This is a genomic window from Mesorhizobium sp. WSM4306, from assembly GCF_007003975.1.
GTDB lineage: Bacteria > Pseudomonadota > Alphaproteobacteria > Rhizobiales > Rhizobiaceae > Mesorhizobium.
On record NZ_VFTC01000017.1, the window covers coordinates 1 to 115343 of the forward strand.

Genomic DNA, 115343 nt, shown 5'->3' on the forward strand with positions numbered 1-115343 from the left:
AGCAGTTCCCCTCCCACGTACTGCTTCCTGTGATGACAGCGATGGGGTCCCATGCCGGCAAGGCGAATTTGAACAGCATCGCTAGGTGTTTAGATTGTGGTATTCGGCTTTGCCCCCCGCCTTGAACGGGTTGTTTTGAAGTGCTGCGCTTCGAGATGATGACAAAACGTGGTCTGTGTGAACAGCCACAAGCATCAGGAAAGGAAGCGCAGCATGAAAAATTATGCCGGACTGGACGTCTCCGTGAAAGAGACCACCGTTTGCATCGTGAGAAGGGCGCCGAATTTGCCGAGAGATGAAGGTTGCTAGTCATCCGGACGATCTTGCTGACGCATTGAAGAACCCCGCATGGAATCTCGCCCGGATCAGGCTTGAAGCCGGCCCCTTATCCCAATGGTTGGTCTGGCGGCAGCCGGACTACGTGACCTGTATCGAGCCCCGTCATTCCAAGGCGTTCTCAAGGCACAGGTCAACAAGACCGACCGCAACCATGCTCGCGGCATCGCGCAGATATGCGGGTTAACCTGTTCCGGCCCGTGCATGTCAAGAGTAAGCGGTATTCTCGGGCCACGGCCTTGAGCTCGAGCTTGTTGATGTAGACCCAAGGCAGGAGATCGTCGATCTGGCTGTTGGGGTGGCCGTTGACGATCCTGGTGAGGACATCGGCGAGATAAGCCGAGCGGTTCGACACCATTGAGCTTGCAGGTTTCGATCAGCGAGGCGATGACTGCCCAGTGTTCGGCGCCGCCGTCAGAGCCTGCGAAGAGCGCGTTCTTGCGGTTGAGCGCGAAGACTGATTCATTATGCACCCCCTCTTCAAATGGCGGGAAACAGCGATTTCTGATTATCGTCGTTGATGATACGCGGAGATTTGCGCGCCAAATCGGCCTTGATCCGTTCATCTTCAAGGTCGCTGGCGCGGATCTGGTAGGGCGCGCCGCGCATGACCTGCTCGGCTGGTAATATGCCGTCCCTGACGAACCGGCGGATTTTGACGTGCGACACGCCAAGCTTCGCGGCCGCGTCCGACATGGTAAGCCACTCGCCGTTCTTGTCGGAAGACCGATAGCCGCTGATCTTGTGCACCGTGCGCAGGGATTGGACGCGTCGCGCCGTCCAGGTCTTTCCCTGACCCGTCTTCATGCCCATGCGGTTGAGTGTGGCGGCGATTTCGGCATCCGACCATCGCGTTGCCATGGATCGCATGACCGCCAGAGCCTCCTCAGGCGTACTCTGGCCATGCTCTCCGGATTTGGACTTGCGAACCCTTACCTGGGAATGCTGGCCCCCATGCCAATGGATGGTCAGGATCACATCGCGCGCGTCGTCATCGACGTCCGCCACAATGTCCTTGATGAGCGCGCGCAGCAGTTGCTGACGGAACCGCATATCGACACCCGGCGCATTCCAGGCGGCTTCGAGATCCTGGGCGAGGCCGGTGAAGTCAGGGATCGCGTCGACAGGCTCCATACGCTGGACTTCACTGAGCCGGGCCTCGCAGGTCTCCACGCGCCTGAGCCTAGCTTCCCAGTTCCTCTCGAGCTGGGCCGCTATAAGCCGGTTCTCCGGGTCGCAGGCGGCGTAGCGGCGCTCGGCGAGCGATGCCTCATAGCGTGCCTGCTGCAGGTCCATCTCGATCATCTGCCGCCGCCTGGCTTCGCTCTCCAGCTGCATCTGTTCAGCCTCCAACGCCGCCTCGATCGCCATCGGCGCAACCGCCTCCAAGGCTTCGCGGGCCACCGCCGCATCGGTGCGAAAGCCGTTGAACGACATGCATCGCGCCTGCGCCATCATGGTGTTCTCGCAACGATAGACCGGGTAACCTTGGCCACGTCCGGCATACGTGACAACCAGTCTTCGCCCGCATCGACCACAGGAGAGAAGACCCGGGAGCAACGCGCGACCGCCGCGGCCCGACTTGACGCCGCCGGCTTTGCCATAGGCGTTGGCGGCGAGAAGTTCCTGGTTCCGTTCGTACTCGCTCCATCCGATATAGCCTTCGTGATGCTCCTTGAGCACCACCGCCCAATCGCTGGCCGGCTTGTAATGACCATAGCTCTTGCGGACGCGGCCATCCACGATCTCGGTGCGCTTCTCGCTCTTACCATAGACATAAGCGCCGGCGTAGAACGGGTTCTTCAGGACGGAGATCACGTTGCGGTAGCGGACCGGAACCCAGGCGAAGGACACCATCTTCTTGCCGTCGGAGGGTCTGGGGAAATGCACGCCATCGTCGATCATCGAGATCAGGACCTGGCGGGCACTGCCGAGTTCGCGGAAACGCGCGAATATCAGGCGAATGGTCTCCTGCAGGCGTATATCGGGATCGAACCCGAGACCGTAATCCCGGTGCCAGACGTAGCCGAAGGGCACAGAGATGCGCAGTTCGCCGCGCTGTGCCTTGGCGCGGTCAGCTTCGTACATGCGAGCACGCAGCACCCCGAGTTCGAACTCGCTTATGCTCCCCTTCATGCCGAGCAGCAGGCGATCGTTCGGCAGTCCCGGATCGTAGACTCCGTCCAGATCGATCACCCGTGCATCGACTTCGCCGCACAACTCGAGCAGCCGATGCCAGTCCGGTCCGTTGCGAGACAGGCGGGACGCCTCCAGGCAAAGCACAGCGCCCACATGACCGGTGCACAGATCGTCGACCAGGCGTTCGAAACCGGGACGTTCCACAGCTCCACTTGCGGTGCGTCCCAAGTCCTCGTCGATCACCTCAACCTTGCGGAATCCCCAGCGCCGCGCGACGTCGACCAGCTCATATTGCCGACGCTGGCTCTCAAGATTGAGCTGCACTTGCGCCTGCGTGGACTGACGTACATAGACAACGGCCTTGCGCTTGAGGATGGTGGCCGGAATCAGATTACGGCTCGTCATCGCGGCTCTCCTCCGTCACGATACCGGCGGCGGCCATCAGCACATTGGCGAGCCGGGCGATCACGATCGTTCGTTGCGCTGCGCTCAGCCCGACTAGCTTGTGCGAGTCGAGCGCATGCTGAGCTGGCGAACGATCACGAGAGATCGTGTCGGTGGCGGCAAGGTTCTCATTTTGAGTCTCCCCGATGATGAAACCATCCGGAGAGCCTCGCCGGAAACGGCGCTGGATCAAGAGCTTGTTCAGTTCAAGCAGTGCAGCAAGCGACGCGCGCGGGGAGCCCAGATCCATTGCTGCGCACGGGACTTCGACCTCCTGCCCAACATGGGCAGAATGACCCCGAGATTGCGATCGGACGGATCGAGCGTTCGACGGTGTTGCTGTCGATCTCGATGCGGCCGTCGTCAAGGAAGTGCGAGAGGCCTTCCCAGCGTGAGAGCGTGTAGCGGATTGCCTCTGCGAGCTTGGTCTTCTGACTGATCAGGCCGAGCTTCTCACGCAGCCAGGGTTCGAGATCGGCGACGATGGCGCGGCTTTTGTCCTGACGCATCGCGCGGCGCTCGTTGGCCGATCGGCCACGGATGTCATCCTCGATCTTGTAGAGTTCGGCGATCCGTCTCAGCGCGTCACTGGCGATCGGCGCGGGACCGGCTGCTGCCAGTTCATAAAAGCGCCGACGGACATGCGCCCAGCAGAAGGCGAGCGTGACGCCGCTTTTGTCGGCCAGCACGCGATAGCCGCCATAGCCGTCGACCTGCAAGATTCCGGTGAAGCCTGCGAGATGAGCGATCGGACGCTCGGCCTTTCGGTCCGGCGCATAGACATAGGCGACGCCCGGCGGGTCGCTCCCCTCCCATCGTCGGTCATCGCGGGCATAGGCCCAGAGTTGACCTGTCTTAGTCTTGCCGCGGCCGGGATCGAGCACCGGCGCGGTCGTCTCGTCGGCGAAGAGTTTTGCCGAGGACTTCAGCTTGCCAAGCAGCCGCTCATGCACCGGACGCAGGTGCCAGGCGGCGCGGCCGACCCAGTCGGCGAGCGTAGAGCGATCGAGATTGATACCCTGCCGGGCGTAGATTTGCGCCTGACGATAGAGCGGAAGGTGATCGGCATATTTTGAGACCAGCACCTGGGCGACCGTTGCCTCGGTCGGAAGACCACCCTCGATCAGCCGGGCCGGCGCCGGAAGCCTGAACCACGACGTCCTCGCAGGCGCGGCAGGCATATTTGGGCCGGCGCACGACGATTACACGCAGCTGCGCCGGAACGATGTCGAGCCGCTCGCTCACGTCCTCGCCGATCCGATGCAAGCCATTGCGGCAGCATGGGCAGGCATGGTCCTCGATGTCGACGACCATCTCCACGCGCGGCAGATGGGGTGGCAGCGCGCCCCGGTTGGCCCGGCGCCTCGTGGCCTTTGCTTGCCGCTCGGCGGGAGCAGATTGCTCCTTCTCTTCCTCACCGGCGGCCTCGATCTGCTCCGCCTCTTCGAGCCCCAGCAGCAATTGATCCTCGGGGAGCGTCTCGGCACGCCGGCCGAAGCGGTGACGCTGCAATTCCTTGATGATCTGAATCAGACGGGCATTCTCGACGTCGTGCGCCAGGACCATCGCCTTCAGCGCGTCCGGATCGTCGGGAAGCTGGTCAGCCGTCATCGCCATGAACGGATCAGACCATATTCGCCGACAGCCCGCGACAGCGGAATCTAGGCTGATTCACTTCGTCGCGGGTCAGCCCGCCTGGGCTGGCACGCGGGTCCGGCGCGCCTCATGGACTCGCCGCCAGTCGAGACCTTCGAGTAGCGCCGAGAGCTGCGCGGCCGTCAGCCGCATCATGCCGTCATGCACTTTCGGCCAGCGGAACTCCCCATCCTCCAAACGCTTAGCAGGCAAACCCCGGTGCCATCCCAGAAGATCAGCTTGATCCGGTCAGTCCGCTTCGCCCGGAAGACGTAGACGGCCCCGCTGAACGGATCGGCCCCCATTGTCTCTCGCACCAGCGCCGCCAATCCCTCCGCACCCTTGCGGAAGTCGACGGGCTTCGTCGCCACCATGACCTTGACCGCACCCGTCGGCCCGATCACGACGTCGCCTTCAGCGCGCGGATCACTGCGGCCACCGTCTTGGTATCGGCGCCCCGGCCGACGCGCATCGCGATGCCGTCGATCTCAAGCTCGATCATGCCGGCATCTCGGGTGGCTTGCCGTTTCCGCTGCTTCGGTGAACGGCTGGCTGCAGGTTCCGCCGCCGCCACAACCGCCGGCACAAAGGCAGGAGAATCTTGCTGCACCGAAGCGGCCTGTTTGCGCGCTTCGCGGCGCCAGGCGAAGACCTGCTGCGGCCTGAGACCATAACGGCGGGCGACCTCGGAAATGATCGCATTCGGCTCCAGCGTCTCTGCGATGATCCGCGCCTTGTCATCCACCGACCAGTGACGCCGACCGCCGGCACCGTTGATCACCTCGAAACGCCGAAGCTGCCGCTCCGGGTCAAGCGTAAGGTCAAGTCCAGACACAAGCCGATCTCCGATCCCAATACAGGATCGGCAACCTCACAGATCGCGACCACTCCCGAAAGGTGGTCCGGAAACACCGCTCTGATGTCCGCTGTCAAGGTTTGGAACGCATGAGGTCGCCCGATCCGAGGAACGGCTGCTCATTCTGATGATCGCGCATGGGTGGGGAGGCGGAACTGAAGGACGTCGGTGATCAAGCTCTGATGCGCGGGTTGGCTACCGCATTCCCGATTGTGCGTCCGGGGCTGTTCCTATCTTACTGCGGGCGTCGGTCGATTTGCCGGCCACAAAGCGTCTGACGGGCATTCCCCTGCCGTGGTCCCGCCTCCGCCCATGCGCGATATGTGCGCCATCGCGGCGAGCGATCAGGTGACGCGCGCCTCCCTTGCGACTGCCCACATAAAGCCGACCAGTTCACGGGCGATCGCGGTGCAGACGACCGTTGTCCGTTTGCCCCGAGCGCTCAGCATGCGGTAGCGGGCTGTCAGGCGGGACTGCGCCTTCCAGGCGATCTCACGCACCTTCGGTGACGCCTGCTCCAACCGGTATAGCTTCGCCTTCCCGACCTTGGGCGGATGTCGATAGGTCCAGGCGCTCTCGACCAACATGTGGCGAACCCGACCGTTGCCTGCCTTTGTGATGCCGCCGCGCCGGACTGTCTCCCCGGTTGAGCGCTCGCCGGGGACCCGACCGAGATATCCCATGAGCTGGCGTGGGCTTTCGAACCGGCTGGCGTCGCCGACTTCGGTGACGAACGTCACGGCGACAATTAGGTCTACCCCACGCAATGTCTGAAGCGCCCACACGATCGGTGCCAGCGACCAGGCCGGGACGAACTCTTCGATCACACGCTCCAGCCGCTCGACCCGCTCTTTCGAGACGCGCACCGCCTCGACCATCTCCTGGAGTGCGATCTGATGCGCGGGATGATCGAACCTTGTTCCTGAAGCCAGCGTAGATAGCGCATCGTCCAGCTCTTCTTTCGCGGATAGCTACGGCCGTGCTTGAGCATGAATGCGCTCACCTGCTGGCGATGGACCCGCAGCGTCTCGACCGCGCCCGCCCGCGCGCGAACAAGATCCCGTATGGACTCGTGCCCTTCATCGGGAACCCACACCGCGGTCAGCTCGCCGGCGCGCAATAGTCGGGCAAGGGAAATGGCGTCTCGACGGTTCGTCTTCACCCGATCGCCGGGCTTCCTTGGTATCAATGATGGTGCAACCACGGTGCACTCGTGCCCGAGCGACCGGATCAGGCGATAAAGGCCGTACCCGGTCGGCCCAGCCTCATAGCAGAAATGCACGTAATCAAAGCGGCTGGCGATCCGGCCTATGACCCGCCGCATGCTGGTCGCCGACGCGTCGACCTCACCGAAGAACCGAACCTCTCCTTCCCGGCCTGCCTCCGCAATCGCAATAGCGTTCTTAAGCTTCGCAACATCGATTCCGACAAATGCTTCTCTATAATCCGCCACGGCTCGTCCTCCTGTGGTGAGGATCGGCTCGGCCCGTCCGAGCAACCCTCGGACGCGCAGTGTAGGGCGAGCCACCTCATCGGCAGAGGCGGACATACGGTCTTACTGTCAAGACGCTGACGACCCAGAATCGCCGGGCGCTGCTGACGGCCCTCAAGTCGCTTCAGGAAAAGGCCATCGCCATCGAGAACGACATCCGTGGCCTGTTTCGTAACTTCGGTCTCAAAGTTGGCATTGTCGACGGCCGGCAAATTCGCGGATCGCATCCGGGACCCTTCCGGTGACATTCCGGAACTCGAGACATCATGGAGACGTTGCTCACCGCCCGTCGGAAACTTTGCGAGCAGTTCACGGTGCTACACGAAAGACTGTTGTCGATCGTGAGGGGTGACACGGTTTGCAGGCGGTTGATGACCGTGCTGGGCGTCGGCCCTATCGTTGCACTGGGTTTCAACGCCACGGTCGATATTCCTGCCCCCTTCAGGAATTCGAAGGACGTGGGGCCGTATCTCGGTTTGACGCCGCGGTTACATCAATCAGGCTAGGATAATCGCGTCGGCAGGTCAGCCTAGGAAGCTTGAATGGGATTGACTTCAACACGCCGAATAGACAAGTCCAGGCATTTGGTGGAGCGGATTGAGAGTGAAGCGCTCGGGCTGGGAAGCCCATGCCTTGCAGATGAACTCGTAGGGTGAGACCTTTGAGGGCCTTCAGCCTGCGGCCGAAATTTGTAGGCCGCAACAAAGTCGGCAAGATGCCGACGCAGTTGGTCATGATCGTCGTAGTGGAAACGCTTGCCCGTCGCGTCCTTGATGGTGCGGTTCATTCGCTCGACCTAGCCGGTGGTCCAAGTATGCTTTGGCTTCGTGGTTCGAAGCACAGCGCGACGATGCGGCCCCCGAACGTGCTTGCGGGCTTCCTGGCGCCGCGACGAGCGCTTGCAGGCGCTGACGGTCGCTGGCCAAAACGGTGAAGGGGGATGCTATTGCGCATGCATCTAACTCGCACGCCAAACCGCAAAACGGAATCCCGAAATCGGACTCTTTTGATCCGATCAATCCACTATGAGACGCCGATTCCGAAATAGCGGGTGTGGGCGACATTGAGGATGCGATTGATCAAGCTTACGAAGCTGTGTCCGCCGGCCGTTGCAGCTGTGCCATAACTGGAGTGTATACCAAGGGCCGGCACCGAGTTCATCTCTAGGACAAACGGTTGGCCTGAGCGATCGATCCGGAAATCGACGCGGGCATAGTCCCGGCAGTGGCAGGCACGGAAGGTCGCAACCGAAATATCCCGTAACATCGTCTCAAGCCCGCTCTCGATTTTCGCCGGGCAAATCTTGGGCACCGCTGCGGCCGCCACGTACTTCGCATCCCAATTCATAACACGCGTTTCGCGGTCACCGAAGTCCTGCTCCACTAGAGGCAAAACTTCGGGCTCCCCGTTTCCGAGCAACGCAACGCAGATTTCCCGCCCCTCGATGTATTCCTCCACTAGCGCATCCTGAGCATGCTGCGTGACGATCACTTCGACGGCCTGCCGCAACTTAGAGTGTTCATGTATGATCTGCAATCCGAAGCTGCAGTCCTCCTCCCGCGGCTTCACTACCACTGGGAATCTCAGGTCGCCGGTGTTCTCGGTGCCGCGACGCATCACGCGAAAGTTCGGAGTCGGCACGCCCTGATCGCGGATGAGCATTTTGGTAATGACTTTGTCTCCCGTCAGCCCAATCCCGAAGGGGCTACATCCAGTGTATGGAACACCGGCCATCTCAAGCATGGCAGGAACATGAGTGTAACGCTTTTCGCCCTGAATTCCCTCCGCCAAGTTGAAGACCATTCCCGAGGGGCGACCTTGCGGATCAGGTGGCATGAACCGCTCGAGACTGGCGAGCAGTCCTTTATCGCCTTCACACACTACCGTCTCGTGGCCGCCCTCTTGAAGTGCCGCCACCACATCTTCCAACGTGCCGCTATGCGGCCAAGGCTGCGGCGGCTGCGGACAAGGCTGACCGAACCGGTTAATCACACCGTTGAAATCACTGTTCGTTACGATGGCTACTCGCATGAGCTATCTCCTTTGACGTTTGTCTGCTGTCACGAAACCAATGAAAACTGGATGGAGGCCAACCGCTATATCAACATTGACGACCTGCACGAGTACAAGAGGCTCGAAGCACCATGGCTGACCCTTTTCACAACCCCCTCCACAAACATAGGTCCACCACCCGGTTCCCTCTCCGGTTCCCGACCCTTTCCGCTGGCGGTGCTCTTTTTGCCCAAGTAGCTCGAAAGACGGCGAGTTGGGTTGCGGTACCATCAATAAAGCCTTATGCAGGGTTTATGCCAAAACAGATGATAACCGGCGGATGAGAGCGCTCCGACGCGAAATGATCGCTTCAAAAACCGTGCCAACCTCGCAAAATGCACGTCGGCCAGTGCTTTGAGTTTGATATCAAACTTACGGTCATATCAGGTACTAAACTGGCCCGCACAACCACTATGTCGCAGGCGCGACAAAATCCGACAGAGATCGTATCCCAGGGGACGAGCGGCGACCCATCCGCAGTCTTTTGACGCTCGCCGGTCCCTTACATCGAGCCCTGGCGTCCAGAATTGAAGTTGGGCGAAGGCGATCCGCATAATCGTATGCCCGGCCTGGCCGGCTTCAACGTGCGAGCGCTGCAGCAGTTTCAACAATGATGGCGAGTCGGCATAAATCTTCTTGAGAGGCTGGCGCTTAATCCCGGAACAAACGCGGCAATCAGCACTTCGCCTTGCTCATTTCGATGACGGCCATAGTGTTATTGCGCGCTTCAAAAGCTGGACAGCGATTCCGCTAATTCCCGGACAGCGTTTTCACAAAAGTCCGACAGTTCGTCGAGGTTGGTCCTCGGCAGCCTGGTTGCTGTAGGGCTGATTGATTTCGGTGTTCTCGGAGTCGGTCAAGAGGGCCGAGGCTTTTTTCTTCGGATGCTCTCGCCCTGAAGGGCGATGCGGTGTGCATTGTGCACGAGCGGTCGTGTATAGCGTCGGCGACCGTGCTGTCGTTAATAAGGTCGTGCCAGCTTGCCACGGGGACCTGGGCGGTGATCAGGGTGGATTTTCTCTGATAGCGCTCCTCGACGATTTTCGAAGAGGTGGAAGCGCTGCTGATCGGAGAGAGCATGGTTGCCGAAGTCGTCGTGGATGAGCCAAGTGGACACGGGTGAGCTTGTCGATGAGGCGGGGAAAGGAACCATCGATGCGTCGCTCTCGAACAGGATAACAGTGCGGCTTCGGAAAAGTCCGGACAGGCTTTCCGGTAATCTCAATGATGAGATCCGCGCCCGCCGTTCCAAAAAAAGGTTCGGCACGAAGCCCGCATTTTTTGCACTGGGCTTACGGCGTGCTGATCCACTGTTTCGTCATTACTATTCCCGAGCCTTGCAACCGAGCCGGAAGCGTCAGGCGAATGCAGGATTCCTGCGCTCGTAGAGCGTCCCAGCTTGGTCAGCACAACCTGACGATACGCGCCATCTTGGCGGCAAAGGCATTTGACGCAGCTGAATTGTCACGATCAGACGGCAGTTGGATCCTCATTGGATGGCCAGTGTTGCAAAAATCACAGGCTGGAGATCGGACTTGCGCCCTGGTGAATTTCCGCCACCGCATCGGGGTCGGTCTTCAACCCGGCAACTTCGACTTCCCAATTATAATAGAGACCGCGGCCGGGGCTTTGGCGGAGAGGGTCAGTCCTGGCGATGCCTCTCTCGAGCCGGCCTACATTGCAGCTGCCAGGCGGTTGGTTGAGCGCGGAGCCGTCGCGATAACCAGGGACTGCGGCTTCAGTATCTGGTGCCAGGCTGCACTGGCCACGTCTGTCAAACTTCCCGTGGCCATGTCGAGCCTGCTACTGGCGCCCACGCTCCTCCGGCAGCTTCCGGCCGGCGCAAAGCTCGCCGTCTGGCCGCAGACTCAAGACACTGCGGCGAAGAGCTGCTGGGCATGGATTCATCCGCAGGGGCAAGAGTAGCCATCGGCGGCATCGAAGGTAATACGCGGCCGGCTAGTGTTACCGAAATGGAGTCCCCGGGTTGCAGTCTGTGTCGCGACTTCGCGCCGCACATCCCAAGATTGACGCACTCCTATTTGAATGTACATTGTCCCCGATGGTGACGTCAGCAATCCGTCGTAGGACAGGACTGCCCATCTATGACGCCGCGCCCCTTTATCGAATGACATTCGCGTCCGTGGCTTGACCGCTTGGAGGCCGTCAGGTGCTTGAGCGCGGCAGTCTCAAGTTTTAAGGGGTGGCAGCGTGGAATCTGCTCCTCGCGAAAGAAGGAAGCCCCAGGCGACTTTCGATCGTATATGCCGCGGCTAGGACGGAGGTGTCGGAATAGCGCGCGCCGACCAGTTGTAGCCCGACGGGCAGCCCTTGATCATCCAGGCCCGATGGAATCGATGCTGCTGGTTGCTGGGTCAAGTTGAAAGGGTAGGTGAAGGGCGTCCAGTCCACCCACCCCTTGTAACTATCATCCGGCACATTTCGCCCGACGGGGAACGGCGCGATAGGCATCGTCGGTGTGACCAAGAGATCGTAATTTTCGTGGAACTTCGCCATCAGAGCGGAGAGCTCGAACCGCATCGCCTCAGCTTCCTGAAATTCGGTAAGGGTGATCTTCAGCCCGCGTTCGGCACCTTCCAGAAAGCCAGGATCTAGTAATTGTCTTTGCTGTTTGTTCATTCGTGACACAATACGGGCGGCGCCAGCGAACCAGAATGTAGAAAACACCTCCACCGGATCCGCAAATCCCGGATTGACTTCGGCCACCTCGGCCCCAAGAGCTCGAAGCTGGTCGATCGCATTATCGGTAACGTTTTGGATATCTCGCGCCACCTTGACATAGCCGAGGTTCCGACTGTAGCCGATCCGCAGGCCCCTGATGGTGGTCTTTGCTGGATCGGGGTCGAGACCTAGGTACGCCGGACCCGCATAGCCATCGCGAGCGTCCTTTCGTGCAATCACATTCATCATCAGGATCGCATCCGCAACGGTGCGGGTCACCGGCCCCAAATGAGACAGCGTTGTCATGGCGCTAGCTGGCCATTGCGGAACGATGCCGAAGGTTGGCTTGAAGCCGAAGGTCCCCGTGAAGCTCGCCGGTATCCGGATTGATCCCCCGCCGTCGCTACCCTGATGAAGAAAGCCAAGGTTGAGCGCAGCCGCAACTGCCGCCCCTCCCGACGACCCGCCTGGTGTCAGGTCAGGATTCCAGGGATTGCGGGTGATCCCGTAGACCGGGCTGTCTGTTACCCCTTTCCAGCCAAATTCTGGAGTGGTTGTCTTGCCCAGGATAACGCCACCGGTCTCACGGATACGGGCTGGAACAGGGGCGTCTTCAGTCCAGGGTCCCTCGGTGCTGCCGGACAATGAGCCACGTCTTGTCGGCCAGCCTCGTGTCAAGGTGAGGTCTTTGATGGTGGCCGGAATGCCATCTAGTACTCCGGCTGGTTCCCCCTTCATCCATCGACCCTCCGAGGCCCGGGCAGCAGACCTGGCCCCTTCGTGGTCGACGAGGCAAAATGCGTTCAGCGCCGGGTTGTTGGCGTCGATGCGGCTGAGACAGTCATCGACGACTTCAACAGGCGAGAGCTGCCGCCTTCGGTAGAGTTCCAGGCATTCGCACGCCGACAGACCCTCAAGAGATGTTGGCACGGATGAACGAGTTTTCATTTTACGAGGTCCGCTACATTCAAGCCTGGCATAAGACGGCAGTTATTCATTCGTTCTGCGGCCCTTGTCAGACCGATCATCAAGACGTCGGACGGGATCCCAACGTGTTCTCTACGAGCTTGATCCAGTACGATGTTCCATAAGGAATCGCCTCGTCGTTGAAATTGTAGGCAGGGTGATGCAGGCCGGCGCTGTCACCGTTCCCGCACCAGACGAAAGCACCCGGCCGCGCCTGCGCCAGGAAGGAGAAATCTTCCCCCCCCATTACCGGTGGCGTCTCGAGCACATTGTTTTCACCGGCCACGCCCTTGGCCGCGCTTCTCGCAAGGTCGGTCTGCTGGACCTCATTGAAGAGAATTGCGTCGAAGCTCTGAAATTTAATATCTATCTTCGCGCCGGTTATCTGGGCGATGCCGGCGACCACTTCGCCCACCCGCTCCTTCACGAACTTGCGCACCTCCGGCTTTAGCGTCCGCATGGTGCCCACCAACTCCGCTGTTTGCGGAACGACGGGGACTAGTCTCTGCCCGGACTGGAACTGGTGGAACGAAATTCCTGCCGAGTCGACAGGGTCAATGTTCTGAGCCAGGATATGCTGCAGGGCCGTCACAAGCTGAGCGCCGACCAGAATCGGATCGATGCATTCATGAGGCCTTCCAGGGTGCCCCCCTCGCCCTTCAATGCTAATTTCTATGCTATCAGTTGCCGCCATCACTGGACCTTGCCGGATTCCGAAGACACCTACCGGCAAGCCCGGACGATTGTGCATTCCGTAGATGTGCTCGATGCCGAACCGCTCCATCAAACCGTCATCTAGCATGGCAACGGCGCCGGTACCGATCTCCTCGGCAGGTTGGAAGATCATGACCGCCGTTCCAGCGAAATTCCGAGTATCGGCAAGATAGCGCGCGGCACCCAACAGCATCGCGGTGTGGCCGTCATGCCCACACGCATGCATCAAGCCCTTGTTCTTGGACGCATAGGGCAGATCGGTCGCTTCGTTGATCGGCAGCGCATCCATGTCAGCGCGCAATCCGATAACCTTTGGGTTACCGTCGCTCACGACGCCGTTGCCCTTGATGACGCCAACGACGCCGGTTTTGCCGATGCCGGTCGCGACGGCGTCGCAGCCGAATTCGCGCAGGCGCTCGGCGACAAATGCCGAAGTACGGGGGATGTCGAAGCCCAGTTCGGGATGTGCATGGATGTCCCGGCGCCAAGCCACTATCTCGGGGAGAAACTCTGCGACGCTATTGAGAATTGCCACGGGGACTTTCCTTTCTTGCCGGTTGCAGGCGAATTTCACGCTTTGTCCTTGCGAGAGCCGGGAGACCCGTTTCCGCGCTGCCGGGAGCACAGCATCCTCTGTGCGACGTAGGCACCCCAGCTATTCCGCCGACTGAAGCCGCTCCAATTAGCCGGGGACCGACAATCCTGAATTCCGCTCCGCCCAGAATGTAGCAAGTGCCAAAGAGCTTGGTTGCGCGAAGGGCGCCTTGGTCCCGCAGAATATCATCGTTTTTTGGTCATTGGCGCATAACACCTGCAGGCTGAGAGGAGGTGCCCTGGTATATATGCGGGACCATTCAAAATAGGACAGCCGACATTCAGAAGTGCGGGACAACTGCGACCCGCGGAAGGCGCGTGGTGGTTGCCTGGGCGGGCTCTTTTGAAGGCTACTCTTCAGCAATTGGCAGAGCAAACGACGCCTTGATCCGATCCATTACAACGATTGTCTTGAACCCCTTTACTTCAAGATGTTCGTAAAAAAAACGACGGGTAAACGCCTCGTACTCGGCCATGTCCTGAGCAGAGACCGTAATAATAAAATCCGCTTCACCCGTAACGTAGTAAGCGTTCATGATCTCAGGCGTCCGCCGAATTGCCTGCTTGAAACGATCGATGATATCGGCGCGATCGCGCTCGAGAGTGATGGATACCAGCAGGAGCAGGGGCCGACCGACGGCTTCCGGTGAAACTATGGCAACGTCCGCTTCGATGACGCCAGCGTCTCGAAGTCGCTTTAATCTCCGCTGACAAGCGGTAGCCGATAGTCCGGCAAGTTCGCCCAATTCCTCTGTCGTAAGGCGATTGTTGCGCTGCACGACGTTGAGAATCTTCCGGTCAATTCGATCCAGATCCATTCACAATCTCTGCTCATGATGATATCGGCCAATGCCAAGGCCGCCAGTCCGTACGTCCAAAATGTAGCAAGTGCCAAACGCCCTCTCGGCGCTAAAGTCGGTCCAAGTCGCAGAAAATCGGCGTTTCTTTCGCCATCTGCGCACAATACCGGCATAGTATAACTATCTGAGGGGTGCCGCTGAATCGATGGGCGTTGCTGGTGAGCAGTTGCGGGCCAGCGCAAGAACGGCAGATTCGATCGGGTGGGGGCGATCCCCGGTCGAAAAGATCCTACCGATCTCGTTGCTCAGGCGCAGAAAACATGAGTTGCAGCACGCTCGCATCAGTTCGAGGCAAGCGTGTTAGGGAGCGACATCACCAAGGGTGTCGGCGTTGCAGCATAAATCGGAGACCATGAGAGTCAGGCTATGAACCGGCCCCGGCTTTCGGATGCCTTACGGCCCTCGCGCGTCGGCCGCGAGTGAACTATGATCCGCATGGGTGTGGGGCTGGAGGAGAAGGTCGTCGGCTCAGTCAGGCTAACGTCGCTCCAAGCACTGGTAAGAAGCCCTATCCGCGGTCTGAGAATTACCCAAATTGATCTCTCGTGAGGCAGTTGTTGCAGCTGCATTCCGTCGAGACGCTTCAGTGATCCGCGAGAATGGCTCGCGATCTCTGCGTGAATCGCGGTTTGGCGCAGGAATGCGGCGTGGGAGACCGAATGTTAGACCAAAGTCGGCACGAGCACCGTGTAAAATGGGCAGGTCAGCGCAGACCAGTCTGGCGGCATTCTTACCCTTGCCGGAACGATCGCCTGAACAAGGTAGCTCAACCGCCGTCCGCACTCCCAGGAGAGAAAGCCATATGCTTCCCTTGGACATCCTCCGAAAGGAGTTTCCAGCCACAGCAAACGCCATCTACATGGATGTCGCGAACCAGGGCCTCATATCAAGCACAACATTGGCTTCAATCGAGCCTCATTTGAACAATCGGCTGCATGGCCTAAACGACGAAGAAAGAATGCTCGAACACGTCGAGCGTACTCGCGCTAGGTTCGCACAATTTATCAATTCAGATCACGATGAAATTGCAATTACCAAGAATGCATCGGAAGGCATCAACATCATCGCTAATGCGATCGATTGGAGAGATGGAGACAACGTCGTTCTATGCCCAAAATTGGAACACGCAAATAATATCTTGCCATGGATTCAGATCAGAGACCGCTACAATGTCGAGTTGCGAGTCGTAGAGCCGGATAACGGCTCAATTCCCCCTGATGCATTCGTAAAGGCGATTGATTCTCATACCCGCGTTGTTGCCTTGGCGACGGTGACGATGGTTCCGGGGTTTCGGACCGTCATGGAGCAGATATCCGAAGCCTGTAGGCACTACGGTGCATTTCTTTTGGCGGACGCGACGCAATCTGTTGGGATACTCCACACCGACGTCAATCGACTTGGCGTAGACGGTGTAGCAGTGTCCACTGTGAAGGGTTTGATGGGTCTTTATGGATCGGGTTTTTTATATTGCCGTAAAGAATGGGCCGATCGGCTGAGCCCGGCCTATCTTGCGCGCTTCAGCGTAGATTTCGGAAACGCGCCAGAATCAGCTCCGGTACCTAGTTTTGTAAAGTTGCGCTCTGGCGCGCCCCGCTTTGATATCGGGCATTACAACTTCCCTGGCATGTTGGCTGCATATGCATCAATGGGCCAGCTACTTGATATCGGAACCGAGGCGATCGACCAGAGCGTTACCTCACTCGCAAAACGTATGGCCACTGGTCTCTTAGATATCGGGCTTCCGGTCTGCGGCGGGCCACCAGGCGCTCACACTGGAAGTATCGTAGCCGTTGGCGATTCCAGCGATCTTGTTGAAGGGCGCCCAGTCGACGCCCGCATTCGGTCGCTTCACGAGCATTTCACGAAGAACGGGGTAATCGTCTCAATACGCAGAGGCATGCTCCGGTTTTCCCTGCATCTTTACAACACCGCCGATGAAGTCGATCGCGTAATCAATCTGGCCAAGAGCTGGTCGAAGTAAGAGCGACACGGCTAGTTCATGCACACAGGAGAGTACATGTCGACCCAGAGCGCCGAGACTATCGGACTTCTCCAAGATCTTATAAAGATCGAGAGCATCAATCCATCGCTGTCGCCAAAAGGTAGTGGAGAGCAAGGTGTAGCCAAGTTCCTCGAGGGTTTTTGCAAGGAGCGGAAGCTGGCTTACGGGATACAGGAGGTGGCCGATGGTCGCTCGAATTTCCTGACCTGGGTACCTGGGAAAGAACCCGATAGGCGTATTCTATTCATTGCTCATATGGATACCGTTCCTATCGATAGGTGGGAATCAGATCCATTCTCGGGTGAGCAACGGGACGGGCGAATATATGGGCGAGGTAGCTGCGACACAAAAGGCTCACTTGCAGCTATGTTGATTGCGCTTAGCTCACTTGGTGAACGGCAGCCCCGGGCCACGGTTGTTGTGGCAGCCAGCATTGACGAAGAGTACCGCAAACTTGGCGCCCGCGCTATAGCCGATTCCGGTGTCGCTTATGAGGGTGCGGTAGTCGGTGAACCCACCGAATTAGAGCTCGTTGTAGCTCACATGGGTTCTGTCCGCTGGCAAATCGAGGTTCAGGGTGTACCGGCTCATACGTCGAAGCCTCATCTCGGAGTGAACGCGATCACGGGCATGGCCAAGGTGGTATTGGCACTTGATGAGCACCATCGATCCCTTGTGTCTCGGGCGCAGCACCCATTGGTAGGGTCATCACAGCTGACCGTGAGCCTCATCGAAGGAGGTTTGGAACTTACCACTGTACCGCCGGTATGCCGTATCTGGGTCGATCGGCGTCTCATACCCGGGGAGCGGCCGCAGGACGCGTTGGCGGAGGTAGAAAGCATACTGGAAGGCCTTCGCCAGGGCGAAGACAAGATCAATGTTCGGTCATTGCTTCCCGCATTGGAAGACCCGCCTCCAATCAGTTCCGGGTCGAGCAAAATTGCAGCAGTCGCAGGAGCGGCTTGTGCCCACGTCGCGGGGACCGGAGAGCAGAAGGGAGCCACCGGCGGCTCGGATGCAAATCAGCTGTCATTGGCTGGGATCCCGTGTGTGATTATCGGACCCGGGCGTACTGCCCAAGCCCATACGAACAACGAGTTCGTTGAAATCGATCAACTGACCAAGGCTGCTGATTTGTACCAGAGAATCATGCTCACATATTAGGAGTGGCCGGCCTGATGGGGGTGCTCAAACCCCGTCCATTGGGCCGCGGACGCCCCGGATGCTGCATGAGCGTGGCGGCCGCAACGTCCCGATCTTCGCTGGTCTCGTCGGCGCTTCCCACGTAGATCTTGCCGCCCGTGCTTGAAATTCTGTTGCGACAGGCAGAGTGCGTCTTCACCATAGGGAGGGCATGATCTTCCACCGGAGACGCAGAGCCACCGAAAATTTGGCGCTCATATGCGGATAACGTACGGCAAGTGCCTAGGAAATGCAGATTTTCCGCGACAAGAAGAAATCCTCGGGGAAAACAGCCTCTTGTGACGTGATACGAAGAGAAAGTATGCGGACAGGACGAATGCCTGATCCGTTCGAGGAATGCCTGTTTTGAAGGACTCGACGAGATGAAATATGAGAAGCCATTTCCGCCCGAGGAGTTTCGGCGTCGTGTTCATGACGTGAAGCAGCGGATGGAGCGAGCGGGGCTGGACTTGCTGATCTGCCAGGATCCCGCGAATATGTATTGGCTTACCGGCTTTGACGGCTATTCGTTCTACGTGCCTCAGGTGGTCTTAGTGCATCTCCAGTCGGACATGCCCCTCTGGTTCGGACGTTTCGTCGATGTAAATTCCGCTTATATAACGACGGATCTGCCTAGAGAAAATATAAGCTCATTTTCCGATCATAGACTTCAACATCCAGAATTACATCCATTTGACGATCTTTGCGAGCTTATCAATTCGCGCGGCTGGGGATCTGATCGAATCGGTGTCGAGCTTAACGCCCACTTCTATACTGCCCGAGCACATCAACATCTCGTCAAAGGCCTTCCGAATGCAAAATTCTCTGATAGCCGCGAATTAGTCAATTGGGCACGGCTTATAAAATCTGACCTTGAACTAGTCTACATGAGAGAAGCGGGCCACCTTGCAACGCATACGATGCAGACGGCAATCGCTAACCTAAGGCCTGGAGTGCCGCAACATGAGGTCGTCGCGGAGGTGTACCGGGCCCAGACACGAGGGGTGGACGGTAAATATGGCGACTCTAGCGGTCCTCCTCTTATCCAGACTAGCGAACAAACGAACGCTCCGCACCTCAGTTGGACCGAGGAGCCCTTGCCGACCTCTGGCCTGGTTCTCATGGAGTTCGGCGCCACCCGACGCCGCTACTGTGCGCCGCTGTGCCGCACCGTCCACATCGGAAAGCCACCCGCAGAGGTCTCGCGTCTTGCTGAGGTTATAGTGGAAGGCGGGGATGCTGTGCTCGAGATGGCAAAGCCTGGTACCGTCGTTGAGGAGCTTAATGCGGTGTGGCAAGATATCCTCAAGCGGAACGGGTATATCAAGATAGGCCGCTCCGGCTATTCAATCGGACTCAACTTCCCGCCGGAATGGGGCGAACGCACGGTTAGTATTCGCGCGGGCGACAAGACCATCCTACAACCAGGAATGTGCTTCCATTTTCAGTCGGGGGTTAGGCTCGAAGGGTTCGGCGCCGCCATCTCTGAATCATTTATTGTAACCGAAAGGGGCGGTGAGCGATTGGCAGATGTTGATCGCCGCTTGATCGTCGTGGACTAGGTGATTTGGATGTGACCCAAATCGTTTTGCGATCTCACTGGGTCCGTTCGAAGCCGGTTGAAATTTGTTTCTGCGGCGAGCGGATGAACGGATCTAGCTTAAGGACGGCGCTGTCTGAGAGGTGCGGCATGCCCAACCTCTGGGACAGGAGAATCTCGCCTAGCACATGAGTTCTCTGCATCAGCGGAGATTAAGATCCGTAGGCCGAAATGAGCCACCTGTGACGCGAGCGCGGCGTGAACGTTGCCCCATTCTACAAATGCGCGGATGACGCAAGAGGACTTAGCTTTTGAGGAGCATTGAGGACGAGTTTACGCGCGCCTGAAGCGGGCTCTTGCCAACCCTGCGCGCCGGTGGGAACGCGAGTATGGTCCGCCCCGTCCGTGCAACACGTCGCGACATCAGCACACGTTGTTCCCGATAGATGGCTCGGCAGCGAAGCTCGCCTTTTGCCCGGGGCTCGCTTCATCCTTTTCTGCTGTTTCGTGCGACTTCACCACTTCACCAAGTGAATGTCTGGGTTATCGCGGGGACCTCAATTTCGGGACCCCAAGACCTCCTTCCGAATGAAGTCGTCCGCGATGCCATCGTGTCTGAAGCGGTCGCGGTCACCCTGCACAGTGCCGGACGAAAGTAGCCTTGCGGCGAGTTCCGTCTAAGATTCGAGGCGGTTGCGCCTGCGTCAGTGCGCCTGATCGGTGTCGGTCGAGAACTTAATGCCACGAGGCCAGATCGGGAACTCGGGATCGGGAGATCGGCGCTGGAACCAACTACTTTCCGCGCCGCCGGCGACCAGCGCGACCTTCGCTCGCGGTCGCTAAGCCTCCTGGCAAGTGAAGTTGTGAGCCGTGTCCAATTCTACGCGAATTGGCTGCTGTTTGCAGGAATGCAGCTAAAGGGGCATCAACTGCGCTGCCGATCGGCGCTGTGGCAGCAATAACCTAAAGGCATCAGCATACCATTGGAGTCTTAGATGAGGGGTACGTCAATCACGGCATTACGCAGGCTCAAACGGCCAGACCTTTTGCGTGGTGATGCGTATCTGAACGGCGCCTGGCTCTCCAAATCAGATACTCTTGCCGTGTTTGATCCTGCCAGCGGTGACGAGATCGCTCAAGTTGCGGCTTGCGCAGACGCCGACGTTGACGACGCGGTCCATTGCGCAAGAGCAGCGTTCCTCAAGTGGCGCGACATGCTTCCGTTACAGCGTGGTGCATATCTGCGGAAATGGGCGGCAGGCATGCGGGAGAGCGCCGAAGACCTGGCTGTCATCATAACGGCCGAGCAAGGAAAACCGATTGCTGAAGCCCGCGGCGAAGTTTCATACGCTGCCGGCTTTTTAGATTGGTTTGCAGGGGAAGGGGAGCGGGCTTACGGCGAAACGATTCCCAGCCATCTCCCCGCAAGCAGGCTGGCCGTGCATTTGCAGCCGATCGGGGTGACTGTCGCCATTACGCCATGGAACTTCCCAGCGGCAATGATCACCAGAAAGGCTGGAGCTGCACTGGCCGCTGGCTGCACAATGATTGTAAAGCCGGCACCCGAAACGCCACTGTCGGCCCTCGCGCTTGCCCGCCTTGCCGGGGATGCTGGCATTCCGCCCGGCGTGTTTCAGGTGATCACGGGCGAAGCTCCGCCACTTGCCAAACGGCTGTTGTTGCATACCCACGTGCGTGCGTTCTCTTTTACGGGCTCCACCGAGGTCGGCAGAATCCTTCTCGAGCAATCCGCGAAGACAGTGAAGAAAGTCTCGCTCGAACTTGGCGGCAATGCTCCTTTCATCCTTTTCGGCGATGCGCCGATCAACGCTGCGGTCGCCGGTTGCATGGCAGCCAAGTTCGCGACATCCGGTCAGGACTGTCTCGCGGCAAACCGGATTTATGTGCAGCGAGAGATTTACGAGCATTTTACGGAAAAATTTGCCGAGGCCACCAGTAAACTAAAGGTCGGGCACGGATTGGAGCCAGGTGTCGACATCGGTCCGATGACAAAGACGTCTGGTGCTGACAAATGCAGGCACCAGGTTTCTGAGGCTCTAGCAGCCGGGGCTCGAATGGTAGCAGGCGCACAGCACAATTCGCTTGGCGGGAACTTCGTCACGCCGGCCGTGCTTGCTAATGTGACCGATGACATGGTGATTGCGAAGGACGAAACGTTTGGACCTGTCGCTGCAATCCTGCCCTTCGACGACGAACGGGAGGTGGTCGCGCGAGCCAACAATTCCGAGATGGGACTTGCGGCCTACGTCTATACCCAAGATCTCAACCGAGCCATGCGGCTCTCCGACCGGCTCGAATATGGCATGGTTGCCGTGAATACTCCAAAATTTACGGGGCCGGGCATTCCGTTCGGCGGCTGGAAACAATCCGGCCTTGGTCGCGAGGGCTCAAGGCACGGTCTTATCGAATATCTCGAACCCAAATACCTCTGCATCGGCAACATCGCGGCCTGAAAGGAAGCATTCAATGACCATCAACATCAAAGAGATCACCGAAAAGGACCGCAACTCGGTCTTGCATCCTTTCACTCAGCTTAAAGATTTCGCCACTGGCAAGCTCGGCGACCCAACGATCGTGGTGACAGGGAAGGGGATCCGCATCCAGGACGCGCATGGCAACCAATTTATCGATGGCTTTGCCGGCCTATACTGCGTCAATGTCGGGTATGGCCGCACGGAAGTCGCCGATGCGATCTCGCGTCAGGCCTATCGCTTGGCGTATTACCACTCCTATGCGGCGCACACGACCGACGAGCTTGCGATCCTCTCCGATCGCCTTGTGAAGATGGCGCCGGGCAAGATGAGCAAGGTGTTCTATGGCATGTCCGGCTCGGATGCGAACGAGACCCAGGCCAAGCTTGTTTGGTACTACAACAACCTGCGTGGCAAGCCGACCAAAAAGAAGATCATCTCCCGTGAACGCGGCTATCACGGCTGCAGCGTCGTGTCGGGCTCGATGACGGGCATGAGCTTTTATCACGACCACATGGACCTGCCACTTCCGCAGATTGTTCACACGGGTGTTCCACATCATTACTGGGGCGCAACCCCGGGCGAAACCGAGCGCGAATTCTCCGCTCGCCGCGCCGCCGAGCTTGATCAGTTGATCGAGCGGCTCGGCCCGGACAACGTCGGCGCCTTCATTGGCGAGCCCGTCCTCGGCACAGGTGGTATCACGCCTCCGCCGGAAGGCTATTGGGAAGCGGTACAGACGGTCCTCAAAAAACATGATGTGCTGCTGATTGCCGATGAAGTGATCACAGGGTTCGGCCGCACCGGTTCCATGTTCGGCTCACAGCACTATGGCATCGAGCCAGACCTCATCACGATCGCTAAAGGTTTGACGTCGGCCTACTTCCCGCTTTCAGCGGCAATCGTCGGTGAGAAGGTGTATAAAGTCCTGGAGGATGGAGCCGACAAGGTCGGGGCATTCTCGCACGGCTACACCTACTCTGGTCATCCGATCGGCGCCGCCGCGGCCAACGCGGTCCTCGATATTGTCGAGAAAGAAGACCTCCCCGGCAATGCGCGTGACGTCGGCGCGTTTTTCCAGGCGCAGTTGCAGGAGAGGTTCGCGCAGTTGCCGATCGTCGGCGAAGTGCGGGGCGTCGGTCTTATGGGCGCAATCGAGTTCGTTGCCGATCGCGACAATCGGAAGCGTTTCGATCCGGCGCTCAAGGTAGGTGCGCGAATCTCGAAGGCCGCCCGTGACCGTGGTCTTATCGCTCGGGCCATGCCGCACGGGGACATTTTGGGCTTTGCTCCGCCGCTGGTTACAACCAAAGCTGAGGCGGAGGAGATTGTTGCAATCGCAGAAAGCGCCGTGCGCTCGGTTATGGATGAGCTTGTTCGCGAGAGTGAGAAAATCTGAATGAGTTGGGCCATCTTGTCGTAATCAAGGCGCAAACTCAAGCGACGGCCTGATCGGCTTGCGGGGCTGCCAGCTGAGCTGGTGCCGCGTTCCGCTCATTGAGTTTTCGGCGGAATTCAATGCAGACACTGCTCAGGAGGAACTGGTGGCCAATTCGACCGCACTCAATCCCTGGGAATGGCCTGAAAGCCATTGGCGGCGGCGCATCAACAAAGTCAGAGCGGGCAAGGCACTAAGACCAATGTGGCCCGGCGGTAAACGCTGTGCCTTCGCCATCTCGTTCGACGTCGATCATGAGTCGAACGAATTGCGCAGGGGAGGGCGATCGCTAAGCAGATTATCCTGGGGTCAGTACGGGAGCCGACGAGGGATGCCTCGGGCTTTGGAACTCTTGAGAAAGTACGACGTTCCGGCGAGTTTTTTCGTTCCCGCTGTGATCGCTCAGTTGTATCCAGACGAGCAACGCGCAGTTGTCGATGAAGGCCATGAAATTGGCATGCACGGCTGGATACACGAGCTAAACTCGGAACTGAGCGCAGAGAGCGAGCGCTCTTTAATGATGAGGAGTGCCGACACTCTTGAAAAAATCACTTCCAAACGCCCGACGGGAATTCGAACGCCTTCCTGGGATTTTTCCGACGCAACTCTACGGATCATACGTGAAACCGGATTGACATACGACTCATCCCTTATGGCCGATGATAGTTGCTATGAGCTGCTGGAAGACGAGGAACCCACGGGAGTGATTGAAATACCGGTCGAATGGATTCGAGACGATGCCACTTATCTTTGGATGAGTCCCGATGGGTCTTCACGGCCAGATTTATCAGTCGACGACGTGCTTTCTGTATTTATTCGGGAGTTCGAAGGGGCCTATCAAGATGCCGATTTATTTCAGCTGACTCTGCATCCACACGTCATTGGATATCGCTCACGGATCTGGATCGTAGAAGAATTAATTCGACGCGCCAAAGCAAAGGGTGACGTTTGGTTCGCCACACATCATCAGGTCGCCGAGCGTGCGTCCTCATGTCTCTGAAAACTCTCAGACAGGAACGCCGGTAGAGTGCGGTGTTCTTGGGGCGGCGCAAGCCGTCCTGCGCCTCGACCGTTGCGGCGGTCACCAATGGATTTGGAATGACGCGGATCATCCGCTGTCCGGTATTCGCTTTCAGAGCGGGTACAGTGGGAGTTCTTATCTTGGAGGAGGACTACAATCTTGATTGACACGACCTTTGCCGGAAAAACGGTGCTGATTACCGGCGGGTGGCGCGCTTGGCCCGGCCAGTGCCAAACTGCTGGCGGCGGGTGGAGCGGATTTGGTGTTGGCTGACCTGTCGCAAGAGGCTCTGGACCAAACTCTGGCCGCCTGTCCTGGTGCCCGTTGAGTTGTCTGCGACGTGACCGATCCGGCGATGCTGGAAGGGCTGGTCGACCTCGCCCGCGAGAGCTTTGGCCGGCCGGTTGAGGGCTTGGTCGCGGCCGCTGGCATTACGGTGCGATGAAGCGGCTGATAGACGTGAAGGGTACGAAGCCATGTTCAGCTTCAACGTCGGGGCCATTTGGCGAATCTGCAAGCTGCATCCCGCAGATGCGCGAGCTTGGCCGCGGATCGGTGGTGCTCTTCAGCTCGACTGCTGGTCTGCAGGCCTCGAAGGACGTGCCGATCTATTCGGTGACCAAGGCGGCGGTTGTGATGATGACTCGCACGCTGGCGCTGAACCACGCGGCAGAAATATCCGCGCAAACTGTGTCTGCCCCGGAACCATCGCCAGCCGTTGGCCGAGGCCGGCGTCGCCTTCGCCCGGGGAGAAGCGGCACAGGTCGAGCGCCGGACGAAGATCATCGCTGCGCATCCGATGGGCCGAATGGGGTTGCCGTCCGAGGTGGCGACAGCTGTCGGCTATCTGCTGGACGATGCGGCGGGCTTCACCATCGGCGCCGCGCTTACGGTCGACGGAGGCAGCCTTGCCTAAGCTCCGGTCAGAAACACTGTCGTCGTCACCGGCGCGGCGCGCGGGATCGGTGCCGCAACAGCGGCGTGGCTTGGCTCGGAAGAGGCGTGGGTGTTGCTAGTGGATGTTCTGGATAAAGTGCACGACACAGCTGCGGGCCTTGGCCAGACGGCGCTCGTCTGCGATCTGGCCATGCCCGACGCCGCAGGGCGGGTTCTGGCCGCCTTGGATGCCGCAAGGATCGAGACGCTCGACGTCCTCGTGAACAATGCCGGCATTGGCGGTTCGAAGTCGCTCGCCGATACTGACGATGCCTTTTGTTCCCGCTGATCGATATCAACTTGCGTGCAGTCATCAGCCTGACCCGCGAGTTGCGGCCGCGGATGCGCCAGCCGGGCGGGCGGATCATTAATGTCAGCTCGATCCTCGGGCTTACGGGCTATCCCGGAACGGTAGGCTATTCGGTGGCCAAGGCCGGGATCGCGTATCTCACGCTCCAGCAGGCCGGCGAGCAGGGCCTGTAGGGTATAACCGTGAATGCGGTGGCGCCCGGCGTGGTCCCCACCGACATGACTCGAGCGCTGCACGTACGCAGCTACCAACGCCTGATGGTCGCGCCAATCCGCTCGAGCGCGTCTCCTCGCCGGAGGAGCAGGCGGCGGTGATCGCCTTCCTGCTTCGGACGACGCGTTCTACGTCTCGGGCGCAGTGATCCCCGTCGACGGCGGCTCCCGCCTGTCACAGTAGAGAAGAATAGCGCAATTTAAGCCTATACACAGGATGGCCCTGCAATTCCCGGATGCAGACCGACTCTGCCGGTAACCGGTTCCGGTGGTCGATCCTGTTAGCGGCGCCATTACCCGGCGCACATTTGATCGCGGTGGTGGGCAAGTTGAATTTACCCTTCGCGCGCTTCCCAGCGATCAATATGGCAGTGTCGTACTGCTCGGTCATTGTCGCAACGGTCGCGTTCAGCGTCGGCGCGAACCACAGCGCCTTGGCCACACCAGGTTGTAGCAGACGGATCGCCTCAGTGACCCGCCGAAGAAGCTGAGGCCGTCAATCCAGTCGGGCAGCTTTTGAGTCAGAGTTGGCAAAGGCTGCTCGAACTGAACGACTGTTGAGGAAAGCCTTTGCAGGCGCGGCGGGCGCGAGCACCGCGGGGAGCCGCAAAAAGGCACGCGGAGAGCTCTGCTGAGGCTGCAGTCAACTCAGCGTCCTTGGGAGCATATTGAAGTAGTATTTGCCCATCTCTCCCTGTTATGGCGATTTGAGAAGCAAAAAGCCCGTTCAGCGTTTAGCTTGGAGAATGTGCCCACTGCACTGCTCGCCCGCGAATCACCGATATTATGCAGATTTAGGAGCTCGACGCCGATCTCCTGCATTTGTTGGCGAGGATTGCTGGAAGAGTACCCATTCAATGCACTAAAATCCTGGAGTGGTCTGATCCTCATATTGTAAGTGTAGGCTGGCCTGATGCGGCTGGTTCCAAGTCTTCACAAAGGTTCCAACTACGCCTCCTCCCAAGGCGCATCGGCCCGGCAGCGAGTTCAATCTCCTGCCGGGCGTTGTAACTATTTGCGCACATTGGCCGATTCGGACCTTCAACGGGTTGGGCGGCTGCTGGCTGTCGGAGCAATGTAAAACTGGCTCATAGGCAAGAGTTAGATTGATGAGCAGTCTTGCGGACCAAGTCGCCGATCCAAATTCGCCAGGAGCATTTGCGCCCCTCAGAAATCCGAGCTTTCGTTCAATCTGGTTCGCCACGCAGGTCAGCTCGCTCGGCTGGTTGATGCAGACTGTTGCCATCAGCTGGCTGATGGCTACGATTTCGACTTCCGATCTGATGGTCGCGCTGGTTCAGGCTTCTTCAAACCTGCCAGCGTTCATCTTATCCGTCTTCGCCGGGGCCTTGGCTGATAATTTCAGCCGGCGCCGGGTCATGTTCGCCGGCCGGTGCCTTATGGTATTGGCATCTGCGATGCTGACGGCTTTTGTGGTGCTGGGCTTTGTCGATCCGTGGATGATCCTCGGCTTCAGCTTCTTGATCGCATGCGGCGGCGCTCTCCACGATCCAGCCTGGCAGGCCTCGGTTGGCGATATGGTGAACCGACGCGACGTTCCCGCCGCCGTCACGCTCCTCTCCGTTGGCTTCAACACTGTTCGGACCGTAGGCCCGGCGCTCGGTGGCATAGTAGTTGCCTCTTTTGGGCTGATGACGGCTTTCGCCGTAACCAGTCTTACCTATCTGGTCCCTTTGGTAACCATATGGCGCTGCAAGTGGATGGTTCGCTCATCACCTCTCCCACGTGAGTCGATGAGGACGGCGATCTATGACGGGCTACGCTTCACGGCGATGTCGTCGGAGATTAAGACGGCGATCACTCGCGGAACCCTCTTTGGTCTGGCGAGCATCGCCATTCTCGCGCTGCTGCCGCTGGTTGTCCGCGACCAGCTGGGAGGCGGACCGCTCGCCTATGGCACGCTCATGGCCGGATTCGGGACAGGCGCCGTCTTCGCCGGCATCTCGAACAGCGTGTTCAGACGGAGCTTGTCACAAGAGCGGCTGATGACGCTCGCATGCGTCGCCTGCGCGGCATGCTCCCTTTCGCTTGCGCTGACTTCTTCGATTGCAGTGGCGGCAATTGCACTCGCCATGGGTGGCGCGGGCTGGGTCACCGCCTGGTCCGGGGTCGGCGTGACCGTGCAACTGGCAAGCCCGCGCTGGGTCGTGGGGCGCACCATCTCGATTTACTATGCATTGATCGATGGCGGCATCGCAGCGGGCAGTTGGGTGTGGGGCACGGTGGCCCAGAACCATTCACTGACCTTGGCACTGGAGGGCTCCGCTGGAGCCCTTCTGCTGGTCGCCGCCACGGGCCTCCTGTTTCCCCTTCGCGAGCGCCGCGAATCCGATCCAGATGCTTTGGAGGACTTCGACGCACCGGCAGTCGCCCTCAATCTCAAGCCAAGAAGCGGTCCCATCGTGGTCAAAGTCGAGTACCTAGTGCCCGAGGAAAATCGCGAAGCATTCCTGGAACTCATGCGGGCGCGCCGGCATGTGCACAGTCGCGTCGGCGCTCGTCATTGGACTCTCCAGCGCAACCTTCAGGAGCCTATGCAATGGATAGAGACATTCCGCACGCCGACCTGGACCGACTACCTTCGCCTGAACCATCGTCTCACGGAAGCAGACAAGGAATTGGGTAAACAAGTGCTGAAATTGCATGCAGGACAGCTTCCGCCTAAAATCATGCTTTTTATCGAGCGACCAACAAGCTCGGCCCTAAAGTCCGATGAATCAGCACGTTATTTTCTCCGACACTGACTCTTCGAGGTTAACCCCTTGTATCTGCACGCAGAGGACTTTGTGCGATGGAAGCGACTGAGCCTCGAACCGGATGGCCATCCGGTTCGAAGCAAGGCGAAGTCGCCCGACACCCCTCCGGCCACAACCGTGGGTGAGCCTGGGATCTTCGCCTTCGTCACGTACGACCGAATAGTCGCTTGGCTCCAATCGCACGCACAAGGCAGGTTACCGTGAACAAGACTATCTGTGGAGTGGATGTTTCGAAAGACTGGCTCGATACCCATGTCGTGCCGAGCGGAGCGGCGGGCCGCTTTCGCAACGATGCGGCAGGCATAGCCGAGCTTGCTGCCTGGTGTTAGGTCAATGGTGTCGAGCTCGTCGTCATGGAGGCCAGTGGCGGCTACGAACGGCTTCCCTTCCTGCTGTCGTGGGAGTTGGGAGTAGCCTGCGGCATGGCCAATGCGAGGAGCGTACGCTGATTCGCCGAGGCGATGGGCTTCCTGGAGAAGACCGACAGGATCGACGCCGCCGTCATCGCCCGCTATAGCGAGGTCAAACGGCTGCAGCCGACGCTGCCGCCGAGCGCGGCCCAGCAGCGGCTCAAGGCGCTGGTCGCCCGGCTTTCCCAGGTAACCGCCGATCTCACCGTCCAGAAGCAGCGCAAGAGCGCTGCCACTGATGCCGATACCATTGCCTGCGTATTCCGATGAAGCCGGCCACCGATTCCGATTTGAAGCCGGCCAGTCATTCCGATTTCATTCCGGCCAGCATTCCGATTTGAAGGCGGCCATTTTTCGGTCTGATCCTGGGTCTCGTTGATGTTTGGGTTGGGTTTTGTTTCAGGTCAAGCTGACGGATAAGCCCGAAAGCGGCACCATGCAAGAATACAATAGGTCCACCGGTTCCATTCTCGCAATACAAAGTCGCGACGGCCCCAATCAATATGCAATGTTCGGTGATCATTGTTTCCTCAGCAAAAGCGAGCCAGATCGGTCTGCATTATGCATATGGGAAGCGAGGCTTCTGGTATTTACTTCATAAGCGTAGCAGCGTCTACAGGCCTTTTGCGCCAATTGCCCCCTAGCCGAACGCAGGAATTCGGCGTAGGCGCCCCAGTTCTTCAACCGCGAATTTGCAGGAAATTCCTAAACAAGCGCGGTGACCGTCTAGTGCATCAAGTTACGCGCGGAGCATCCTCCCCAATGCCTGCATCTGCGGCCTTCTAATCCGATCAATGTGGTCGCAAGCGGGGTGCGACCCGAAGCGCGCAATCACCATCTCCGCCTTTGGCGCTATGTACAGGTTCTGGCCGTAAAGGCCCCGACCTTCAATAGCATCAAGCTCGTCGTGTGATACCCACCATTGGCTTCGGTATGTATAGCCGAATGGGAGGTCCGGCTTGGCGGGGTGGTCGAGATCTTGAAGGTCGTAGACAACACTCGCGGGAACCAGTTGCTTGCCATTACACGAGCCTTCACATCGCATCAGCTCGCCGAAACGCGCCAAGTCGCGCAACGTCACATTGAGTCCGCTATGCGCCCTCGGCATACCGTTTGTCGGGTCGATCTCGACATAGGCGTCTTCTTCGCAGCCCAGTGGCAACCATAAGCGCTCCTCCAACAGTTGTGCGAACGACCGGCCCGTTGCGCGCGACATAACCCAAGCCATAACATTGGTATCGACGCCTTTGTAGACAAATTTGCCGTGCGCCCCTTCCTTTCGTATGGTACGCAGGTATTCGCATCTATATGACTTGTCTACACTTGTGTAATCTTCAGTAAAAGCAACGTTAGTTTGCATGTCCATGACTTGGCGGAGCGTTGCATCTTCCCACCCTGTACCTCGTAATTCCGGCACAAACTGCGATATTGTCTTCCTGTCGTCGAGAATGCCCTCATGCACCAACGCCGCGGCTAGGGTGCCCGCATACGATTTGGTGATTGACTGACACGAATGTTGTACGTGCGGCGCGAGTGCGCCGAAGTATCGTTCGTATATGATCCGCCCCCGATGCAGGACCAAAATGCCGTCGGTGTAGGTGTCGAATAGCGCCTCCTCGAACCGGTTGGTGCGGTCGTCCATGTCGACGAACGTGAGCCCATCGATTTCGGTAGACCTGTTGCTGCACTCAAGCTGCGACGGTCCGCCCCGCCCTCGCCACACTTGGACTGTGGGCCGCAGCTCACGCATATGCGATAGCGACCAGCGAAGCTGAGGAAAGGTCCAAACAGTTTCATTCTCGAATGTTACACGCTTGTCTGGCGGCGGCGGCGCACCGCGCATCCAGCCAAATTCGCGAGGATCCGATGCACGGCCGTCCAGGTATTGCTGTCCGTCGAATTCGAGTACGCTCTCCGACGCGTTACCGACGGTTTGCCGTTGTTTGAATTCTGTCATACATGGGATCCAATTTCATGCCTAGGCGCCCCCGGCGCCAGCTGGCTATCGAGAGTTGCGACCCAACCTCGGGAGTTCGGACTGGACTAAATCACAACATGTTATGATCATAGCAGCGGCAGGCGCGCATTCTATGCGAAATGTCCTCGACAACGCAGCAAATCAGCGTTGTATTGCGGCCGGCGCATACTTGCGGCCCCGCTCTCGCGTGGCAAGTAGGACCTAACTTGCCGAACGCTTCCAGCTACAAGAGGCATGAGCCATCATGCGCAGTATGCCGAGTACATCTCGATTAAACCGGGTCCGAACGGGTTGACAATTGTAACGCGTCTCCGCTGTCCGAGCTACGATGAGTCAAAAATTCTCTGGTCTATCAACGATGTTGACCCAGAGGGATACGTGCGAACTCGCAAGGCAAGAAATCGCGAAATGGCATGGGCGACTCTGCATGTTGGCGACGCGATAGTGGATAACGCCGTCGCCTTCGTAGGTGGGCTCGGCTTGAGTCGTCGCATGCGACGTCTCGAAGCAACCGCCCTGGTCAATAGCGACGTCGACCAGCTCCGAGCCCTTCTTCATGCCGGACATCATTTCGCGGGTGACGAGCTTTGGCGCGGCAGCACCGGCGATCAGCACGGCCCCGACCACGATGTCGGCAGAGAAGCATTCTTCCTCGAGCGCCCCGACGGTTGAGTAGCGGGTGCGCACACGGCCGGCGAAGAGGTCGTCGAGATTAGGGAGGTCGAGATTAGGGAGGTCGAGATTAGGGAGAGAGAGGGGCTTGGACCGCAGTTCCCACGTGACCAGAGTCAGCCCTGCAAGGTGTAATTCAACGCGCCAGTCCAGTTTAGATCCTTCCAAACAAGACGTCTTGTGGCGATGCAATCTGCAGCCTTCGGAGTCCAGCGAGTTGGCGAGTTCGCCGACCTCTCTGAGGCCAGGGTATCCGTGCTTTGTGAAATCGCCAGAGCGATCCGGCGAAAGCCAAGGGTAGTTCGCAGGAAACCTGCATCATCGAACTCGATTTCGCTGAATGCCAACAATGCAGAGCGATAAGGTGTCGTTCGTTAAATGACGGACCGGGATGGGTCCAATCAGCAGGGAGCAATGGCGCACCGCTAAGACACTCCTCTCGGTGGCGACGAAGGTAGCTTTCAAGAAAATAAGAACGAGAAAAAAGGGAACTATAGATGAACAATCATGTAACGACGGTCGTAGTTGCAGTCTCCATGGCGGTTGCGTCGATGTCTTTGTCAGCCAAGGCTTGCGCCGGCGAAGTCCTTGATCGTGTGCTCGCGGCACAGACATTGACGGTAGCGGTCGGGTCCGACTGGGGAGCCTTGTCTCACTTGAACGACCAACATGAACTCGACGGTGATGATGTAGAGGTCGCGAAGGGCATTGCGGACTACTTGGGCGTGAAGATCAAATTCGTGACCCCGGGCTGGGATATCATTCAGGCAGGCCAGTGGGGGGGGCGTTGGGACATGGCCATGGGTCAAATGACGCCGACCAACGATCGCGCCAAAAAATTCGCCTTCCCGGCCATGTACTTCTACGAAGGCGAAGTCGCTGTCGTTCACAAGGATAGCAAAGCGACGAAGCCTTCCGACCTGGAGGGCAAGATCGTCGGCGTCCGAGCGGGAACTCTTGGCGATTTGTATGCCAATCACAAGCTCACACCGGCATGGATCGGCGCTAAGCCAATACAATATCAATTTACAGCGGGCCAAGTGAAGGCTTATCCAAGTGCTAACTCTCTTACGCTTGACGACCTGCGCCTCGGCGATGGTGTTCGTCTCGATGGCGTCATTACTGAAGGAACGACGGCGGCTGCGGCAATCAAATCTGGCTATCCATTGAAGGTTATTGGCGATCCCTTATTCTACGCCCCGGGCGCTGTCACAATCGAGCGTGGCGATAAGGAGTTTATCGACAAGGTCGCTGCCGCGGTCAAGAAGATGAAGGATGACGGCACTCTTGCTAAACTCTCGGTCAAGTGGTTCGGGGGGGATTTCAGCGTCGATAAATAACATGACACAATCGTGGGCGTCCCCTTCCCGGGGGCGCCTCTTCTTAGGAAGAAAATGCTTATGCTTTACCACGATACAGTTGAATCTGAGGTGCTCGTCCACAAGCCATGGTTTATCGGCTGCATATTTGCAATTGTGCTCGCGGTTTTTCTTATCTTCAACGTAGCGGGCACCACGATGGGCGAACTCCTACGGCCCGTGATTGGCGATCACGCACAAGTGAAGTTTTACAGTCGCATTGCGATCGCTTTTGTAATTGCCGCAATGTTCTGCCTCAACCTCGTGCTGATTGGTTTTGTCCCGCTCAAAATCCAAATCGGGATCGTATGGTTTGAGTTGGTGCTACTGTTCCTTTCGCTCTTCGCGGCATTTGACTTAAGCATGCCATTTATTTGGGCAAACCTGCCATTTCTAATTACGCAGGGGGTAGTTACTACAGTTTACGTATCAGCGATGTCACTGCTATTTGCGTCGGCTATCGCAATAATCGGCGCGATTGCGAAACTGTCAAGCAACGGCATGGCTTACGCGATAGTCAGCTTCTACACTTCATGCTTCCGGGGTCTGCCGCTTCTCATGCAGGTTTATCTGATCTACATGGGCTTGCCCCAGGTAGGTTACGTTATTAATGCCGTGCCTGCAGGCGTGTTGGCGCTTTCGCTATGCAGTGGTGCCTACATGACGGAGATCTTCCGTTCGGGCATAGCCAGCATCGATCGCGGCCAGTGGGAGGCATCCCGGTCATTAGGTTTCGGCTTTGCGCTCACAATGCGCAGAATCATTCTGCCGCAAGCGCTTCCGGTTATCATTCCCCCGATGGGAAACACGTTCATCTCAATGCTCAAAGACAGCTCTCTCGTTTCGGTTCTTGGCGTTTGGGAGCTGACGTATCTAGCTCACTCACTCGGCCAGCCAACCTTCCATACTATGGAGATGCTAGTAACAGCGGCAATGATTTATTGGATTTTATCCGCCTGCCTGGAACTGGTCCAATCCCGGATCGAGGACCATTTTGCCAGAAGTAAGAAGCGATGATCGTGAATTCATTGGTCAAGCTAAAAAAGACGTCTAAGTTGGTTCGGCCATTTTCAAGGCACTTACAGATGCGCCAATGAACAAGAGAGATGCAATATTGAGCGACGAAGTCATCGAAGCTAAGAATGTATCCAAATGGTATGGTGCCTTCAGAGCACTAACTGACATCAACCTAACCGTCCGCAAGGGCGAACGTATCGTCATCTGTGGGCCCTCAGGCTCGGGAAAGTCGACGCTGATCCGTTGCGTCAATCGGCTCGAAGCGCACCAGGATGGCGAGATTACCGTCACTGGGATTAGGTTACATAACAAAATGCGCAACGTAGCTGAAGTTCGCAAAAGCGTCGGCATGGTTTTTCAGCACTTTAATCTTTTCCCGCACATGACCGTGCTGATGAACTGTATGGCGGCGCCGATGTGGATAAAGGGCGTTCCAGAGGGTGAGGCTAGAAAGATCGCGCTTAAATTCCTAGAGCGCGTGCGCATTCCCGAACAGGCGAACAAATATCCGGCTCAGCTCTCCGGGGGACAGCAGCAGCGCGTCGCAATTGCCCGGTCCCTCTGTATGGAGCCTGCAGTCATGCTCTTCGATGAGCCGACCTCCTCGCTCGATCCAGAGATGGTCGCTGAAGTGCTCGAGACTGTGACCGGACTCGCACGCGACGGCATGACCATGGTATGCGTCACCCACGAGATGGGCTTTGCGCGCGCCGTGGCCGATCGAGTAATCTTCATGGATCGAGGTGAGATCGTCGAAGAGGGTACACCGCACGACTTCTTCAGAAACCCGCAGCACGAAAGAACGAAATTGTTTCTCAGCCAGATCTTGTCGCATTGAGGGAGCCATCCTTCAACGAGGCCGTTCGACCGAGTTACTGTGTATCGAATGCGTTGCCTCAGGCCAGCGAGACAACATGTGCGGATATTGTATTCGTACGTATTGGCTGACATACATCAGAGCGTTCTCGGCAAGCGCCTCGTTCCCGGAAGCGCGAGAGTAGGATCCCGCTGAGCTTGTGCGCAGCCCACCGTGCCAGTTCGCGTCCAGGCGCGCTGAGGATTGGCTCGCCACACATGATCAGGTTGCAAGAGTGCGGCCTCAACCCTCTGCCCGCAACCGACCACAATCTGCAGACGTCGTCCTCTGGCAGATTCCCGACCATCTTTGGGTGAACCAAACGGATCAACACATGTTAAAGAACATAACCTTCGACCGCCACAGCTCCGACAAGCTTAAGAGTGAGGTCACGATCGACATTGATAAATGGGGGGTTCCTCATATCAAGGCTCAGAACTTGCACGACCTATTTTTCGCGCAGGGTTGGAATGCAGCTCGAGACCGCCTCTGGCAAATTGATATTGCGCGCAAACGAGGTCTCGGTCTCCTGTCACGAGACTTTGGCCCCGGATATTTGGAGCAGGATCGGGCGGCGCGTCTCTTTTTATTTCGCGGAGCCATGAGTGCAGAATGGCAGGCGTACGGCCCGGATTCCGAAGAGATATGCTCAGCGTTTGCCGAGGGGATCAATTCCTACGTAGACAGTTGCCATGACGGTTTGATTGCCTTGCCACCCGAGTTTGGCCTCCTCGGTCACACTCCCGACTATTGGAAACCCGAAGACGTCGTTCGCGTGCGAACGCACTCACTAACCCGAAATGCGATTTCGGAGCTTCTGCGCTGCAGGGTGATGGCATTGGCAGGTGTGGAACGAGGTACCCGCCTCGACAGGTTGAGACAAGAATTGTCACCTCCGATAGCGCCACGACCAGCGGAGGGCCTTGACCTCGCCTTTATGACAGATCGAGTACTGCAGGATTTTCGCTTGGCAATCTGTCCCGTCTCATTCTCGAGGGAAAGACTTGCAGCAAGTCTTCAGGAAGCTGACCGTTGGACCCGCGTAACACCGAGTGATGAGATCATGCAGACGGTGTTCCAAGAGGGCTCAAACAACTGGGCCATATCCGCAACAAAAACCACAACGGAGCGACCAATCCTTGCTCTAGACCCGCATCGCAAGCACGTCCTTCCGTCCATCAGGTATCTTGTACACCTGAGTATGCCCGGGCTCGATGTAATTGGCGCTGGAGAGCCTATGATCCCAGGAATCTCCATGGGTCACAACGGGACAGCCGCCTTTGGTCTGACTATTTTCGGCGCTGACCAAGAAGATATTTATGTTTACGAAACCAAGAGTGAGGGAAATAAATACTTATATAAAGGGGCCTGGGAGCAGGTGAAGACTATACACGAGAAAATTCCAGTTCGCGCCCACACCGACCAGGAGGTAAAGCTTCAGTTCACACGCCATGGACCCATTTTAAACCAAAATGCTGAAAAAGACCGCGCCTTCGCACTGAGAACCGTATGGATGGATCCCGGCATGGCACCTTACATGGCCAGCTTGGCCGTAATGCGCTCTAAGACATTTTCAGAATACACCTCCAGTCTAGCAAACTGGGGTTGTCCTTCAGTTAATCACATCTATGCGGACACGTCGAATGTAATTGCGTGGAAACCGTCAGGTGCGGCTCCGGTCCGAAGAAATTGGGACGGCCTGCTTCCGGTTCCAGGAGACGGTCGGTTCGAATGGGAAGGGTATTTGTCACCGGACGATGGGCCGTTCGAGATGAACCCCGCCAAAGGTTTTGTCGCCACTGCCAACGCAATGAATGTTCCGGAGGAATGGAGTAGATCGCATCCTGCTTTTGGCTACGAGTGGTCTGACAGCAGCAGACATGATACCCTTCATACAACTCTCTCACGATCAGAGAAGATCTCGTTGCGGGACTGCATGTCGCTGCAATGTTCGGTGTATTCGCCGATAGCAGTTCGTATTCTTGCGAAACTAGACACTCTTCTCGGTTCGGTTGCAAACATGCCTGCGTTGCACTTATTTTCTAACTGGGACCGGCATTTGGATGCGAGTTCGCCAGCCGCCGCGTTCTTTGAGATTTGGCTTAGCAAACACCTTGGCCCGACAGTAGCTCGCTTAGAAAGCGCTGACGATGAAGTGTTGGCACTGCTCGTGCCTTTACAGCCTTCGGCCATAGCCTCTTGGCTCGAACAGGCAGAGCCTAGTGAAAAGTTGAAGCATTCCATAATGGAATCCCTAACTTCTGCCTGGAGTGAATGCATATGTCGATTTGGCGACGATTCTGCCTCATGGGCATGGGGCAGTATACATAAGCTTGATTTGCGCCACCCTCTGCAGGCACTGACGTCTGAACAATGGTCGTTGGGCGCCATAGCCCTCGGCGGAAGTAGCTCAACGCTCAATTTTTCGAGTTACCGAAGCGGCCAATTCTCTGTTTCAGAAGGACCGTCAGTGCGGATAATCATGGACGTTGGGTCATGGGATGACAGTCTCTTTATTAACAATCCAGGTCAGTCGGGTGTTCCGATCTCAAGTCATTATCGTGACCTCAATCACGATTGGCAACGGGGCGAATACAAGCCCTTGTTATATTCAGAGGAGTCCATACGGAGGGAGCTCGAACATAGGGTCGTCCTGTCTCCCGCTGACTGTTGAGGATGCGACAGTATAGGCCGCTTACCATTGTAGCAGGAACATATCGGTCGAACTCACCTGGCGGCAAGGTGAGGATCGACACTTTAGCGCCCGCCGGCCGACTTTGATATTGACAGCGGAACGCCCGGCCGGAATCTGGATGCGCTTGTGGGGCAATGATCCCGCTGGTGTGCGGCGACCACCCCTGATCGTCACGAGCAGGGCCGTCGCGGCCTCCAATAATGTTGCAGGAGACTTAGAAGCGGGATGTCCCGCATTGGCAATTGCTCTGCCTTGGGGCCATAGGGAAGAGGGGTAAGGTGCTGGCCCGACCACCGGAGAGCGCGTCTGTTACTACAAGGCTCGATCGCGGCCGCATCACGGCCCTCGGCGGCTGCCGATAACGCGCGCTTCGGGCGCTACCAGTACGCATTGGCGATAATCGCATCTGCTGTAGGAGAGCACTTGATTCGAGACTGACAGTGCGACGGTCAACAGGGTTCGCTATCATTGTCGAGCCGAGTTCAAGAATGGACACATACCTCAGGGAGGACCTTTCAGGGGGCAGACCATTGTCTGTCTCCTCATCCGAGAAACAAGCTAACCTCGCAGAGAGTGGCATCAGGGCAACACGTCATTGTCCTTCGATGCGACTGAATATCGACGACTTCAACGCGGCTTGCCGCCTTCGCGTATAGCCGCAGGACCTTGAATGCCGGGAACCAGCCGAGAAATGTTGGCGGTGGGTGAGCGCCTTTCATTTTTCAAGTCCGCTACATTCTGTCTGTCATATACCCGAAGGCGGCGATGCTTGTTGCCCGCCCGATGTGGTTAGCAGTTGACGTGCCTTCTTATGTATCTTCATTCAGCCTGCGGTGGCACGCTGGCCGTTTCGTTGAATGGCGGGGGAAAAAAGGCGTTGATGACTCAGGCTTGCGTGGAGCACTCGTGGGGCGCTCGATTGACAATGTTATTCGTGGAGAATGCTTTCCTTTGTGGAGGAGGATGATTCTCTCGTCCAGTTCCTTGTCGGCCTCGGTAAGGCGATGATTCAGGCGAAGGTAGTCGGTCCAGGTCGGCGTACGGAATGTCTCCGTCCATAGCACAGGCTCCTGAAGGTTGCGCTGGAGAGTCCAGTGCCGAGCACCAACGCGACTCTGTACATGCCGGCACCCGCGCATGGCGAGGAATTCTTCTAGATTTTCCACGAGTATGAGGTACTCGACTTTGACCACGATGGGGCCGCTTCTCGGCTTGAGACTGAGGGCGACTGCCGGCGCGTCGAATTCCTCCAAAGGGTCGGGCTCGGCCTCGCGACCCTCGCGAAGGGGAAACAGGACGCCGCTCGCAATGGAAGAGGCAGTGCCAGAAAAAGGGAGCACGCCGCACAGGCGACGCATGCCAGCGTCATTAGTTGCTCTTCTGACAAGCTCCGTCTTAATAGGCTGTTGGCGACGCCAGCCATGACGGCGCCTGTGCCGAAGCCGGCGATGATGGTGCCATAGGCGAGCGGTCCTTCGCCCAGCTGATCGCGGACAACCAATGGCAGCAGTGCGAGTATGGCGATGCCCGACAGGCCAAAGAAGGTTCCGCGGGCGATCGCCGTCTTGATTTCCGATGACATCGCTGTGAAGCGCAGCCTGTCATAGATGGCCGTCCTCATTGACTCACGTGGGAGAAGTGAGGAGCGAACCTTCCATTTGCATCGCCATATGGTGACCAAAGGGATCATATAGGTGAGTGTAAACATAGCGAAAGCCGTCATAAGTCCGAACGACGCAATCATGATGCCGCGAGCGCCGGTCCCACGGTCCGTGCAGTGTTGAAGCCAATGGAGAGGAGGGTGACGGCAGCGGGAACTTCGCGTCGGTCCACAATATCGCCAACAGAAGCCTGCCAGGCGGTATCGTTGAGCGCGGCACCACTTGCGATCAAGAAGCTGAAGCCGAAGATCATCCACGGGGCGATAAAGCCCAGCACCACTGAAGCCGTAGCATCGCGGATGCTATTACCATTAGGCATCGGCCGGCGAACATGACTCTTCGACGGCTGAAGTTGTCGGCGAGAACCCCTAGCGAAAATGGACAAAATGAAAGCGGGCAGGTTAGACGAAGCCTGCTCGAGCGCAACCATCAGATCGGAGGTCGGAACCGTTGCCATTAGCCAGCTGATAGCAACGGTCTGCATCAGCCAGCCAAGGGAAGAGACTTGAGAGGCTAAACCAGATTGAGCGAAATGTCGTATTCCTGAGCGGCGCAAACGTCTTCGGCGAAACTACATCCGCATCTGCGCCCGCCGCTTTGCTCATTGCTCCGACCGATTCGGTTCCGCCAAGCTTAACCACTTCGCGCGACACGATCCTCTTACACGTCGGATGCGCCAAATGCAGTCTTTGTATTAGTGTCATCTGGTAGCGAGATGCGGAGGTGGCGGCGGAGAGCCGTCGCTGGTGTCGCAGCGGCCTTACATCAGTGCAAACATGCTGTTGCGTGGCGCCGGCACAGTTCCCCCGGCGTCGGCGGCTTCGCCGGCAAGAATGCGAAGGCGCGCCGACTCGCTGCCAAGCTCAAGGTCGTCAGCATGGTTCTTCTGGCCGAGGCTGACGAGCTTGCCGAGCAACTCGGCGCCTTTGTCGGCGATCCTCTGGCGAGAACAAAGCTGTCGGAGACCAGCGTTGCCTGCATTGAGCGGCCGATGAAGGCACTATGCGCATCTCGCTGCGAGATGCAGCCGATATAAAAACAGCATTTGACGCTAGCCGCCAGGAAAGGGGATTGTCACCCCGCATGAGCCGGCGAAGCTTTTGTTCAATTTCGAACATGGACGCGATCGCGCGTTTTGCGCAACCAAACCACGACACACTGATTGAGGTGAGATATGGCGACGACACGCTCCGCAATTCCTCTGACTGGTGTACCGTTTCCGATATCAGAGTATGAGCGCCGGCAAAACAATGTGCTGGATGCGGTTGCTACGGCAGGCTTGGACGCAATCGTAGTAACGGCGCACGGCCACTTGAAGTATCTCAGCGGCTACGATGGGAGCGGTGGATATTTCGCGCCTTTCCCTCTTATTCTGATGCCGGGTCGGGTCCCGATATTTGTTGTCCGAGAATATGACGAGCAGGCAGTACGTTCATATAGCTGCATCGAGGAAATTGAAACCTATACACATCAGCCTGATTTTGGCAGGGTCTGCGCCGATGTATTGCGTCGACTCGGACTGGACAATAAGCGAGTCGGTTTCGAGCTTGGCTGCTGGAATCTCGCGCCCGCCGACGTGCGCGCAGTCCAAGACCAGCTCCCGGATCTGAAGATTACTGACGTCACCCGACTGGTCTCGTCAGTGTCAGCAGTGAAAGGAGAACTTGAGTTGGCGTGTATGCGCGATGCTGTTCGACTCACTGACGTGGCAATTCGAACCTTTCAGCAATCGCTTCGTCCCGGCATTACGGAGATCGAAATGGCAGCGGCCCTAGCTGCGGCGGTAACAAACGACCCCAGCAACGCCGCTGGGGATATCGGGCTTGCGCCGGGTACCATTTTGTTTGGAGAGCGAGTGAAGTTGCCCCATGCGCCAGCGACCCATCATCCTCTCAGCAACAACGAACCTGCCTTTCTGGAGATAGGGGCTTCGAAACACGGGTATACAGTGGGAATGGTTCGATGCGCAGTCCTTGGCAAACATCCCGAAACCGAATCTTTGCACGGCTTGGCTGAAGAGGTCATTGCGGCCCTTGTCTCCTCGATTCGACCAGGTGCTACGCCGGCGGACGTTCACGCTGCTGGGGGCGAGGTGTTGAAGCGATCTGGACGCAAGGGCGTCTTCCGCCAACGAACAGGATACCAAACTGGCATCAATTGGACTGAGCGCGGCGACCTAAGCCTGGAGCCCGATGTAAATGAACCACTCCGAGCTGGCATGACCCTGCACATGCCAAACATTTTGTGCAGCGAAAGTGGCTACCTATTTGGTGCCGGCGCACACGTGCTCGTGACAGAGCGCGGCGCGGAACTCCTGAGCGAAATCCCGCCAACACTTTATCGGGCGTGATGCTAGGCGGCGTGGACAAATTTGAGCCAGTATCTGGCGGTGGCTAGGTAGACCATTCCGAGGAAGCTATTGGCCAATTGATCGTAGCGGGTGGCAATGGCCCGGTTGATTTTGAGGTGGCCGAACATGCGCTCGATTCGGTTCCGCTGCTTGTAGAGCGCCCGGTCATACTCGATCTTCACGCGGCGGTTTGATCGGCCGGGTATGACGGGTTTAATCTTCCGCTCGGCGAGATCGGCGCGAATGGTATCGGCATCGTAGCCCTTGTCCGCAAGGAAGGCGTCCGGTGCACGAGTCCCCCTTTTCCGCCCGCTGCCGAGACATGGGCGCGAACTGTGGTGCTGTCGATGCTGTAGTGGCCGCTGTCCGCCATGACCTCGGCGAGCATTACCGCCACGGTCTCCCAGACCCCGGCCTCGCTCCAGCGTCGGAACCGACGATAGATGGTGTTCCAACTGCCGTATTTGGGCGGGACATCCCGCCATGGAGCGCCGCAGCGGAGCCGCCAGAGAATGCCGTTGATGATCGAACGATTCTGCTTGGGAGGTCTACCTCGGCCGCGTTTGTCAGGGTCGATGGGCAGCAAGCCCTTGAGAACACGCCATTCTGCTTCGGTGAGATCGCCCCTGCTCAAACCTGCCTCCAAAAAGCAGCCTTGAATCAATCCTCTTGGGCTACGTCAATCGCATCGACGTCCGAAATTCCGTAAGGCGGATATACTATTCCGCCAAGGTGATGGACAGTTCGAGAGGGCTGTCGCTATCCGCGAAAAATCGGCTGCCATCCTCAAACTCGATCACCACCTCTCCATCGCGGTGGCGCATGACACGGCGAACAACCTTGCCAATCAGCATCGACGTAGCTCGTTCGCTCTCTTCTTCCAGTGTCATTCCCAATGCTAACAACCCGATCGCAGGAAAGCGACCCTGCTAACATCGAATTTGTCCACGCCGCCTAGGGTCTGCGGTTTGCGGATTGAGTGGCAAAGCGCATGCAGTCCTGGAAAGTAGGTCGTGGGAGGGGGAGGAGTGTCGCGATGGTGACAGCTCTTCCTACTCAGACCTTTGCCATTGGCCGTTGCCAGCAGAGCCAGAGTTTATGATTGCCAGCACTTCGCAGCTGGTCCTCTAAGGCCGAAGCTTATCCATTTGAGGGCAAACGGCTTGTTATCGGGTCGCAGTCGCCGGCGCCAACACCGAGGCCTGAACGCGGGGCTATCTCGGTTCTAGATGGTTACGATATCCAAACTGCATTTGACGAAAACACCGGTGGCATCGATCATTAATTACGCACCGGCGCCTGATCCAAATTACTCAAATGCGGGAACGTGCCTATGGTTGGCGTTGACAGGTTCAAGGAGATCGAGATCGAAGCGATGACTTGGCGCCGGTACCTGCACGAGAATCCGGAGCTTGACTATCGGGTGAATGACACAGCGGCATTTGTGGCGGAAAAGCTGGCTTCCTTCGGGATTAACCACATCGAGTGCAGGATAGCTGAAACCGGCGTGGTTGCGTTGATCCAAGGTCAACTCGGAGATGGGCCCACTATCGGGTTGCGGGCCGACATGGACGCTCTGCCTATACTCGAAGCTTCAGGCAAACCTTGGACGTCGAAAAGGTCCGGACAGATGCACGCGTGTGGTCACGACGGGCATACTGCAATGCTCCTTGGCGCCGCGAAATACCTCGCCGCGACCCGGAACTTCAAAGGGTCCGTTGCCCTGATCTTCCAACCTGCCGAGGAAGATGGCCGCGGCGGCCAAAGAATGGTCCAGGAGGGGATCATGGACCGTTTCGGGATATCTCAGGTCTTTGGCATGCACAATTGGCCAGGCATGGAGGTTGGTGCGTTCGGCATTTGCGAAGGTTCGATTTTTGCCGCGCTCGACGAGTTCGATATTGTGGTCAAAGGCAGAGGGGGTCACGCGGCCGCTCCCCATCTGACAATTGACCCCGTCGTTGTTGCAGCTCAGATCATTTTAGGCTTGCAGACACTAGTCTCACGCAACACGGACCCCACCGAGTCCCTGGTGATCTCCGTCACAAAGCTGAACGCCGGACAAGCTTACAACATCATTCCCGAACGCGCGGAGATTGCCGGAACAGTCAGGACACTGTCACCGATTTTGCGCGACTTCGCTGAAAAACAGATTGAGGCGTGCGCGGAAAATATTGCACGCGCTTCCGGGGCGAAGGTCGAGTTTCAGCATCGCCGCCTGGAGCCCCTCACTGTCAATCATCCCGATCAAACGCGTCGGGCAACAGAGGTGGCGCGTGCTCTGGTCGGCCATTCATCGGTGAACCCCAAAGTCAAACCTAGTTTGGGGTCAGAGGACTTCGCGTACATGCTAGAGGCGCGGCCGGGGGCATGTATACTGCTTGGAAATGGATCGACTGCTGCTCTCCATAATCCAACCTACGACTTTAACGATGAAGCACTGCCATACGGCATTGGATACTGGGTCAACTTGGCCGAGGCTGCTCTAGCACCATGACATTGTCCAAGCAAAACAACCTTGGCTAATCAAGGCTGAGATCACAAGAAGAGGGTAACGACATGAAATACGAAATAAATCGCCGACGATTGCTGCAGGCGACATCGACCGCCATGGCGGCTGGCGCTCTGTCTTCAATTGCGGGCCGCGTTGCGGCCCAAACACCCAACCAGATCAACGTAGTGCTAGGCGGCGGCGATTGGGGAAAGGCTAACATTGAGGCTTACGCTAAGCCATTTGAAGCTGAGACCGGTATCAAGGTCAACCCAATCACCGACGACATGGGTATGGGACAGGTCGAGTTGATGGTAAAATCGGGCAATGTCACGGTAGATGTCGGGGCGCTTACGCAAGGGTCCGGCTTGGTCGCAGCTAAGAAAGGAATTCTTGAAGAAATTGATTACTCCTTGTTCAGGAAAGAAGAGCTAGACGGAATTTATGAATTTGCCAAGCAACCGTTTGGCGTGGCAAATTTGATTTACTCATATAATATGGTATATAGCACAGACGTATTCCCAGCTGATAAACCCCGGCCGACAAACTGGGCTGAATTCTGGGATGCTGATAAGTTTCCCGGCGTTCGCACCTTGGTGTCCGGCCAGTTTGGTTCAGAAGGACCCTGGGAAGAGGCCCTGTTAGCGGACGGTGTATCTCCCGATAAGCTCTACCCGATGGATATCGACCGGGTGTTTGCCAGTTTGGACAAAATAAAGCCGCACATCCGTAAGTGGTGGAGCAGCGGATCAGAGATTCAACAGATGTTGCATGATAAGGTCGTTGACATCGCTCAATCGTATGACGGAAGAGCTCTACTGTTGATCGATCAGGGCGCCGCGACGGAGATCAATCGAAACCAGGCGAAGCTGCAGTGGGATTATTGGGTCATTCCAAAGGGTTCACCCAACGCGAAGGCTGCGCAGAAGTTTATCGAATTCGCCACTCGCGCGGAACGTCAGGCAGCATTTTGCCAATTGTTTCCTGAGGGACCAAGCAACGGCAATGCGTTCAAACTTCTTCCCGAGAAAGTTGCGCGCAAGCTCCCTACCCACCCAGATTACATCAAGAGCAGCGTTTCCATCAACGGCAAATGGTACAATGAGGTAGGCCCCAGCGGTGTTTCCAACACTGAGATGCTTATCCAGCGGTGGAATGAGTGGATCCTGCAGTAGGGTTGGTTGAAGTGCGAAAGTCCGGTCGGGGTAACTCCATACCGGGCTAAAGTCGAAACTGATGCTGAAAATGTGACGGGGAGCGGGGTAGCCCACTAGCCTCTCCGCTCACGGCATCGGGTACGACGGCAGAAGGTACGGCAAATGCCTGCTAATGCACGCCAGCGATGGTGGAGGAGCCACAGTGAACATGCACGCAATGAATACCGCCCCCCGTTCGGAAGTTGACGCTGCAGATGTGAACCAATCGGTGCCACAAATTCAGTTCAGCAGTGTTACCAAGATGTACGGGAGTGTTCCGGCGGTCAGGGATCTGTCGCTGACCGTGCGTCGCGGCGAGTTCTTGACGATTCTCGGCCCGAGCGGCTCGGGTAAGACCACTACCCTGATGCTCTTGGCCGGCTTTGAGGCCCCGAGTTCGGGTGATATTATGATCGCCGGCCATTCAGTGGCTTCGGTCCCGTCCTACCGGCGCGATCAAGGAATTGTGTTCCAGAGCTATGCGCTGTTCCCGCATCTCACAGTGGCTCGAAACCTGGAATTCCCTCTCGAAATGCGGGGCATGGCTCCCGATCAGAGGAAGGTTCGGGTAGCCCGTATGCTTGAGCGCGTGCATCTAGGGGAATTCGGCGGTCGCATGCCATCCCAATTGAGTGGCGGTCAGCAGCAGCGCGTGGCGCTAGCCCGCGCGCTGATTGCCGATCCACCCTTCCTATTACTTGATGAACCGCTTGGCGCACTCGACCGTAACCTGCGTGAGCAGATGCAGATCGAGATGAAGAGCTTGCACAAGGAGTTCGGTATCACGACGGTGTGCGTTACGCATGACCAGGAGGAGGCGCTTACTCTGTCAGACCGGATTGTTGTAATGCGCGCAGGACGTGTCGAGCAAATCGATACACCAGAGGCCCTCTATGATCGGCCATCATCGTGCTTTGTCGCTAAATTTCTGGGTGAGGCGAACATTCTCGAGGATGCCTTGTTGCTGGCCAGAGGGGGCAACGCGCCGCAAATCGGCACCGTTGCGATGATAAGGCCAGAGCGCATCAGTGTACTTCCGAAGACTGCGGAGTGGGCTCAAACGGACCAGCGGCAATATGTTGCCGGTGCGGTCGACGATATGATTTTTGCCGGCCCTCTGCGAAAATACCATGTTCGCGTTGGCAACAATGTTCTCATCGTCCGGGAACATGTCGCGGCAGACCAACCTGTTTTCCAGCCAGGCGAGGAGGTTTGCCTCACGTGGCTGCGGTCAGACATTCGCTTCGTTTCGCCATAAGCGATTGATAAGGGATATCCATGAAGCTTTTGCGCAGAATGGCCAAGGTGCCACTTGGGTTAACCGCGCCCGCGTTCGCGCTTTTGCTTGTGGTTTTCGGTGCCCCTATAACCTTGCTTTTCCTAAGCAGTGTCAATGCCCCCGATTTCTCGTTCCAATACTACGGAGCGTTTTTCGCCCAGCCAGCTAATGTGCGGGTGCTCTTTCAAACGATAGAAATAAGTCTGGTCGCAACTGCCATCTGCTTAATCGTAGGCTATCCAACCGCGTATCTGATCGTCACGGCATCCAAGACTCTGCGCATGACGCTCATCGCTCTCGTGATCATCCCCTATTTGACCAGTGGGCTGGCGCGTACCTACGCATGGATTGTTATTCTTGGGGATCGCGGGGTCATCAACAACATCTTGCTGGACGTCGGATTGATCGATCGACCTCTGCAACTCATCTATAACCGAACCGCGGTCTATATTGGCATGGTCCACATCATGCTGCCGATGATGATACTTCCCTTGGTTAGTGCGATGATGGGGATCGATCGGTCCTTGATGGCTGCTGCACGCAGTATGGGAGCGGGACCTTTCACCGCTTTCAGGCGTGTATTTCTCCCCCTTAGCATTCCAGGCGCACGGAGTGGCTCGCTCCTAGTTTTTGTGTTCTGCCTAGGATTCTATATCACGCCGGCGGCACTTGGGGGATTGCGCGATGCCATGCTTTCAACCTTCATTGCGGCCGAGGTGAATAGCTCGTTCGATATTCCGCGCATTGCCGCTGCGTCCTTCATCCTTCTCGGGTTTGCCATTGTGGTGCTTTCCATGGTCGGGCTTGACCTCTCCGGCAAACAAGAGCAAAGCCAAACTCGAGCTCCGAAGGGCTCGATGTCCCGACTACCCATTGTTCTTGTTATCAAACGAAACTTCAGCGAAATTCTGCGTCCCTATCGTGTCAAACGGTGGACGGGACGGCGCTACGTGCCTGGGGCGGAAAGGCGATGGCCTAAAGTCGTCGCGATCGTTTTTATCGTTTTGGTGATGGCCTTTCTTTTATTCCCAGGGATAATCGTTGTCATCATGTCGTTCAGTTCCGGGGCATTTTTGCAATTTCCGCCTTCGGGCCTGTCGCTTCAATGGTATCGCTCGTTTTTCGGCGATGCATCTTGGAGCGGAGCAGCTTGGACCAGCGTCGAGATTGGTGTCGAGGTAGCTGTTATTTCTACTCTATTGGGAACACTTGCTGCTTTCGGATTGAGCCGAATAAGCGCAAGACTTCGCGGCGTGCTGACAATGATCATAATCACGCCTATCACCTTTCCAGTTATCGTGGTCGGTATCGCGACTTATCTGGGTCTCATCCAGATTGGTCTAATCGGCACAAAGGGTGGTATCGCCCTCGCTCACAGTATCGGCGCTGTTGGAATTGTGGTGGTGATCGTTTCTGCGACGTTGGCCAACTTCGATCGGACGTTAGAGCAGGCGGCCAAGAGTATGCGTGCCGGACCACTGCAAACGTTTTTTCGCGTAACACTGCCGTTAATCAGGCCGGGAGTGATCGGCGGCGCCATGTTCGCATTCCTCCAGTCATTCGATGAAGCGGTCATAACGTCTTTGGTCGGCGGTCTGTCGGTGCGGACGTTGCCCTTGAAGATGCTGGAGAATATCCGCCACCAAATCGACCCGACGATTGCTGCAGTCGCTTCTCTTTTGATGCTTCTGCCTTTAATCTGGATGCTTGTCCTCTATGCCGTCTGGTGGCGTTCTCGACCGAGCATGCAGCGAACATTACAGGAAGCCGCTGCCTAACTGGCGTGGCAGATCCACTTCCTGATGATGCGTCCGACCTATTCCTACGGACTGGCGACAAGCATCTGTTCGGGGCTTCAACGGGCGGATAAAATGGCCACCTGGTCCAAAACGGAAACCAGTAAAGCTCTTGCAATTATCATCTGGCACATGCGGATCAAGGATTCGGACTATGTCTGGGATCGGCCGGCCTTGCTCGCCAGCAAGCTCAGACCTGCCGATCCTCTTGCTGCGCGCCAGGATGGAATTCGAGGTCAACGGCGCTGACCGGATCGCACAGATCCTTCGCCCGTCTGAACAACGAACAGCTAGCCAACGTCAACCGGCTGATCGCGCGATTTCTGAAATCGGCTACCCACCGCGACTTTGACCTTCCTCCTCCCTTAGTGCACCGGGATCAAGGTGACGAACCAAGGGACAGGTCAGCAGAGCGAGCCCTGGTCATCTGAAAACGCGATGGTGCCGTCTCGGACATTATATTGGCGAAGTGGTGACCGCGTGTGCATAGTTCCAGGCGAAAAAAATAGCCGTGTACAAGACCATATGCCCGGTCAAAGTCGCCAGATCACCCGCAATAGGTTAAGCAATGAACGAAGCACCACATCTTACGTTTGATCTCGATGCGCATGGCGTGAGCAGAGGACACCTCGTTGTGCCGGGAGGCGCCGACCATGAAGAGTTCTCGCTTCCGGTTTTTAGTCTTAATAAGGGCGATGGACCGCGCCTTCTTATCACCGGTGGGAATCATGGCAATGAAATGGAGGGGCCATTAGTCGCGCGGCGGCTTATCGAGTGGCTGCCACAAGCGCAAACCAGTGGTAGGATCATCGTGCTGCCAGTGCTTAATCCATTGGCAGTTCAAGCATGGAGCCGCAATACTCCGCTTGATGGTTTGAATCTGAACCGCGTGTTTCCGGGCCGTGCCGACGGGTCTGTTACGGAACGAATCGCGGATGCGGTTTCACGCGTATTGTTGCCAAATGCCGACATCGTTTTCGATCTGCACAGCTTCGGCCCAACGTGGGATTTTCCCCCGGCGGTCATCACGCATCCAATTGCTGATGCGGATCTCATGGCTAAGACGCTCGCAATGGCAGCGGCATTTAAGCTGCCCGTAACATTGCTCTGGCAACATGACGACACGGCTGGGATGTTCGACAGTTGGGCACATAGCCTAGGGAAGGTATTCGTTTGCGCGGAATTCGGCGGTGGTACGGTTAGCGCAGAAGCTCTAGCGATTTATGAAGCTGGAGTTCGCAACGCGCTCGTTATGCTTGGACTCGTCGAAGGAAAAGTCGAGGACGTGTCTTTCCGTAACAAAAGGTCCAGTCAGACCCTTGAGACGCTGATATCAGACGAGTTGAAATCGCCCGCGCAGGGTATCTTCGAACCTCGCTGCTCTGTGTTGGATGAAGTGAGGTCGGGAGATCTTATAGGTATCCTACACTCTATGGATTCTGTTTCCGCTCCGTCCATTGACATCCGAGCGCCTGGGCCATCAATCGTCCTAGCCATAGGATCGGGCGCGCATGTCGACCGCAATGAAGGGGTAGCCATCCTTGCGCGGCCGCTGCATAACTAGAGGTACAGATTAGCCGCGCCTTGGCCAGCTGTAGTAACTCCGGTATGAAGGCACTGGCCTCGACTGGAGCTTATAGGCCAGCTCCTCGGATCGATCAGCGGCTGATCCTGTCTTCCAAAATCATGCCAAAAAGATTGCTTGATCCTTGATCGCTTGGTTTATACTAACCATGGTTGAAAGTGGCGGTCCGAGATGGGAGCTGGCCGGACGGATTGATCGCCTAGCTTCTGTTATGGAAGCAGGGGCGACGATCCGGCGCACCGCGACCAAGAGGGGAGGCGGACGGTGCCGTCCCCGCTGACGCCCGTAAAACAACTTTATCGTATCTTAAAACGAGATGGGCACGTTCGGGGCTTTATATTGGCAAAACCGATTCCGAACGGGGCATAACTTAGGACAGAGCGCGCAAATCCGGCCGCAGCTCATAGCTTGGCCAAACTCGAGTATAATTCAGTGCAGATCAAAGACGTCATTCTCACGCCCGGCAACGGCGCCTTCTTTTATGACGATCAAGCTGCCATTAGGGCAGGGGTTGGCCAGGACGGTTTTGTTTACGTCGGCGAGCCATTGACGCCCGGCTTCCGTGATATCCGTGTTCCGGCAGCTTGCTTAAGCGTCGGGCTTGTCCTGGAAGACGATATGGTCGCCTGGGGCGATATGATGGGAGTGCAATACTCAGGGGCTGGCGGGCGTGACCCCCTGTTTGACGTCGGAGCCATCATGGATCTCACGTCACGTGTTGTTGTCCCGCGGCTCTTAAACATTGATGCGTCCAGCTTTTTGACAGCCTGCTCCAGTGTCTTCGATCTCCATACTGGGAAACGACTCCCACTATGCATCGAATATGGGGTCAGCCAAGCCCTTTTAAGCGCTGCTGCCCATGCTGCGCGTCGTACCATGGCGGAGGTGGTTTGTTCGGAATTTTGCCTATCCATGCCGCATCGTCGTGTCCCAATTTATTGCCAGAGCGGTGATGCGCGCGAAATCAATGTCGATAAAATGATCCTGAAGGGGGTGGATGTGATCCCGCATGGCCTCATCAACTCGCGTAGCAAATTCGGCGTTGGGGGAGAAACCTTTCTGGATTTCGTCAAATGGGTGGCGCACCGCGTCAAGCAAATCGGCCAACCAGACTATTCTCCGGTGCTGCATTTCGATGTGTACGGCTGGATCGGTATGGAGATCGGGCTCGACGTCCAGCGCATCGCCGACTTCATCAGTAAGGTTGCTGACGCGGTTCCGGAGTTCACGGTGAATATCGAATCGCCAGCCGACTTCGGGTCTACGCCGGCGCAGGTCGAAAATTACGGGCAGATCGTCGGCATTCTGAATGCGCGCGCGTCACGTGCGCGCATCGTTGTCGATGAACGCTGCAACACCTTAGAGGATGTGCGTCTGTTTGCGGAGGCTAAGGCGACCCATCTCGTGCAGATCAAGACGCCGGACGTGGGCTCGATCGCCGACAGCGCCCGTGCGGTGCTTCTGTGCAAAGAGAACAACGTGGACGCCTATGTGGGAGGCAGCTGCAGCGAGACGGATCTCTCCGCGCGAGCGACGGTTCACATTTCGGTGGCAACACAGGCGGACATGATGCTCGCGAAGCCTGGCATGGGCATCGACGAAGGTCTTTCCATTGTAGGCAACGAACAAAATCGGTTGCTCGCCATGCTTGATCGGCGTCGGGCACAAAACCTGAAAGCCGCGTAGGAAGCGCCCTGATGCTAAACAGTCTCAAGGACATCACGGTTGTGGCGGTCGAACAGGCCGTTGCAGCTCCCTACGCATCGTCTCGCCTTGCTGACGCAGGCGCCCGGGTGATCAAGGTCGAAAGGCCCGAAGGGGACTTTGCCCGAAACTACGACAAGCTGGTGCGGGGGCAGAGCGCGTACTTCGTCTGGCTCAACCGGGGTAAGGAGTCGGTCTGTCTAGACCTGAGGTTGGAGGCGGATCGCGCCGTCCTCGACACGCTCATTGCCAGTGCTGATGTCTTCATCCAGAATCTAAAGCCGGGCAGCATAGAAAAACTGGGGTTCGCGTCCGCTGATCTGCGTCGACGATATCCGCGGCTGATCACCTGCGACATTTCTGGTTTCGGGGAGTCAGGGCCGTATTCCCATTTGAAGGCCTACGATCTGATCGTCCAGGCCGAAACAGGTCTATGCGCTATCACCGGCAACCAACAGGGGCCTGCGCGTGTAGGGGTCTCGGTTTGCGATATCTCGGCGGGCATGACAGCGCACAGCGCCATTCTTCAGGCACTGTACCACCGCGAGGTCACCGGCGAAGGGACCAGCATCCAGGTGTCACTGTTTGATGCCGTCGCCGACTGGATGAACGTGCCGGTTTTGCAAAATGATTACAGCGGCTACCAGACGGTACGCGCAGGCGTGAAACACCCGTCGCTCGCGCCGTATGGTGCCTATCGCTGTGCCGACGGCAAAGAGGTCATCTTTTCGGTTCAGAATGACCGCGAATGGGTGAATTTCTGCGAGAAATTCCTGAAGCAGTCCGGGCTCACACGCGCACCTGGTTTTGCTGACAATATGGAGCGCCTCGCTCATCGTGCGCAACTTGATGAGATCATTGAACAGCGGTTTTTTGAACTATCCTGCCACGATGCGATGCAGGAGCTCGAGGCGGCCGGCCTGGCATATGGCCGACTGAACGAAGTGGTGGATGTTTCAAAGCATCCACACATTCGCAGGGTGCAGGTTGGAACACCCGATGGAGCCGTCGAGACGATAGCGCCGGCGGCGATTTTCAACTCGGAGCTCCCCTCGCTTCGCCCAGTCCCGGCTCTTGGCTCTCATACCGAGGCTGTCCGCGAGGAGGTGCGGGCGCTTTTGCGCGAAAGAGCCGCGTCAGCGTGAGCGCGCGTTTCAGTAAGGTGAGACTGCTCGCGGTTTACAAAATGCCTGTGTACCTCGGATCATTTCAGCGCACCGGCCGCCTAGAAAGCTCACTGGCAGCGCCCGCGCTAAAATCGGCCGCAAAGGCGTCTCCATGATCAAGGACACCTTTGCGGCCGTTGAAGGCGCGATGTCTGTACCGCGCTGGAGATCCCTGCTCTTCGTTCCTGTTCACGTTCCGCGCTTTGTAGAGACGGCCCATGAGCGGGGCGCAGATGGCGTCATTCTCGACCTGGAGGATTCCGTGCCCCAGGATCGGAAAGGAGAGTCACGGCAGCAGCTTCCTGAATGCGTGGCAGAGGTGGGCCGGAAAGGCGCATCTGTTTTGGTCCGCGTGAATCATGGTCTGCGCGCCTTGGCGGCCGATCTCGATGCAGCCGTGATGGCGGGTGTTGACGCACTGGTTCTTCCGAAGACGGATTCGGCAGAGTGGGTTATAGAGATCGCGAATGCGGTTTCGGAACTAGAACGTGAAAGAAATCTTCCGCAGGGAGGCATCCGGTTCCTTGCCCAGATTGAGACCCCGGGCGCCTTGCAAAGGCTTGCGGCCATTGCGTCGGCGCATCCAAGGATGGTCGCAATGGCGCTTGGCCCTGAAGACTTCAGCGCCGCTGTTGGCGGCGCCCCAGGATTCGACCTTCTTTTGACGCCGAACCTTTCTGTTCTGTTTGCCGCCCGCGCGGCCGGCTTGCTCCCGCTGGGCTTCATAGGAAGCATCGGCGAGTTCTCGGACACGCATAAACTTCGTGAGGCCGCGGTGCGGGCGCGGCGGCTTGGCTTTGCCGGAGCTTTGGCGATCCATCCGACACAGGTGGCCATATTCAATGAGGCTTTCTCGCCAAGCGCCCAGGAGCTCGAGTGGGCCCATAAAGTTGTCGCGGCGGCAAATGATGCCGCCACGCGTGGACTGTCCGCATTCTCGTTGAATGGCAAAATGATAGATCCGCCAGTGGTGCGGCGCGCCCACGAGATCCTGATTCTTGTGGGCAACAACTGACTGGCCTGTTATCAGCGGCTGAACAGGAGCGAATGGCACTACACCGCGCCGGGCAAGCCGATGCAAAATGGCTACGCGATTCCCTCAACGGCCGAATGCGAGACGAGCTGTTGAACGATGGCCTGTTCTTCGGCCTCGACCACGCCCGCAGTGCCACTGCCGAATGGAGGCAGGACCTAAATCCTGTTCATAACACTCATCTGTCTATGTCATTTGAGTGAATAGGTTTTGCTGATCTGGATGCGATCCCATGGGGTATTTTGGGTTTTGCCGCGCGCGATGAACGATGCGCTGAGCCGCCGGTTCGTCAAGCGTTGATCGGCTGAAGACCCATGGACCGTCCGGCAGAGGATGAACGCCTTCGATCGACGCGAGTCCACCGAAGGCGATGCAACGCGGCTCGCCATTGTCAAGCAGACCACGCCAGCAGGAATAGCGCGGAATGTTGTGCTTGGTTCCCGTGTAGCGGACCGTCAGCTCGCGGCCGCAGCGCCGGCAGCGGACAAGGTCGGCGAGCAGAGCGTCGCCATGCTTGGGCGCCCCGTGATGCCGGCTCGTGGGCACGTGGTCGCTCACCATCTTGCGGATCGCTTCCGCCTTTCCCAGCCGACGTAGCCTTCGTGTGCACCCGGAATCAGCGCCAGCATCTCGCGCCTTACGGCGGCTGCGCGAGCGAATGGCGGCATCTGCGCGGTCTGCGCGTCGTGCGGGTTGGAGAAGATCGAACTGATATGTCGTAGGCTGGCGCGGTATGGACCTCTCCCCGGTTCGCTTCGTGAGGACCCGATGCTGCGCCCGAATCCTCCAATTGCGATGGGGTGTGGGAATTGGCCGTCGGGTCCTGCAGCAGTGTCACCAAGACGCCAAGCGTTCTGGGATCGATATGTGGGGCAGGGCAATGCGCCACGCGGTGCAGACCGCGATCAAACATCCAGGCCGGAACTTCCAGCCACCGATCGGAGGCGTGGCGGGAGAGACTGCAGCGGAAAACCTCCCGGTCGGCGTTCTCGATCACCTCATGAACGTGAACACAACGCCCGGCCCAAGGATGCCACGGATAAAGAAACTTGCGTTCCTCGGTCCTGTGGGTGTTCTTTCCTGGTGTTGTTCAACACCGTGAGGCCGCATTCCTCGCTCGCTATTTGACCCCGGCGGTCTTCGCCGGAACCCTCGCCGCAACCGGCTCCGACGCTGCACTCAATGAAGGCTTCGCGCCTCCGCCCGTTGCTCAAACCGCGCCATAACAGAAACGGCCGAGGCTAATCGCCACTGGTTGAAAGTTCAGTGGCAGGTCAGAGGGTCTGGCTCGACGGCCTTAGCTTCAGGCTATCCGGCCAATCCCGGCGATCACCCAGCGACACGATGACTGACCAGTGCTCAGCGCCACCGCCGGAGCTGCAAAAAGAGTTGCGTATGATTGAGCGTTCGACCACGTTGCTGTCGATCTTGATATGGCCTCGTCCAGGATGCGCGAGAGGCGCTTCCCAGCGCGAGAGCGTGTAGGGGATCGCCGCTGTGAGCTTGGTCTTCTGACTGATTTGGCCGAGCTTCTCTAGCCGCCCTGGGTCCAGTGCCGTGATGGTTGAGCACTTTTTGCCTGCGTGCAGCAAGGCCTCGTTGGCCTCGGCTACGGATGTCATCCTCGATCTTTTAGAGTTCGCGGATCCTTCTTAGCGCCTCGATCGGGCGCGGCATGGCAGAAGGCGAGCGTGAAGCCGCTTTTCGTCGGCCAGCAAGCGATGGCCCGCTATAGCCGTCGACCTGCAAGTTCCGGTAGAGAGCCTGCGAGATGAGCGATCGCACGCTGGGCCTTTTCGGTCCGGCGCATAGACATAAGACGCCCGGCGGTCCGCTCCCTCCCTAATCAGTCATCGCGGGCATAAATCCAGAGTAGGCCTGTCTTCGTCTTGCCGACCCCGGAACGAGCACCGGCGCGGTCGTCGCACGTCGGCGAAGAGTTTTGGCGAGGACTTCGGTTTTGCTAAAGCAACCGTTCATGGACCAGACGTAGGTGCCAGTCCGGCGCGGCCGACTACCGGCGCTGCCAGCAGCCTGGGCAAGCGAACCAAATTGTAGCCCGCCAAGTTATGCCGCGCCCGCGGTGGCACATCCTCGCAGCTTGACCTTGGCCATGCCGTCTGAGGTCTTGACTGACCGAACCCTCCTCTGACCCCTTAGGGCAGTGCTGACTGAGATCATAGCCCGGATGGCGCTTCGTGCGGTCATCGATCGCTATACGCGAGGCTTGTTGCTTTCTGCTCAAATGGGCGTTGAAGGCAACGCGCGGCGTGATCTTGCTCTTTGCAGGTCCTTGACTGGCGCGTCCTAGGCTTCGCCAGCGCCAGTCGATGCGCCGTCGCGGCGTCTGCGGTCCAACATAGCGAGAGCGGCATCACGCTCGCCTGTGCCAGGCCTGGGTATGAAACTTTCCAGTCAAGCCGGATTGGCCAGCACCTGGGTGCATAACCAACCTGTTGTCGCGGCTTCATTAGCATGAGGTGCCCGGAAACGAAGATACGTATGGACCCCGCCCCGCTTTCCAATTGAGCCTAGGGGCTGCTGATTCCTTCTTCGCCAAGGGTCGTGAACGGCGTGATCGACCAATGGATTAGGTTGATGGGACGATGAGTGTCGCCTCGGTCGAGCAATGGTGGATGAAACTGCGATGACATGTCCGATAGGATCTCTGTAATCGCCCTGCCTGACGCCCTGCCTTCAGGTTTTCGACATAAAATTTCACCTCGGTCACACCTGATCTTAATGTCGCCAGCGATCTAATCCAGTGTGCCAGGAATGAGGTACCGTACGGCCGCACTGCGAGAATGCCTTCTTCGCAAATCCCAGTCCTCGCCGTGACTGCTAGGTGCAATACTGCAAGCCAGCTGAACCAATTGAGGATCTGTCCCCTCATCGAGGCGCGGATTGACTTGGATGACGACGGGTCCAGGCTTCGTCCACGGAGTTCAATGTTCGTTGGCCCAGCTGAGGCCGTGAGCTTGCAAGCAATTCTGTGACACGTTGACGATACGATCATGCTCGTCATTAGTCAGCAGGGTTGGTTGGACAATTCACCTCTCGGAAGAGGAAATGGGGTGGCCGGCCGAAGTCCGCCAGCGGCAATAGCAATGACCTCCTTTCCCATCTTGTTAGCGCCGCTGGTTGCAATGGCGCTTGGTACTGAAGACTTCAGTGCAGCTGTTGGCGGTGCCCCAGAACTCGACCTGCTTTTGACGCCGAACCTTTCCGTTCTGTTCCCCATGCGGCAGTCTCGGCTCGATAGGAAGCATCGGCGATTCTTAGACAATGATAACTTCGTGGGGCCGCAGGCGATCCATTTAAACATCGATGGGGCTTTTCACCAAGCGCACAAGAACTCGAGGGACCCGTCGTGTCCTCGCGGCGAAAAAGATGCGACGGCGCAAGGCAAAGGCGCGTTCACATTGGACGGGAAGATGGTCGATCTACCGGTTATTCGAAGGGTCCGAGAAATCATCTCCATGGATCAGGGCGCCGAGTTGGCCGGTTGAAGCCTCGGCGGGTTGGGTCCATTCTGGACACATAGGTTACGGTTTTGGTCAAACCACACTGAGATGACACGACAGTTAGGCGTCATGTCGCTCTGCAATTATTGCTGTCGCGCCATCACATTTCGAGATAGATTACATCATTGCAGTCCGCCCTCGGAAGAGTACCCGTGGAAATCAGGCAGTTAAGATACTTTGTTGGCGTGGTCGAAGCAGGCAGTTTCACGAAGGCCGCTGGCTTTCTGAATGTCGCCCAGAGTGCGCTGAGTCTGCATGTGCGCCAATTGGAGGAAGGCTTCGGCACTCAGCTGCTGATACGCGACAGGACCGGCGTGAGCGTGACGGCGTCAGGAGCCAAACTCCTGGAGCGGGCGCGGGCGATTCTCAAAGAAATTCGAATTACCGAGGTGGAATTGACCAACACAGCCGCTTCCCCCGCCGGGGAGGTGACTATTGGCATTCCGTCTGGAGCTGCTCGCGTCCTGAGCGGTCCGCTGCTTGAGACGGTAAGACACGAACTGCCCAAGGTGTCCCTCAAGATGGTCGAGGGTATGACGGGACCGCTAGAGGAATGGATGGCGGCTGGACGCTTCAATCTGGCGGTTCTGTACCGCACTGCGGACAGTGTGGGGCGAATGACTGTGCTAGCGCGCGAAGACCTTTGTCTGGTGGTTCCGTCCGGCGAGCCACCGTTTGAAGATGCGATATCTCTGGCCGACCTGCATGCATTCCCCCTGGCGGTTCCCATGCGCAACAACAATGTCAGGCGTTCGGTGGCTGATGTCGTCGCACAACACGGTTGCGCGATGGACGTCAAGTTTGAAGTGGACTCGCTCTCAACGATCATCAACATGGTCGTAGAGGGAAAAGCGCATTCTATTCTCGCCCCGTCTGCCGTTCAGAAAGAAGCCTCTCAAGGGCTGGTCCGGACGGTCAAGATAGTCGATCCGGTAATTACCCGCTCCGTGGTGCTTGCTGTAAATCCCAAAGATGAGCGTTCTGCGGCCGTTTCTGCGGTCCGCAAGCTCATTCCGAAGGTCGCCAGAGAATTGATTGAGAGCCGGGGCTGGGTAGCATCGGCTCCTGACGCGACCTGAGAACCATCGATCTGTAAACAACGGCATGACTTCCTTCCTGTCGGAACAGATCGATCTGGATTCCAGATGGATTTAGGCACTAATCGATATTTGACCCGCTGCGACCATCGCGATGAAACTGGCTCAAGCGAGCTCAGCGGCTTCGAAAATTGAAACGGCGCTCGCATGGCCAGAATCACAAGTGGAGCCCGCGATGTCCCACGCCAGGAGCTACGAGCTCTTCATTAATGGCAAATGGCGAGCCGGTGGTAGCCGAGCCACTTTGCCGGTGATCAACCCGGCGACGGAGAAGGTATTTGCCTCAGTGGCCTCGGCTACGGTTCCAGACTTGGATGAAGCTCTTGCTTCGGCAGAACGCAGCCGCAAGGCGTGGTCCTCACGCCCCGCCAAAGAGCGTGGCGAGATCCTCGTCTCTGCCGCCAGCAATCTGGCTGAGAAAGCTGGCGCCGCAGCCAGGGACCTGTCGTCCGAACAGGGAAAGACGATTGCCGAAGCAACAGGAGAGTACGCGCGCGCAGTCGAAACGCTGGAATGGAATGGCCGGCATGCCGATGAGTTGTCGACCCCGATTCCGTTGGGTCCGAACAGGATGATCGTCCCGGAGGCCCTCGGTGTCGTCGCTGCCTTTACGCCGTGGAACTATCCAGCCGTTCTCATCGCCCGCAAGCTCGCCCCCGCGCTGGCGGCAGGCTGCCCGGTGATCCTCAAAGGGGCCGAAGAGACGCCAAGCGTGGCTGTCCATGTCGTGGAATCTTTGCGTCAAGCAGGGATACCGGAAGGCGTGGTCAACCTGGTGTTCGGTGTTCCTGTGCATATATCACGGCATCTGCTCAGTTCGCCAATTGTCAAAGTCTTGACGTTCACGGGGTCGACCGCTGTTGGGAAACAGCTGGCCACACTGGCCGCGAATAATCTGCAGCGCTGCATCCTTGAGCTCGGTGGACATTCCCCGGTTATTGTGTGCGAAGATGCCGACCTGGCAACGGCGATACCGGCTATTTCGGAATACAAATTCGAGTGCGCGGGCCAGAGTTGTAATGCGCCCAGCAGGATTCTTGTCGCCCGATCCCGCTATGAGGAATTCCTGTTCCGGATGACGGAGGCGGTCCGAAAAATCAGGATCGGTCCACCGGATGACCCTGCAACGCAGATGGGTCCCATGGCAAACGCGCGGCGAATCGAGGCCATGCAACGCCTGACCAAAGATGCGGTAGAGGGCGGCGCCCAAATCGAGACCGGTGGCATCCCCCTTGACCGACCGGGGTTTTACTGGCCGCCAACCATCCTGACTGGCGTACCGAAGGAAGCGAGAGTGCTTCATGAAGAGCCGTTCGGACCAATTCTCACCGTGGCTCCTTTCGATACGATCGAAGAGGCGATCGATGAAGCCAACGCCACGGAGTACGGTCTGGCCGCCTACTTGTTTACTGGCGCGGCCGATACGCAACAGAGGCTTGTGGGCGGTCTTTCTGCGGGCGCTGTTAGTGTGAATTACCTGAAAGGGGTTTCCGCTGATGCCCCTTATGGAGGAGTCAAACAAAGCGGCTATGGATATGAAGGCGGCGAGCAGGGGGTGCGAAGCTTCCAGATTCTGAAAATGGTCAATGGCCTCGGTTCATTTGGATAAAATCCGGTGGGAAACAGAACACGGACCATGGCCGGTAGCGACATCACAAGGAGCGTCGCCGACGCCCTTCAGTACATCTCGTACTATCATCCTCCAGATTATATCCGGTCTCTTTCTCACGCATACACGCGAGAACAGAGCCCGTCGGCGAAGAATGCCATAGGTCAGATTCTGCTGAACTCCCGCATGGCGGCCTTTGGGCGGCGCCCGATTTGTCAGGACACCGGACTTGTGGTTGTCTTCGCAAAGGTCGGCATGGATGCCCGCATTAAGTCAACAGCCAGTTTCGCGGATCTTGTGAATGAGGGCGTACGTCAAGCCTATCTCGATCCGGACAATCCCCTTCGGGCATCGATCGTTGCGGATCCCCTCGCTAGACGGGTCAACACCCGCGACAACACACCGGCAGTTGTCCATGTCGACCTGGTGCAAGGTAACCAGATTGAGATCACCATCGCCGCGAAAGGCGGCGGGTCGGAGAACAAGGCACGTTTTACCACCCTCAATCCCACCGCCTCCGTTTCCGACTGGGTGGTCAATACCGTTTCGACCCTTGGCAGCGGGTGGTGTCCACCTGGACTGATCTCTGTCGGCATCGGTGGTAGCGCTGAAAAGGCGATGCTGCTGGCCAAGGAGGCCATGAACGAGCCCATAGATATGGCGGAACTGATCGCAAGGGGGGCGTCAAGCGCAGAAGAGGGGCTGCGGATTGAGCTTTATGAGCGGATCAACGCGCTTGGTATCGGCGCCCAAGGCCTTGGTGGTCTGACGACAGTCGTTGACGTCAAGGTTGCGACCTATCCTACTCATGCAGCGTCCAAGCCTGTGGCGCTCATCCCGCAATGCGCCGCCAACCGGCACCTGAAGTTTACTTTGGACGGCTCTGGACCCATCAGCCTCCAGCCGCCCGATTTGCGCGAATGGCCCGACATCGGAGCCGACGAATTGAACCCAGCCGGCGTCCGGCGGGTCAATTTAGATACGCTTACGAAGGAAGAGACGGCATCGTGGCGCTGCGGTGAAACGCTCCTGCTTTCTGGAAAGATGCTGACGGGCCGTGACGCTGCCCACAAACGAATGGTCGAACTGATTGATGCCGGCAAGCCGCTCCCAGTCGATCTGAGGGGCCGCGTGATCTACTACGTCGGTCCCGTCCGGGCAGTGAGGAATGAAGTCGTTGGACCCGCCGGTCCAACAACCTCCAGCCGCTTGGACGATTTTACGGACAAGGTGCTCGCCGAAACCGGCCTTTTCGCGATGGTGGGCAAAGCGGAGAGGGGACCGGCGGCCATCGCGTCGATTGTAAGACACAGAACGCCATACCTTGCTGCAGTGGGTGGCGCTGCGTACCTGATTTCAAAGTCGATTAAGGCGGCGCGGATTGTCGCCTTTGAAGACCTGGGCATGGAAGCCATCTATGAATTCGATGTGCAGGACATGCCCGTCGTCATGGCTGTCGATGTTGAGGGAAACTCCATTCACAATTCCGGGCCTCTTGAGTGGCGTAAGCGTATGGCAGCCGACAGCATCGCACGCAACATCGGTGTTTGAGTCTTTCCGGTTGGGCGATTTCGGCCAGACCCGAGCGCCAAATTATCGGGCAAGCCATAAGACGAGCGGCATTTGCGGTGCCCTGCGCCTCGGCGAGCCGGCCAAGCAAGGCCTTCAATTCACCCTAATAGTTGAATGTGCGAGTGAATACTGCATTGAGTATGCCGTCCATGCGATCGAGGGTCGAATGCAGTCGCGCGTCTATCAAGTACGGCAGCGAGATTCAAGAAAATCGGTTATCTATTTATCATGGTCTCCGCCGCCGCCGACTATTCTCTCCAGCTGCACCATTGCCCCGTTGGGCGTTGGGGCGATAGCCAAATTACTTCTGCAGCTTTTCTCAGCGGATCGCTCACCCTCAGCTGATTTTCGTACCCCATTCTGGCACATCTCGGGCCTGGAACGGATGCCTTCCACTGCTACATTCGCTCGTTTCAATTGATGATAGAATTGATCGGCACACAACGCGATGTCATCGCTGAGAGCATAGGTTATGAAGTCGAAACCCGATCCCGTGCAACTCGACAGTTGGGACCTGCGGATCCTCTCCGAAATTCAGGCAGACGGTCGGATTTCAAAAAGTGAGCTTGCAAAACGAGTTCATCTTTCGGCGTCCGCCTGTTCGGAGCGGCTCCGAGCACTCAAGGCCGCGGGGATTATTGAGGGATTTTATGCGCGGCTGAGTCCTGCCCTCATCGGCGGCATGATCTTTGTGATGGTGGAGGTCGTGCTGGATCGTCATCGTCTTGAGGACCAACGACACTTCGAAACTGCTATCCAAGACATTCCGGAAATCCTGGACTGCTGGGCAATTGGGGGGCGCGTGGATTATCTGATGCGGGTCGCATCTCGTTCTATGGCCGCCTATCAGGATTTCATGGAGGGACTGCTGCAGGCAGGCTTGGGGATTGATCAATACTATAGCCTTGTCGTCACGAAACCAGTGAAGTCCAATTCACCGATACCTTTGTCCGCCCTGAGGCAACGGTAACCCAAAAGCTAAGTTTCAACGGCGTTTGGCACGGATCCCGTAGATTCGTCGGCAAAAGGCACCCATTCCGACGAAACTCAAGGGACATTTGCGGTATACTAATTGCTGGAAAAAGGTGGCCGAGCGCTATCCGCCAGTTGATCGCGAGCAAGGACGATGCGCTTGAGCAATCTGGAACCGATCTATTCCAGGAGAGGATCGAAGCAGCCATCGGACGCACTTGCCCAGCACGGTTACGGCGAGAAGCCAAACCGGATCGTGCCTGGTTGAGGAGGCGTCCATATCTAAGATGCGAAGTGCCGAAAAATGCCTCTACCGCTACTTCAAGGGGGGAACTTTCGCCCTGGATTGGCGATCAGTGGCGATTGAGCTTAGTCGCGGTCAGCGCATCCGTGTAGGGGGCGAAATCTACAGCGAGGGTTTGGCAAGCCGACGGGTAGCGGGAGTGCAAGCTGGCCCGCTCGGCCTTGGCGACCAACCCGGCCCTCGACGCCTGCGGACATTCGGAGATCGCGTTTTTACGTCCTAAGTTCGTTGCTGTTCGAGATTAGGAGATCGTCTGTCCTGTTTGACATTGCTGGTCTCCGCAGCCTTCTAAGCGAGGAGCATGGCTGTGCCGGGATCGCGTAGGTGGGTGACAAGGCCGGTCACTCCTGCCACCCGACGTGGTCTTTGAGAAGGTGGAGGTTGCGCTACCGGCTGGAGAGCATGGTGCCAGTTTTCACAAGACAAGGGTCGCTTAATCGAATGGGCGTCAAGTTCATAGATTGCGAACAGATCATGGGGGGATTTGAATAGTGCTACTGACCGAGGCAGAGCTGAAAAGAGTTGCGAATGCCAGTCGAGGACATAGAGCCGCATCGATCGTTCTAAAGGAAGAGACGGCCGCAGCTACAGCCAGATCGTCATTCGACGTTTTTCTGTCACATTCTTTCAAGGACGCAGAGATCGTTCTCGGTGTGAAGCGAATTTTCGAGGAGCTTGGGTTCACTGCTTACGTAGATTGGGTCGAAGATTCACAACTGGACCGCACAAAAGTCTCCTCGGCCACCGCCGAGTTGCTGCGGACCCGTATGAGGCAGTCAAAGACGCTAATCTATGTGCATTCAAACAATTCTCCAGGATCCAGATGGATGCCTTGGGAGCTTGGCTTTTTCGATGGGTTTCGGACCGCGGTAGCGGTTCTGCCCGTGGCAAAAAATTCTTCGGAAACATTCTCCGGGCAAGAATTTTTGGGCCTATACCCTTACATTGATGGGACAGGACCTGCATTCCTGTTTATGAACAGAGGGACCGCGCCTCGCTCAAGAATAGGCTCTGTAAGCTCGACTGCTAACCTCACGTTTGCCAAATCCTGGCTTAAAGAATTTACCGCCACAAAATAGACTGGTGTGCTTCAAAAATGAAATATCCTGGACTCTATAATAGCGCCGACGTGGCATCCAACGAGCAGCAGGCGACGTTTCTGCGCCTGATCCGGGCAGAGTACGTTCTTCTTTTTTTAGCGTCGGTGCTCTCTTTGGACTTGTCGCCATCAAAAGCCTATTTCGGTGTCTATGCTGCGGTATTTCTTTGCTCAATGGGAGTCCTCATTTTCCGGTCGGTCACAAAGCCCGAGCAGGTCTGGTATCAGGCTCGAGCTCTGGCAGAGTCGGTGAAGACATTGACTTGGCGCTTCGCGATGCGAGCACAGCCGTTCGATGACGCGCGCGCCGCTGACGCCAGAGCTGATTTTCGAAAGCTCATGGAAGGTATCCTTGATAGCAATCGTCACCTTGGTAGCGCGTTGAGCGGCACCGATTCAGCATCCCCCCAAACAACCGACCAGATGATGTCGATAAGGGACTCCCCGCTAAAAGAAAGAAAAGACCTATATCTGCAGAGACGAATCTGCGACCAACGGAAGTGGTACGAGAAGAAGGCGCGCTCGAACAAGAGGTCCGCGAAAGTCTGGATGGGCCTTGGTATTTTTGCATACGCTCTGGGATTCTCGTTCATCGTAGTACGCATCGCTGACCCCGCGATGCCAGGCTGGCCGACCGAGCCGCTAATTGTCATCGCCGCCTCCCTTATTGGGTGGACCCAGATCAAGAAATTTAACGAATTGGCATCGGCTTACACGTTGACAGCTCACGAGATCGGCTTGACTGCCGACCTTATTACGGACGCCAACTCGGATGAGGCATTCTCCGCCGCGGTGAACGAAGCCGAACTGGCTTTCTCACGGGAGCACACCCAGTGGGTTGCTCGTCAAAACAACTAAGAGACAACAATGGCATACAGCGATCCGACCTATGTAATATTTGACGGCGATGAAGACGCTTGGGCATACCGCTTTATGAAAGGGTGGAACGCCAGCGAGAATGTGAGTTTTGAATTCGCGAACGCTCACGATCTGGACAATATGACGAGCCGAGCACAGGACGAAGATTATGTTAAACGCAATCTTCGCAACAGAATGAATGGATCGAGCCAGGTACTTGTCCTGATCGGTGAGAAGACGAAAAACCTTTTTCGCTTCGTGCGCTGGGAAATGGAATTGGCTCTTGATCTAGGTCTGCCGATAATCGCAGCAAACCTTAACGGCTCGCGGCAACAAGATGTGAGCTGTCCGCCTATCATCAGGGACAAATGTGTTGTGCACGTGCCGTTCAAGATGAAGGCCATCAAGCACGCGCTAGCCAATTGGCCGAGCGAATTTCATCGGCTTTCAAACGCTCAGCGTGGCGATGGCGCCAGGAGCTATGGCGAAAGCACCTATCGCGATCTCGGCTTATAATCGCCACCTAAAAGCACTTAGCCGCCCAAACATCCTCGCCATCCGCTGGCGGCGACTAGCCTTAGCAACGTCCGCCAGCGTGTTCCGAGCTTGCCGAGCGATGATAAGAAGAGCACGACGTCCGATTTGCTGAGTTTGGCTGAAAGCTGCAGGTCATGTGCAACCTATTAGAGGAGCCCCGCTCGAAGCGTCGGATCGTCAGACAAGATCATGTCGCGCGAGGGCGCTGGTTTCGCGAGGAAAAGGAGCGGCTGTTCGATGTTTGAGGCTTGATCCAGCGTTTCGAGACTGCACGAGCGGCCAGCATTGATGGAGGCAGCTTTTCAGGCCGCGCAATTCTGTCGGCTCGCCCCCTCCTGCGAGCCGCAGCTCGGCTCGCCCTGCGCAGCAACCACGAATTTGCGATCGCAAGAAAGGCAACACGCTGACGATAGAACTTGGCGGCGCTGGTCGGCTGCGAATCAAGATGTCAATGGCAAGGAGCTCTCGCCGCGCGTCTTTGCCGGGCCGAACCTTCTGGCTATGCTCCTTCGAGAAGTCTGCCGAGCACCAGCCGCCGCACCGCCAAAGCTATCAATATGCGCGAGGGCACGACCTCAGCCTCTCAGCGCTGGCCAACCAGGTTGGAGCCTGTGCCGCGGCACGGAACCCGCTGCCTGCTGATCGAGGCGAATGTGCTTTGCCCCTGATCACCTCATTACCACCCTTGGGAAGGGCAAGACCGATCCGGACCGTCAGAATGTAAGGGATGACCGGCAGTTCGGCGGAACATGGCCGCCGGCGCTCTATCGTGCCTCGCGCGGCCGGCGGGAACAGCGTCCCGAGCGCTATTCATCCGTCAATATCGCCCGCTAATCGGGCACTATGCTGGGCGCATGCGCGTCGTAAGCTGTTCGTGTTTGCAGGACGCGCCCCCGACCCTCGGCTAAGGCGAAGGTGACGCCTTAGTTTTCACGGCAATTCGGGCCGATCCCGCGAATTTCACGGCGAATAACCTGCATTCCCGAGAAACTCAAGGGACGTTTCCGGTATGCTATTTGCTAAACAGGTGGCTGGCCGAGTGCCCTCCGCCAATTTATCGCGAGGAGAGGGACATGCGCTTGAGCAATCTGGGAACCGAGCAACTCCGGGAGAAGGATAGAAGCTTCGTCTTCCATCCTTCTACGCATCTGGCCAAGCACAGCCGAGGCGAAACGCCAAATAGGATTATGGCCGGTGCGGAAGGCGTCTATATCTGGGACACCGAAGGCCGAAGGAGCCTCGACGGTTTCGGAGGACTCTACTGCGTCAACATGGGATATGGATGCACGGAGATCGCCGAGGCCATTGCCAGGCAAGCACACGAATTGCCGTTCGCGCACGTCTATGCCAGCCAAGGTACGGAGCCGGTCGCCCTGTTGGCAGAGGCCGTGGTCGAGTATTTCGGTCAGAACATGCGAAGGGTCTATTTCGGCCTCTCCGGTTCCGATGCCAACGAAACCAACATCAAGCTGGTCTGGTACTATAATAACATTCTTGGCCGGCCCGAAAAGAAAAAGATCATCTCGCGAAATCGCGGCTATCACGGGTCTGGATTGGTCACGGGTAGCCTAACTGGCCTTCCCTTCTTTCACAATTTCTTCGACCTGCCTCTGGATTTGGTGCGCCATACAACCACGCCGCACTATTACCGCCAGGCGCGTGTCGAGGAGAGCGAGGAAGCGTTCTCCCGGCGCTGTGCCGATGAGCTTGAAGCCTTGATCCTGGCCGAAGGACCGGAAACGGTTGCAGCTTTTATCGGAGAGCCGGTACTTGGGACAGGAGGTATTGTGCCGCCCCCCAAAGGGTACTGGACGTCCATTCAAGCGGTGCTCGACAAATACGATATCCTTCTAATCGCGGATGAAGTGGTCTGTGGCTTCGCGCGAACCGGCGAGAAGTTCGGTTCCCACCTGTATAACATGCGTCCGGATTTCGTGACCATCGCAAAGGGTTTGAGTTCCGCCTACCTCCCCATCTCCGGGTCAATCATTGGCGACCGTGTCTGGTCGGTTTTGGAACAAGGAACTGAGAAGCACGGCGCACTCGGCCACGGCTGGACATATTCGGGGCACACGCTTTGTGCCGCAGCCGCGCTCGCCAATATTCGACTGCTTAAAGAAAAAAATATTCTGGAGCATGTCCGCGATGTTGGACCGTATTGGCAAGACCGGATGAAGGCCGAGCTGGCGGGACATCCCATCGTTGGTGAAGTTCGCGGAGTGGGTATCCTGTCGGCCGTAGAGATGATGCGGGACCCAAAACAAAGGATACCATTCGAACCCGACCTTCAGGTCGGGGTGCGCACTGCAGCTGCTCTGTTTGAGAATGGTGTCATCGGACGGGCCATGCCGCATGGCGACATCCTCGGTTATGCCCCCCCCCTGATCATTACCCGAAAAGAGATCGACATCATTGTCGACGCGACGGTAAAGTCGGTCGATACCACCTATCGCGCGCTGAAGGCCGAGGGTGCCGTATGATTTTGCGATCGCGAAGGAGCGAGTCCGGAGGCAGGCATGTCCCTGCGCGCTACTGCGCCGAGCAGACCCAAAACTGTTGAATTCCAGATATCTGATCTTGAGCATGCTCCGGGCTATTTCAGTCACGATTTGTAACCGAATCAGTTCTGCCGCCGCTGTCCTGTTGCCCAACGACCAGGACCTCTGTGCGGCGCGCCCTGCGGGTGTACCTCCCCGCCGGCAGGGCGCCCTTTTTGACCCACGTAATCAGTATCATTATGGCCCGTGCGGGATCGAGGGTCTGGTAAAGGTCATCTGCACGTTCCGATGCAGATTGAGCTTAGACGTGCCCTTTACATCATTGCAGCGGGCCATAATCATTGCGGTGAATTTTATCACGTCAGGTATATAGAAGGACGATACTCACACGCCACCCCGTTCACAAGGAAAGGCATTTTAATATTGTTGAGACGATTTGCCTATCAAAGAAAAGAAAGCATCGCAACACTTCTTTGCGGATCACGGCGCCCCGGGTGGGGGATGAGCGGCTATCCGAATTGTTATGCTAATGCCGACCCAAATTCCTGCAAAAGCTGGGGTCAATGATGGCTTTTGGTCAGCGCAGGATGATTTCTCCTGATTTGGTCGGTGCAGGGGCGGTCATGATTTAATGCATGGAGATTCTCTGATTGAGCTGTTGAGATCATGAGGCGTCTGCCAGACGCCCATCGGGTGAGCCCAGCATGATTGGGATGACCGACGAAGATCGAAAGTGTGGCAGCATTCTGGAGCCCGGTCAGCCCAGCGACGCCCGCGAATTCAATCACGTTTGTCGGGACATACACGACGCAGCCGGAAGGCGTGCAGAAAGAGGAAGAATCGAGCGCGACGATGACGAGGCACATGCCACTTGTTTTCGAGACATTCCTTGAAAGACTGTCACAGAGTATCGATGAGGCAGATTTCCGGGATGCCATGGCTGAGGCGGCCGGACGACTTGACCTAATCTTCTTTGCCTACCTCTCCTTGCCAGCACGGCCTTCCGGCAAACCGAGGTTAATTTCAAACTATCCACCCCGCTGGACCAGACAGTATCTGGAAAATCAGTATGAGAAACTCGATCCTGTGGTCTTGCGTGCTCGAAATGGCGGCTGCCCGTTTCACTGGGGATCGAATTTGGGAGGCGATAAAATGTCGCCGGCTCAACAGCAGCTATTCGATGAGGCGGCTCAATTCAGCATCTGCTGCGGTTTGACGATCCCAATTGTCGATCTCCGCGGCCGCATCGCTGCGGTTACTTTTGCCGCCGATGAGCCTCGTCCAGTATTTCTTCGGGTCGCTGAGCGGTACGAACAAGCTCTTCAACTGATGGCGGCCTGCTTTCATCGTTGCGTTCGCCGCAAATTGCCGAGCGATCGAACAGTGGATGGGGTTTCGCTGACATCCCGCGAATATGAGTGCCTGAGGTGGGCAGCGCGGGGTAATTCAGCCTGGGTGACCGGCCGCATCTTGGGTATCAAGCCACGCACGATCGCTTTTCATTTGGACAATGCCAAGAAGAAGCTAGGCGTGCGAACCCAAAATCAGGCTATAGCCCTTTTGGGGTCCGAAGGGTCCTCAATTGTCTGAGAAGCTTTTTGATCCCCTTGTGCTCGGGCCATTCGATCGCGCGCTTTGTATCGAGCGTTGACTGGATGCCGAGATCTTCTGTTCCGCCGGCTCGGGCGATGCAGCCGTATTCTTCCAGTCCGCGCCGGTGATCATAGTCTATGGGTGCTCGAGCGGGTGTGTCGTCGCTGACGAGCTAGTTGTGGAGCCTCAACAGGTTGTCCTCGGTTAGAGCGAGGCGACTGATAGGTGTTTTGGACTTTAGGCTCCCGTGGGGACGGTGCCAATTGTATCTGTGCAGCCAGACCGGCAACTCTGCGGCGCGGTGATCTGAAGTCGGATAAGCGATGGCATAAGCCCATTCGCGCAGTGCTGTCTGGATGAAGCGCTCGGCCTTGCCATTGGTCTTGGGTGTATAGGGTCTTGTCGTGACGTGCTTGAGGCCGAGATCGCGGCAGGCCTTGGCGAAGGCCTTTGATCTGTAGCAGGAGCCGTTGTCGGTCATGACGCGGGCTATCGTGACGCCGAGGCTGGCGTAGTAGGCCACCGCCGCCTTGAGGAAGGCGATGGCGCTTTCTTTTTTCTCGTCGGGCAGGATCTGCGAGAAGGCGATGCGGGAGGCGTCGTCGATGCAGACATGGACGAACTCCCAACTGCTGCCGCGCGAGCTGGCATTGCCGGTGCGCTTGCCGGTAATGCGATGACCGATGCGCTCGAAACGACCGAGCTTCTTGATATCGATATGGATCATCTCGCCAGGATGCTCGCGCTCGTAGCGTCGGATCGGCTCGGCCGGTTCGATATCCCGCAACCGCGACAGTCCGGCACGCTTGAGAACCCGGCTAACGGTGGCGGGCGAGACGCCGACCTCATGGGCGATGTGCTTGCCGGTCCAACGTTGCCGCCGCAGCGCCATGATGCGCTCGGCGATCAACGCAGCGGTGGCCTGCGGCATATTGGCGGGCCGCGAGGAACGGTCGATCATGCCGGCCCGCCCTTCGGACTTGTAGCGCTCGACCCAGCGCGCCACGATCTTGGCCGACACGCCGTAGACACGCGCCGCATGGGCTTTGGAGAAAGCGCCTTCTATCACCGACAGCGCCATCTCCTCTCGACGCAGCGGTGTGAGACGGGCATTCTTATGGATGTTCATTCGGACCCTCCGGTGAGTGCTGAAGCTTGGTAACTCCAGTCTCCCCGGTCCGGTCCGAATGGACAACCTCCCGAAAGCTCACAGCTAGTCGTGCGGTTATATAGTTTCCGAGGATGGCCCGCTTGCATACCTGCCTGCCGGTAATCTCTAACCCTTGACTTAGGGCGATGGCTATCGGTTATGCGGCTTGAAAGCGAAGAGGTGGACCCTTCGTCGAGCGCCGGTACGATATGGAGTGCTGCTCCGGGCTAATACCCATCCAGACAGAGCGGAACCTTCTATCACGTCAGACGCTCGGACAGTTGCCAAACCCCGATTTCCTGGGAACTGAATTGTGCTCGCCACCGGGTCCATTTTGCCGGCGCGTCTGTGGTGCAGGCCCCGATCAGCCTGACCAATGGCACAGGAACGCTTCTATGACCGAGCACTGCGAATTTGTCAGCTGGCGAACAATTCCTTGTAGCCGCTCGTCACCATCCAGTTCGCACGGTCGAGATGACTACGAAGCGCCTTCCTGGCGCGCTCCGGTTCAAGTGCCGGATCAATGCCGAGGATCAGTTGGGCCATTTCCTCTTCGGGCGCCTCATCGGCTGAGGCGTCCAGGAGCCTCATATAGATGGTAAAGTGCGCCCTGTCGTAGGCGGTAAGACGGTCAGACCAAGGGACTTCGTCGAGCAGTGTTGAGCTTTGAGTCCTATCTGTTCCCGTTGATTGATTCATGTCTGCCGCGAACCTCGCATGTTGATCGCTGGATCCAAGGCAGAATATCCCAAAATGGGATAATCCGAAACGGGGATTAGTCGCTGAGCCGGTCTCTACCTGCCGGTTCACCTAAATGCCCAAATCTCTTCGATCTCCCCGCCACCAGCGGTTTCTGGCCCAGTTGATCTCACTGCGCAATGTCAAAGGGCTGACGCAGGCGCAGGTGGCTGAGAAGCTTGGTCGTCCGCAATCTTTCGTGGCGAAATATGAGGGTGGCGAACGGCGTCTCGATGTCATTGAGTTTCTCGACGTAACTGCGGCCCTCGATGCTGATCCGTGTGAGATTCTGTTGAGCCTGCGCACGTAGTGGGCGCCCGCGCCCATCACCGCGCGTGCCGTGTGCCGGTGGGTCGAGCCCCGATTTTCTTGGCTCTGGCGTCTCGACCATTCCGCTGCGCCTCCTAGCGCGTCGTTAGACTCTCGCAATTCGCTCTGTTTTGTGCCTTTCTCAGCAGGTGGCGCCGCATCCTTCTAGGCCCGCCGCGGCGTCCCGCAACCCTTAGCCAGCTGTGAGCTTTCAGTAGGTTGTCCATCCGGCCCTTCGGATGCGGTGCGGCTCAGACGGCGGACCCGTTCCTGTCATGATTCGCCGCCGCACCCATTCCTGGGAAGCAGCCATTGGCGAGCGGAGGACAAAATGATGAGACAGCGAAGCGCTGGGCCATCCGCGCTGTGGTGATACGTCGATGCATGGCGGTTGCGCGACTTCGTTGCTTGAAGCGAAGCGACCGCACCGCCCATTTCGTCAACTGGCGAACAAATCCTTGTAGCCGCTCGTCACCACCCAGTTTGCACGGTCGAGATGACTGCGAAGAACGTTGCGTGCGCGCTCAGGTTCGCGTGCCGGATCAATGCCGAGGATCACTTTGGCCATTTCCTCTTCAGTGGCGTTGTCGGCCGAGGCGTCCAGGAGCCTCATATAGGTTGTAAAGTGGTCCTTGTCGTAGGCTGTAATGCGGTCCGACCAGGGGACCTCGTCGGCGAACGGCGTGTTCGATCTGGGCTGCAACATCGCTAATTCTATCTCCGGCCAATGGACCCGCGAAGCCCTGTGCCTGCTAAATGTGGATTACATATTATAGTTGATAAACTCAAGCCGCCTGATCCGCTGGCTTGCGTGCATGGATATGCGCAAGTTGGTCGGACGGAATGTGCAGAGGATCAGGCAAAGGAAGCGCCTGACGCAGGAGCAGCTTGCGGAGATTTCCGGGTTCAGTCAGCAGTACATCAGCGGCTTGGAGAAAGGCCGAAGAAATCCGACAATTATCACGATCTATGAACTGGCATTGGCCCTCGGCGTCAGCCACATGGATCTGGTTCGGCCCGACAAACAGGCATGATACACCCGCCCTCCAAGTAGCTGGCCGCCTGATGGCGCGCGCCGGGTGCTCGTGAACCCAGGCTTTTCTTAGGGTCCCCCGGCAGCCCCTGCCATTTGGCTCGCCCTGGCCCGGCGCACCCTATTGGACAGTCGGCCGCTGCGGTTTTTGTCAGCCTTTCCTGGGGCGGTCGGCATTGCCTTTTAGGCCCGCCGCGGCCTCCCGCAACCTTCGCTCTCGCTTCAGGTCCTTCTCTTGGTTACGATCCTTCGGATGCGGTTCGCCTCTTTCAGCGGGCCTAATCGCTTTCTGCCGCCCACCCCACGGGGACAGCCACGCGAGACTAGTATGGAGCGTTGCGGTTAGCGCACGAACAGCAAAGGAACTGAAAAAACAGGCAACTGTCGAAGCATGGCTGAACCAGCCATCGTGTCGGCATCTTGGAGCCGCGTGTTCGCCTTGAGGCCCTGCCGGTAGGATCCCTGCAGTTGAAGTCATTGTCGGCATTCTGACAACAATGGACATGAACCGCCGAACTATCAAGGCGACCAGGTTGTTGTCTAGCAATGGTTTTCCGAATCGGCACGGCACTTGCGTTACCAAAAACAAGTACGCCGCGGCACGGATCGCCCAAGAGGCTGAACGACCTGATCTGTTTGACCCTCGCAGCAGGGGTGGATGGCTAACACAAAGGAAACTTTGAAGGTGGACGTTTTCGAAAGTTCTCCAATACCTGTCAGGAAAACACGGACGCCATCTTTCTCGGTGGATCTAGCCTTGCTGGGAGTCGCATTCGTTTGGGGGGCGAGCTATCCGGTCGGGAAAGGCGCACTGTTCTACGCGCCGGTTTCGATACTTGTTCTTTATCGCTTCCTGATTACTACGATCATTACGGCAGTGGCTGCAAGACATGAGATCGCATTGGTCTCCTGGGGCGATTTCATCCGCGGCTTCGCATTGGGAACAATACTTTTTTGCATCTTTATTGCTGAAACTTACGGCGTTGCATCGACAAGCGCAATGAACACGGCCTTGATCATATCGCTTTGTGTGATTTTCACGCCGAGCATCGACTATGGGCTATCACGGCGACTTCCACCTACGGGCATTTTGGCAAGTGCTGCCATAGCGTGCATCGGTGTCGGCATTCTCACTGGCGGGATCAGCAGGTTCAGCCCGGGTGACGCGCTTGTCTTGGGGGCCGCGATTCTGCGAGCGGTTATGGTCGTTTCCACCAAACGCCTTCTGGCCGGCCGGCAGATTTCATCTGCAGCCCTGACGGCCATCCAAGGATCGACGGTGGCAACACTTACTTTCGTTTTGGCCGTCGCTCAGTTCGGAATTTCAGGCCTTGTTGTGAGGGCCACCCTTCAGTTTTGGGGCGCTGTTGCCTTCCTTGCACTCTTCTGCACCCTCGCTGCATTCTACATTCAAAATGCCGCAGTGAGAAAATCCACACCGACACGGGTTGGCTTCTTGATGGGAACAGAACCTTTTTTTGGTTTCGTTCTAGCGCACCTTCTTCTGAATGAGCCTTTGACAGTACCGAGCTTGATAGGCGCAGGCCTCGTCCTCGCTGCGACGTTTGCTGGCATCTGGTTTGAGAGCAGGACATCCAAATGAACCCCATCTTGGCTTCCACCAAACCCGCCATCGGCGGCATTTCGAGTTTTGAAGATCTGGAGGCTTTTCCGGACCGAACCGCACCAGTTGCAACCATGTTCAGCGGCGGTCTCGACAGCACCTATCTTCTCTACAAGCTGCAAAGCCTTGGCTTTGCGAACATTGAAGCTGTCGCAGCGGATGTCGGAACGCGCATCGATCAGCCTTTGTTGGAACGGACGGCAGCCATGTTCGGCGCGCGCTTTGTCTGCCTCGAAGGGCGGGATGCCTTTGTCGAACAAGGCGTGAAATCAGCCATTCGAGCCCACGCCAAGTACCTTGGCATCTATCCGTTGAGCAGTTCGTTGAGCCGTCCCATAATCGCATCTTTGGTTGTTAATCATGCTAGGTCAATCAACTCACGGCTGGTTCTTCATACAGCAAACCTTTCTCAAAACAGTCTTCCGCGCCTTAACAATAGCATTAAGCGCTCAGGATTTTCCGGCAACTTCGGCAGTCCGTATGAATGCTCTGTGATATCCCGACAACAGAAGACCTCCGACCTGTCCAAGTGTGGAGCGACTTTTGTGGCGGACCGCACGTGGAGCGCGGACGAAAACCTCTGGTGTCGGGAATTCGAGTCGGGGCCTTTGGAAGATCCCGAGAACTTTTCCATCCCCGAGGAGGCATTTGCTTGGACGCGCCACATTCCCGCAGAGCAGCCGGTAGAGATCAAACTCGGGTTTGCAGACGGAAGTCTCGTGTCAATTGATGACCGTGATGTTGCATTGGTCGACGCAATCCCGTTCCTGAATAACACGGTCGGCAAATTCGGGCACGGCCGCTTTGTCGGGCTTGAACACATCACAACCGGCCAAAAGGTTCTCGAAGTCCGCGAGGCCCCTGCCGCGGCCATTATCTTCGACGCGCTGCGTCACCTCGAAACCGCTTCTCTTGACGTGGCATCAATCGTTTTGAAGCAAGGGCTTGAGCAAGCCTGGTCCCAAGAGGCGGTTTCAGGTGCATGGGGCAGTACTATTCACCAGATGTGCGAACGGGCCATTGCATCCGCCCTCGAGGGCGTTAGCGGGAGCGTCAGCTACATAGTCGATCACACACGCTTTTTACCTCGGTCGATCCGAGCCAGGACGCCGAGATACATTAGGGACCGCGACCTTTGGGAATACCAAGCCGCAACCCACATAGCGTTGTCCAAAGCGTTCCGTCCTCGCCAAGTCACCAAAAGGGAGACACCCGTGGAAAACAACGCACCCCAGGCGCCGGCCAACCTCAGTCAACAATGCACTGACGGTCTGGTGACAAATGGATGGTGGTTTTCAAAAGGCGAGCGCGCCGAAGCCTGCTTTGGCATCGAAATTGATGCAGCCTGGAAGAACTTTGCTGACCATTGGAATCGACTTCTTCTCGATGAATACATGCGTGACGGCGGAACATATCGTTACCGGCGCTATAGCGCTTTTGAATATGACGCGACTGACGGAATCTTTAGGCTCCTACCCCACGCCCCCTACGAACAATCAAAAAGTGTCAATCATCTGAATGGCGGCTTCAAGCGCCACTTCGAGCCCCTTGAAAACTCCTTTATAGACCATCCCGTCTTAGAAAAGATTCTGACAGGTTTCTGCAGAATTCTATGTGAAGCCGCCCGACATGATCGTTGGAATATCAAGATCCATCCCTACCGGATTGTCGCGCGCGATGGTGTAAATGGCAAACCGGCACCCGAGGGCCTTCACCAGGACGGGGTGGACTTCATTGCTTGCTATATGATTGGGCGGGTCAACGTCACCGGCGGCATGAGCATGATCACCGACGCCTCAAAGGAGTTCCTCGGCGAGGTCGAAATGAACTCCCCGAATGATTTTGTGATCTGCAACGACCGCGAAACCTTTCACGATGTATCGTCGATTGTGGCCGAAAACCTGAAAATGCCGTACGCTTATCGCGACGTCCTTGTGATCGCCTTCGAGAAATTATAACGCCCAGCGCGCCGAGAGCATTTTCAACAAGGTTCAATACTGCTTGGTATCCTCTCGGGTGTTCCTGGTGCGGGAACAATGCAGGATTAATTTCTTGCATCTAAACACCTAGATAGCAGTTTCGCCTCTCTGGTATGATGGTTTTTGGCCTCGCGGATCTCGCGTAATACGAATGACCGTGGACACCCCCGATCTTCGCAAGAAAGTGAGAAATTATCCTCATGCTGTCCGACGAGGTGGTCTGCGGCTTCGGAGGCACCGGGAACTGGTTTGGTAGCCAGACATTTGGGATGGAACCGGACATGCTCTCGATCGCCGGGGGGCTTTCATCCGGTCACCTGCCCATTGGCGGCGTCATTATCTCGACAAGATTTATCAATGCGCCGCTGACGAGGCCCACAAGGTCGGCGTGTTCGGTCACGGTTTCACCTACTCCGGTCATCCGGTGATAGCGGCCGTCGCCGCCGAGGCGATCAGGATCTACAGCGAGATCGATTTCGTGACCCAGGCGCGTCGTCTCGGCGATCACTTGCATGGAGCCCTCGCGGACGCGCTCGGCGACCATCCGCTTGTCGGTGAAGCCCGCGGCCGCGGCTTCATCGCGGGGGTTCAGATCGTCGAGGATCGTGCGCCCGTCGCGTCTTCGCGCCCGAGCTGAGGATCGGCGATGTCGAGCGGCGGTGCCGCGAGCACGGCGTCATGATCCGCAATATGGGAGAAGTGCTTGGAATCTGTCCGCCCTATATAATCACCGAAAGCGAGATCGACCCCTTGGTTGACGGCATTCGTTCTGCACTCGACGGCGCCGCTGCTGCGAATTCCCGGGTCGGTCGGGTGGCATGAGTTCCAGCATTAAGACCGACTGCTTCACTTCAGTGGATATTATCGAGCAAACGCTCACCCGAGGGGTGCACTTCATCCGTGTCCGGTACAAAACGTCACCCATGTCTCAGGTCGGGCACGCCGCTCGCCAACGACACCGAGTTCGGCCTCGCGGCCTACTTCTACACCGGCGATCTCGGTCGCGCCTTCCGCGTGATGGAAGGACTGAAGTACCGGCGTCAATGAAGGCCTGATCACCACGCCGGAGGTGCCGTTCCGCGGCGTCAAGGAATCGGGCCTCGGCAAGGAAGGCGGCCTCCAGGGCATCGTGGATTATCTCGACACCAAACATGTCTGCATCGGCGGTCTCGGCGTCTAGTGGTTCCCGCCTGACATAGGAGTCCAATCAGAGATTCCCTTTCTGGCCTGCGCGTGCGAGTCTGGCGCATGCGCACAGGAAGATCGTTCACCGTTTCGTCGGCCGATCGCGTCCGTCTGACGGCGCTGATCAGGGATCGCAACGCCCCGCAAAAGCATGTCTGGCGCGCCGAGATAGTGCTTTTGCCCGCCGACGGCGTCGGCACCGGCGAGGTCATGCGCCGCATCGGCAAGTCGAAGACCGACGTCTGGCGCTGGCAGGAGCGCTTTGCCGCGGAAGGCTGTGACGGGCTGCTGCGCGACAAGACGCGACAGTGGCGCATTCCGCCGCTCGGTCCCGATGTCGGCGAGCGCGTCGTGGCACTGACGCTTGCCGATCCGCCGGGCGAGAGGACCCACTGGACCGCCGACATGATGGCGCAAGCCGCCGCAATCAGCGCCAGCGCCGTCAGGCGCATCTGGAAGGCGCATGGTCTCGCACCCCACCGCTGGCGCCAGGTTCAAGCTCTCCAATGATCCGAAGTTCGTCGACAAGTTGCGCGCCGTCGTCGGCCTCTATCTCGATGCGCCGGCCCATGCCATCGTTCTGTCGGTCGATGAAAAGAGCCAGATCCGGCGCTCGACCGCACCCACCCGGCCTGCCGATGAAGAAGGGGCGGCTCGGTACGATGAGGCACGACTACAAGCGCAACGGCACCACCACCCTGTTCGCCGCCCTCAACGTCCACTATTGTCCCGTTGACGAGAATATCATCTTAGTTGCTTGTAAAAATTTGTTCTCCACTTCCGTCTCCATCGTATCTCAGTCAACGCGATGGAGCAGGAAATGACTACAAACATTGTGAAACTGGAAGAAGGCAGGGCAATCGGCTCTAATCGTGACGTGCCGCTGTCAGATCATGAGGCGGAAGCCCTAGGGCATCTTGCGGTGGCGCTGAGTGGCATTTCGACGACCATTCGGTCCGCCGCCTACAAACACGCGCTAAACTCTAGTCACGCGATGAAGCCCCTAAAGGAGACGGAGGACGCGCTTACCGACTACGACGCCTTGGCGAGGGCGGCGGGCCGAAAGCAGCCGAAAGCGGCGGAGGAGGACGACAGGAAGGGGGACGCCCTAGCGAGAGAGGCCGCCGCACAGGTCAGCAGGGTCGATCAGACCCGATCTTCCCGCTGGAGCAGACCGCGAAGGGTACCGGTGGCATCAACGGACTACGTTCGGCAGGTGGTCATGGCAGATAGTCAGCTTGGAGCAGTGTCGGCACTGGTAAACGCGCGGCGAGTGGCTCCAGAACGCTTCCATGCTTCTGTTCCCAGTGTAGATAATAATCCGGATGCTCCGCTTCTGACCTCTTTTTCGGACTATCTGAGCAGGGTGTGCGGACTGGAGTCAAAGTCCCGCGAAGGCGTTCTCCTGGGCAGCCGCCGCTTTCTGGATTGGTTCCATCACCACCATTCCCGGCCAAGCCCTCGGCGCGTTGACGGCTGAGCATGTCCTTGCCGCTGTCGAACATCGGCTGTCACTATCGGCGACCTCCGGTACCCGCACCGGCAGCAACTTCTCACATCGTATTGGGCTGGCCACCACGACCAGAATCTCGCGCGCGTCGTCCCCAGGACGCCCCACTGGCGTTTGGCTCATCTAACCCTCGAACTCGGCTACGGCCCGTCGACGGTCTTCTTCACATGGGTCGGATTCGACGAAATGGACGAGGTCACAGGCGACGGCCATGCTGAACTGCTCGACGACGGCTCCATCGACATCACCTTCTATCACAACGGCGACGAGGCAATCCTCAAGGCCAAACGGGACACTTCTTCAACGGCCTGCTAGGAGATCCGTGTTCGCCTTGCGCTGACAAAGAAGCTCACACATGACGTCCGGGAGACGATGCTGGCAAATGGTCTGGCTGAAGCATTCCACCCACAATACCAAAGCCCGTCCCGATCCAAAGCGCTTCTAAGCACTCCACCTCAGGCGCAAGGCCGGTTGGCCAGTGCATCTTCTTGGTCCGCCGGAAGAGAACCCCGCCCGACAATAGCTTCATGAGGTCTTGCGCTGCAGTGTCGACCGTAAAAAAGGGCGCGCGAGGCGCCCTTCATTTAAACCGGCAGTCGGGAAGCAGACTTCACTCTGATATTCAAAAGCGGTAGGTGACACCTGCGCCTATCAGCCAGGGATCGAGCTCCGCCTTCCCCGTCAGCTTCGCGCCGGTCACCGTGACGTCGAAGTCCGGCTTCAGGAAAAGCTTCTTCACGTCGAAGTTGAGGCCCCAGTGCTGGTCCACCATGTAGTCGAATCCGACCTGCAGCGCCGTGCCGAACGTGTTCTTCACCTTGAGAGCATCAGCGCTGCCAGTGTCCTGGTTGTAGAAGATCGTGTAGTTCACGCCGGCGCCGACATAAGGCTTGAACGCGCCGAGATCGGTAAAATGGTACTGCAACGTGAGTGTCGGCGGCAGCAGCCAAACTTTGCCGATGTTGCCCAACCCTCCGATCGTCCCTTGGCCCGCGATGTTGGCATAAGTGGTACCGAGTATGAGTTCGGCGGCGATGTTGTCGGTGAAGAAATACGAGATATCGAGTTCCGGCGTCACCGTGTCCGAATACGAAAGACCGGAGCCGGGAAGCGTATCAACGTAGCCCAGATCTTTCGTAACGACGCCCAACGCCCGCAGGCGGACCTGCCAAGGGATTGGCGCTTCGGTGACCGAGGCTCCCGTCTCCGCCAGGACGGTCTCTGCTTGCGCAGGCTCCGCGGCGACGGCCTGCTGTCCCACCATGATCAGGGCCACCGCCGCTGCTGTTGCCCGCGCTACGCCCATTCGCGTTCTCGCCATGAGATTCACTCCTTGATGTTCAGAAAGGATGCACTGCACTATTTCGTCTCCTGCTCGAATGAATTGTTGATGGACCTCAAATGCCCCTCTTGCGTTGCAACGCGTTCCGCCGTCTCCGGAGGGTGATCGTTGAAGCCGATTGCGCTGCGGAGAAAATTGGTGCCTAGACTGATGAATGCGGCTTGCTCCCGATTGTCCTCGCCGCAGCCGTGCCCGCCTGCGCTGGCCTCGTAGAAGTAAGCGGGATAGCCAAGAGCCTGCAGTTTTGCGGCCATCTTGCGCGCATGGCCCGGATGGACGCGGTCGTCGCGTTTCGTGGTGGCGATCAGGATAGGCGGATAGGGCTGTCCCGGCGCTGCGGCGTGATAGGCGGAGATTTCCTTCAGGAAAGCCCAATCGTGAACCTTGTCCGGATCGCCATATTCGTCGATCCAGCTCGCGCCCGCCAAGAGCTTGGTGTAGCGACGCATGTCGATAAGCGGTGCTGTGCAGAACAGAGCCCCGAAATGCTCAGGATAGCGGGTCAGCATGTTTGCGATCAGCAGGCCGCCATTTGAGCCACCCTCGGCGGCAATCCGCCTCGGCAGGGTGATGCCCCTTCGCACGAGGTCGGAGGCAACGGCGGCGAAATCGTCGTGGGCGAGACGCTTGCCCTCCCTGCGCCCGGCTTCGTGCCAGCGGGTGCCGAACTCGCCGCCGCCGCGGATGTTCGCCTCGACACACGTGCCACCGCGCTCGAGCCACAGCTTGCCCAGCGGGGAGTTGTAGTAGGGCAGGAATGATACGCCGAACCCGCCATAAGCGGAAAGGTGAATCGGAGCATCTCCGTTCCCGTTCGCCGGACCAACCTGCGTATAGGGGATCAGCTCATGATCGATAGAGACTGCCTCGTGGCGCGTGACCACCAGTCCGGATGCATCGAAATTCTCCGGGCTGCGCTTCAGGATTGCTGAAGCGCTGAGAGACGGCGCGGCATTCAGATCGAACAGCAAGAGCTGCGGCGGCGTGATCGGATCCTGAGCACAGATCAGGACCTCTCCATTGGTCTCGTGAACTGCCGCATCGAATGACCAGACGTCGACAGTACCTTCGGCGGGCAGGGTGTTCAGGACTCGGCGCGTCCATTCCTGGTGGCCGGGAGTGAACATCTCGAAACGCGGTGCGAGATTGACGAGGTAAGAGATAATGAGCTTCCCGTCATTCCAGAAGAATGACTGCATGGAGCGCCTTTCCCCTGGTTGAAACAGGGTCTCAAAACGGCGTCCGCCGGCGAGGAAAGTGGAAAGCGAGATGACGATCAGCGCGTCGGCGGGATGGGTGGTGCCTCCCACCGTCCAGGGCTTGCGCGGCCTTACCGCCAGCCAGTCGCCGAAGACCCGCCACGACGCGTCGCGAGGAAGATCGATCTGCCTCCTCGGCCCGCTCCTATCGCCGATCCAGCTGATCTTCTCGAAGAAGGCCGGCTGCTCGATGAACCAAAGGCGCTCGCTGCGGCCGGTGCGGTCCGAATGACCAGACACTTGGAAGCTTTCGAACCCGGCCTCGAAGATTGCCGGCGTGGTGAGGGGATCCGCGTCACGCTTCCACAGTCGAACTGTGCGCGCATAGCCGGAGCGGGTGGCCATGCCATTACCAAGCGCACTGGAAAGCAGAAGCGTGTCAGGGTCCAGCCAATTAACGTAGCCTTTGGCCTCGGGGAGGTTGAAGCCGTCGGCGACAAAGCTCAGAGAAATCAGGTCGAATTCGCGATGCACGACCGCGTCGCTGCCGCCGCGCGACAGGCGCAGAACGGCTCTTTCCCGTCTCTCCGGCTCGATGGACGCGCCGTCCCAGATCCAGTCCTCTCCGTCGCTAGCCGCGAGAGCATCCAGATCGAGCAGTAGCTCCCATTGGGGATCCGCCTTCATGTAGGCGGCAAGGGTGGTCCGGCGCCACAGTCCGCGTGGATTACCGTCATCTCGCCAGTAATTGTAGAGGTACTGACTACGGCGCGCGATCAGGGGAAGATTGTCGCGATTGTCGAAAATGGCTGTCAGAGCCGCGCGGTCGCGCTCGAACTGCGTTCCACCGAAGTGCTTCAGAGTCCTTGCCGATTGGCCGGCGGCCCAGGCAAGTGCCCGCTCGCCCTCTACATCTTCAAGCCAGACATAGGGATCGTCGTCGGGAGCATCAAGCGTTGGACGGACATCAAATGCGTTCATGTCCGGACAGCCTTCAGAAAGAAGGGATAGAGGCTTCCGTCGGCTCGGGAACGCTCAGTGTCGGTAGCGGCGCCCACATGTTCGAAAAGCGTGATCATTGATGAGTTCTTCCAGTCGGTGCGGCATCGCAGTGCTTTTGCGCATAGGGCCGCAACCTTCGTGCCAACTGGGAAAATCGTTTCGGAACAATGCGATCGCTCTGGAAGCGTTGTGTCACATGTCCGACATCGTCGAGAATCCGACAACGAGTGCTCCTCCTAATCACCGGATCAACCTCCGGCGCCAGTCGTGGACACTGTGCAGAACTCGAGAAGTGAAGCTCATTGGAGTGAACCTGGTTGACGCCCAACATCTTCGCTCTGGAGCGCTTCACGCACACGGATTCATGGCAGACACCATGATGCGATCGATGCTGTTAGAGACCAAGCTGGCTGCGCCTGTGAGTTTCAGCCGCCAGCTGGAAGCAGCGGAGTTCTGAGGAGAAGGGTGGGGGGCCCAAGCCCTGCCGCAATCTTGGCCTGCACCGTCCCCTTGATTGTTGTGGGTCAACGTCTGCCTGCCCGCTGAATTTGGCACGCCTTACACCTACGTCACGACCAAGACCTTCCTGTTGCACTTCGGCCTCGACACACTGCGGGATTTGCCCGATTTCGAGGCGATTGAGGTTGCCGCGCTGCTCAGCAAGGAGAAGCTGCTGGCGGGCGATACTCCCATCGGGCTGGTGAGTGGTGGAGGAGGTGAGGAGCGACACTCCAAGGCCAGGACGGGCTAGCGCAGCAGATACATGGAAGTAATCGCTTGATATGAGCGGTTGAGAGTCGAATCAGGGAACTATGCGATCACTATCGATAAGAGGTGGCAATATCGATCGTGATTGTATCGGGCCACTCTACGGCGAAGGAGGCGGCAACTTGTGTCTCCGACCCGAAACGATTACCTTGCGGCCATTATGAGCAAGCATTTGGCATCCGTCTTGACGACGTGAACGCGCCCTGCAGCGTACAGCTGGACGACGCGGCGCTGGCCGATTGCTTTGCGGATCTCGATTTGGCCAAGCAGCATCCCGCTCATGTCAGCGCCTTTCTCGGCGAGGTCCCTCTCGCCCAGCAAGTCGAGTTCGCAACCGCGCACCACATTCGCGGTCGACGAGATGAAGGCTTTTGCCGCCAAGTTCTCTGCCTGGTCCGGCGAAAGCTATCCGCTCGCCGCATAATGGCTGGACATGATAGCCGACGCCCGTCCCGAATGGCGGCGGCTTTTTCGTATTATATCGACCTGATCGACAAGATGCGGCGGAACAGGGGTCCACGTGCGATGCGGCCAAAGCGGATCCAGCTCTCGAGCGCGACTACGGGGTAGGTGTGGTCGCTGGAGCCGCGGCCGACCTCGACCTCGCGCCAGCCGGTCTTGCCGCGCAGGGTGACCAGCAGCCCTTGCCGTCAAAAATCTCGATCCAGCTGGCGCCATCGCTGTTGTCGTCGCGCATGACGTCGAGACCGACGATCTCGGAGCGCCGCAGGCCGCCGCCACAGCCCAGGAGCAAAATAGCGCGGTCGCGCAGGCCCTGAGGTCGTGGCCGAGCGTGGCGATCATCGCCAGCAGATCGTCGCCAGGACCGCCTCTTTCTGCCGCGGTGGCTTTGCGTGCTTGCGGCGAATGCCGGCAAGAACCTTATAGATATGCCGCTCCGCGCGGTCCAACGGCCGGCCGCGCTGGGTAAAGTTCCAGGCGAGGCCGGAAAGCCGCCGCTCGATGGTCGCAAACTAAAGGGCAGGGGCGCCACGCTTCGGATCGCCGGCGGCGGTGCCCGAGGCACAGGCGCTGATATTGAGCCTGATCACCTTCGAGCCCGGAGGCAGGGGATCGAAGCCAGCGCGCCGGCACCAGGAGGAAAAATGCCGCCAATCCTTGGGGTAGGCGTCGCGCGTGTTCTCCGAGGTGGCGTTGTAGCCCCTCGCGGTCTCGACCAGTTCCTGGACATGCGCCGGGACTCTTTGAGCCGGGTCTCCATCTCCTTGTAGAGCTTGTCAAGCTCGCCATCGACTGGCTTCAGGTCGTCGATTGAACATTGCGTCATCATAGGCTTTGTGCCTTGTTGTAGCAGGCATCGTCCGTTCGCGCGGCGGACACAGACATCACCGTCGCTGAGCCGAGAACGACGGTAAAAGAAAATGCACTCACTGACTTCATAACCAATCTCTTTTGCGGGTGATTTAGAAACGGACGCCGAGCTTGGCGCTGAACCCGTGTGTCTGGGCATCCGAGGCGATCTGTCCCTGATAGGCGATGCCGAACGTCGCGTTCTCGGTGATGTTTACGTCAAGCCCAGCTTCGAGCAGAGCTGCGTTCTTTGCGATCGGCACGCCCTTGATGGCGAAGGAGGAACCGCCAGCAAAGGCAAGAGCGGTATCCGGCCTGACGTCGCCGAAGGCGTGGCGCCAGCCAAGACCGCCGCGCGCGGTAGCAGTCACGGTGCCGAGGGTCAGTACCGTCGACGCACGCAGACCTAGCGTGGTAAACGCCGTGTCGCTCGAGCGATCCCCGCTCGACAAGGCGGCTGCGCCGCCATTCTCGGTGAAGCCATCGGCGTCAAAATTCACATAAGCGAGATTAGCGTAGGGCTCGAAGGAAGCCGAAGCCGTATTGATACGGTAGCCGAGCTCGCCAAAGGCCTGGAACGTGCCGGCGTCGTAATCGGCCGAAAGGCTGTCGGCGAAGCCTGGAAAGACCACGGACCTGCCGGTCTCGATGCTGTGCCAGGTATAGGCAAGGCCGGAACGAAAACCGAGATTGCCGTTCTGCGTGCCGGCAAAAAGACCGAGATGGTAATTCTCGCTCGAGCCCGACGACGCGCGATCGTCCGCCTCCAAGGAGGTATGGCTGTAGCCGCTGATGAGGCCGAGCCGCCAGCTTTCGCCGACAGCCGCGTCACCGCCAGCCAGAAAGCCGCCTGTCGAGTGATCGAGACCGGCGGCATTGCCGTCGCTGTCGAGATGACCCCAGGCGCCGAAGCCACGGCCCCATACGGCGAAATTCTCACTCGTTGCCGGGGCCAGTTCCAGACCACCCAGCCCATAAGTCATCACCGGAACGCTGGAGGCACCGACGCCGTCGAACGCCGCACGGATCCGTTCGCTCGCGGCATCGCGTACAGAATGACTGTCCTCGATGAGGCCGCTATGAATGGAAGCATGAACCTCGCCTGATAGCATATCGAAAGCGTTGCGGGCTTCCGGCGCCGTCAGGAACAGGATGTTGTCCTGGATCGGATTACCGCTTCCAAGCGCCTGAGCCGCTGCGGCGACCGAGCGTTGATTGAAGGTGCTGGCTACATCGGCAAACGCCGTCGATGTGCGGCTGATATCGAGATAGACATTGTTGGCATCGTAGACGAGCTGGAAATCGACGAAGGGCGTCGCGTCTGTCGCCAGAGCCCCCGTCAGCCCGCCATAGGTGCCGCTTACGCCGCCTGCTGCGGAGAGCAGAGTATATCGGGCATCGACCGATAGCGTTCCCTGCCGCAGCAGCTCGATCTGCGCGCCGCTGTCGATCGCCGCTGCTCCGCCAACATCGATGAGATCGGACGACCTTGCGAGGTCGACCTGATAGATCGATCCGGACTGCTGCGCGAAATCGCCCGTGACAGTCAGTGTGGTGACGATCCTGCTCGGATCGGTCGCACTGCCAGGAGCGACCGTGCCGCCCTCGGAAATGGTGACCGCACCGTAGGTGCCGCCGCCTGCGACGACACCGCCGCTGTTTGCGATAGCCGTGCCCCCGATCTGCCCGTCATTCCCGAGAAAGCCGGACGTGGTCGCATCATGGGAAAGCACACCTGTATCGGCAAGCAGCAATCCCGCGCCGGAACCGACCGTCGTCATGCCGGAAAAATTGTTCTTTCCGCTCAGCGTTTGCACGCCACCGGCAACGAATAGTTTGCCGCCCATATTATTGTTATCAACGTCGAGGTCGTTGATGCTGCCGGCGAACGTGTCGTTCGAATCCGTTAGCACCAGGGTACGCTTGCCCAGTTCGACCGTTCCGCTGCCACTCAGGCTACGAATACGGGCATCGTTGTAGGCGTCGGAGATTCCCCAATAGTCGCTGCCATTTCCATGTTCGGAGATATCGAACGTGCCGTCTGCAACGACTTTCGCTGACCGTTGGATGTTGCCGAGCCCCGCAAGCGAGAGATAGGCATCCTGAGCAATATTCGTCTCGCCGGTGTAGGTGTTGACATTCGTCATCCGGACCACCGTCTTTGTATCAAGCGTCAGCGATCCGGAGCCGGAGACGACACCCGCTATGCCGAACCCGCCCTCATTCCCCATGCTCGTCGTGATCCTGCTCAGACCGGTCCCTTCGGGTGCGGATGAATCGGTAGAGAAGTTGCTGGCAGTGACGAAATGTGACGTATAAGCGGTATACTTCTTCTCCAGATCGAAAATGACCGATCTGTTTTTGAAGAAGTCAAGACCGGCAACAAAACTGGTCTGGTCATTGGGTTGTTCCGTCGTGCCGCTGGTGTAGGTGAAGTCGATATTGTCCAGCCTTACCGGATCGCCATCCGTTCCTGCGATTGTAACGCTCGGGATGTTGCCCGATGCGCTTACGATCTCGCGTTGCTCATTTCTCCGAACATTTTTAAGTTTGACGCCCGCATCCTGAAATTGCTTCAGCATCGCATCACTGATCTCCAGACTGCCACCGCCCGGTGTGCCGGTGTCGAGCAATACCGCGGTCTTGTTGGGGTCGGTGATTGGTGGGGCTCCATCCTTAACCGTGTACTGCAGATTGTAGCTGCCTTCGTATTCGGTCGAGGCATTGGCGCCAGAGCCAGGAAAATTCTGATAAGAATCCTGATCTTTTTCCTCGGGTTCTCCCCATGGCATGGCATTAGTATATTGGGCCCGGAGGCTTGGATTGAGGTTGACAATCGTGCAGGGGGAACAGCCAGGCGTTTGGTCGCTCTCGGAATCCGGATTCACATTGGCGGAGACCACGTAGCCAGACCTGGTGACACTGCCCATCATGCCCCAGACACTTGTCTTGCCAAGAAAATCGCCGGCCCCGAATGTACCTGCGAAATCGCCGCCTTCGTCTGCCATCTTGCCAGCGGTCATTTTCGCCCGCTGCTCCTTATCGGCGTGATAAGGTTCTTGGAGATCCTGACCATACATATCTTTAAGTCCATCCGTCACGGATCCCGGCGTGCACTTAAGATTGTTGTCCTTGCAATACGCATGGGTATAGACAAAATCGAGAATGCGAGCAGCCCGGTATTTCTTATCGCTTACAGACGGCCCGTCGATTGTTATCTTTTGATCTGGATCGACATATGTAAATTTATCAATTTCCACGTTCTGAAGCTTATTACCATACGTTCCGTCCCCGTACGTATATACGTAAGGCGTGTCGGCAATCGGGCGGACCCCGGTCACCTCTGACCCGATCTGCGTGTTGAGCTGGTCCGAGCCCGTGTCGAATACGTATCGCTGCGCGTTGCCATTGTTGATCTTGGCCCAGATGCCCAGGCGGTCATGGCCTTCCCCGACATACTCCAGCGGGATCGAAATCGGGTCGTCGGCCAACGCTTCTCCAGTTGGAAATGCTACCAGACCCACCCCGAGAGACACAGCCGGCAGGAATACCGTCGTCATCGCGGTGGTTGCCGCCAGAAAGTTCTTTGTCCTGAAACAAGCCTGCATACCTGGTCCTCGAAAAAGTCTCGCAAACTGATTGTTCATTGGAACGGCCTCCTGAATTGTTTAACGAGACCCTTTATGGCGGCCCTGGCTGACAACAGCCTGAAAGCTGCAAGCGGCCTGCGAGAATGGGGCGATCCTGAATGACGACAGGTGCTGTCAACAATGGATGAGTGCTCGGCCTGAAAGCTGAGCACGCTTTATGCTCAGGCTGCTGACAAGGCCAAAGCAGCGTAAGTGCGGAGTGAAATCCAAGGTCCACATGGGTCGTCGCGCTTCCCGTGCGCCTGGGAAGGCGCCGGCCCGGCCAAGCTTTCCCAGATCGTCCGGATGGCGCACAAGATACCGGTTCAGGTCGATCGAGATGGAGGCCGAGGCGTATGCCAAGGCGGTCGACTGCCTGACGAAAGATCAGAATGCGTCGCTGGCGCTCTACGATTTCCGCCGGCAGCGAGCTCAGCTCCTGCCGGGCATCCGTGTTTACTGGCGACGAGACACAAGATGTGCCCAAATTGCCACCAGACCGTCACCTGCGATGAGTTTCGGCAACTGATTTTGTCCTTTCAATCGTCGCCACTTCCTGGCCGCGGCCAACATGGGCCACTCGAAGGCAGCAGACTGGCGGCTATATGGACGGGCTGTGAGCCCGCACCGGAGACATTGGCGAAATCTACGATCTCTATAGCAACGTCAAGGAGAAGCGCGAGGTGTTGCAGATGTGGTCAAATCACATCGAATGGCTGATCAAGCAGGCTGCGGATGACGCTCTGGCGGCGTAGCTGCTGGCATGGGCGGAAGATGCGGCGCAACAATCGTCAGAGCCTCATCGAATTGGAGATCATGCTTGACCAGCAAATGCGCGGCCAATGCTTCGATGGCTGACCAGTGATCGAGTACTAGCCGGGCCGTGCGATCTTCGATCCGCCTCCAACGGGGGCGGCGCGGCATCAGGAACCGCAACTCACCATAGATTCGCTTGGCATCCGCGTAGTCGCTGCTCCCCTCATTCCCATCGGACGCATTCATCGCCATATCGCGCGGGTCCAGATAGCCTTCGAATGCGGATTCTGCAAAAGGACCTGCCAGACACGCAACTATCTCTTGGATCGCTTCATCGCGTTGGAAATGTCGATCCATATCGTTCTCGAAAATCGGCTTTAGCTCCGAGGTGAATCCTTGCGCTGAATAGAAAACCGTGCCTTCGACAAAACCACCGCACTCTCCGTCACCGGCGTCGGGGTAAATACTAACACTTGAGAAAGCAGGGAGTTCACGGTCGTCGTCGAACATCTGACGGTGCAAAACGATGGCGGCCACCGCGTGCCCGGCTTCGTGATGCGCCACAGACGGGAGAAGATATTGGGAGGCTACATTCATGCGGTGCGGCTCTCAGATCTAGTTTCCATCCAAGCCCTGATATCGGATTCAAGCCATGCGACTCGGCCGGGGGAGATGCGACGCCGCTTAGGGAACAGGCCTGCCTTCAGAGTCGCGCGGTCGCGCTCGAACTGCGTTCCACTGAAGTGCTTCAGGGTCTTTGCCGACTGGCCGGCGGCCCAGGCAAGTGCCCGCTCGCCTTCCACATCTTCAAGCCAAAGATAGAGATCGTCGTCGGGAGCATCCAGCGTTGGACGGACATCAAATGCGTTCATGTCCGGACAGCCTTCAGAAAGAAGGGATAGAGGCTTCCGTTTGATCGGGAACGCTTAGTGTTGGTAGCGGCGCCCACATGTTCGAAAAGCGTGATCATTGATGAGTTCTTCCAGTCGGTGCGGCATCGCAGTGCTTTTGCGCATAGGACCGCAATTGTCGTGCCAACTGGGAAAATCGTTTCGGAACAACGTGATCGCTCTGGCAGCGTTGTGTCAGATGTCCGACATCGTCGAGAATCCGACAACGAGTGCTCCTCCTAATCACCGGATCAACCTCCGGCGCCAGTCGGTGACACCGCATTCCTCTGTCTTTCCAGGAGACGGCGTGGACATCAATGCCGTTCCTCACCGAACCCGCCTCCTAGCCCTTCGCCCATACGTCACGGCCGCCCCCCGGTTTGGCTTCAACCTGAAGGATTACGGCGTCCTCTTCGCAGAGAAGATCGGGTTGTTCGTGGCGCGCGCAGCGGAGCCCAAGGAGCTTTTCTGGGTTGCGGATACTGGCATGTCGATATTACGACCGTGTGTCCTTCGACAAGCTTGGTGGCTTCTTCAACCAGAATCTCGCCGCGGAGATCGAATCGTTATCTGCGCCGCAAAGTGCGGCCGGTGAGCGGCGTGGCCCTGCGTTCCAGTTGGCCACGGTCCTCGCTGGGACGAGCAAGTAAATGGCTTGCGCAGCAACGGTGCGATCACACCTGGAGCACGGCGTCATCAGGAAAGCGCCATCCTTGTGCGCCCACGACACCCTGGTCGCCATCGGCCGCATCGCGGGGGGGCACTGTGGGCGATAACCATTCATTGATCTGGGCGATTGAGGGTTCTGCCGGGGCGCTATTGCTGCTCGGTAGGGCTGCGGGCTGGCGAGTCTACCAAGGCGAGCAACGACAGGCGAGACGGCAGACATTACGTGACGGAACTTGATATTGCAGTGCAGCAAGCGTAGAGCACCGCGCGCTTATCGGAGTGTCGTCCATGGCCCTTACCAATGCTGGTAACGAGGCAGAACCTGTCGAACAATCGAGCCATTCTGAGGTCGAGCAGCACAGCACCAAGGCGCTGATGTTGGGCGCACTAGGTGTCGTTTATGGCGATATAGGCACCAGCCCGATCTATGCATTTCGCGAGGCGTTGCATGCATCAGCGGGTGGCAACGTCGCCAGCCGTGGCGACATCCTCGGCGTACTCTCGCTGATCATCTGGTCCCTGACGATCACCGTGACGATCAAATACATCATGTTCGTGCTCCGCGCCGACAATCGAGGCGAGGGCGGAGTGCTGTCGCTTATGGCGCTGGCGCGCAACAGTTTCCCGACCTGCTCTGCGGTGATCCTCGGCATCGGCATCGGCATCGGCATCGTCGGCGCGGCGCTTTTTTTTGGCGACGCCGTCATTACGCCGGCAATCTCGGTACTGTCGGCGGTCGAAGGTATGAATGTCGTCACGCCGACGTTCCAGCCCTATGTGGTGCCGCTGACACTGGCCATCCTGGCGATCGTGTTTGCGGTACAGCGGTTTGGCACCGGCGGCGTAGGATTGGTGTTCGGACCCGTTACCGCGCTGTGGTTCCTGGCCATCGGCCTTTCCGGGCTCAACCACATCATGGACGACCCGGAAATCCTGCTGGCAATCAGCCCGCATTACATCGTGTCGTTCCTGGTCAACTCGCCTGACGTCGCCTTCGTTACGGTTGGTGCAGTCTTCCTCGCCGTCACCGGAGCCGAGGCGCTCTACGCCGACCTCGGCCATTTCGGCCGCAAGCCGATCGTGCTCGCCTGGCTGGCGATCGTGTTCCCTTGTCTGTTGCTCAATTATGTCGGGCAAGGCGCCTTCGTGCTGGCAAATGGCGGCGTTGTCGGTCATCCGTTCTTCGAGATGAACCAGGGCTGGACGCTTATTCCGATGGTCGTGCTTGCCACGGCGGCGACCGTGATCGCCTGCCAGGCGGTGATCTCCGGCGCCTTTTCGCTGACCAGGCAAGCGGTACAGCTCAACATGCTGCCGCGTTTCGTCATCCAGCACACGTCGGAAAAACAGTCGGGCCAGATCTATCTGCCGCGCATCAACCTGATGCTGGCGCTGGTGGTGATGCTGCTGGTGGTCGGCTTCGGCGAATCCAGCCGGCTGGCCTCGGCCTACGGTATTTCGGTGACCGGCAATATGCTGGTGACGAACATACTGCTTTTTGTTGTGATGACGCGCATCTGGAAATGGCCGCTCGGCGTCGCGATAGCCTTAATGGCGGTGTTCGTCTTCATCGATACCGGCTTCTTTGCAGCTAACATCGTCAAGGTATTCGAAGGCGGCTGGGCCTCGCTTGCCATTGCCGCAGTGATCGTGATGACCATGTGGACTTGGATAAGAGGCAGCAGGTATCTATTTGACAAGACGCGCAGGAACCAGATTCCGCTCGATTTCCTTGCGGGCAATCTGTTGAAGAAGAAACCGCAGCTGGTGTCCGGTACGGCCGTGTTCCTGACCAGCGATCCCGCCAGTGCGCCGACCGCGTTGATGCACAGCCTGAAGCACTACAAGGCGCTGCACGAACAGAACGTCATCCTCTCTGTGGTGACGGCGCAGCAGCCCGTGGTGCCCGACAGCGAGCGGATCAAGATGGAAACGATCAATGAGCTGTTCATGCGGGTGACACTGACCTTCGGCTACATGGAACAGCCTAACATCCCGCGTGCGCTGGCGATCTGCCGCAAGCAGGGTTGGAAGTTCGACATCATGACGACGTCCTTCTTCCTGTCGCGTCGCTCGCTCAAGGCGTCACCCAACTCCGGCATGCCGGTGTGGCAGGACAAGCTGTTCATCGGCTTGGCGCGCACGGCCGCCGACGCGACGGAGTATTTCCAGATCCCGACCGGACGTGTGGTCGAGATCGGAACGCAAGTGGCCGTTTAGGTATGCCCGGTTAAGCAGAATCAATTGGCATTTCGCGAGCCGGTGAATGCCTGACCGGGCGGAGGCCACGATGCTTGCGCCAAACTGGGGTCCGGTTCCAGGCCTGAAGCTTCCGGCCCCGAAAGCCGTCCTTTACGCCTGCGATCATTTCCGTTCCGCATTGTCTTGCCGACCCACCAGTCGAGATGCGCTGAAACGACCTCGCCGGGCAGCAACTTATCATTTGAACCTAATCGATGTGCCGCAAGTCCGACCTTCATTCTTCAGTTCACAGGCTAGCGTTGCCAAAATCGGCGTGCCGCCTAACCGGCGCCGCACCGTGACCTGTCAGGATGCTATGCAGGCGCGAGGCAGAAGCTGGCTCGAGGCCGCCGGCCTGGTGCTGGTCCGGCAGCGGCCGGGCTCGGCCAAAGGCTTCATGTTCCTCTGGAGGATGAGACGGGTGCGGCAAACGTCGTCGTCTGGGTCAAGATCTCTCGAGAAATTCCGGCGCGTGCTTCTTGCTTCGGCCATGCTCGGCGTCCGCGGACGCATCCGACGGAAGAGGAGGTGGTGCACCTCGTCGCCCACGAGCTGACCGATCTGTCGGCCGGGCTGGCCAGCGTGGGAAACCGCAAGACGCCGTTTCCGTTGCCGCACGGCCGAGGGACGAGGCTCATCACGGCGGATCGGGCATCGATCCGCGCGGCATGCCGAAGGGGCGCGACATCGTCGATGCAGTATGACCATATCGACCCTATCAAGTTCAAGACGCGTAACTTCCGGTAGCGCTTCCGGAGGCCACTTCAGCAGCATGTTGTGCACACTTTTGTCGGACCCTGTTAACTGCCGATTGGCAGCAGGTCACCCCGTGCCGGATCCCAAATGTCGTCGCTCTCAAGCGCAACGACTGCCCGCACCCTTTTTAAGTCAGCGAGCACCTCCACCGCCGGACGCCGCCCCGTTTCCTGAGCCGCGGCGTAACGGGTGTATTTGTGACTGTCCGGCTCAAACCACTTCAACGATTCCAAAGTAGCCATGGCATCGCCCTTGCGGCTGCGCGTGATGCGAATGATCGTGATCCCATCCTAAGCGCTCGCGTCGAATGGAGACACGCTGCCAACGCTTCATCTGCTCTACCCCATCTTTGTTCCAAGGCGGTCGGATCATCTCAATGAGCCCTGCCTCGGGGTGGCCAAAGCATGCATATTTATCGTTCGGCCCCGCATCGAATTATCATCTGCGATGTGGGACTCGATCTTGGGTTGGCGACGGCTTCGCTCCGGGAGTAGACGTCGGACCACTGATAAGTGCCGGACCTTCTCCACAATTTCTCGGCGGACTCATCGTGAACGCTCGATTGGACGTAAATGCGGTTCGCGGAAACGCAGGTCTGGCCGGCATTGCGGAACTTCGCCTGGACCGCACCGTCAACAGCACCGTCAATGTCGGCATCATCGAAGATGATGAAAGGTGCATTGCCGCCGGTTTCAAGGCTGACCTTCTTGATCTGGTCAGAGCACTGACGCATCAGCAGCCGTCCGACCTCGTTCGAACCGGTAAAGCTGATCTTTGGAATTGGTGCAGAGTTCACGGCCCACGCGATCACCTTCGGACGCATAGATCAGGTTGACCACGCCATCGGGAAAGCCGGCCTGATGGCGAGAGCAAACATTGCACCTAGCCACGCCACGATAAGATCGAGCGCGGCTTCGTTGCGTGCGGGTCTGTGGTCAGTGGAGGGCGGAGGAAAAGCGCTCGGCGTGCTCGCCCTCGCGATACCACTGGTTCGCGCCGGCAAGCGCCAGTTTCTGAGGCAAATCGCCGAACAGCTGGTAGAGCCTTACTCTCAGGGCTTGGCATCTATGTCGCCTACGACCGCCACATGCAGCCCGTCGCGTGCGAAAGCGGCTTTGTGGAAGGCGCTTAGATCGGAGGGCGTTACGCTAGTCAGCCTCCCTTGGGCGGTCTCGAATACGGATGCGTGCGTAGATTCCGCGCCGCCAGGCCAGCTCGGCGATCGCATGAGGTTCGCGCTCATTGGCAATGATTTCGGAGAGAAGCTGGGCGCGTATGCGGTCGAAAAGTGCTGGTGTAGCCGGATGCGGGTCCCGCCGCCGAGAATGTCGGCCAGCAGTCGAGCGCCGCGGCCCCGCACCAGGGACCGCCCATGAATGACTCATGCGAGGCGTCTCAAGGCTGTCCGCGATCCAGCGCCAGATCTCCGCCTCGCCCGAGACGCGCAGAGCTGGCCGGTTGTGCAGGAGCCGTCGGCAATATCCGCCTTCCTCGTTCGGATGGGTAACGCTTGCGATACGGAGTCTTGACTTTGGCAGTCGCTCTGTGACATTACCTATATAAAGTTCGAAAGAAGGCGATATGGATCATGCATAGGTCACAGAGACCCGAATGAAGGCAACGTATAAACGCACCTATTCGCGCTACGCGATGGAAGCGCTTGGCCTTTTCGGTAAGACCATCCGGCTTGGCCGGATGCAGCACCGGTTAACCGCACAGGAGTTAGCCGAGAGAATCGGTGTTTCACGCAGCACCCTGCAGCGCATCGAGAAGGGCGATCCCAAAGTCGAAATCGGACTGATGTTCGAAGCTGCTGCCATTGTCGGTGTGAAGCTGTTCGATGCCGACGGCAATGGCATCACAGCCCTCACAGGCCGCATGGACGATCGCATCGCGCTGCTGCCGAAGCACGTCTACAAGGCCGGCAAGCAGATCGTCGATGAGTTCTAAGGTCCCCAAGTACGACGAAGCCTATGTCTGGGTCTGGCTGCCGGGCGAGACCGCGCCGGTTGTCGCCGGGCGGCTATATGCCCATGACGGACTCGTCAGCTTCAACTATGGCAGGAGCTTTCGTGAACTGGGAAGCGCGATCCCGCTTTATCTCCCGGAACTGCCCCTGAAGGCAGGCGAATTGCCTTTGCTTCCTGGCCTAACCATGCCGGGATGCATCCGCGATGCTGCCCCTGATGCCTGGGGACGACGGGTTATCCTAAACCGCAAATTCGGTGTGAAGGGCGATGAAATCGCGCGGCTCGATATTTCAGAACTGACGTTCTTGCTGGAATCAGGCTCGGACCGCATCGGCGCGCTCGATTTTCAGTTTTCGCCAATGCATTACGAGCCGCGCGCACTGGCCAATGCCACTCTCGAAGAGCTTGTCCAATCGGCGGAGCGGGTAGAGAAAGGTATTCCGCTCACCCCCGAATTAGATCAGGCGCTGCATCACGGCAGCTCGATCGGCGGCGCAAGGCCAAAGGCGCTGATCGAGGGTGACGCCGTCAAGCATGTCGCGAAATTTTCCTCGTCTGCCGACCTTTACAGCGTCGTCAAAGGAGAATTCATAGCCATGCGGCTTGCCGCCTTGTGCGGCATCAGAGCGGCATCCGTCTCGCTCGTTCGCGCCGCAGGCAACGACGTGTTGCTCGTCGAGCGATTCGACCGGATCAAGGTCACGGGCGGCTGGCAACGCAAATCCATGGTCTCAGCGCTGACGATGCTCGCGCTCGATGAGATGATGGCGCGTTACGCCAGCTACCAGGATTTGGCGGAGATCATTCGCCACCGATTCACCGCGCCGTCGGAAACTCTGCGCGAGTTGTTCAGCCGCATTGTCTTCAACATACTTTGCGGCAACACCGACGATCATGCCCGCAACCATGCGGCATTCTGGGACGGCGCTAAGCTCACCCTCACGCCTGCGTACGATATTTGTCCGCAGGCCCGCAGTGGCCAGGAGGCCAGCCAGGCCATGCTCATCAGCGGCAATAACCGCATGAGCCGGATAGCGTCCTGCCTTGAAGCGGCGCATCACTTCCTGCTCAGCGCGCCGGAAGCTCTTGCGATTGTTGAAGGCCAGCTCCGATGCATTGCGGAGAATTGGCCGCGTGTCAGCGAGGAAGCTACGCTATCCGGCACAGATCGCAATCTGTTCTGGGGCCGACAGTTCCTCAATCCCTACGCTTTTACGGCGCTGGAAGGAAGCGCCGACGTTCTCCGCGCTCTGGCTGACGAACTACGCAACAGTGTTCACGCCTGATCCGGCGCTGGATTTCGGACAAGCTCGGCAAGCGCAAGACGCCCACAATATCGACAACCCTTGCCGTGCCAGGACGAAGATTGAACAAACGGCTCTTCAACAGTGACAACGTGCACTGCGGAGAGATGTGGAGCTGACACCGCAAAAGCCCAAGACGCGCGACTTCCCGCGATACAACTCCACATAACTGAGCGTCTACAAGCGGTGCAGCCAGCCAAACATCCAGCCATCAAAGCGATGATCGTCTGATCTTTTGCCGATGACATCACGTCGGGGAAGCCTTGTTCGAGCGCTTGCCGCTTCATATCGATACCGGCCTGGGCGTAGCGCATCGTTAGTTCAGCCCGAGTGGCCTGGCCATCGACTGATGGTGGCGATGTCAACACCCGCCTTGACGAGGTGGATGGCCGTCGTGTCCCGCAAAGGGCGATGATGGATGCTTTTTTCCGCCATGGTGGTTCCTTCGCCCGCAGCCATGTGTGCGCAGCAAGTATGGAACACCGAACCGGGTGAGCAGTGTGGGGCGGTCGTTGCTTTGCTCGGCGGGACAGGGCGATACCAGACGAAGGTCACAATCGAAGATTCAGGATCCCTGAACTCGTGCATCCGTATTGAACATCAGCGAAAACAGAGCGTAATCCCGCTGTCCAGAAGGCGTGCGGCGGACGATACGCGCCAGGACGCTCTTGATTTCCGGGCTCATCGAGATATTCGACAGGTGCCACCCACGCGCCCTCTTGAAGGGAAGTGTCACCACCAGTTGCAGCGTATCCTAATATTCGGGGTGCTCCGAAATCAGGAACCGCGCAAAGGCATGCATCGCCGCCAGCCTTGCATTGCGGGTCGCAACTGCCACGCTCGACCTCAAGTGATGTGAGAAAGCTGCCCATCCTGTCGGTATTGATGTCGGAGACCGCTTCTTCTTTCAAGAATATCTTCCCGCTCTCCCGCGGCATGAGCCCGTGGCATGCTTCGGCCCAATGCTGTGGATTGATGTTTCTTCATGCCACAACCTCGCTGACGAGACCGCCGAAAGCCCCTTCAAAGCGGTCGGTGGCGATCTCTCGCAGCTTTGGAAGGTAGTGCATTGATTTTTCGTGGAATGGGGACCCTGTTTAAAGGGTGATTTTCGTCCAAACGGGACCCCTTAACGATGGGGTCATCAAGATGCCTCCGGCTTGATCGGAGGCATTTGTGTTTTGGATGTTGGTTTTAGAGACGATTGCAAAGATACGTCGGCTGTCGCTGGTCCAGGGGAAGTCGATCAAAGCGATCTGCCGTGAGCTGAAGATCTCGCGCAAGGTGGTGCGCAAGGTCCTGCGTTCTGAGGAGACGCAGTTCCGCTACGAGCGCAAGCACCAGCCCTATCCCCGCATGGGAGCTCGGCGTGAGACGCGGGACCGGCTGCTGTCGGCGAATGCGGCCAAGCCGCAGCGGGAGCGGCTGCCGGTCGCTTCGACGGCTTCCATTGCATTCCCCCGTCGGTGTCGAAGACCTGCACGGTGCGCTTCGACAACAACAAATACTCGGTGCTGTCGAGTGCCGTCGGTCGGCCCATCGAGATCCATGCTTATGTCGATCGGATCGCATCCGCCAGAGGATGGCGTGGTCGTGGGAGAACACGTTCGCTCCTTTGGCCGCAACGAGGTCGCCTACGATCCCTGGCACACGGCGCGCGCCGTTCCTTGGCTGGGTCGTGCGGTCGGCAATGGAGAAGGTGCGGCGCAGCTCAAGGCGGTTGATGACGTCGACCGGCAGATGGTGTTGATCCTCACCTGGGTGCTGACCGACGGATTGAGCGCGGTCGAGGCCGCCTGTCAGGAAGCCATCGAGCACGGTGCATCGTCGGCGCCGGTGATCCTCAACATCCTGGCCCGCAGCCGCGATCCGGCGCCGGGCACGATCCTTTCCATTCCCCAAGCGCTGAAGCTAGCTCACGAGCGGTCGCCGACTGCACCCGCTATGACAGTCTCAGGAGGACAAACAGCCATGGAACGCACCGAGGTACTGGAACTGATGGGAGCGCTGAAGCTCTACGGAATGCGCAGAGCCTATGACGAGATCATGGGCGCGTCGCCATCAAGCGACGGCACGAGCCGCCCAGGATTGTCGGTGATCTCTTGCAGGCCGAGATATCGGAGAAGCAGGCCCGCTCCATCAAATACCAGTTCGCTGTCGCCAAGTTGCCGCTGGCCAAGGACATCGACGACTTCGACTTCGCCGACACGCCGGTCACCCCCTGATGCGCGATCTCGCCCGGCCGCGCCTTCGTCGCCGATCAGCGCAACATCGTCCTGGTCGGCCGCCTTCACGGGTCACCCAACTCGCGCGGAAGGTCGACCGCATTGCGACGGGCGCGTGTCGACTTCCCAACAATGTCAGACAGGAGACGCAACGCTATCGGAGCGATCGCATTGCCCGAAACGATTTTCCCAGTTGGCACGACAATTGCGGTCCTATGCGCAAAAGCAAACTAGACCTGAGAGCCGCACCGCATGAATGTAGCCTCCCAATATCTGCCGCTTGTGGCGCATCACGAAGCCGGGCACGCGGTGGCCGCCATCGTTTTGCACCGTCAGACGTTCGACGACGACCGTGAACTCCCTGCTTTCTCAAGTGTTAGTATTTACCCCGACGTCGGTGACGGAGAGTGCGGTGGTGTTGTCGAAGGCGCGGGTTTTTATTCAGCGCAAGGATTCACCTCGAAGCGAAAGCCGATTTTCGAGGACGATATGGATCGATGTTTGGAACGCGATGATGCGATCCGGGAGATAGTTGCGTGTCTGGCAGGTCCTTTTGCAGAATCCGCATTCGAAGGCTATCTGGACCCGCGCGATATGGCGATGAATGCGTCCGATGGGAATGAGGGGAGCAGCGACTACGCGGATGCCAAGCGAATCTATGGTGAGTTGCGGTTCCTGATGCCGCGCCGCCCCGATTGGGGGCGGATCGAAGATTGCACGGCCCGGCTAGTACTCGATCACTGGTCGGCCATCGAAGCATTGGCCGCGCATTTGCTGGTCAAGCATGCTCTCCAATTCGATGAGGCTCTGACGATTGTTGCGCCGCATCTTCCGCCCATGCCAGCAGCTACGCCGCCAGAGCGTCATCCGCAGCCTGCTTGATCAGCCATTCGATGTGATTTGACCACATCTGCAACACCTCGCGCTTCTCCTTGACGTTGCTATAGAGATTGTAGATTTCGCCAATGTCTGTCAAGGACGCCGCCTTGTGATTCAGTATGTGCTCGATGACGTGTGGCAATACCTGCCGCCTGCCGAGATTTGTCGCGAGCGTCCTGCGCAGATCGTGAAGGGTCCAGTTCTCCAAAGCCACCCCGTCAGTATTGACCTTGCCGTCTAGAGCCTTCTTGCCCTTCGCGTAGCCTGAGAAGTGGCTTCTTTCGTTGCCCCTCGCAGGGAAAAAAACGTGTCATTGGTCTTCGGTACCGTCTGGGGGACCGACACCGCCAGTGTGGACAGCGGAATAAGCGTAGGCTCTTCGTTCTTCGTGCGGTCACCCGATAGTTCCATGTTCCGGCTTCAAGGTTGAGGACCAACGCATCGCGGCAACTTCCGTACGCCTCTGTCCGGTCAGAATGAGCAGCTTGACGATGGAGCCGAACGAATAGCCGATATCGCCCGGTTCGGGCTCACAGCCCGTTCATATAGCCGCCAGTTCGGCATCGTTCACCACTCGCTTGCGCTTGACGATCGGGGCCGGATCCGGATTTTCCAATCCCTCGCGGGGAAACCGCGGATGAGCCGTTGCGGCGGTTTGCGACACCAGTTGAAAAATGCCCGCATACACCAGAAGGCCGTGTTAGCCGCTTGCGGGTGACCCCCGGCGACGATCTTCTTGGTGATGTTAGCAATGTCGGTGTCGATCACATGGTGGATAGAGCGACTCCCGAGGGCAGGCACAAGATACCGGTTCAGGCTGGCCTCGACCAGTGCGGTGTTTTGAGGGTCGTTACTCGGCGGCCTGGAGGTGACCGCCATCGCCGTCCTCGGTATCGTCAGCGCTGATATGCGCCTGATCGGCAAGGAAGGCTGGCAGTTCCGATGGAGCTATGCTGGAATTTGGGTGACGAGGCTGATCAAGCGGCGCTCTGCGGCTTCGTTTCGATGACCTGGATTCCGTCCAGGAACCTGGCACCTGCGATGAGTTTCGGCAACTGATTTTGTCCTTTCAATCGTCGCCACTTCCTGGCCGCGGCCAACAGCTTGAAGACCATCAGCTGGGCGGTTTTCGAGGATAGCGAGCCCTTGGTACGCACCGTGCGATAGCGAACGGTTGCAAAGACGCTTTCGATGGGATTGGACGTTCGCAGATGATCCCAGTGTTGGGCGGGGAAATCGTAGAGCGCCAGCGACGCAATATGATCTTTCGTCAGGCAGTCGACCGCCTTGGCATACGCCTCGGCCTCCATCTCGATCGCATGCGCAAGCAATTTGCGCGCGCCGCTGCGAAGTACATCCGTCAGGGTATCATCGATTTCGTCGGGCTGACGAAGGCGAACAATGTGTTGATAGTCTCGTTCATGGCGTATCACTCTCCTTGAGAGGTACTGGCAGGCTTCATCACCCGCCTCGATACGCCGCTCTCCTCAAGCCGCCATCATCCAGTTTCCGCCATGGCTCCCCCTGATTGATCCGCTTCACCTGTGCAACTGCACAGGCTGCCCTAGCGGGGAGATTGGCCTCCAATGGCGAAAGCTTGCCGCAGGAGACCCTCCGATGACCGTGCCTATGGCGCCGCCGCTACGACAACTTGCCGACAAGCAGCGTGCGATCCACTGCCGCGCTACTGCGCCTTCAAGGGACGTCTGGATCGCGACGCAGGAGCCGATGACCGTTACGGGATCAATTCCAGGTCGCGCTGGCCGTCGCTGTGCCAGTTCGACGGTCTGGTGGCAATTTGGGCACATCTTCTGTCGCCGACAGTGGCGATGGCTGACGCTTCAACGAAACGGGGTCTTCGACGTCTGCTGCCTTCGCCGATGCTTTGCGAAGTGGCATAATGTTTCGACGCACGCAGGCGCGGGCAGGGGATGTCAGTCATGAATCTCCTGACTGGCGCGGATCAGGCCGATTGGCGGGATGAAAGATCATACGACTACACCGCTGGCCTGACGCTGCGGGAGTGGGCTTGGGAGTTCTTACGCCGCAATCCAGCGTTCCAGCGCGATCTGACCGCTGCGCGCCAGCATTGCAAGACTTGGTCTCTCCAATCCTTTCTCGATATGGTCGCGTCGGCCGGCGACCTGTCACGCTGGGGTGTTCTGTTTCGCGGAGTCTTGTGGCCGCGCTTCGGTCGTATTCTGGTGTCCGCTCTGGTGCGTCCATGTGCTGCCGGTCATTGCGGAACGGTTGCCTGCCTCGTCGCCGACACCGCCGTTCGAACTCTCGGCATTGCCCTGTCGTGCAATCGTCCTGCTGGCGCCCGACAAGAGCCAGCATGTTCTTCTTCGCAATGCGGACCACGCGCTGCAGCTCGCCGTCTCGGGCGCGAATATCCTCCACCCTGTTTGCCTGCATACGCAAGCCATCTGGCCCGCGGTGCTTTTAAAGCATCGACTGAGGGGACTGGAGTGCCTCAATGCTCTCAGTCTAGGGCAACAGTTGCCCCCCCGCTTGTTTGCGCCGGAAAAGCGCGGCGTTCGTTTGTCCTTCGTTCTTCGTGCGCTCGACGGTTCGCTCGCCGGAGCACCTCATCGCGAGCTCGCCGAAGTTCTCATCGGTCAACGGCGCGTCCATGCCGACTGGGCGGATCCTCGCGATCATCTGCGCGACCGCATCCGTCGGGCCGTCTCGCGTGGCCGCGCGCTCATGAATGGTGGCTACAGAGATTTCCTAATTTGAAAAGCGACAGTCCGCGCTGTGCGTCGGTGGATGAACGTTCGCTCGCAGCTGTACCCGTCACCAACAGTTCGCCCGCCGACAGGACTGCATGGCGCCTTGCAAGTGCGCTCTGGTCTAGCTTGTCGATGCCGAAATGAGATGGGCGAGGGTGCCAAGGCGGTGGTTCATTAGGGCCGGCCTCGACCTGGACGCACATCATTGGTCGGAAAGCGGCGTGCACCGCAATGTCGCCATAGCAGCCAAGATCCTTTGAGGCCGGACCTGCAGTCCTGTTGGACCGGCGGGTGCAACAATATGGAGGGATCTGAGGCCTCACACCGTTCCCTGGTCGACAGCTCGGTCAACATAGCACCCACCGCTTGATTATGGAAATGGTGTGCCTGGAGTGCAGCGAGTAGCGGCTTGCTGCGCACTGTCCTAAGAATAGCAGTCATGACCCGTCTGGGGTTCTGCAACACGACGATTCAACCGCTTGGGCATTGTCGCATATCCCACAATGTAGAATGCGCAACAGGGCAAAAGCTGATCCATCGGCGGTTTATCAATGCTTTTTGGCTTGGCACGGCACATGCAACGCAATCGGCAAAAGGCGCACGAACTGAGTGGCCCATCGGCCCTAGGAGCGCTGACTTATGCCCTCCCAAGGCATGTCCGGCCCGACAGCGAGCTCAGTCTCCTGCCGGGCATCCGTGTTTCAGGTCAACGGCGTTTGGAACTTCCAATTAGGTGGCGGCATTGACCGCAGGCCGCCCCCCGGTGGGGCGGAGAGACAGTGCAGCAGGTTTCAAATCCCGCCCATGCAAAGATATTTCATTTCCAGATAGTCCTCGAGGCCATGACGGGAACCCTCCCGCCCGATGCCGGATTGTTTGATCCCGCCAAACGGTGCCGCCTCCGAGGACATGCGTCCCGTGTTGATGCCAACCATGCCATATTCCAGAGCCTCTGCCACACGCCAGACCCGCTTCAGGTTTGAGGCATAGAAGTATGCGGCGAGGCCGTATATCGTGTCATTGGCCTCGCGCACGACCTGATCCGCATCGTTGAAGCGAATGATCGGCGCGAGCGGCCCGAATGTCTCCTCTTGCGCGACTGCCATGACGCTGGAAATCTCGGTGAGGACCGTGGGTTCGAAAAACGTGCCATTCTTGCCGATACGCTGGCCCCCGCATCGTATTGTGCCGCCTTTCGCAATGGCATCTGCGACGTGAGACTCGATCTTGGCCAGAGCATGCTTGTCGATGAGCGGTCCGATGTCCACTCCGGCATCGAATCCGTCGCCAACCGACAAGTGCCGGATTCTTTCCACGAATTTCTTGACGAACTCATCGTGAACGCTCGATTGGACGTAAATGCGGTTCGCGGAAACGCAGGTCTGGCCGGCATTGCGGAACTTCGCCTGGACCGCACCGTCAACAGCACCGTCAATGTCGGCATCATCGAAGATGATGAAAGGTGCATTGCCGCCGAGTTCAAGGCTGACCTTCTTGATCTGGTCAGAGCACTGACGCATCAGCAGCCGTCCGACCTCGGTCGAACCGGTGAAGCTGATCTTTCGAATCTTGGAATTGGTGCAGAGTTCACGGCCCACGCGATCACCTTCGGACGCATAGATCAGGTTGACCACGCCATCGGGAAAGCCGGCCTGATGGGCGAGGGCGAACATTGCGCCAGCCACGAGCGGCGTCTGTTCAGCGGGCTTGAGCACGATTGTGCAGCCCGCAGCCAAGGCCGGCGAGATTTTGCGCGCCACCATGGAGGCCGGGAAATTCCATGGCGTGATCGTGCCAACAACGCCGATGGGCTGCTTGATCACTAGCATTCGGCGGTCTGTCGAGGGTGCCGAGATCGTCTCGCCATAGACGCGATTGGCCTCCTCGGCATACCATTGCAGATACGCCGCCGCATGCGATACCTCTGAAATGGCTTCGGCAAGCGGCTTGCCCATTTCCGCAGTCAGAATCGCGGCGAGATCGCCTGCATGGTCGATGATCAGCTGATGCCATCGCCAAAGAACGTCGCTACGTTCTCGGGCCGTCAACGCGGCCCATCCCGACTGCGCAACATAGGCCTTGTCTACCGCAGCACGTGTCTCCTCCACGCCCATATCGGGAAGCTCTGCCAAAACTTCGCCGGTCGACGGATTGACGACCTCGAACGTCTTATTGCCAACTGGTCTGCCGAGTGCCGGCAGGCGGTCGATGGCTCCAAACAGGTGCGGGGATTTCAGACGGCGGATCATCGGCAGGCACAGGGGCAATACCGGATTCCTCCTCAACGCAGCGAACATCCAGGTCGACAGGCCGTCAGTGTGTATTCTGCACCAGTGGGTTCGTCGTAGGGCCTCGGCAAAGCAGCTGGTAGACCACGCTAGCCCGATGAAAAGACAGCAGTTTCGTTAGTTTGAGTGCCCGCGGTTCATCAATTGATGGATTAAGCAGTCGGATGTTTGCTTCATCCACCATGCCTGCTGGTGGCATGCGACTGAATTCTGCAAAAAGGCGGCATACATGCTGAGGAGCGCCATTTCGGCGAGAGGCCGCCGGACCGCCAATGCCGCGCAAGGTCGGCGAAAACGACTCCGCGCGTCTGCATGATCTGCTTGGCCCACGGGCCTCCACATTCGCTCTTCCCACGAGAAGCCCCGATGAAGAAGGAAGGTGAGATGAGTTTCTTTACTCATCCTTGCCGCCCAGCGGCGGGCCGACCACCAAAATGGCGGGCTCGGCCGAAAGCAGCTTTTTGGCCGCCGCCTTGACCTGTTTGAGCGTCACCCGACCGATGCTGCGGGCGCGACGCTGGTTGTAGTCGACGTCGGCCTTGTGAATCTGCAAATCCAGGAGCCGGTCTGCAATCGAGCGGGTCGAGCCCAGTTGGTCGATGGCATAGGCGCCGATCAGGTGCTTCTTCGACGCCTTGAGCTCGGCCCCGGTCGGTCCTTGCTGCGCCATCTGCTTTACCACATCTCGCACGATGCTCAGTGTTTGGGCAGCGCAGTCCGAGCGTGTCTCTGTCGTAACCAGAAGCGAGTCAAGGGTTAGTTCAGAGCTGACGTGATAGGCAAGGCCGCGTTTTTGACGTACCTCCTCGTAAAGGCGGGAAGTCAAGTATGAGCCGCCAAGGATGTCGTTCAGCAGCACGGCCGCGTAGAAATCCGGCGCGCTAGGCTTCACGCCAGGCCAGGCCAACGTCAGCGAAGTCTGCGGCAGGTCGTAGTTCTCCTCCACCAGTTGACCGAGTTTCGGCGCGACATCGTAGACGGGGACGAGGGTTTGTTGCTCAGGCAAATCACCAAACAGCTGGTCAAGCCTTTCCCTCAACGTGTTCGCGTCAATGTCACCCACCACGGCAATATGGAGCCCGTCGCGAGCGAAAATGGCCTGGTGGAAGGCGCGGAGGTCGGACGGCGTGATGCCGGGCAGGCTCTCTTTTGTGCCTTCTCCCAGCCTTGAACAAGGATGCGCGCCATAGATCGCGCGCAGCCATTTGCGCTGAGCGATGGCGTTAGGGTCTCGCTCGCTGCCGACGATGCGGGAGACAATCTCGGCGCGGACGCGATCGATCGGCCCCTGCTCGAAGCGCGGCGCGTTCAGCGCGAGCCGAAGCAGGCCGAACGCCGCGTCCTGCTTTTTGGAAAGCATGCACATCGATCCGTAGATGTCGTCGCTTTGCGCGTCCAAACTCATTTCGGCGCCGGCATGGTCGAGCTTCACCTGGAAGGCACCGCTGTCGTAATGGCCAGCGCCTTCGATGAACAGGCCGGCCATCAGTTTGGCCATCCCCTCCTTCCCGACCGGGTCCTGCTTGGTGCCGCCCTTGAAGGCAAAGCCGATGTTGACGATTTCCACTGTGTGGTCCTCCACCAGCCAGGCGATGATGCCCTTTTCGGACTTCACCTCCTGGATGTTCATCGCAGCATGGGGCCGAGCGCCGAGCGTCATCTCTTGATTCTCCGTCTTGGGCAAGAGATAGCCCGTGGTCGAACGGTCGAACGCGAGATAGCGGGCGGCAACTGCTTTGATTTGCTCGGGGGTAACCTTGCGGATGCGATTCGGCCGTTCCTCGACATCCTTCACGGTACCGCCGGTGGCCAGCGTCGAGCCGTAGATGCTGGCGAGCCAGTCCAGGTTGTCTTCCGCAAAGATCATATTGAGCAAATAGTGGTCCTTGGCCTTGCCTAGTTCCTCGTTGCTGACACCATCCTCGGCAATGCGGGCAACTTCGGCAGCGGCCGCCGCTTCGAGATCAGCCAGCTTGGCATCGCCGCGCGGTGCGCCATAGATGGCGAACTTGGTGTCGTCGAGCATAGTGCCCTGGAAATAGACGCGGGCGCTGGAAGCGATACCTTGCTGGACAGCGAGCGCCTGGTAGAGCCGGCCGCGGTTACCGCCGCCGAGAATTTCGGCCAGCAGGTCGAGCGCTTCGGCCTCGCCCGGCTTGGCGGTGTGGTAGGACGGCACCACCCACTGCGTCGAAAAACTGGGCACGCTGACGCGGGCGTCTGAGAGCGTGACGGTGCGCCTGGTGTTCTGCTCGGGCTCAACCGGCCGGATGCGCGGCGGCAGGTCAGGTCCGCGCGCCACCTTGCCATAGGTCTTTTCGGCCAGCGCCCGCACCGTGTCCGGTTCGACATCGCCGGCCACGATCAGCACGGAGTTGTTGGGCCAGTAGTACTTTTCATAGAAGACGGTGGCGTCGACGCGGTTCAGCTGCTCGATCTCCTGCATCCAGCCGATGATCGGGATGCGATAGGGGTGGTTCTGCCACAGCGTCGCGTCGATCTCCTCATGGAGAACGTCCTGCGGGTTGGTGTCGGTGCTTGAGCGGCGCTCCTCGATGACCACATCGCGCTCGGTCTTGACGACATCGTCGGTCAGGATGAGGTTTCGCATTCGGTCGGCCTCGAAGCTCATCATCAGCTCGAGCGCCGACGGCGCCACTGTCTGATAGAAGGCGGTGTAGTCGGAGGAGGTGAAGGCGTTGTTGGAGCCGCCGATCTCGAACACTGCGCGGTCGAATTCGCCGCCCGCATGGTTGGTCGTCGCCTTGAACATCAGATGCTCGAAGAAATGGGCGATGCCGGATTTGCCCGGCGGCTCGTCGGCGCTGCCGATCTTGTACCACACCATGTGGGTGACGATCGGCGCCCGGTGGTTGGGAATGACGACCACCTCCATGCCGTTGTCGAGCACGAAATCCCTCGCCTTGCCGTCCTCCCATGCGACGGGGATCGGAGCCGGCCCCGCGCCGACCAACTCGGACGCAACGGACGTCCTGCGAAGCCCATGAGTGCGGGGCTTGCTTGGTAGTTCTGGTAGGGAGAGTGGGGTTATGGGCTGCGTTCCTGGCAAAGTGATCTGTTCCTCATTTTGAAGGATCTATGTCTCCCGAACGCCTATTGGGAGAAAGTGGATCGGCACGCGACGCCGAGCCACATGAGCCGTCAGCGTGTTGCTGGGCCTGACGCGAGCCTCATCTTTGGATGCGTCCGGGAAACTTTCGGCATGGTGAGGCCATGGGAAGTCTGCTCGTTATCCATTGGGTGTTTGCGGATACCTGAGCATGCCCCGTGCCAAGTAAGAAAGCCCCGATTCGCAAGGTTTGATCCAACCTTGATACTTGCGATATCCGACATTGTCGGGCATCCGACAGAAAGCGCCTTTCGCCGGCGCGCCGGCTATGACGCTCGCCTCCTCCGGCGTGACGACGATCCTTTGGCGGGCGCCGCGCACACCGATCTGCCCGCCTATCAGCACCGCGACATCGAAGGACAGCGCGATCGTGACTGGATGGGTCTTACGCAAACATGCAGCAGTGCCACCGCGATCAGGACTTCATCCGCCCCACAAAGACCCGAGCGCGAGGGACGACGTGTAAGGCAACATGTCATCCTCGATAATGATGCCGCGCATAAAGAGGTAAGGTCCCTCGTCGTACCGGCGAGCCCCTTCGCTGGGTCTCGCGAGGGTCTGGTTTGCGAACGTCGACCGACAGCATCACGGCATGGGCGGCCCCATCGGTAGGCAAGCATTGACCGTGCCATCAGCGTTGAGGCAGCGCAGAGCCCAATTTCCCGGTGCCAGCCGGTACGTTGGAGCTTCAACTGTGGCCAGCCAAGCGGGCCGAGGCCGTGAAACTCCTGATACCCTGGACCGTCCGGATTGCAACGCACGACGCCTTGGTCTCGCGCCAACGTCCATTGACGCTCAGCGAAGCATCATGCGGACGAGCTGGGAAAGCTTGGCCGGGCCGGCGCCTTCCCAGGCGCATGGGACGCGCGACGACCCATGTGGACCTTGGATTTCACTACGCACTTACGCTGCTTTGGCCTTGTCAGCAGCCTGAGCATAAAGCGTGCTCAGCTTTCAGGGCGAGCCTCTTTCATGTTGATAGCATCTGTCGTCATTCAGGATCGCCCCATTTTCGCATGCCGCTTGCAGCTTTCAGACTGTTGTCAGCCAGGGCCGCCATAAAGGGTCTCGTTTAACGCATTCGGGAGGCTTCATCACTCGACCACATTAATTTCGGGCCGTTCGCCGGCGCTCCGAATGGCACTTAACACCAGATCCTCTCCAAACCCGTGATGATCCAAGAGGAAAACGAAAAATCCCTAAATCATAAAAAAGCACCGATACGGTCGGCTCCAGGCTGATGAAATTGCGGTCTCACTGGCCACGCACGATACTTGCGATGGCGATGGCCATTGCAAAGGCCGGTCAAGCACCCAAGACGCTGACAAGCACGCCTCCGACCAAAGCTCGATCGTTGGCAGCCTTTCTAGCCGTATACTTGGGGCATTTTGGGACGGCGATCCGGACGCCGATTAAAACCTGCCGGTCGTCTAAATGGAATGGTTGGTCCGGGTCCTTACTGGACCTGCGCCAACCCGATCGGGCCGGCGCACAGGGGCACCCAGACAATTGGACACGTCGCCTTTGCGCGGCGGCTTGCACTTTCTCGGATGGCCTTTTTTCTCCCCGGGCGAAATCGAGCGAGCGGTGAGGCGGAGCCTTCGATTTTGCCGATCATGTCGTGTCGCTTCGATCGAACTGCTCAGACGATGATAGCGGCATTGATTGCCGCGGCCGAAATGCGTTGTGTGAAGTACGATTTCTACGCCGTATACATACTGCCGTACAGTTCGCCCTGTCAGCAGCCTTGCCAGCAATCCGCCCTGTGTCCAACTGTCGTCGAATTCACCGGTGTCATTGAGGAATTCGTATGATCGCCTCGAAACCATCATTGCGACCGCGGGCGGGCGACGCAAGCTCTAGACTGCCACCGATCCGCTGGATAACCATGTTAGCGATATGTAGACCAAGGCCTGAGCCCGCAGCAGGAGTAGCACCACGACTAAATCGCTTTGTAAGCCCTTCGAGGTCGGGGAGGGGCACCACCGGTCCGGCGTTTGCAATAGCGATGGTTCCATCAGTTTGGACGGAAACTGTTGTCGGAACAGTGGGCAGTCCATGTATCAGCGCATTCTCGATCAGGTTACGAAGGAGGATCCCAAACGCATCGACATCCACTTTGCGCATCAAAGTGGGGCAGCCGTCGACGTTAAGATGCAGGCGTCCGGCATATTGCGGCTTTTTCCTCAGGTCATCGATTTCCAGCCGAACCGATCGGACAAGATCGATCGCGTGATCCGCCATGCCAACCCCCGATTCGGCTTGAGCGAGCTGAAGCACTTTTTCGACAAGGCGGCCAAGGCTCGACAGCGCTTGCTCGATGCCGCGCGCACGCATTTTGGCCGACCCATTGGGAAGCTCGGCCACTAATCTCTGCATCTGAGCGATTGAACCTGCGATCGGCGTGCGCAGTTCATGCGCACTGTTTGCGGCGAACTCGCGTTCGGCCTCGAGAGCCGCCCGCAGACGATCGAGAAGCCGATTGACGGATGCCGCGATTGGAGCCAACTCTGCCGGGAAATCGCCCAAGTCCATTGGTGACAGATTGCCGCCGTCGCGCGATCCGATCTGCTGTCGCAGTACCTCGATTGGCCGCAGCGAGCGCCGGATCACGATCCACCAAACAGCTAAGCTAAAGGGCAGGAGCACGAGTGTCGGAAGGAAGACAAAAAGTGCGCCCTTCGCGATTGTGGTACGGCGGCCATCAAGCGGTTCGGCCAACTGATGATACACGCCGTCTTGGATCTCCTCTGTGTAGACGCGGTAATCAGCGTTTCGCCAAAAGCCGTTACTCAGGGGAGCATCAGGGAAGGGCTGCTGACCCTCTTCCGGTTCAGAAATAAGCACTACCCCGTACTTATTAATAACCTGCTCACGATAGGTCCAGTACTTTTCATAAGTTGGCAAGTGGTTATTGTATTGATCAACGTGTTTTCCATTCAAGACCTTGATCAGCTCTGGTTCTCTGTACTCTGCGCTCCCCTGGAGCAAGTCATCCGAACTTTCGTTTACATTATTGCAAAAAATGAACGCAGCAATGGTTGGGGCGGCGATCCAAACCAGGAGCGTTGCCCCGCCTAACCACGATATCAGCTTTCTCGTCATGCTGTTCGAGTTCGTCATGTGACCACGAGCCTGTATCCGGAGCCACGCACGGTTGCTATTCTATCCCCGCCGATCTTCTTGCGGAGCCGGCTGACATAAACCTCCACTGTGTTGCTCTCGAACTCCGAATTGAATGAATAAAGCGCGTGCTCGATCCTCCCCTTTGAAACGACCGAACCGGGCCGGCGTAGAAGGCAGTCGAGCACCGCCCATTCGCGTCCAGACAGGTGGACCTCCTGCCCGTCGCGGAAGAGGCGTCGCTCGGCTGCCTGTATGGAAAGCGTCCCAACCGAAAATTGCGGCTCCGGAAAATGCCCTTGGCGACGTGCCACTGCACGGATGCGTGCCGAGAGTTCCCCCAGATCGAACGGCTTGACCAAATAGTCGTCGGCGCCAGCGTTGAGCCCCTCGATGCGATGCGAAATCCGATCGCGGGCTGTCAGAATGATGACCGGCGTTGTATCAAGCCCCTTGATCAGCTCCCGCAGATAGTCGATGCCATTGCCGTCCGGCAGGTGAACGTCGAGCAAAATAACGTCGTAGCCGGCCACAGCTGCATGACCGCGCGCTCCGGACAGGCCCTCGGCCCAGTCGACCGCGTGGCCACCAGCCACCAAATGATCGTGCACAGCACTTCTAAGGTCGTCGTCGTCTTCAATGAGCAGTATTCGCATCAGGCTGCCGAGCTCCGGTATGAGGGCAAGGCTCCTGCCTTATTGATCGAAGCTGACAGTAGGCTGAACCGGCGCCAGCGAATATCTGGGGGCTTTCAGGCTGCTGTCAGCTACAATTGCAAGAAAGGGGTCGTTAACAAAGCCAAACGAAGAGGCCTTATGAAACCCCTCCTGATCTCGGCACTTTTGCTCAATGTGACCACCGGCGGCTGTACACTGGTTGGCGGGCAATTCGACGTGGCGGTCAACGAATGGCAGCCGCGCCACGCGTCAATGTCCAGGCTTGAAACTGACAGGTGTCTTAAATACGAGGGCACCGTAGCGGGTGCCTCCAGTTATCGAACAGTGCCTAGCAGGTCAGAAGTGCACTTTGACCATAGGGGTCGTCCGTATTTTCGGCGCTCGCGAACAGAGTCGACGGTCAATCGATGCGCCACTGCCAGAGTCTGGAACGGTCAAGTGTTTGTTATCCCCCGTCCGGGCCATATTCTCTGCCGAGGACCAAGAAGGCCCTATTTTCGGTGCCCACGAACAGAGCCAACGGTCAATCGATGCGCCACTGCCAGGGTCTGGAACGGTCAAGTGTTTGTGATCCCCTGTCCCGGCCGTGTTCTCTGCCGAACTCGCCCTTGTAGTCGGCACACCAAAGATCGTTAGGGCGACAGCCGTTTGAAAGTGGTGTCCCCGTCGCCCTGTTGCGCCTGCGCTTGCGGCGCTCGACCATGCCGTGGCGGTCGAGCACGGCATGCACGGCCGAGATCGCGGGCCGGTGCACATCCGGATACAGCCGGGCCAGCCGCTCGCGTATCTTCGGCGCACCCCATGTCGGCTTGTCTTGCTTGAGGCGCACAATCAGCTTCTCGATTTGAAACGGAAGCTGATTGGCGTGGCGATAGGGCCGCCGCGATCGGTCCGTCAGCCCTCCAGGCCGCTGTCGTTGTAGCGCGTGAGGATCTTGTAGCCGGTCTTGCGCGAGATATCGAACTCCCGGCAAAGCACCGCCATCTTCTCGCGTCCAGCAGCCGGGCGACGAACTTCAGCCGCTCTTCCATGACGTTACACTCCTTCCAAGGCACCTTGCTCTCCTTGCAAAGGGCCGAAAGTGTAACCCATCTATCCGGAATGAACTGTCACCCATCTCTCGGGAAGGAAAGTCATGGCCAAGGCAACTGGAAGCCGAATTTTCTTTTAGAGTATGAATCAGCGCCGTCTGCCGAAAAGCGCGTCCACGATCTTCCCTTTTGAAACGACCGTGCAGGGCTGGGGCAGACGGTAGTCGAGCACCGCCCATCCGCGTCAAGTCAGGTAGACCTCCTGCCCGTCGCGGAAGAGGCGTCGCTCGGCTGCCTGTATGGAAAGCGTCCCAACCGAAAATTGCGGCTCCGGAAAATGCCCATGGCGACGTGCCACTGCATGGATACGCGCTGAGAGTTCCCCCAGATCGAACGGCTTGACCAAATAGTCGTCGGCTCCAGCGTTGAAGCCCTCGATGCGATGCGAAATCCGATCGCAGGCTGTCAGAATGATGACCGGTGCCGATTCAAGTTCCTTGATCAGCTCCCGCAGATAGTCGATCCCATTGCCGTCCGGCAGGTGAACGTCGAGCAAAATAAGGTCGTAGCCGACCACAGCTGCATAATCGCGCGCTTCGGACAGGTTCTTGGCCCAGTCGACCGCGTGGCCACCAGCCACCAAATGATCGTGCATAGCACTTCCAAGGTCCTTATCGTCTTCAGTGAGCAGTATTCGCATCATGCTGCCGAGCTCCGGTATGAGGGCAAGGCTCCCATCTTATTGGTCGAAGCTGACAATAGGCTGAACCGGCGGCAGCGAATTATTTGGGGAGCTTTCAGGCTGCTGTCAGCTACAACTTGCAAGAAAGGGGTCGTTAACAAAGCCAAACGAAGAGCCCCTATGAAACCCGTCCTGAACTCGGCACTTTTGCTCAATGTGACCCCCGGCGGCTGCATCAGCAAATTGATTTGGGAAACAGGCGCGCCGGTTCTAATGACCGACGCAGGCCGAGGTCTGGAGCTGGACCAGCGAACGGCGTCTTCGGTTTTTCAGGCAACAGCCACATGGAAGAATATGATTGGCTCGACCATGCGCCGAGCTTTGTCGAACGGATTGGTCGCGGGCGCACTACCACAGATTATGGCAGGTTTACGCCCTGGCCTTGACACCCGGGGTGATCGTCACCGGCGGAGCCGCGGCGTACTGATCGGATATCTAACGTCGCTGAGTCTCTCGTCGGTGCAGTGGATCTCTCGGCTTAGCCATCATGCAAAAAACGACGGTTCCGCGACACCACTTTTCAGGTCCGTGACACAGGCTTTGTGAGCCGATCTGTTGTTCTTACCCCAGGCTAATGGCTGAACAGCTCTGTCGCCGGCTCGATGCGCCAGATGGCGCGATGTTTTGAACCCTTTCACGAGGCGACGGCAGCAGCCGACCGGCTCTCCTATCGCGGCTCCCGCGATCCACACACCCAACAAGGGAATCTACCATGGTAATGAAGGCACCGGTTGCCGACGCTAGGAATGGGTCGGTAGTAGATCGGCTGGTCGGCATCGACCTCGCTCGGGGCCTGGCTGTCTTCGGGATGTATGCCGCCCATCTCGGTCCCGACCCCGGCGAAGGAGGACTAGTCGGGTTTCTGATGGAACTAACCCATGGGCGGCCGTCGGCCCTGTTTGCCGTATTGGCCGGTTTTTCAATCCTCCTGATTACAGGTCGCAAGGCGCCGAAGTCGGGGATAGCCGGTAGACAGGCCATCGCCAGAGTCGCAATTCGTGCCCTTGTTTTGCTCGCGCTTGGCTCAATCCTGGGCTGCCTCGGTACCCAGGTCGAAGTCATCCTAGAATACTACGGAATTTGCTTCTTGTTGGTATTGCCGCTCCATCGGCTCAGCGCATATCAGCTGGGCTTGATCGCTGCCGCTACGGCATTAGTTCTCCCGCAAGTCCGTTCCTCCCTTCTGTCGGTTGCCCCCAACCTCCTCGACCCGGTCTTCAACCTCATGGTCAACGGCTACTATCCCGCGGTGACCTGGGTTCCTTTCCTCATCGCTGGCATGGCCATCGCGCGCCTTAATCTTAATACGCTAGCAGCGCATTGGCGCCTTGGTCTGGCGGGGGTCGCGCTGGCCGTGTTGGGCCATGGGGGATCCTTGCTCGCGCTGAGTTCCCGCGCTTTGACTGAAACCTCCTTGTGGTGGTCTGACGTTGACGGCGCTTTTGAGCCTTCCAAGTCGTCATTTATAGTCAAGTCGTCATGGATAGCCGCACCTCATAGCGAAACGACGCTTTCGATCGTGGGCAGCACCGGTTGCGCAATGATCATCTTGGCGGCT

At 58.1% G+C, this 115343-nt stretch carries 79 protein-coding genes and 25 pseudogenes (1 of these 104 running past the window's edge); 61 read left to right on the forward strand and 43 right to left on the reverse strand.

Features of this window, described 5'->3' with window-relative positions:
* Positions 1-213 precede the first annotated feature (213 nt).
* Positions 214-551 (forward strand): annotated as a pseudogene (locus tag FJV77_RS32965) (IS110 family transposase); the annotation flags it as partial.
* Positions 552-595: 44 nt separating this feature from the next.
* Here the strand turns inward: FJV77_RS32965 and FJV77_RS19695 are convergent.
* The 7 genes and pseudogenes from FJV77_RS19695 to FJV77_RS19720 form a co-directional block, all read right to left on the reverse strand.
* Positions 596-788, reverse strand: a pseudogene (locus FJV77_RS19695) (transposase domain-containing protein); the annotation flags it as partial.
* 28 nt (positions 789-816) lie between these two features.
* On the reverse strand, positions 817-2880 hold the full coding sequence (locus tag FJV77_RS19700) for a recombinase family protein (RefSeq protein WP_063169338.1): 2064 nt from the start codon (positions 2878-2880) through the stop codon (positions 817-819).
* Entirely contained in the window at positions 2867-3169 is a 303-nt protein-coding gene (locus FJV77_RS32450) for a hypothetical protein (RefSeq protein WP_063169337.1), read from the reverse strand. Before FJV77_RS32450 ends, FJV77_RS19700 begins: the two co-directional genes overlap by 14 nt.
* Positions 3170-3218: 49 nt before the next feature.
* Positions 3219-4536 (reverse strand): annotated as a pseudogene (locus FJV77_RS19705) (IS66 family transposase); the annotation flags it as partial.
* 69 nt (positions 4537-4605) lie between these two features.
* Positions 4606-4958: pseudogene (gene tnpB, locus FJV77_RS19710) on the reverse strand (IS66 family insertion sequence element accessory protein TnpB).
* On the reverse strand, positions 4955-5389 hold the full coding sequence (locus tag FJV77_RS19715) for a transposase (RefSeq protein WP_063169336.1): 435 nt from the start codon (positions 5387-5389) through the stop codon (positions 4955-4957). Before FJV77_RS19715 ends, tnpB begins: the two are co-directional and overlap by 4 nt.
* Before the next feature lie 365 nt (positions 5390-5754).
* Positions 5755-6959: pseudogene (locus tag FJV77_RS19720) on the reverse strand (IS110 family transposase).
* 209 nt (positions 6960-7168) lie between these two features.
* Between FJV77_RS19720 and FJV77_RS32970 the strand changes: the two are divergent.
* On the forward strand, positions 7169-7408 hold the full coding sequence (locus tag FJV77_RS32970; protein ID WP_063169335.1) for an IS110 family transposase: 240 nt from the start codon (positions 7169-7171) through the stop codon (positions 7406-7408).
* A 48-nt stretch (positions 7409-7456) separates the two neighbouring features.
* Here the strand turns inward: FJV77_RS32970 and FJV77_RS19730 are convergent.
* The 3 genes and pseudogenes from FJV77_RS19730 to FJV77_RS19740 all read right to left on the reverse strand — a co-directional run.
* A pseudogene (locus FJV77_RS19730) lies at positions 7457-7737 on the reverse strand (integrase core domain-containing protein); the annotation flags it as partial.
* A gap of 188 nt (positions 7738-7925) precedes the next feature.
* A complete protein-coding gene (locus FJV77_RS19735; protein ID WP_063169333.1) occupies positions 7926-8933 on the reverse strand; it encodes an ATP-grasp domain-containing protein in 1008 nt (335 codons plus the stop codon).
* Between the two features lie 771 nt (positions 8934-9704).
* The gene (locus FJV77_RS19740) at positions 9705-10034 is read right to left on the reverse strand and encodes an ATP-binding protein (RefSeq protein WP_272482847.1); all 330 of its coding nucleotides are present in this window, start codon (positions 10032-10034) and stop codon (positions 9705-9707) included.
* Between the two features lie 2 nt (positions 10035-10036).
* On the opposite strand from FJV77_RS19740, the gene FJV77_RS33295 reads away from it, so the two are divergent.
* Positions 10037-10342, forward strand: a complete 306-nt coding sequence (locus FJV77_RS33295) for a hypothetical protein (RefSeq protein WP_164548505.1) — start codon at positions 10037-10039, stop codon at positions 10340-10342.
* A gap of 808 nt (positions 10343-11150) precedes the next feature.
* Here the strand turns inward: FJV77_RS33295 and FJV77_RS19750 are convergent.
* The 3 genes from FJV77_RS19750 to FJV77_RS19760 all read right to left on the reverse strand — a co-directional run bounded on the left by FJV77_RS19750 (position 11151) and on the right by FJV77_RS19760 (position 14728).
* A complete protein-coding gene (locus FJV77_RS19750) occupies positions 11151-12584 on the reverse strand; it encodes an amidase (RefSeq protein WP_063169332.1) in 1434 nt (477 codons plus the stop codon).
* Between the two features lie 79 nt (positions 12585-12663).
* Positions 12664-13851 carry a M20 aminoacylase family protein gene (locus FJV77_RS19755; protein ID WP_063169331.1) on the reverse strand — a complete coding sequence of 396 codons (1188 nt, stop codon included), beginning with the start codon at positions 13849-13851 and terminating at the stop codon, positions 12664-12666.
* Between the two features lie 409 nt (positions 13852-14260).
* On the reverse strand, positions 14261-14728 hold the full coding sequence (locus tag FJV77_RS19760) for an Lrp/AsnC family transcriptional regulator (protein WP_063169330.1): 468 nt from the start codon (positions 14726-14728) through the stop codon (positions 14261-14263).
* An 844-nt stretch (positions 14729-15572) separates the two neighbouring features.
* Here FJV77_RS19760 and FJV77_RS19765 point away from each other — a divergent pair.
* From FJV77_RS19765 to FJV77_RS33310, 9 genes and pseudogenes are all read left to right on the forward strand, one after another.
* The gene (locus tag FJV77_RS19765) at positions 15573-16751 is read left to right on the forward strand and encodes an aminotransferase class V-fold PLP-dependent enzyme (protein WP_063169329.1); all 1179 of its coding nucleotides are present in this window, start codon (positions 15573-15575) and stop codon (positions 16749-16751) included.
* 36 nt (positions 16752-16787) lie between these two features.
* On the forward strand, positions 16788-17936 hold the full coding sequence (locus tag FJV77_RS19770) for a M20 family metallopeptidase (RefSeq protein ID WP_063169328.1): 1149 nt from the start codon (positions 16788-16790) through the stop codon (positions 17934-17936).
* A gap of 401 nt (positions 17937-18337) precedes the next feature.
* The gene (locus tag FJV77_RS19775) at positions 18338-19516 is read left to right on the forward strand and encodes a Xaa-Pro peptidase family protein (protein WP_063169327.1); all 1179 of its coding nucleotides are present in this window, start codon (positions 18338-18340) and stop codon (positions 19514-19516) included.
* Positions 19517-20489: 973 nt separating this feature from the next.
* A complete protein-coding gene (locus tag FJV77_RS19780; RefSeq protein WP_063169326.1) occupies positions 20490-21968 on the forward strand; it encodes an NAD-dependent succinate-semialdehyde dehydrogenase in 1479 nt (492 codons plus the stop codon).
* A 13-nt stretch (positions 21969-21981) separates the two neighbouring features.
* Positions 21982-23385 carry an aspartate aminotransferase family protein gene (locus FJV77_RS19785; protein WP_063169325.1) on the forward strand — a complete coding sequence of 468 codons (1404 nt, stop codon included), beginning with the start codon at positions 21982-21984 and terminating at the stop codon, positions 23383-23385.
* A gap of 145 nt (positions 23386-23530) precedes the next feature.
* Positions 23531-24424, forward strand: coding sequence for a polysaccharide deacetylase (locus tag FJV77_RS19790; protein WP_224570030.1), 894 nt, complete (start codon positions 23531-23533; stop codon positions 24422-24424).
* Between the two features lie 739 nt (positions 24425-25163).
* Positions 25164-25361 (forward strand): SDR family oxidoreductase, encoded by a 198-nt coding sequence (locus FJV77_RS33300; protein ID WP_063169323.1) that lies wholly within the window; start codon positions 25164-25166, stop codon positions 25359-25361.
* A gap of 27 nt (positions 25362-25388) precedes the next feature.
* Positions 25389-25670 (forward strand): annotated as a pseudogene (locus FJV77_RS33305) (SDR family NAD(P)-dependent oxidoreductase); the annotation flags it as partial.
* Positions 25658-25864: an SDR family oxidoreductase gene (locus FJV77_RS33310; RefSeq protein ID WP_199489648.1), complete on the forward strand. Its 207-nt coding sequence runs from the start codon at positions 25658-25660 to the stop codon at positions 25862-25864. The pseudogene FJV77_RS33305 and the gene FJV77_RS33310, both read left to right, overlap by 13 nt.
* A 400-nt stretch (positions 25865-26264) precedes the next feature.
* On the opposite strand, the pseudogene FJV77_RS32985 reads toward FJV77_RS33310, so the two are convergent.
* A pseudogene (locus FJV77_RS32985) lies at positions 26265-26431 on the reverse strand (IS21 family transposase); the annotation flags it as partial.
* Positions 26432-27012: 581 nt separating this feature from the next.
* On the opposite strand from FJV77_RS32985, the gene FJV77_RS19810 reads away from it, so the two are divergent.
* Positions 27013-28668: an MFS transporter gene (locus FJV77_RS19810; protein WP_063169321.1), complete on the forward strand. Its 1656-nt coding sequence runs from the start codon at positions 27013-27015 to the stop codon at positions 28666-28668.
* A 269-nt stretch (positions 28669-28937) separates the two neighbouring features.
* A pseudogene (locus FJV77_RS19815) lies at positions 28938-29324 on the forward strand (transposase); the annotation flags it as partial.
* 505 nt (positions 29325-29829) lie between these two features.
* On the opposite strand, the gene FJV77_RS19820 reads toward FJV77_RS19815, so the two are convergent.
* The gene (locus FJV77_RS19820) at positions 29830-31047 is read right to left on the reverse strand and encodes a serine hydrolase (RefSeq protein ID WP_063169320.1); all 1218 of its coding nucleotides are present in this window, start codon (positions 31045-31047) and stop codon (positions 29830-29832) included.
* A gap of 354 nt (positions 31048-31401) precedes the next feature.
* Positions 31402-31779: pseudogene (locus FJV77_RS19825) on the reverse strand (alanine dehydrogenase); the annotation flags it as partial.
* A gap of 458 nt (positions 31780-32237) precedes the next feature.
* Between FJV77_RS19825 and FJV77_RS19830 the strand changes: the two are divergent.
* From FJV77_RS19830 to FJV77_RS19845, 4 genes are all read left to right on the forward strand, one after another.
* Positions 32238-33080, forward strand: coding sequence for a transporter substrate-binding domain-containing protein (locus FJV77_RS19830; protein ID WP_063169318.1), 843 nt, complete (start codon positions 32238-32240; stop codon positions 33078-33080).
* Between the two features lie 60 nt (positions 33081-33140).
* On the forward strand, positions 33141-34115 hold the full coding sequence (locus FJV77_RS19835) for an amino acid ABC transporter permease (RefSeq protein ID WP_063170377.1): 975 nt from the start codon (positions 33141-33143) through the stop codon (positions 34113-34115).
* Between the two features lie 94 nt (positions 34116-34209).
* A complete protein-coding gene (locus FJV77_RS19840; RefSeq protein ID WP_135921822.1) occupies positions 34210-34953 on the forward strand; it encodes an amino acid ABC transporter ATP-binding protein in 744 nt (247 codons plus the stop codon).
* Positions 34954-35305: 352 nt separating this feature from the next.
* On the forward strand, positions 35306-37645 hold the full coding sequence (locus FJV77_RS19845) for a penicillin acylase family protein (RefSeq protein WP_063170375.1): 2340 nt from the start codon (positions 35306-35308) through the stop codon (positions 37643-37645).
* An 830-nt stretch (positions 37646-38475) separates the two neighbouring features.
* Here FJV77_RS19845 and FJV77_RS19850 read toward each other — a convergent pair.
* A pseudogene (locus tag FJV77_RS19850) lies at positions 38476-39932 on the reverse strand (MFS transporter).
* A gap of 155 nt (positions 39933-40087) precedes the next feature.
* Positions 40088-40243 carry a hypothetical protein gene (locus FJV77_RS32455; protein WP_164548527.1) on the reverse strand — a complete coding sequence of 52 codons (156 nt, stop codon included), beginning with the start codon at positions 40241-40243 and terminating at the stop codon, positions 40088-40090.
* 258 nt (positions 40244-40501) lie between these two features.
* On the opposite strand from FJV77_RS32455, the gene FJV77_RS19860 reads away from it, so the two are divergent.
* Positions 40502-41677, forward strand: coding sequence for a Xaa-Pro peptidase family protein (locus FJV77_RS19860; protein ID WP_063169317.1), 1176 nt, complete (start codon positions 40502-40504; stop codon positions 41675-41677).
* A 2-nt stretch (positions 41678-41679) separates the two neighbouring features.
* Here FJV77_RS19860 and FJV77_RS19865 read toward each other — a convergent pair.
* Positions 41680-42311, reverse strand: a pseudogene (locus tag FJV77_RS19865) (IS5 family transposase).
* Positions 42312-42396: 85 nt separating this feature from the next.
* A complete protein-coding gene (locus FJV77_RS32460) occupies positions 42397-42567 on the reverse strand; it encodes a hypothetical protein (RefSeq protein WP_164548526.1) in 171 nt (56 codons plus the stop codon).
* Between the two features lie 443 nt (positions 42568-43010).
* On the opposite strand from FJV77_RS32460, the gene FJV77_RS19870 reads away from it, so the two are divergent.
* The 10 genes and pseudogenes from FJV77_RS19870 to FJV77_RS19915 all read left to right on the forward strand — a co-directional run.
* Positions 43011-44174 carry a M20 aminoacylase family protein gene (locus tag FJV77_RS19870; RefSeq protein WP_063169316.1) on the forward strand — a complete coding sequence of 388 codons (1164 nt, stop codon included), beginning with the start codon at positions 43011-43013 and terminating at the stop codon, positions 44172-44174.
* 62 nt (positions 44175-44236) lie between these two features.
* A complete protein-coding gene (locus tag FJV77_RS19875) occupies positions 44237-45343 on the forward strand; it encodes an ABC transporter substrate-binding protein (protein ID WP_063169315.1) in 1107 nt (368 codons plus the stop codon).
* Between the two features lie 190 nt (positions 45344-45533).
* A complete protein-coding gene (locus tag FJV77_RS19880; RefSeq protein ID WP_224570037.1) occupies positions 45534-46622 on the forward strand; it encodes an ABC transporter ATP-binding protein in 1089 nt (362 codons plus the stop codon).
* A gap of 20 nt (positions 46623-46642) precedes the next feature.
* Positions 46643-48421, forward strand: coding sequence for an ABC transporter permease subunit (locus FJV77_RS19885; RefSeq protein ID WP_063169314.1), 1779 nt, complete (start codon positions 46643-46645; stop codon positions 48419-48421).
* 24 nt (positions 48422-48445) lie between these two features.
* Positions 48446-48688 (forward strand): hypothetical protein, encoded by a 243-nt coding sequence (locus FJV77_RS19890; RefSeq protein ID WP_127273917.1) that lies wholly within the window; start codon positions 48446-48448, stop codon positions 48686-48688.
* 319 nt (positions 48689-49007) lie between these two features.
* Positions 49008-50003 (forward strand): succinylglutamate desuccinylase/aspartoacylase family protein, encoded by a 996-nt coding sequence (locus tag FJV77_RS19895; protein WP_063169313.1) that lies wholly within the window; start codon positions 49008-49010, stop codon positions 50001-50003.
* Between the two features lie 453 nt (positions 50004-50456).
* Positions 50457-51710: a methylaspartate ammonia-lyase gene (locus FJV77_RS19900; RefSeq protein ID WP_063170371.1), complete on the forward strand. Its 1254-nt coding sequence runs from the start codon at positions 50457-50459 to the stop codon at positions 51708-51710.
* A gap of 11 nt (positions 51711-51721) precedes the next feature.
* Positions 51722-52873 carry a CaiB/BaiF CoA-transferase family protein gene (locus tag FJV77_RS19905; protein ID WP_063169312.1) on the forward strand — a complete coding sequence of 384 codons (1152 nt, stop codon included), beginning with the start codon at positions 51722-51724 and terminating at the stop codon, positions 52871-52873.
* Between the two features lie 133 nt (positions 52874-53006).
* On the forward strand, positions 53007-53909 hold the full coding sequence (locus tag FJV77_RS19910; protein WP_210326668.1) for a CoA ester lyase: 903 nt from the start codon (positions 53007-53009) through the stop codon (positions 53907-53909).
* Positions 53910-53933: 24 nt separating this feature from the next.
* Positions 53934-54058, forward strand: a pseudogene (locus tag FJV77_RS19915) (integrase core domain-containing protein); the annotation flags it as partial.
* Between the two features lie 55 nt (positions 54059-54113).
* On the opposite strand, the gene FJV77_RS32990 reads toward FJV77_RS19915, so the two are convergent.
* Entirely contained in the window at positions 54114-54488 is a 375-nt protein-coding gene (locus tag FJV77_RS32990; protein WP_063169311.1) for a zinc ribbon domain-containing protein, read from the reverse strand.
* Between the two features lie 528 nt (positions 54489-55016).
* On the opposite strand from FJV77_RS32990, the pseudogene FJV77_RS32995 reads away from it, so the two are divergent.
* A pseudogene (locus tag FJV77_RS32995) lies at positions 55017-55153 on the forward strand (IS3 family transposase); the annotation flags it as partial.
* A 48-nt stretch (positions 55154-55201) separates the two neighbouring features.
* On the opposite strand, the gene FJV77_RS19925 reads toward FJV77_RS32995, so the two are convergent.
* The gene (locus FJV77_RS19925; protein ID WP_063169310.1) at positions 55202-55549 is read right to left on the reverse strand and encodes a transposase; all 348 of its coding nucleotides are present in this window, start codon (positions 55547-55549) and stop codon (positions 55202-55204) included.
* Between the two features lie 1485 nt (positions 55550-57034).
* On the opposite strand from FJV77_RS19925, the gene FJV77_RS19930 reads away from it, so the two are divergent.
* From FJV77_RS19930 to FJV77_RS19975, 10 genes and pseudogenes are all read left to right on the forward strand, one after another.
* Positions 57035-57436, forward strand: a complete 402-nt coding sequence (locus FJV77_RS19930; protein ID WP_063169309.1) for a hypothetical protein — start codon at positions 57035-57037, stop codon at positions 57434-57436.
* A 167-nt stretch (positions 57437-57603) separates the two neighbouring features.
* Positions 57604-58530 carry a LysR family transcriptional regulator gene (locus FJV77_RS19935; protein ID WP_063169308.1) on the forward strand — a complete coding sequence of 309 codons (927 nt, stop codon included), beginning with the start codon at positions 57604-57606 and terminating at the stop codon, positions 58528-58530.
* A 193-nt stretch (positions 58531-58723) separates the two neighbouring features.
* Complete coding sequence (locus FJV77_RS19940; protein ID WP_063170369.1) at positions 58724-60157, forward strand: NAD-dependent succinate-semialdehyde dehydrogenase; 1434 nt, start codon at positions 58724-58726, stop codon at positions 60155-60157.
* A 27-nt stretch (positions 60158-60184) separates the two neighbouring features.
* Positions 60185-61708 (forward strand): fumarate hydratase, encoded by a 1524-nt coding sequence (locus FJV77_RS19945; RefSeq protein ID WP_063169307.1) that lies wholly within the window; start codon positions 60185-60187, stop codon positions 61706-61708.
* 493 nt (positions 61709-62201) lie between these two features.
* The gene (locus tag FJV77_RS19950; protein WP_063169306.1) at positions 62202-62699 is read left to right on the forward strand and encodes an Lrp/AsnC family transcriptional regulator; all 498 of its coding nucleotides are present in this window, start codon (positions 62202-62204) and stop codon (positions 62697-62699) included.
* A gap of 1402 nt (positions 62700-64101) precedes the next feature.
* Positions 64102-64962 (forward strand): DUF4231 domain-containing protein, encoded by an 861-nt coding sequence (locus FJV77_RS19960; RefSeq protein ID WP_063169305.1) that lies wholly within the window; start codon positions 64102-64104, stop codon positions 64960-64962.
* 9 nt (positions 64963-64971) lie between these two features.
* Complete coding sequence (locus FJV77_RS19965; protein WP_063169304.1) at positions 64972-65478, forward strand: TIR domain-containing protein; 507 nt, start codon at positions 64972-64974, stop codon at positions 65476-65478.
* Positions 65479-65961: 483 nt separating this feature from the next.
* A pseudogene (locus FJV77_RS33000) lies at positions 65962-66382 on the forward strand (transposase); the annotation flags it as partial.
* A 190-nt stretch (positions 66383-66572) separates the two neighbouring features.
* A complete protein-coding gene (locus tag FJV77_RS19970) occupies positions 66573-67979 on the forward strand; it encodes an aminotransferase (RefSeq protein WP_063169303.1) in 1407 nt (468 codons plus the stop codon).
* A gap of 870 nt (positions 67980-68849) precedes the next feature.
* Positions 68850-69587 carry a LuxR family transcriptional regulator gene (locus tag FJV77_RS19975; protein ID WP_082826574.1) on the forward strand — a complete coding sequence of 246 codons (738 nt, stop codon included), beginning with the start codon at positions 68850-68852 and terminating at the stop codon, positions 69585-69587.
* Positions 69588-69762: 175 nt separating this feature from the next.
* Here the strand turns inward: FJV77_RS19975 and FJV77_RS19980 are convergent, their stop codons facing one another.
* On the reverse strand, positions 69763-70719 hold the full coding sequence (locus FJV77_RS19980) for an IS481 family transposase (RefSeq protein ID WP_140671221.1): 957 nt from the start codon (positions 70717-70719) through the stop codon (positions 69763-69765).
* A gap of 438 nt (positions 70720-71157) precedes the next feature.
* On the reverse strand, positions 71158-71439 hold the full coding sequence (locus FJV77_RS19985; protein ID WP_063169301.1) for a DUF2285 domain-containing protein: 282 nt from the start codon (positions 71437-71439) through the stop codon (positions 71158-71160).
* A 115-nt stretch (positions 71440-71554) separates the two neighbouring features.
* Between FJV77_RS19985 and FJV77_RS19990 the strand changes: the two genes are divergently transcribed.
* Positions 71555-71788, forward strand: a complete 234-nt coding sequence (locus FJV77_RS19990; protein ID WP_082826573.1) for a helix-turn-helix transcriptional regulator — start codon at positions 71555-71557, stop codon at positions 71786-71788.
* A gap of 438 nt (positions 71789-72226) precedes the next feature.
* Here FJV77_RS19990 and FJV77_RS19995 read toward each other — a convergent pair whose 3' ends face one another.
* Entirely contained in the window at positions 72227-72493 is a 267-nt protein-coding gene (locus FJV77_RS19995) for a DUF2285 domain-containing protein (RefSeq protein WP_063169299.1), read from the reverse strand.
* Between the two features lie 109 nt (positions 72494-72602).
* On the opposite strand from FJV77_RS19995, the gene FJV77_RS20000 reads away from it, so the two are divergent.
* The 9 genes and pseudogenes from FJV77_RS20000 (at position 72603) to FJV77_RS20035 (ending at position 79433) form a co-directional block, all read left to right on the forward strand.
* Positions 72603-72821 (forward strand): helix-turn-helix transcriptional regulator, encoded by a 219-nt coding sequence (locus FJV77_RS20000; protein WP_029354714.1) that lies wholly within the window; start codon positions 72603-72605, stop codon positions 72819-72821.
* A 657-nt stretch (positions 72822-73478) separates the two neighbouring features.
* Positions 73479-74423 (forward strand): DMT family transporter, encoded by a 945-nt coding sequence (locus FJV77_RS20005; protein ID WP_082826572.1) that lies wholly within the window; start codon positions 73479-73481, stop codon positions 74421-74423.
* Positions 74420-76402, forward strand: coding sequence for an argininosuccinate synthase-related protein (locus FJV77_RS20010; protein ID WP_063169298.1), 1983 nt, complete (start codon positions 74420-74422; stop codon positions 76400-76402). Before FJV77_RS20005 ends, FJV77_RS20010 begins: the two co-directional genes overlap by 4 nt.
* Positions 76403-76623: 221 nt before the next feature.
* Positions 76624-76851, forward strand: coding sequence for an aminotransferase class III-fold pyridoxal phosphate-dependent enzyme (locus FJV77_RS33315; protein ID WP_263485461.1), 228 nt, complete (start codon positions 76624-76626; stop codon positions 76849-76851).
* Positions 76812-77060, forward strand: a complete 249-nt coding sequence (locus FJV77_RS33320; protein WP_063169297.1) for an aminotransferase class III-fold pyridoxal phosphate-dependent enzyme — start codon at positions 76812-76814, stop codon at positions 77058-77060. Before FJV77_RS33315 ends, FJV77_RS33320 begins: the two co-directional genes overlap by 40 nt.
* Positions 77061-77368: 308 nt before the next feature.
* A pseudogene (locus tag FJV77_RS20020) lies at positions 77369-77603 on the forward strand (aldehyde dehydrogenase family protein); the annotation flags it as partial.
* A 68-nt stretch (positions 77604-77671) separates the two neighbouring features.
* Positions 77672-78327: pseudogene (locus tag FJV77_RS20025) on the forward strand (IS630 family transposase); the annotation flags it as partial.
* Between the two features lie 101 nt (positions 78328-78428).
* Positions 78429-79088 (forward strand): hypothetical protein, encoded by a 660-nt coding sequence (locus FJV77_RS33005; RefSeq protein ID WP_063169296.1) that lies wholly within the window; start codon positions 78429-78431, stop codon positions 79086-79088.
* A 144-nt stretch (positions 79089-79232) separates the two neighbouring features.
* Positions 79233-79433 carry a hypothetical protein gene (locus FJV77_RS20035; protein ID WP_244514237.1) on the forward strand — a complete coding sequence of 67 codons (201 nt, stop codon included), beginning with the start codon at positions 79233-79235 and terminating at the stop codon, positions 79431-79433.
* Between the two features lie 307 nt (positions 79434-79740).
* Here the strand turns inward: FJV77_RS20035 and FJV77_RS20040 are convergent, their stop codons facing one another.
* Entirely contained in the window at positions 79741-80439 is a 699-nt protein-coding gene (locus FJV77_RS20040; RefSeq protein WP_063169295.1) for an OmpW family protein, read from the reverse strand.
* 38 nt (positions 80440-80477) lie between these two features.
* Complete coding sequence (locus FJV77_RS20045) at positions 80478-82640, reverse strand: prolyl oligopeptidase family serine peptidase (RefSeq protein ID WP_082826571.1); 2163 nt, start codon at positions 82638-82640, stop codon at positions 80478-80480.
* 217 nt (positions 82641-82857) lie between these two features.
* On the opposite strand from FJV77_RS20045, the gene FJV77_RS20050 reads away from it, so the two are divergent.
* Positions 82858-83118 (forward strand): hypothetical protein, encoded by a 261-nt coding sequence (locus FJV77_RS20050; protein ID WP_095769041.1) that lies wholly within the window; start codon positions 82858-82860, stop codon positions 83116-83118.
* A gap of 93 nt (positions 83119-83211) precedes the next feature.
* A pseudogene (locus FJV77_RS20055) lies at positions 83212-83412 on the forward strand (SMC-Scp complex subunit ScpB); the annotation flags it as partial.
* Between the two features lie 161 nt (positions 83413-83573).
* On the opposite strand, the gene FJV77_RS32465 reads toward FJV77_RS20055, so the two are convergent.
* The 5 genes and pseudogenes from FJV77_RS32465 to FJV77_RS20080 form a co-directional block, all read right to left on the reverse strand.
* Positions 83574-83810 carry a hypothetical protein gene (locus tag FJV77_RS32465; protein WP_063169293.1) on the reverse strand — a complete coding sequence of 79 codons (237 nt, stop codon included), beginning with the start codon at positions 83808-83810 and terminating at the stop codon, positions 83574-83576.
* A gap of 116 nt (positions 83811-83926) precedes the next feature.
* Positions 83927-84610, reverse strand: a pseudogene (locus tag FJV77_RS33010) (integrase); the annotation flags it as partial.
* A 243-nt stretch (positions 84611-84853) separates the two neighbouring features.
* Positions 84854-88387, reverse strand: a complete 3534-nt coding sequence (locus FJV77_RS20070; protein WP_082826570.1) for an autotransporter domain-containing protein — start codon at positions 88385-88387, stop codon at positions 84854-84856.
* Between the two features lie 702 nt (positions 88388-89089).
* The gene (locus FJV77_RS20075) at positions 89090-89722 is read right to left on the reverse strand and encodes a hypothetical protein (RefSeq protein ID WP_063169290.1); all 633 of its coding nucleotides are present in this window, start codon (positions 89720-89722) and stop codon (positions 89090-89092) included.
* Complete coding sequence (locus tag FJV77_RS20080) at positions 89719-89997, reverse strand: AlpA family phage regulatory protein (RefSeq protein WP_063169289.1); 279 nt, start codon at positions 89995-89997, stop codon at positions 89719-89721. The genes FJV77_RS20075 and FJV77_RS20080 overlap by 4 nt, the downstream gene beginning before the upstream one ends.
* Positions 89998-90972: 975 nt before the next feature.
* On the opposite strand from FJV77_RS20080, the gene FJV77_RS20085 reads away from it, so the two are divergent.
* Both FJV77_RS20085 and FJV77_RS20090 read left to right on the forward strand, forming a co-directional pair.
* Entirely contained in the window at positions 90973-92904 is a 1932-nt protein-coding gene (locus FJV77_RS20085; RefSeq protein ID WP_063169287.1) for a potassium transporter Kup, read from the forward strand.
* Between the two features lie 307 nt (positions 92905-93211).
* A pseudogene (locus FJV77_RS20090) lies at positions 93212-93672 on the forward strand (OB-fold nucleic acid binding domain-containing protein); the annotation flags it as partial.
* Between the two features lie 512 nt (positions 93673-94184).
* On the opposite strand, the pseudogene FJV77_RS32470 reads toward FJV77_RS20090, so the two are convergent.
* Positions 94185-94681 (reverse strand): annotated as a pseudogene (locus FJV77_RS32470) (aldehyde dehydrogenase family protein); the annotation flags it as partial.
* 611 nt (positions 94682-95292) lie between these two features.
* Between FJV77_RS32470 and FJV77_RS20105 the strand changes: the two are divergent.
* Entirely contained in the window at positions 95293-95631 is a 339-nt protein-coding gene (locus FJV77_RS20105) for a helix-turn-helix transcriptional regulator (RefSeq protein ID WP_063169282.1), read from the forward strand.
* Positions 95621-96937 (forward strand): HipA domain-containing protein, encoded by a 1317-nt coding sequence (locus FJV77_RS20110; protein WP_063169281.1) that lies wholly within the window; start codon positions 95621-95623, stop codon positions 96935-96937. The genes FJV77_RS20105 and FJV77_RS20110 overlap by 11 nt, the downstream gene beginning before the upstream one ends.
* A 569-nt stretch (positions 96938-97506) precedes the next feature.
* Here FJV77_RS20110 and FJV77_RS20115 read toward each other — a convergent pair.
* Complete coding sequence (locus FJV77_RS20115; protein WP_126066776.1) at positions 97507-97866, reverse strand: hypothetical protein; 360 nt, start codon at positions 97864-97866, stop codon at positions 97507-97509.
* Positions 97867-98382: 516 nt separating this feature from the next.
* Here FJV77_RS20115 and FJV77_RS33015 point away from each other — a divergent pair.
* The 3 genes and pseudogenes from FJV77_RS33015 to FJV77_RS20130 all read left to right on the forward strand — a co-directional run.
* Positions 98383-98916: pseudogene (locus FJV77_RS33015) on the forward strand (IS21 family transposase); the annotation flags it as partial.
* Between the two features lie 10 nt (positions 98917-98926).
* Positions 98927-99240, forward strand: a pseudogene (locus FJV77_RS20125) (ATP-binding protein); the annotation flags it as partial.
* Positions 99241-99432: 192 nt separating this feature from the next.
* Positions 99433-100062, forward strand: coding sequence for a hypothetical protein (locus FJV77_RS20130; protein WP_063169279.1), 630 nt, complete (start codon positions 99433-99435; stop codon positions 100060-100062).
* On the opposite strand, the gene FJV77_RS20135 is transcribed toward FJV77_RS20130, so the two are convergent.
* Both FJV77_RS20135 and FJV77_RS20140 read right to left on the reverse strand, forming a co-directional pair.
* Complete coding sequence (locus tag FJV77_RS20135) at positions 100028-100273, reverse strand: tyrosine-type recombinase/integrase (RefSeq protein WP_082826569.1); 246 nt, start codon at positions 100271-100273, stop codon at positions 100028-100030. The two genes, FJV77_RS20130 and FJV77_RS20135, sit on opposite strands and share 35 nt — an antisense overlap.
* 763 nt (positions 100274-101036) lie before the next feature.
* Positions 101037-101492, reverse strand: a complete 456-nt coding sequence (locus FJV77_RS20140; RefSeq protein ID WP_256748481.1) for a transposase — start codon at positions 101490-101492, stop codon at positions 101037-101039.
* Between the two features lie 793 nt (positions 101493-102285).
* On the opposite strand from FJV77_RS20140, the gene FJV77_RS20145 reads away from it, so the two are divergent.
* Positions 102286-102801 carry a DUF2285 domain-containing protein gene (locus tag FJV77_RS20145; RefSeq protein ID WP_224570032.1) on the forward strand — a complete coding sequence of 172 codons (516 nt, stop codon included), beginning with the start codon at positions 102286-102288 and terminating at the stop codon, positions 102799-102801.
* 784 nt (positions 102802-103585) lie between these two features.
* On the opposite strand, the gene FJV77_RS20150 is transcribed toward FJV77_RS20145, so the two are convergent.
* The 7 genes and pseudogenes from FJV77_RS20150 to FJV77_RS20180 all read right to left on the reverse strand — a co-directional run bounded on the left by FJV77_RS20150 (position 103586) and on the right by FJV77_RS20180 (position 113746).
* Positions 103586-105061, reverse strand: coding sequence for an NAD-dependent succinate-semialdehyde dehydrogenase (locus FJV77_RS20150; RefSeq protein WP_095769043.1), 1476 nt, complete (start codon positions 105059-105061; stop codon positions 103586-103588).
* A gap of 415 nt (positions 105062-105476) precedes the next feature.
* On the reverse strand, positions 105477-106742 hold the full coding sequence (locus FJV77_RS20155) for a pitrilysin family protein (protein WP_128311092.1): 1266 nt from the start codon (positions 106740-106742) through the stop codon (positions 105477-105479).
* A gap of 9 nt (positions 106743-106751) precedes the next feature.
* Positions 106752-108056, reverse strand: a pseudogene (locus FJV77_RS20160) (pitrilysin family protein); the annotation flags it as partial.
* A gap of 1950 nt (positions 108057-110006) precedes the next feature.
* The gene (locus tag FJV77_RS20165; RefSeq protein WP_063169275.1) at positions 110007-111335 is read right to left on the reverse strand and encodes a HAMP domain-containing sensor histidine kinase; all 1329 of its coding nucleotides are present in this window, start codon (positions 111333-111335) and stop codon (positions 110007-110009) included.
* Positions 111332-111991, reverse strand: a complete 660-nt coding sequence (locus FJV77_RS20170) for a response regulator transcription factor (RefSeq protein ID WP_024505389.1) — start codon at positions 111989-111991, stop codon at positions 111332-111334. The genes FJV77_RS20165 and FJV77_RS20170 overlap by 4 nt, the downstream gene beginning before the upstream one ends.
* Before the next feature lie 619 nt (positions 111992-112610).
* Positions 112611-113043 (reverse strand): annotated as a pseudogene (locus FJV77_RS20175) (helix-turn-helix domain-containing protein); the annotation flags it as partial.
* A gap of 244 nt (positions 113044-113287) precedes the next feature.
* Positions 113288-113746 (reverse strand): response regulator transcription factor, encoded by a 459-nt coding sequence (locus FJV77_RS20180; protein WP_224570033.1) that lies wholly within the window; start codon positions 113744-113746, stop codon positions 113288-113290.
* A 751-nt stretch (positions 113747-114497) separates the two neighbouring features.
* Here FJV77_RS20180 and FJV77_RS20185 point away from each other — a divergent pair.
* A protein-coding gene (locus tag FJV77_RS20185; protein ID WP_063169274.1) for a DUF418 domain-containing protein crosses the window boundary here: on the forward strand, positions 114498-115343 show its 5' portion. The gene runs 276 nt beyond the window's last position; only the first 846 of its 1122 coding nucleotides appear in the window; the start codon lies at positions 114498-114500; its stop codon lies off the right edge, out of view.

Coding starts and splice junctions, on each gene's coding strand:
- FJV77_RS19700 (WP_063169338.1), bottom strand. CDS start 2,880: ATGACGAGCCGTAATCTGATTCCGGCCACCATCCTCAAGCGCAAGGCC.
- FJV77_RS32450 (WP_063169337.1), bottom strand. CDS start 3,169: ATGGATCTGGGCTCCCCGCGCGCGTCGCTTGCTGCACTGCTTGAACTG.
- FJV77_RS32970 (WP_063169335.1), top strand. CDS start 7,169: ATGGAGACGTTGCTCACCGCCCGTCGGAAACTTTGCGAGCAGTTCACG.
- FJV77_RS19735 (WP_063169333.1), bottom strand. CDS start 8,933: ATGCGAGTAGCCATCGTAACGAACAGTGATTTCAACGGTGTGATTAAC.
- FJV77_RS19740 (WP_272482847.1), bottom strand. CDS start 10,034: ATGCTCTCTCCGATCAGCAGCGCTTCCACCTCTTCGAAAATCGTCGAG.
- FJV77_RS19750 (WP_063169332.1), bottom strand. CDS start 12,584: ATGAAAACTCGTTCATCCGTGCCAACATCTCTTGAGGGTCTGTCGGCG.
- FJV77_RS19760 (WP_063169330.1), bottom strand. CDS start 14,728: ATGGATCTGGATCGAATTGACCGGAAGATTCTCAACGTCGTGCAGCGC.
- FJV77_RS19765 (WP_063169329.1), top strand. CDS start 15,573: ATGCTTCCCTTGGACATCCTCCGAAAGGAGTTTCCAGCCACAGCAAAC.
- FJV77_RS19770 (WP_063169328.1), top strand. CDS start 16,788: ATGTCGACCCAGAGCGCCGAGACTATCGGACTTCTCCAAGATCTTATA.
- FJV77_RS19775 (WP_063169327.1), top strand. CDS start 18,338: ATGAAATATGAGAAGCCATTTCCGCCCGAGGAGTTTCGGCGTCGTGTT.
- FJV77_RS19780 (WP_063169326.1), top strand. CDS start 20,490: ATGAGGGGTACGTCAATCACGGCATTACGCAGGCTCAAACGGCCAGAC.
- FJV77_RS19785 (WP_063169325.1), top strand. CDS start 21,982: ATGACCATCAACATCAAAGAGATCACCGAAAAGGACCGCAACTCGGTC.
- FJV77_RS19810 (WP_063169321.1), top strand. CDS start 27,013: ATGAGCAGTCTTGCGGACCAAGTCGCCGATCCAAATTCGCCAGGAGCA.
- FJV77_RS19820 (WP_063169320.1), bottom strand. CDS start 31,047: ATGACAGAATTCAAACAACGGCAAACCGTCGGTAACGCGTCGGAGAGC.
- FJV77_RS19830 (WP_063169318.1), top strand. CDS start 32,238: ATGAACAATCATGTAACGACGGTCGTAGTTGCAGTCTCCATGGCGGTT.
- FJV77_RS19835 (WP_063170377.1), top strand. CDS start 33,141: ATGCTTTACCACGATACAGTTGAATCTGAGGTGCTCGTCCACAAGCCA.
- FJV77_RS19845 (WP_063170375.1), top strand. CDS start 35,306: ATGTTAAAGAACATAACCTTCGACCGCCACAGCTCCGACAAGCTTAAG.
- FJV77_RS19860 (WP_063169317.1), top strand. CDS start 40,502: ATGGCGACGACACGCTCCGCAATTCCTCTGACTGGTGTACCGTTTCCG.
- FJV77_RS32460 (WP_164548526.1), bottom strand. CDS start 42,567: ATGACACTGGAAGAAGAGAGCGAACGAGCTACGTCGATGCTGATTGGC.
- FJV77_RS19870 (WP_063169316.1), top strand. CDS start 43,011: ATGGTTGGCGTTGACAGGTTCAAGGAGATCGAGATCGAAGCGATGACT.
- FJV77_RS19875 (WP_063169315.1), top strand. CDS start 44,237: ATGAAATACGAAATAAATCGCCGACGATTGCTGCAGGCGACATCGACC.
- FJV77_RS19880 (WP_224570037.1), top strand. CDS start 45,534: ATGCACGCAATGAATACCGCCCCCCGTTCGGAAGTTGACGCTGCAGAT.
- FJV77_RS19885 (WP_063169314.1), top strand. CDS start 46,643: ATGAAGCTTTTGCGCAGAATGGCCAAGGTGCCACTTGGGTTAACCGCG.
- FJV77_RS19890 (WP_127273917.1), top strand. CDS start 48,446: ATGATGCGTCCGACCTATTCCTACGGACTGGCGACAAGCATCTGTTCG.
- FJV77_RS19895 (WP_063169313.1), top strand. CDS start 49,008: ATGAACGAAGCACCACATCTTACGTTTGATCTCGATGCGCATGGCGTG.
- FJV77_RS19905 (WP_063169312.1), top strand. CDS start 51,722: ATGCTAAACAGTCTCAAGGACATCACGGTTGTGGCGGTCGAACAGGCC.
- FJV77_RS19910 (WP_210326668.1), top strand. CDS start 53,007: ATGATCAAGGACACCTTTGCGGCCGTTGAAGGCGCGATGTCTGTACCG.
- FJV77_RS32990 (WP_063169311.1), bottom strand. CDS start 54,488: ATGGTGAGCGACCACGTGCCCACGAGCCGGCATCACGGGGCGCCCAAG.
- FJV77_RS19925 (WP_063169310.1), bottom strand. CDS start 55,549: ATGACATCCGTAGCCGAGGCCAACGAGGCCTTGCTGCACGCAGGCAAA.
- FJV77_RS19930 (WP_063169309.1), top strand. CDS start 57,035: ATGACCTCCTTTCCCATCTTGTTAGCGCCGCTGGTTGCAATGGCGCTT.
- FJV77_RS19940 (WP_063170369.1), top strand. CDS start 58,724: ATGTCCCACGCCAGGAGCTACGAGCTCTTCATTAATGGCAAATGGCGA.
- FJV77_RS19945 (WP_063169307.1), top strand. CDS start 60,185: ATGGCCGGTAGCGACATCACAAGGAGCGTCGCCGACGCCCTTCAGTAC.
- FJV77_RS19950 (WP_063169306.1), top strand. CDS start 62,202: ATGAAGTCGAAACCCGATCCCGTGCAACTCGACAGTTGGGACCTGCGG.
- FJV77_RS19960 (WP_063169305.1), top strand. CDS start 64,102: ATGAAATATCCTGGACTCTATAATAGCGCCGACGTGGCATCCAACGAG.
- FJV77_RS19965 (WP_063169304.1), top strand. CDS start 64,972: ATGGCATACAGCGATCCGACCTATGTAATATTTGACGGCGATGAAGAC.
- FJV77_RS19970 (WP_063169303.1), top strand. CDS start 66,573: ATGCGCTTGAGCAATCTGGGAACCGAGCAACTCCGGGAGAAGGATAGA.
- FJV77_RS19975 (WP_082826574.1), top strand. CDS start 68,850: ATGACGAGGCACATGCCACTTGTTTTCGAGACATTCCTTGAAAGACTG.
- FJV77_RS19980 (WP_140671221.1), bottom strand. CDS start 70,719: ATGAACATCCATAAGAATGCCCGTCTCACACCGCTGCGTCGAGAGGAG.
- FJV77_RS19985 (WP_063169301.1), bottom strand. CDS start 71,439: ATGAATCAATCAACGGGAACAGATAGGACTCAAAGCTCAACACTGCTC.
- FJV77_RS19990 (WP_082826573.1), top strand. CDS start 71,555: ATGCCCAAATCTCTTCGATCTCCCCGCCACCAGCGGTTTCTGGCCCAG.
- FJV77_RS19995 (WP_063169299.1), bottom strand. CDS start 72,493: ATGTTGCAGCCCAGATCGAACACGCCGTTCGCCGACGAGGTCCCCTGG.
- FJV77_RS20000 (WP_029354714.1), top strand. CDS start 72,603: ATGGATATGCGCAAGTTGGTCGGACGGAATGTGCAGAGGATCAGGCAA.
- FJV77_RS20005 (WP_082826572.1), top strand. CDS start 73,479: ATGGCTAACACAAAGGAAACTTTGAAGGTGGACGTTTTCGAAAGTTCT.
- FJV77_RS20010 (WP_063169298.1), top strand. CDS start 74,420: ATGAACCCCATCTTGGCTTCCACCAAACCCGCCATCGGCGGCATTTCG.
- FJV77_RS33315 (WP_263485461.1), top strand. CDS start 76,624: ATGCTGTCCGACGAGGTGGTCTGCGGCTTCGGAGGCACCGGGAACTGG.
- FJV77_RS33005 (WP_063169296.1), top strand. CDS start 78,429: ATGACTACAAACATTGTGAAACTGGAAGAAGGCAGGGCAATCGGCTCT.
- FJV77_RS20040 (WP_063169295.1), bottom strand. CDS start 80,439: ATGGCGAGAACGCGAATGGGCGTAGCGCGGGCAACAGCAGCGGCGGTG.
- FJV77_RS20045 (WP_082826571.1), bottom strand. CDS start 82,640: ATGAACGCATTTGATGTCCGTCCAACGCTTGATGCTCCCGACGACGAT.
- FJV77_RS20050 (WP_095769041.1), top strand. CDS start 82,858: ATGTCCGACATCGTCGAGAATCCGACAACGAGTGCTCCTCCTAATCAC.
- FJV77_RS20070 (WP_082826570.1), bottom strand. CDS start 88,387: ATGAACAATCAGTTTGCGAGACTTTTTCGAGGACCAGGTATGCAGGCT.
- FJV77_RS20075 (WP_063169290.1), bottom strand. CDS start 89,722: ATGAATGTAGCCTCCCAATATCTTCTCCCGTCTGTGGCGCATCACGAA.
- FJV77_RS20080 (WP_063169289.1), bottom strand. CDS start 89,997: ATGAACGCATTTGATGTCCGTCCAACGCTGGATGCTCCCGACGACGAT.
- FJV77_RS20085 (WP_063169287.1), top strand. CDS start 90,973: ATGGCCCTTACCAATGCTGGTAACGAGGCAGAACCTGTCGAACAATCG.
- FJV77_RS20105 (WP_063169282.1), top strand. CDS start 95,293: ATGAAGGCAACGTATAAACGCACCTATTCGCGCTACGCGATGGAAGCG.
- FJV77_RS20110 (WP_063169281.1), top strand. CDS start 95,621: ATGAGTTCTAAGGTCCCCAAGTACGACGAAGCCTATGTCTGGGTCTGG.
- FJV77_RS20130 (WP_063169279.1), top strand. CDS start 99,433: ATGAATGTAGCCTCCCAATATCTGCCGCTTGTGGCGCATCACGAAGCC.
- FJV77_RS20155 (WP_128311092.1), bottom strand. CDS start 106,742: ATGACGCTCGGCGCTCGGCCCCATGCTGCGATGAACATCCAGGAGGTG.
- FJV77_RS20165 (WP_063169275.1), bottom strand. CDS start 111,335: ATGACGAACTCGAACAGCATGACGAGAAAGCTGATATCGTGGTTAGGC.
- FJV77_RS20170 (WP_024505389.1), bottom strand. CDS start 111,991: ATGCGAATACTGCTCATTGAAGACGACGACGACCTTAGAAGTGCTGTG.
- FJV77_RS20180 (WP_224570033.1), bottom strand. CDS start 113,746: ATGATGCGAATACTGCTCACTGAAGACGATAAGGACCTTGGAAGTGCT.